The sequence below is a fragment of the Streptococcus sp. HMSC061E03 genome (assembly GCF_001813505.1).
In the GTDB taxonomy this organism is placed as follows: Bacteria; Bacillota; Bacilli; order Lactobacillales; family Streptococcaceae; genus Streptococcus.
On the sequence record NZ_KV812802.1, the window covers coordinates 1 to 104,670 of the forward strand.

Genomic DNA, 104,670 nt, shown 5'->3' on the forward strand with positions numbered 1-104,670 from the left:
AGGTCGGTGGTTCGAGTCCACTCGTGCCCATTTTGGAGAATTACTCAAGAGGCTGAAGAGGACGGTTTGCTAAATCGTTAGGTCGGGTAACCGGCGCGGGGGTTCGAATCCCCCATTCTCCGTATAATTTCCAAGTTTGAGATTTCATCTCAAACTATTTTTTATATTTTTGAAGGTTTTATCTATGTTCTTGAATCGATTCTTTAAAATTTTTAGTTTTGTGTTTGTTTTAACTGTTTCAGGAATTTTATTTCTTTTTCCATCTGTTAGAACTTCGATTGTTTTAAAATCTTCTGATCTATTAGCTATTGTTGATAAGGCAGTATCGGTACCATTTGTTGTTGTGGAATCTAAGGCAAAGGATTTAAAGAATTTATCTGAATTAAATGATGAAAACTGTTCGTTAAAATCACGTCTTTATCAAAAGGATATTGACCAGTCAAAACTTAACCGTTTGGAATCAGAAAATAGAGAATTAAAGGATTTGATGTCAATCAAGAATTCTGTATCGGGTTCTAAACAAGTCGTTAGTGAGATTATTGACCGTAATTATGGTTCGTGGGATCAGGAATTTGTTATTGATAAAGGTAGTTCAGATGGAATTTCTGATTCTATGTTTGTTCTTTCGTCTGGTGGCGTCATTGGTGTGGTAGAAAGTATAGAGAAAAATTCTAGCAAAGTGAAATTATTAGTCGAAGATACTATTTCTTCACAACACCTGACGTTTAAAATTGAGAGTCAAGGTCAATCTATTTTTGCTTTATTAAATGGTTATGACGAGAAGACAGGTGAGTTTCGGTTGTTGCAAATTGGTGATCCAGTTGAAATTAAAAAAGGATCTCTGGTTTCAACAAGTGGTTTAGGAAAATATAAGAGTAGTGACTTACCTCTTGGTACAGTGACTTCTACTCAAAAGGCATCTGATCAGTTAGGTCAAGAAATTCGTGTGAAACCAAAGGCTAATTTAGATGTTAATCGTTATGTACTATTGATCGGAGAGTAGTGTGAAAGTCATACGTAAGTACCATTTTTTCCCTTTAATCTTATTCTTATCTTTATTTGTTGACGGGCAGATCTCTTTTCTTATTTCTCGTTTCTGTCCAAACTCCTTTGAACCTACTTCATTTTTATTTCTATATGGTTTTATGTTATTGAGTCTCTATTTCTCTGAGATAGCTAGTATTTGGTGGGGAGTCTTCTTTGGTTTTTGTTTTGATGTGTATTTTTTACACACTCTAGGAATTGCATTCATAGTATTTCCTATACTACAGGTGATTTTTTATCGGTGTAATCAGATTATTTTGGTCAATCGATTGACTCGTTTTTTTACATTTTTATTAACAATTCTATTATTTCAGATTTTAACAAATCTTCTTTTGTTTCTTTTTATCGGCATAAAATTTAACTGGATTACACTAATTATTTACCAAATTTTTCCAAGTTTAATTTTGAATGTGCTTCTATTAATAGTATTACAGCCTTTACTTGAAAAGATTTATTTATAAACTCGAAATAAAAATGTAACAATAGCGTAATATAAATTTTTAAAAAATTTGTTATACTAGTTAGTGTCTTATTAGAAAGGGAAAATTTATCTAATGAAGAAAAAATTATTTGCCACAATCTTATTGAGTACAGTTGCTTTATCACAAGGTGCTGTCGTAGCTGGTGTATCAGCTGACTCAACAGATGATAAGATTGCTGCTCAAGATAACAAAATCAATAGTATTAATCAACAACAACAAAGTGCACAAGCTCAGGTAGATCAAATCCAAGGTCAAGTATCTGAAATTAAACAACAACAAGAAAATCTTCAAGCTGAAAATGACCGTTTGAATGAAGAATCTGAACGATTGTCAGCTGAGATCGATGAGTTGTCAAAAAATATTGTAGCTCGTCAAGAATCTCTTGCAAATCAAGCACGTAGTGCTCAAACAACTGGGACTGCAACAAGCTATATTAATGCGATTGTTAGCTCTGGATCTTTGACAGAAGCTATCTCACGTATTTCTGCTATGAATGAAATTGCAGATGCTAACAACAAAATGTTGCAAGAGCAAAAACGTGATAAAGAAGATATTGCACAAAAACAAAAAGAAAACAACGACGCTATCAATACTGTTATTGCAAATAAACAGCAATTAGAAGATGATGCGCAAGCTTTGTCAACTAAAGAAGCTGAGTTGAAAGTGGCACAATTGAATTTGGCAGCTGAAAAATCATCTGCTGAAAACGAAAAGAACGCTTTGTTGCAACAAAAAGCTGAAGCTGAAAAAGCAGCGGCAGCAGCGGCAGCAGCTGAGGCAGCTTACCGTGCAAAACAAAAAGAACAACAAGCAGCTGTAAAAGCTTCTGCTAATACAACTCTTCAAGCACAAGTTCAGGCAGCAGCACAAACACCTGCTGCAACATCAGCGGCTGCACAAACTCAAGCAGCAGCTCAACCTGCTGTTCAAACTCAAGCAGCAGCAGCTCCAGCAGCAACTGTTTCTCGTCCAACTTATAGTACATCTGCATCATCTTATCCAGTTGGTGAATGTACATGGGGTGCGAAGACATTGGCTCCATGGGCTGGCGATTACTGGGGCAACGGTGGTCAATGGGCTGCAAGTGCAGCGGCTGCTGGATTCCGTACAGGATCTCAACCACAAGTTGGTGCTATTGCATGTTGGAATGATGGTGGATATGGACACGTAGCAGTCGTTACAGCTGTTCAATCTACAACAAGTATCCAAGTTTCTGAATCTAACTATAACGGTATCCGTAGTATTGGTAACTACCGTGGTTGGTTTAACCCAACAACAGCTCAAGGTACTGTTACTTATATCTATCCAAACTAAGAATTAAAAAGAAGCAGAACATTTGTTCTGCTTCTTTTTGTGAAAGATTGTCGGTAGAGCTGGATTTTGTATTTTCCATAAATTAATATTTGAATATTTGCTTAAAAAGCGATAAAATGATTACAGGAGAAATTTGTGCTGACTGTACAATATGGTTTTTAGATTTTACTGGAGGAAATCATGTCATTTTCTGATTTAATGCTCTTTGCTTTGTCGTCAAATCAAGAATTGGCTCAACGTGTGTCTCGTGAAATGGGGCTACCGCTTGGAAAGTCAACGGTTCGTCAATTTTCTGATGGAGAAATTCAGGTTAATATTGAAGAATCAATCCGTGGGAAAGATGTTTATATTTTGCAATCCACTAGCTCACCGGTTAATGATAATCTTATGGAAATTTTGATTATGGTAGATGCGTTGAAACGGGCAAGTGCGCAATCCGTTAATGTGGTGATGCCGTATTACGGCTATGCCCGTCAAGACCGGAAAGCTCGAGCTCGTGAACCAATCACTTCTAAGTTGGTGGCTAATATGCTTGAAGTCGCTGGAGTGGATCGTCTGTTGACAATTGATTTGCACGCTGCTCAAATTCAAGGCTTCTTTGATATTCCTGTTGACCACTTGATGGGTGCGCCTTTGATCGCCGACTATTTTGAACGTCGAGGGATGATTGGAAAAGACTATGTTGTTGTCAGTCCAGACCATGGTGGTGTGACTCGTGCTCGAAAATTAGCTGAATTTTTGAAGACACCGATTGCGATTATTGATAAACGTCGAAGTGTCGATAAGATGAATACGAGTGAAGTGATGAATATCATTGGGAGTGTTGAAGGCAAGACTTGTATTTTGATTGATGATATGATTGATACAGCTGGGACAATCTGTCATGCCGCGGATGCTCTTGCAGAAGCAGGTGCTGTTGAAGTTTATGCGAGCTGTACTCACCCTGTTTTATCAGGCCCAGCGATGGACAACATCCAAAAATCAGCCATTAAGAAGTTGGTGGTGTTGGATACGATTTATCTACCGGAAGATCGATTAATTGATAAGATTGAGCAAATTTCGATTGCGAAACTCCTTGCAGAGGCCATTGTTCGCATTCACGAAAATCGTCCTCTTTCACCTCTGTTTGAAATCGGAAATGCCAAAAAATGTTAACAATAAGGAGGCTGAAAAACAGCCTCTTTTGTTTAGGAGGAAATACAAATGGGAATCAGACAATGGTGGCAAGCGCTAAAAAAAGAAAAGAAGCGAAAAGAACTAATTCGAGCGGCTCAAAAACTAGAAAACAAGGTGGATCCAAGTATACCGAAGAAGACTCTACCCAAAAATCGTGCGGTAAAATAGGAAATAATTGGAGTGGAAAAGAAGAGGGAACTGGTAAAATCAGGGAAGTTCTGTCTATTTCATAGAGAAACGATTGAGTAAAAGTGTCCAAAAACCGAAAAATTCTAATAGATGAGTATAATATATCTCTAATTCATAATTTTAGGGATCAAATAGAAAGAAATCTTAATTTTTTTTAAAAAAATTGATAAAAACTCTTGACAACAGAAATATATCCTAGTATACTAGTCATAGTTACGAAGTAACGAATATTTTTAAACTATAAAAGGAGATAAAACAATGAAAAAAGTTTTATTATCATCAGTAGCAGCTCTTGCAGTATTTGCAGCAGCAGCTCCAGCATTCGCAGCAGATACTACAGGACGTCCAGTTTATAAAACTGAAAAAGGTGGAGACACACCTACTTTAAGTGAACTTAAAGGTGAAGCAACTCCAGCCGCACCAGCATCTTCAGCCACAGAAAAACACCCAGGTGCTACTCAAGTTGACCCATCTATCGGCAAAGGTACTCCAGTTGATAAAAAAGGTGATGTTTCTACTGCAAACTACGATGGAAACAAATTTGCTGATACATCTAAAGAATTAACTGCTGTTCCAGCACCTGAATATTTCACTCAAGGTCTTGACCTATGGAATGGTAGCCAACATGGTACTTTCCGTACTGAAGAAGGTGTTCAAACAATCGAAGTTACAAACCCACATGATGGAACTAAATGGTTGGTAGATGTTCAGGTTAAAGCTGGAGCTAACACTCCTAGCGGATTCTACGCTACTGCAATTAGTGGTTCATTGCGTCCAGCATCTTCAGATGCTAAAGCAGCAGCTAAAGCAGCTGAAGAAAAAGCAGAAGCAGCTAAAGCTGGTAAAGACGGTATGGCTTCATCTGCAAAAGCTGGTGAAAAATCACTTCCAAAAACTAGCGCAGTTAAATAATTTCTAATTAATTAGCTCATAAAAATATCACTGAGTCCTTGGGCTCAGTGTTATTTTTTAGATAAAATCATTTTGAGGAGATCGATTGAATGAAAAGAGCTGGAGAAAAAAAGTCAAATAAATTAGGTTTCGTAATTGCTGCCTTTGCGGCAGTCGTTGTGGTTGTAGTTGGATTCCTATTCTTCAATCCATTTGGTGGAAAGGCCTCTAATACGGCTAAGAAAACTGGAACTTCTGGAAGTAGTTCTTCTACCCAAGCTGTGAAGTATGAACCTAGTCAAGAAGAAAAAGATTACTTAAAGAATCGTTTTGCCCAATTAACTTCTGTGAACCCTGAAGCAATCGCTTATGTCTACGCACCGGGTACTGAATTGGATGAACCTGTTGTACAAACTGGTGATAATGCAACCTACTTAGATAAAACGTTTGATGGTGGTTATCAACCATATTTGGGTACTGTCTTCATGGATACAGATAATAAGAAAGATTTCAGTGACCGTTTGACCTGGTTGTTTGGTCATGCTCGTGGTAGTAAGGTTGGTGATCATCGTATGTTTAACGATGTCAACTACTATGACAAACAAGATTACTTTGATCAACACCCGTATGTTGTCATTGAGACACCTGAGCGCAAGTATTATTATGAAGCTATGTGCTTGGTCATTGTTCCTGAAACAACTGCTTTCTATCGTACTAGCTTTAAGGACGACAAAGACTTTACGACTCAGTTGAAGAAGGTCTATGAAGATGGTCAAACTAAGAATCCAAATATTAAAATCAAAGCATCTGATAAATACTTGGTATTGTCAACTTGTCGCGAAGAGGATGAAACGATTCGTGCAAACCTCTACCTTCGTCAAATTCCTGATTCAGAAATGAAGGATTTTGTGGCAAAACATGCAGATCAATTGACATATGTGGCAACACGTGGTCAACAATAATGACTTGAAAGACTTAGCATTGCTAAGTCTTTTTTGTATGGAAGGATTGTTGAAATGTCCTTTGATAGTGAGCAAAAGATGGGGATCTGGCTTGTTCTTTTGCGATGGGGTTCTATTTATAGTATAATGAATATAAGTGTTTTGGAGGTGTTCTATGGATTTAACGAAACGTTTTAATAAAAATCTGAATCGGATCGAAGTTTCTTTGATTCGTCAGTTCGATCAATCAATTTCTTCCATTCCTGGTGTCTTGCGTTTGACTTTGGGGGAACCGGATTTTACAACTCCTGAACATGTAAAAGAAGCAGGAAAGGCTGCCATTGATGCGAATTTTAGCCATTACACTGGGATGAGTGGTTTGCTGGCTTTGCGTGAGGCTGCGAGTCAGTTTGTGGCGGATAAATATGGTATTCACTATCGTCCTGAAGATGAGATATTGGTGACGATCGGTGCGACTGAAGCCCTATCTGCAACCTTGACAGCAATCTTGGAACCTGGAGATGTAGTACTTCTTCCAGCACCGGCCTACCCTGGTTATGAACCCATTGTGAATTTGGTTGGGGCGGAGATTGTCGAAATTGATACGACGGCAGATCGTTTTGTTTTGACTCCTGAAAAGTTGGAAAAGGCGATTCTAGAGCAGGGTGAAAAATTGAAGGCTGTTATTCTCAATTATCCAGCTAATCCAACGGGTGTTACTTATTCGCGCGAACAGATGGCAGAATTAGCTGCTGTCTTAAAAAAATATGAAGTCTTTGTGATTTGTGATGAAGTCTATTCAGAGCTGACTTATACTGGAGAAGCGCATGTCTCTATGGCCTCCTTCATTCCTGAGCAGACCATTGTTATTAATGGCTTGTCCAAATCTCATGCCATGACAGGCTGGCGGCTTGGCTTTATCTTTGCGCCTGCTGCATTGACGGCCCAACTCATCAAGAGCCATCAGTATTTGGTAACGGCTGCTGGAACCATGAACCAGTATGCTGCGATCGAAGCTTTGACGGAAGGTCGAGATGATGCGGAGCCGATGAAGAAGGAATATGTGAAGCGTCGTGATTATATTATTGAACAGATGTCCGCGCTTGGGTTTGAGATGATTAAGCCAGATGGAGCTTTTTATATTTTTGCTAAAATCCCAGCTGGTTATAATCAAGATTCCTTTGCTTTCTTGCAGGATTTTGCGCGTGAAAAAGCGGTTGCTTTCATTCCTGGTGCTGCTTTTGGTCAATATGGTGAAGGCTATGTGCGTTTGTCGTATGCAGCCAGCATGGAGGTTATCAAGGAAGCTATGAAACGCTTGAAGGAGTATATGGAAGAACATGCTGGAGTCAATTGAGACCCGGGGAATTGTCCTGTATAATCGGGAGTTTCGTGAGGATGACAAGCTGGTCAAAATCTTCACAGAGAAGTCAGGGAAGCGGATGTTTTTTGTGAAACATGCGGGAAAATCACGGTTGAATCCCATGTTGCAACCTTTGGTAACGGCAGATATGTTGTTGAAAATCAATGATGATGGGTTGAGTTATATTGATGATTTTCAAGATGTGCAGATTTATAAGAAAATTAATGCAGATCTTTTTGCCCTTTCTTATGCGACCTATGTTCTGGCGCTTGCAGATGCAAGTATTCAGGATAATCAGGTGGATCCGGCCCTGTTTGCTTTTTTGGAAAAGACCTTGTCTTTGATGGAAGAGGGACTGGATTATGAGGTTTTAACCAATATTTTTGAGATTCAGATTCTATCACGATTTGGAGTTGTCTTGAATCTGCATGAATGCTGTTTCTGTCATCGGGTTGGACTTCCTTTTGATTACTCTTTTCGCTATAGTGGGGTCCTTTGTCCGGATCATTATGATCAGGATGAGAGACGTGCTCACTGGCATCCGAATGTTCTCTATTTATTGGATCAGTTTCAAGCAGTACGATTCAGTGAGTTAGAGACGATTTCCCTACAAGCGGAGATGAAAGCAGCTCTACGTCAGGCAATCGATCAGTTGTATGAGGAGTATGTAGGGATCCATTTAAAAGCTAAAAAGTTTATCGATTCCTTGAGTGACTGGGGAGCGATTATGAAAGATTCATCTGGAGGTGAAACATGAAAAAAATTGCAGTAGATGCAATGGGGGGCGATAATGCACCTCAAGCCTTGGTAGAAGGTGTGAATCAAGCCATTCGTGATTTTGATGATATTGAGATTGTCTTATATGGCGATGAGGCAAAAATCAAAGACTATTTAACCGCAACAGAACGTGTATCGATTGTGCATACGGAAGAAAAAATCGATTCAGATGATGAGCCAACGCGGGCCATTCGTCGGAAAAAACAGGCTTCGATGGTCTTAGCTGCCAAGGATGTGAAGGATGGTAAGGTCGATGCCATGCTATCTGCAGGAAATACAGGTGCGCTATTGGCGGCTGGTTTCTTTATCGTTGGCCGCATCAAAGGGGTGGAACGCCCTGGCTTGATGTCGACACTTCCAACGGTTGATGGTCGTGGCTATGATATGCTAGACTTAGGGGCCAATGCGGAAAATACACCAGAGCACTTGCATCAGTATGCTGTGATGGGATCCTACTATGCTGAAAATGTTCGTGGGATTCAAAAACCACGCGTGGGTCTATTGAACAATGGGACAGAAGCTAGTAAGGGAGATCCTTTGCGCAAGGAAACCTACCAATTGTTATCTGAGGATGAGTCGATTCATTTTGTTGGAAACGTGGAAGCGCGTGACTTGATGGATGGTGTTGCTGATGTCGTTGTGGCGGATGGTTTCATGGGAAACGCTGTCTTGAAAACGATGGAAGGAACGGCTTTTGGGATCTTGAAGCAATTGAAACAAGCAATTGCCACAGGAAACTGGAAGGCGAAATTGGGAGCTTTTCTGCTCAAGGACCGTTTGAAATCATTGAAGCAAACCTTGGATTTCTCAGATGTTGGAGGAGCGGTCTTGTTTGGCCTTCAAGCACCTGTTGTTAAAACGCATGGTTCGAGTGATGCCAAAGCTGTCTATAGCACGATTCGTCAGATTCGGACCATGTTAGAGACAGATGTTGTTGGAAAATCAGTGAAGGAATTATCGAAGGAAGGGTAATGTATGAGTAAACAAAACGAAATTTTAGTTACAATTGAGGAATTTCTCAAAGATCGCAAGGGTCCAGACTTTCAAGTATCTTTGGAATCTGACTTACGTAAGGATTTACAGGCGGATTCTGTTGAATTGATGGAATTTATTATCAATCTTGAGGATGAATACCAAATTGAGATTCCGGACAAGGCTATTGATGAATTTAACACAGTAGGGGATATTGTCGACTATATCGAAAAACGAACTGCTGGTCACTAATGAAAAAGGGATCGTTCAGAGATTATTCTGGATGACCTTTTTTTCTGTCCTTTTTATTCGGATTCTGCTTATATTGTACGGAATTTTATTGAAAATACACTTTGTATGTGATAGAATGAAGGTGATAAAATACGAAAGGCGAACAAAGTCATGACCAATCAACTGATTTATACTGGAAAAGCTAAGGATATCTATACTACTGAGGACGAACATGTGATTAAGTCGGTCTATAAGGACCAGGCAACCATGCTAAATGGTGCTCGTAAGGAGACTATTAAAGGAAAAGGTGTGCTAAATAATCAGATTTCGTCTCTTATTTTTGAAAAATTGAACGCTGCGGGTGTGGCTACTCACTTTATTGAACGTATCTCTGATACCGAACAATTGAACAAGAAGGTTACCATCATTCCTTTGGAGGTTGTGCTTCGTAACGTGACTGCGGGTTCTTTTTCTAAACGTTTTGGCGTGGAAGAAGGTTTGGATCTGGAAACTCCAATCGTTGAATTTTACTACAAGAACGATGAGTTGGATGATCCATTCATCAATGATGAGCATGTCAAATTCTTGGATATTGCCAACGATGAGCAAATTGCTTATATCAAGGAAGAAACACGTCGTATCAATGAATTGCTGAAAGATTGGTTTGCACAAATTGGTCTTCGTTTGATTGATTTCAAATTGGAATTTGGTTTTGATAAGGATGGCAAGATCATCTTGGCAGACGAATTCTCTCCAGATAACTGCCGCCTTTGGGATGCTGAAGGGCACCATATGGACAAGGATGTTTTCCGTAGAGATTTGGGCAGTTTAACGGATGTATATCAGGTTGTGTTGGAGAAATTACAGGGCTTGAAGTAATCTTTTTGAAACGGAAAACCTTCGTCTTCGATAACCTATTTGAATAGAAATAAAGGAAATAAAATGGATAAACGTATTTTCGTTGAGAAAAAAACTGATTTTCGTGTGAAATCGGACTCTTTAGTAAAAGAATTACAGCATAATCTTCAGTTGAAAACGTTGAATGATCTTCGGATTGTTCAGGTTTACGATGTCTTTGGTTTGGTAGAGGACTTGTTTGCGCGTGCGGAAAAACATATCTTCTCTGAGCAAGTGACTGATACTGTTTTAGATGAGGCTGCGGTTCAGGCTGATCTTGAGAAATATGCTTTCTTTGCTATCGAAAGCTTGCCTGGTCAATTTGACCAACGTGCGGCATCTTCACAAGAAGCTTTGCTTTTGCTTGGTAGTTCAAATGACGTAACAGTGAATACAGCGCAATTGTACTTGGTTAACAAGGATATCGATGCGAATGAGTTGGAAGCTGTTAAAAACTACCTTTTGAACCCAGTGGATTCTCGTTTCAAAGATATCACTGTTGGTATTGCGAAACAGGATTTCTCTGAGTCTGACAAGACCATTCCAAGCTTGGATTTCTTTGAAACTTATACGGCAGAAGATTTTGCACAGTATAAGGCTGAGCAAGGATTGGCAATGGAAGTGGATGACCTTCTCTTCATTCAAGATTACTTCAAATCCATTGGACGTGTACCAACTGAGACTGAGCTTAAGGTTTTGGATACTTATTGGTCTGACCACTGCCGTCACACAACTTTCGAAACTGAGTTGAAAAACATCGACTTCTCAGCTTCTAAATTTGAAAAACAATTGCAAGCGACTTATGACAAGTATATTGCCATGCGTGATGAGTTGGGACGTACAGAAAAACCTCAAACCTTGATGGATATGGCGACTATTTTTGGCCGTTATGAGCGTACTAATGGTCGTTTGGAGGACATGGAAGTGTCTGATGAAATCAATGCCTGCTCAGTTGAAATTGAAGTAAATGTCAATGGTGTCAAAGAACCATGGCTTCTTATGTTCAAGAATGAAACACACAACCACCCAACGGAGATTGAACCATTTGGTGGAGCGGCTACTTGTATCGGTGGTGCCATTCGTGACCCATTGTCAGGTCGTTCATACGTTTACCAAGCCATGCGTATCTCAGGTGCTGGTGATATCACGGCTCCAATTTCAGAAACTCGCGCTGGTAAATTGCCACAACAAGTGATTTCTAAAACAGCGGCTCATGGTTATTCTTCATATGGTAACCAAATTGGTTTGGCAACAACTTATGTTCGTGAATACTTCCACCCAGGTTTCGTTGCTAAGCGTATGGAGCTAGGTGCAGTTGTCGGTGCGGCTCCTAAGGAAAATGTTGTCCGTGAAAAACCTGAAGCAGGTGATGTGATTATCTTGCTTGGTGGTAAGACTGGACGTGACGGTGTCGGTGGTGCGACAGGTTCTTCTAAAGTTCAAACGGTTGAATCTGTTGAAACAGCTGGTGCTGAGGTTCAAAAAGGGAATGCCATCGAAGAACGTAAGATTCAACGTCTTTTCCGTAATGGGGATGTGACACGTCTTATCAAAAAATCAAATGACTTTGGTGCTGGTGGTGTCTGTGTGGCGATCGGTGAATTGGCAGATGGTCTTGAAATTGATCTAGACAAAGTGCCATTGAAATACCAAGGTTTGAACGGTACAGAAATTGCTATCTCAGAATCTCAAGAACGGATGGCTGTAGTGGTTCGTCCAGAAGATGTAGATGCTTTCGTTGCTGAATGTAACAAAGAAAATATTGATGCTGTTGTCGTTGCAACAGTAACTGAAAAACCAAATCTTGTCATGCACTGGAATGGTGAAACCATCGTTGATTTGGAACGTCGTTTCCTTGATACAAACGGTGTACGTGTGGTTGTAGATGCTAAGGTGGTTGACAAGGATGTCAAGCTTCCAGAAGAACGTAAAACATCTGCTGAAACACTTGAAGCGGATACTCTTGAAGTCTTGGCTGATCTGAACCATGCCAGTCAAAAAGGTTTACAAACCATCTTTGATAGCTCAGTTGGTCGTTCAACAGTCAATCACCCACTTGGTGGTCGCTACCAAATCACACCAACGGAAGCTTCTGTACAGAAATTGCCAGTCCAACATGGCGTGACAACAACTGCATCTGTTATGGCGCAAGGATTCAACCCTTATGTAGCAGAATGGTCTCCATATCATGGCGCTGCCTATGCGGTCATTGAAGCAACAGCTCGTTTGGTTGCTGCTGGTGCAAACTGGTCTAAGGCTCGCTTCTCTTACCAAGAGTACTTCGAGCGGATGGATAAACAAGCAGAGCGTTTTGGTCAACCAGTAGCAGCTCTCCTTGGATCCATCGAAGCTCAGATTCAACTTGGTCTGCCATCTATCGGAGGGAAAGACTCGATGTCTGGTACCTTTGAAGAATTGACAGTACCACCAACCTTGGTTGCTTTTGGGGTGACGACTGCAGATAGCCGTAAGGTTCTTTCTCCAGAATTCAAAGCTGTTGGTGAAAATATTTACTACATCCCAGGTCAAGCTTTGGCACAAGAAATTGACTTTGATCTTATCAAGTCTAACTTTGCTCAATTTGAAGCCATCCAAACTAACCACAAAGTGACAGCTGCATCAGCTGTTAAATATGGTGGTGTGGTTGAAGCTCTTGCCCTTGCAACATTTGGTAACCATATCGGAGCAAACGTCGAATTAGCTGACCTTGACACTAGCTTGACAGCCCAATTGGGTGGATTCGTCTTCACATCGCCTGAAGAAATTGCAGGTGTTGCCAAGATTGGACAAACAGTAGCTGACTTTACACTTACTGTCAATGGTGTAACGCTTGATGGACACAAACTTGACAGTGCCTTCCAAGGTAAATTGGAAGAGGTTTACCCAACGGTATTTGCGCAAGCAACTGAGTTGGAAGAAGTACCTGCTGTTGAAACAGATGCTGTGATTAAAGCTAAAGAAACAGTTGAGACACCAGTGGTTTACATCCCAGTATTCCCAGGTACTAACTCTGAATACGATTCAGCTAAGGCCTTCGAAAAAGAAGGTGCAAAAGTCAACTTGGTGCCATTTGTCACACTGAATGAAGAAGCGATTGTCAAGTCTGTTGACACTATGGTTGACAACATCGAAAAAGCTAATATTATCTTCTTTGCAGGTGGCTTCTCAGCAGCGGATGAACCAGACGGATCAGCTAAATTCATCGTGAACATCTTGCTCAATGAAAAAGTACGTGCAGCTATCGATGGCTTCATCGAACGTGGTGGTTTGATTATTGGTATCTGTAACGGATTCCAAGCCCTTGTCAAATCAGGTCTTCTTCCATATGGTAACTTTGAAGATGCAAGCAGCACGAGTCCAACCCTCTTCTACAACGATGCCAACCAACACGTGGCTAAGATGGTGGAAACACGGATTGCCAACACCAACTCACCATGGCTTGCCGGAGTAGAAGTTGGTGACATCCATGCCATCCCAGTATCACACGGTGAAGGGAAGTTTGTCGTGACAGCTGAGGAATTTGCAGAGCTTCGTGACAATGGTCAAATCTTTAGCCAATACGTTGATTTCGAAGGCCAACCAAGCATGGATTCTAAATACAATCCAAATGGTTCTGTCCATGCAATCGAAGGAATTACCAGCAAGAACGGTCAAATCATCGGGAAGATGGGTCACTCAGAACGTTTTGAAGATGGTCTCTTCCAAAATATTCCAGGAAATAAAGATCAACATCTCTTTGCATCAGCAGTTCAATACTTTACTGGAAAATAAAAGGTATACAACATGACATACGAAGTAAAATCTCTTAATGAAGAATGTGGTATTTTTGGGATCTGGGGACACCCAGATGCTGCAAAACTGACTTATTTCGGATTACACAGTCTTCAACACCGTGGTCAAGAAGGGGCGGGGATCCTTTCCAATGATGCGGGTCAATTAAAACGGTATCGTGACACGGGGCTTCTCTCAGAAGTATTTCGAAATCCTGCTAACTTGGATAAGTTGACGGGGACGGGAGCGATTGGCCATGTTCGCTATGCGACAGCTGGGGAAGCTTCGGTGGATAACATCCAGCCCTTCCTCTTTCGCTTTCATGATACCCAGTTTGGACTGGCTCACAACGGGAATTTGACCAATGCCAAGTCCCTCAAACGGGAGTTGGAAAATAACGGGGCGATCTTTAGCTCAACTTCTGACTCAGAAATTTTGGCCCACTTGATTCGTCGGAGCCACAACCCTTCTTTCATGGGTAAGGTGAAAGAAGCCCTGAATACGGTGAAAGGTGGATTTGCTTACCTTCTCATGCTGGAAGATAAGCTGATTGCGGCCTTGGATCCAAATGGTTTCCGTCCTCTTTCGATTGGGAAAATGGCCAATGGCGCTATCGTAGTTTCCTCTGAAACCTGTGCCTTTGAAGTGGTTGGTGCTGAGTGGATCCGCGATGTGAATCCGGGTGAAGTCGTGATCATCGATGATAACGGCATCACTTACGATAACTATACAACGGACACCCAATTGGCTGTTTGCTCAATGGAGTATATCTACTTTGCCCGCCCAGACTCCAATATCCAAGGGGTCAATGTCCATACAGCCCGTAAACGTATGGGGGCTCAATTGGCACGTGAATTCAAACATGAAGCAGATATTGTGGTCGGTGTACCTAATTCATCACTTAGCGCAGCCATGGGATTTGCGGAAGAATCTGGCCTACCAAATGAAATGGGCTTGATTAAAAACCAATATACCCAACGGACCTTTATTCAACCAACACAAGAACTACGGGAGCAAGGGGTTCGGATGAAGCTCTCTGCCGTATCCGGTGTCGTGAAAGGCAAACGGGTTGTCATGATTGATGATTCTATCGTACGTGGGACAACATCACGTCGAATTGTGAAGTTATTGAAAGAAGCAGGAGCTACAGAGGTCCACGTAGCAATCGGTAGCCCAGCCCTTGCCTACCCATGTTTCTACGGGATCGATATTCAAACACGTAAGGAATTGATTGCTGCCAATCACACAGTAGAGGAAACACGCGATATCATTGGTGCAGATAGCTTGACGTATTTGTCAATCGATGGCTTGATTGATTCTATTGGAATTGATACAGATGCTCCAAATGGCGGTCTTTGTGTAGCTTACTTTGATGGAAAATATCCAACGCCTTTGTATGACTACGAAGAACGCTATGTGGAAAGTTTGAAAGAACATACTTCTTTCTATTAAGAGTAGTGCAAAAGAAAAGGAATGAAACAAATGACAAATAAAAATGCTTATGCTCCACGTCTCACTACTGACTAAAAGCTAAAGCATTTGTCAGTAGACGCTTTGCCCTATGGGACCAAAGCTAGAGACCTGACTAGTATTTTTAGATAAAAAAATTGTTTATCAAAAAATACGTCGCACTCTTTCTCAAAAAAAGAAAAGGATTAAAAAATGACAAATAAGAATGCATACGCTCAATCTGGCGTAGACGTTGAAGCGGGTTATGAAGTTGTTGAACGGATCAAAAAACATGTGGCTCGTACGGAACGTGCTGGTGTCATGGGAGCTCTTGGTGGTTTCGGTGGCATGTTTGATCTTTCAAAAGCAGGTGTCAAAGAGCCTGTTTTGATCTCAGGTACAGATGGTGTTGGTACTAAGCTGATGCTTGCCATCAAGTACGACAAACACGATACGATCGGTCAAGACTGTGTGGCCATGTGTGTTAACGATATCATCGCTGCAGGTGCGGAGCCCCTTTACTTCCTTGACTATATCGCAACTGGTAAAAATGAACCAGCTAAATTAGAGCAGGTCGTTGCTGGTGTTGCAGAAGGTTGTGTGCAGGCTGGTGCAGCCCTTATCGGTGGGGAAACGGCTGAAATGCCTGGTATGTATGGTGAAGATGACTATGATTTGGCTGGGTTTGCTGTCGGTGTTGCAGAAAAATCTCAAATCATTGACGGTTCAAAAGTAGCTGAAGGGGATGTGATTCTTGGACTTGCTTCAAGCGGTATCCACTCAAATGGTTACTCACTTGTTCGTCGTGTCTTTGCGGATTACACAGGTGAAGAAGTTCTCCCAGAATTGGAAGGCAAAAAACTTAAAGACGTTCTTTTGGAACCAACTCGTATCTACGTCAAAGCAGCTTTGCCACTCATCAAAGAAGAATTGGTTAACGGTATTGCCCACATCACAGGTGGTGGTTTCATCGAAAATGTACCACGTATGTTTGCGGATGACTTGGCTGCTGAAATTGACGAAAGCAAAGTGCCAGTTCTTCCGATTTTCAAAGCCCTTGAAAAATATGGTGAAATTAAACATGAAGAAATGTTTGAAATTTTCAACATGGGGATTGGTCTCATGCTTGCAGTGAAACCAGAAAATGTGGAACGTGTCAAAGAACTTCTTGACGAACCTGTTTATGAAATCGGTCGTATTGTGAAGAAAGATGGCGCAAGTGTGGTGATTAAATAATGGCTAAAAGGATTGCTGTTTTTGCCTCTGGCAACGGGTCAAACTTTCAGGTGATTGCAGAACAATTTCCGGTAGAGTTTGTCTTTTCAGATCACCGGGATGCCTATGTCTTAGAACGTGCCAAGAACCTTGGTGTGGTGAGCCATGCCTTTGAACTCAAGGAATTTGACAATAAAGCAGCTTATGAAGAAGCGATTGTTCACCTCTTGAATGAACACCAAATTGACTTGGTTTGCTTGGCGGGTTATATGAAAATTGTTGGCCCAACCTTGCTAGCAGCTTATGAAGGCCGTATTATCAATATTCACCCGGCTTATCTCCCTGAATTTCCAGGTGCTCATGGTATTGAGGATGCTTGGAATGCAGGCGTTGCTGAGAGCGGTGTGACTATCCATTGGGTGGATTCTGGCGTTGATACCGGTAAGGTTATTCAGCAAGTGCGCGTGCCGCGCCTTGAAGGGGATACCCTTGATACTTTCGAAACTCGCATCCATGAAACAGAGTACAAGCTCTATCCAGAAGTCTTGGAACGTTTGGGAGTGGAGAGGAAGTAAGAAGGAAATCAAGTTTTGATTGTGTAATCTTGGTAGGAGAAAAATGATTAATCTAAAATTAGTAGATGAGAGCAGTTTTCAGACAGTGCTGGATTTGAAAATATCTGAAGCTGATGAACGAGCACGTTTTGTAGCTCCTAATGTTCGTTCTTTAGCTGACGCATGGCTCTACCGAGAGAATGGGGATGTGTTTCCAATGGCAATCTATTGGAATGAGCTAGTAGTTGGTTTTCTACTGTTGGAAATAGATAAGGATGAAGCAGAATACTTTATCTGGCGGATAATGATTGGCCAGCAGTACCAAGGAAAAGGTTATGGACGAAAAGCCTTGGAAGTTCTGATCAAAGAGGCTCAGATGGATAGAGATTGCAACCATATTATCGCAGATTATGTAGTTGGAAATGAAAAAATGAAGTACCTGCTGACTAGTTTGGGTTTTCAGGAAACAGGATTTATAGAAGAAAATAACGAAGTCGCTATGCGCTTGGATCTAAAGAAAGAGGAATAGAATGACTAAACGCGCACTAATTAGTGTTTCAGACAAAGCGGGTATTGTTGAATTTGCCCAAGAACTTAAAAAACTTGGTTGGGACATTATCTCAACTGGTGGTACTAAAGTTGCCCTTGACAATGCTGGGGTGGATACCATTGCCATCGATGATGTGACTGGTTTCCCAGAAATGATGGATGGTCGTGTGAAGACTCTTCATCCAAATATCCACGGAGGTCTTCTTGCTCGTCGTGACCTCGATAGCCACCTTCAAGCGGCTAAGGACAATAAGATCGAATTGATCGACCTTGTTGTGGTCAACCTTTATCCGTTCAAGGAAACTATTCTCAAACCAGACGTAACTTACGCTGACGCGGTTGAAAACATCGATATCGGTGGACCATCCATGCTTCGTTCAGCAGCGAAGAACCATGCTAGCGTAACAGTTGTGGTAGACCCAGCTGACTATGCTGTGGTGCTTGACGAATTGGCAGCCAAGGGCGAAACAAGTTACGAAACTCGCCAACGTTTGGCAGCGAAAGTCTTCCGCCATACGGCAGCCTATGATGCTTTGATCGCAGAATATTTCACTTCTCAAGTGGGTGAAGAAAAACCTGAAAAACTCACTTTGACTTATGATCTCAAGCAACCAATGCGTTATGGTGAAAACCCTCAACAAGACGCAGACTTCTACCAAAAGGCCTTGCCAACGGATTACTCCATTGCTTCCGCTAAACAGTTGAATGGGAAAGAATTATCCTTCAACAATATCCGTGACGCTGATGCCGCTATCCGGATCATCCGTGATTTCAAAGACCGTCCAACTGTTGTGGCCCTCAAACACATGAACCCATGTGGGATCGGTCAAGCTGACGACATCGAAACTGCTTGGGACTACGCTTATGAGTCTGACCCAGTATCCATCTTCGGTGGTATTGTCGTTCTCAACCGTGAGGTGGACGCTGCGACAGCTAAGAAGATGCATGGCGTTTTCCTCGAAATCATCATCGCGCCAAGCTATACAGATGAAGCGCTTGAAATATTGACAACCAAGAAGAAAAACTTGCGGATCCTCGAATTGCCATTTGACGCTCAAGATGCTAGTGAAGTGGAAGCAGAATACACTGGTGTTGTTGGTGGTCTCCTCGTTCAAAACCAAGACGTCGTCAAAGAAAGTCCCGCTGACTGGCAAGTGGTTACCAAACGCCAACCAACTGATACAGAAGCGACAGCTCTTGAGTTTGCTTGGAAAGCTATCAAGTATGTCAAATCAAATGGGATTATCGTGACGAACGACCACATGACACTTGGTGTTGGCCCAGGTCAAACCAATCGTGTGGCATCTGTCCGTATCGCTATTGATCAAGCTAAAGACCGTCTTGACGGCGCCGTCCTTGCTTCCGATGCCTTCTTCCCATTTGCAGATAACGTAGAAGAAATTGCCAAAGCAGGTATTAAAGCGATCATCCAACCAGGTGGCTCTGTCCGTGACCAAGAGTCGATCGAAGCGGCTGACAAATATGGCTTGACCATGATCTTTACAGGTGTGAGACATTTTAGACATTAATCAAAAAAGGCACTCATTCAACGATGAGTGTCTTTTCTGCTGGTTATGAAGGCCTTAATCTGGGTAGATGTAGGTGACAGTTCCCCAGATGGGGTTGGTTGGATCGAACCAACCGCGGAAGTTGTCGATATAGCGATGGCCGTTGTAGTTCGCCTCTTGGATCTGAATTTTTTGGTCATGTTCGACGTCTGTAACCAAGGCGACATGGCCATATCCCCCATCATCCCAACAGGCGATGGCACCGACCTCTGGAGTGTCTCCTGTCCGGAATCCAGCAGCGCGTGCGCTAGCTGCCCACATTCCGCCATTTCCCCACCAGTTGTGGGCCCAAGGGGCTAATTCTTTGGCTCCCCAGGTGCACTCACCAATGGGGTAGGTGTTTCCCGGATGTGTCGCGAGTGGAGTGAGCTTTGGCTTTGCCTTTTCTACTTGAAATGTAGTGGGGAATAGCCCTTTTAGTTGTCCCTTGCTTTTCTGATAGACATGTAGGTGAAATAGCCCGCTTCCCTTGTGTTTTTGAGCTTGAAAGCGCAGTTGGAAATGTCCAGGTGCGACCTTCTTTGCTGGATACCAGACCAGATCATCTTGCCCATTTTCTTCAGACCAGATGGGGAAGACAATCTCGTCAACGTCTTCGAACAACTTTAGGTCTACCTCAAATTCTTGTTGGGAGATGGGTGTGATCGTAATCTTTGGCTGGGAGGAAGCCAGGTCTTTTTGCTGGACGCTGGTCGTGAGAGGGTAAAGACCGGTTAGCTGTTCATTTGCCTCCACTCCATAGACATGGACATGATAAAGTCCGGCTTGATCAGAATGGTTGGTCAATGGCACTTGTAGGTCAAATCCCTTGTCACTGCGTTGCACAGGATACCAAATCAGGTCATCTTGGCCATTTTGGTCAGACCAGACGGGAACTTGGATATTTTGATACTTATCCGGGACGTTTCCAAGATGAATCACCAGCTGCCCTTTTTCGGCATAGATAGCATTGGTCGCTTGATCTGCATGGGCAATAGAGGCTTGCATCCCCCATGTCGCACAAGTCAGTACAACAAATTTTTTGATTGTTTGCATAATACTCCTTTTCGTCAATTAGTAGGTCTCACCTATACTATTCGGAAAAAAATGAGAAATAGGAGGAAATAGCAAAAAATGTTTGGATTCTACTGAAAATAGGAGACTTTTGCTGAAATCATTAGAATAAAACGAACGATTATGATATAATTTAATAAAATAATTCGCAAAAGAGGTTCGAGATGAAACTTTTGGTTGTTGGTTCTGGCGGTCGTGAGCATGCGATTGCCAAGAAATTGTTGGAGTCTAAAGACGTTGAGCAGGTTTTTGTGGCTCCTGGTAATGACGGGATGCGATTAGATGGTCTGGATTTGATCAATATCGGAATTTCCGAACATTCTAAGCTGATTGACTTCGCAAAAGTCAACGATATTGCTTGGACCTTTATCGGTCCAGATGATGCCCTTGCGGCTGGAATCGTGGATGATTTCAATGCAGCGGGTCTCAAGGCATTTGGTCCGACCAAGGCTGCGGCTGAGCTGGAGTGGTCCAAGGATTTTGCTAAGGAAATCATGGTCAAATACGACGTTCCGACAGCAGCCTATGGCACATTTTCAGATTTCGAGGAAGCCAAGGCCTACATTGAAGAAAAAGGCGCTCCAATCGTCGTCAAGGCAGACGGTTTGGCCCTTGGGAAAGGTGTCGTCGTTGCGGAGACAGTCGAGCAAGCCGTCGAAGCTGCTCACGAGATGCTTTTGGACAATAAATTCGGTGATTCAGGTGCGCGTGTGGTCATCGAGGAATTCCTTGACGGGGAAGAGTTCTCTCTCTTTGCCTTTGTCAATGGGGACAAGTTCTACATCATGCCTACGGCTCAGGACCACAAACGTGCCTACGATGGTGACAAGGGTCCGAACACTGGTGGGATGGGTGCCTATGCGCCAGTTCCCCACTTGCCACAGAGCGTGGTTGACACAGCGGTTGACACCATTGTCAAGCCAGTTCTTGAAGGCATGATTAAAGAAGGACGTCCCTACCTTGGTGTCCTTTACGCGGGTCTTATCTTGACAGCTGATGGACCGAAAGTCATCGAGTTCAACTCACGCTTTGGAGACCCTGAAACACAAATCATCTTGCCTCGTTTGACATCTGACTTTGCACAAAACATCACTGACATTTTGGATGGCAAAGAGCCAGCTATCACTTGGACGGACAAGGGTGTGACACTAGGCGTGGTTGTAGCATCAAACGGCTATCCACTCGCTTATGAGAAGGGTGTCAAGCTTCCAGCCAAGACAGAGGGCGACATCATCACTTACTATGCTGGAGCGAAATTCGCTGAAAATGGACAAGCCCTCCTCTCAAACGGCGGACGCGTCTACATGCTGGTCACAACAGCAGACACCGTCAAAGACGGCCAAAATATCATCTACAACGAACTCAACAAACAAAACACAGAAGGCCTATTCTATCGAAATGACATCGGTAGCAAGGCTAACAAATAAATTTTAAACGCGACGAAGTCGCTAAACTAAGATAATGGTCGCCGTGGTGAAAAGACCAGAACAGCATCTGTTCTGGTCGGGGGAAACTTTGAGACCTTAGGCTCAAAGTTTAGGAATGAAACCGAAGGTTTGCTTCCGTCCCCACCACCTAAGACCATTATCAAAAAAAGAAAAAGGATTAAAAATGAAACCAGTAATTTCCATTATCATGGGCTCAAAATCCGACTGGGCAACCATGCAAAAAGCTGCTGAAGTCCTCGACAACTTCGGCGTCGCTTACGAAAAGAAAGTTGTCTCTGCTCACCGGACACCAGACCTCATGTTCAAACATGCCGAAGAAGCACGTAGCCGTGGCATCAAGGTCATCATCGCGGGTGCAGGTGGCGCAGCTCACTTACCAGGGATGGTCGCAGCTAAAACGACCCTTCCGGTTATCGGCGTACCCGTCAAATCACGTGCCCTTAGTGGTGTGGATTCTCTTTATTCTATCGTTCAGATGCCAGGTGGAGTGCCTGTTGCAACCATGGCAATCGGTGAAGCTGGTGCGACCAACGCGGCCCTCTTTGCCCTCCGTCTCCTTTCAGTAGAGGATCAGGCTATTGCGACAGCGTTGGCGGATTTCGCAGAAGAACAAGGAAAAATCGCAGAGGAGTCTACAAATGAGCTCAACTAAAACCATTGGCATCATCGGTGGTGGCCAGCTGGGTCAGATGATGGCGATCTCAGCTATCTACATGGGACACAAGGTTATCGCACTGGATCCAGCAGCTGATTGTCCAGCTTCCCGTGTGGCGGAAATCATCGTGGCCCCTTACGACGACGTAGACGCCCTTCGTCAGTTGGCTGATCGCTGTGATGTTCTCACTTATGAATTTGAAAATGTCGATGCTGATGGTTTAGACGCCGTTATTAAAGATGGACAACTCCCACAAGGGACAGACCTGCTTCGCATCTCCCAAAATCGCATTTTTGAGAAGGACTTTCTTTCCAACAAGGCACAAGTCACTGTGGCTCCTTACAAGGTCGTGACCTCAAGCAAAGACTTGTCAGATATCGACCTCTCGAAAAACTATGTTCTCAAGACGGCGACCGGTGGTTACGATGGCCATGGTCAGAAGGTCATTCGTTCAGAAGCGGACTTGGAAGAAGCCTATGCTTTAGCCGATTCAGCAGACTGTGTTTTAGAAGAGTTTGTCAACTTTGACCTTGAGATTTCAGTCATCGTGTCTGGAAATGGCAAGGATGTGACAGTCTTCCCAGTTCAAGAAAATATCCACCGCAACAACATTCTTTCAAAAACCATTGTGCCTGCTCGCATTTCAGAAAGTCTAGCTGAAAAAGCCAAAGCCATGGCAGTACGAATCGCTGAACAACTGAACCTCTCTGGTACCCTCTGTGTGGAAATGTTTGCGACAGCTGATGACATCATTATCAACGAAATCGCGCCTCGCCCACACAATTCAGGGCATTATTCGATCGAAGCCTGCGACTTTTCACAGTTTGACACTCATAGCTTGGGAGTTCTCGGAGCATCACTTCCTGCTATTCACCTCCATGCGCCTGCTGTCATGCTCAATGTACTCGGCCAACACGTCGAAGCTGCTGAAACATATGTGACAGAAAATCCAAGCGCTCACCTCCACTTATATGGTAAACTAGAAGCAAAGCACAACCGCAAAATGGGACATGTGACCTTGTTTAGTGATGAGCCTGATGAAGTTGAGGAATTTGGGAAAGGGATTGATTTTTAAAATGGTAGAAGAATTCGATGATGTATTCGAAGATGATATTACTACTCTAACATTTACTTATGCGGACGATGTAGAGATTCCAGAAATTCCTGATGCAGAAGGGATCCATGTTGTAGAGATAACAAATAATCAATTAGTTATAAAGCATATCCGCGATGATGATGAGGTCTATGATTATATAAAGAGTTTTGGATTAACAAGTCGCCCTATAAAACTTTCGATTGAATTTTGTGTTTACGAAGATTCTGAGGAAGAATAGTATTTAAATTGAATGGGGAGAATTTAGGATTCAACTCATCGTCAACTCATTTGTTAAACAAGAGAAGCCAGACAACTACTGAAGGAAAGGAATTGATTTTTAAGTGAAAATAGCGATTCTAGGACTTGGAGTCATCGGGACCACTTATGCCTACGCCTTTCAAAAAGCAGGCCATCAAGTAGAGCACGTACTGAGAGATAGTAAGAAAAGCACTGCTTCGAAGGAGTTGTCGGTTGATCTACTAGATGGTCGCTATCATTCTAAAGGTGAAAACAAACACGACACCTATGAGGTTCATGTGGCGGAAGATGATTCGGAATATGATTTTATTTTTCTGAGTGTGCGTCATGGGTTTGTCAAAGAAGCTGTGGAGACCTTGCGAAAAAATAATATCAAAGGCACTCTCGTTTTCTTCTGTAATTTCTGGGATACTCGAAAAGAGGTCCAAGAGTGGGCAGGGGATTATGACTATATTCTGGCCTTTCCGACAGCGGGCGGTCACATGCAGGAGGACCATTTGGATGGTGTCTTGTTCGACCATTTAATGCTAGAAGGTGAGCAAAAAGCACACATTTCTAACTATGCTGATCTGACGGATTTACTAGCTTCTGCAGATTTAAAGTGGGAAGTGCCTCATGATATGGTCGAGTGGATTTGGATTCACATGGCGATTAACGCAGGTGTTACTTCGACAGCTGCGCGTTCGGGAAATCTGGAAAATCCAGAAGAATTGGCTTTAAACTTAATGAATAGTTCTTCAGAATTGTCATTGGCTATCAAGGCCATTCGAGAGGCTTTGAAAGTCGTAGAAGCGCGTGGCGTGAATTTGAAGCTTTATAAGGCAGAACTCTTACCCTACAAAATTCCAGCTTGGATAGCTGGCAAAGCCATGAAAGTCATGTTTGCGAAAAATGAGCTAACCCGAAAAATCATGACCTTGCACAATGACAAACAAGACATCTTCTATTGTTGTCAAAGTGTCTATCAGACTGGTCAAGAGTTAGGTGTGAAGATGCCTATTCTGGAAGCGAATATGAAGGGCATTTCGATTTAGGAGGTTTTATGATTCAACTTATCGTCAACGCATTTGTTGAAAAAGAAAAGACGGGAGCAGTCGTCGAAGTCTTGTATGCTAGTAGCGATCACGAAAAAGTGAAAGCTAAGTATGAAGAGCTGACTGCTCAATATCCTGAAAACTATTTAGCTATCTATGATGTCCCACTGGATACGGATTTGAATACACTCGATCACTATCCATCTGTGTGGATCGGGAAAGAAGAATTTGAGTAAAGCGACTGTCGGTTGCTAGCTGATGTGAAACATCAAAAGAAAGGAAAATAAAACAATGATCGAACGTTACTCTCGCCCTGAAATGGCGAACATTTGGACTGAAGAAAATAAATACCGTGCTTGGCTTGAGGTGGAAATCTTGGCTGATGAAGCATGGGCTGAGTTGGGAGAAATCCCTAAGGAAGATGTGGCTTTGATTCGCGAAAAAGCGGACTTTGACATTGACCGTATTTTGGAAATCGAGCAGCAAACGCGTCATGATGTGGTGGCCTTCACACGTGCGGTTTCTGAGACTCTTGGTGAAGAACGTAAGTGGGTTCACTATGGTTTGACTTCTACTGACGTAGTAGATACGGCCTATGGTTACCTCTACAAACAAGCCAACGACATCATCCGTAAGGACCTTGAAAACTTCCTCAACATCATCGCTGACAAAGCGAAAGAACACAAGTTTACTATCATGATGGGTCGTACCCACGGTGTGCACGCTGAACCTACAACTTTTGGTCTTAAATTAGCGACTTGGTACAGCGAAATGAAACGGAACATCGAGCGTTTTGAGCATGCAGCTGCTGGTGTGGAAGCTGGTAAGATTTCTGGTGCGGTTGGTAACTTTGCCAACATCCCACCATTTGTTGAAAAATACGTCTGCGATAAATTGGGTATCCGTGCTCAAGAAATCTCGACACAGGTGCTTCCTCGTGACCTTCACGCTGAGTACTTTGCAGTTCTTGCGAGCATCGCAACTTCTATCGAGCGGATGGCAACTGAAATCCGTGGTCTTCAAAAATCTGAACAACGGGAAGTGGAAGAGTTCTTTGCCAAAGGTCAAAAAGGGTCTTCAGCAATGCCTCACAAACGCAACCCTATCGGTTCTGAAAATATGACAGGTCTTGCGCGTGTGATCCGTGGTCACATGGTCACAGCTTATGAAAATGTGTCACTCTGGCATGAACGTGACATCTCTCACTCATCAGCTGAGCGAATCATTGCACCAGATACAACCATCTTGATTGACTACATGCTCAACCGTTTCGGAAACATCGTTAAGAACTTGACAGTCTTCCCAAAAAACATGATTCGCAACATGAACTCTACATTTGGTTTGATCTTCAGCCAACGTGCGATGTTGACTTTGATTGAAAAAGGCATGACGCGTGAGCAAGCTTACGACCTTGTTCAACCAAAGACTGCCCAATCATGGGATAACCAAGTAGACTTCAAACCACTTCTTGAAGCTGATCCAGAAGTAACATCACGCCTCACTCAAGAAGAAATCGACGAAATCTTCAACCCAACTTACTACACCAAACGGGTGGATGAAATCTTCGAACGCATCGGTTTGGGTGACTAATCGCAACGAAAAAGGGAATTTGAAAAATAGACGAAAAGAAGCAGAGGAATCTGCTTCTTTTTTAAACTTTTTATAGCTAAACTATCACTAATTATATATATTTTTAAAGAGGTCTTTAGAAATCGTTTTCAACATGCTATACTGGAGCTATAAAAAAGACCGAGATGTCTCAGTCTTTTTGGTTCTTAGTGATCGCGGTCACAGGAGATGAACTTGATCTTGTAGTAGTCACCGCGTTTATAGGTTTCCGTGTATTCAAGGATTTGGCCAGTCGCTTCTAGCTTGGTCGTCTTCACTTGTTTGACCGTTGGGAAATTTTCGTCGATCTTCAATACTTTAGCAACCTTGCTTGGTGTAGGAAAGACGATTTCATTGACTTCTTCGAAGTGTTCATCATTCATATGAATGTGGTAGTCTTCTTTGAAGCGATCATAGATAGAGCTATAGTATTCCAAATTTGGATAGTTTGGATTGATGTATTGTTCAGGAATATAGGTTTGGTGGAAGATATAGGTATCATCCCCTGTCTGGCGAGTCCGTTCGATCTTATAGTAGAATTGCGTTGGGTTGAGGCCTAGTTTGTCTAGGATGCTTAAGGTATTTCCACGTTTAATAGAGAGAACTTTGACTTTGGCCTTTTGGATTGGGAAGGTTTCAACATCTGAAAATTCAACCAGTTTGTGTTTTCGAGCACGAGAAACAAAGGTTCCTTTTCCTTGCTGACGGACAATGTAGCCATCAGCAGCGAGGTCGTTCAAAGCACGGACAACGGTGATAGAGCTGACATCATAAATTTTAATGAGTTCAGCTTCAGTATAAAATTTATCTCCATTTTCAAATTTTCCGGAGATAATTTGCTGCTTCAATTCATCTTTGATGTGTTGGTACTTTGGAATTGCCATAGTGCTACCTCTCTTTAGATTTCTCTTATTTAACCCTATTTTAACATATTTTTTATAAAAGTGTTGACATTTTTTAAATAATTTATTATATTAATAAATGAAAAGGGTTACATATAAGAAAGGGGGGCGTTTATGGGAGTTTTTGAGATTCGCGATGCTTTCTATTTAAAAGATCAACCCTTCAAGGTTTTATCCGGAGCGATCCATTATTTCCGAATTGACCCAGCAGACTGGTATCATTCCTTGTATAATCTAAAGGCTTTGGGTTTTAACACGGTTGAGACCTATGTCCCTTGGAATGCGCATGAACCCCGCAAAGGGCAGTTTGACTTTAGTGGTCGATTGGATCTAGAGCGTTTCATTCAAACAGCCCAGTCCCTAGGACTTTACATGATTGTAAGGCCGTCGCCCTTTATCTGTGCAGAGTGGGAATTTGGTGGATTACCAGCCTGGCTCTTGGAAGAAGACCTGCGAATCCGCTCATCAGACCCAGCCTTTATCGAAGCGGTGGATCGTTATTATGATCGCTTGCTTGGCTTGTTGACACCCTACCAAGTGGATCAAGGTGGTCCAATCCTCATGATGCAGGTGGAAAATGAGTACGGCTCTTATGGAGAAGATAAGGATTATCTGCGTGCCATTCGGGATTTGATGAAGGAAAAAGGCGTGACCTGTCCTCTCTTTACATCGGATGGGCCATGGCGAGCAACGCTAAGAACAGGAACCCTGATTGAAGAAGACCTCTTTGTGACGGGAAACTTCGGTTCCAAAGCAGCCTATAACTTTGGTCAGATGAAAGAATTCTTTGACGAATACGGCAAGAAATGGCCCTTGATGTGTATGGAATTCTGGGATGGCTGGTTTACCCGCTGGAAGGAACCCGTGATTCGAAGGGACCCAGAGGAGTTGGCAGAAGCTGTACATGAGGTCTTGGAGCTCGGCTCCATCAATCTCTATATGTTTCATGGCGGAACCAATTTCGGCTTCATGAATGGTTGCTCAGCTCGGGGTACGCTTGATTTGCCACAGGTGACATCCTATGACTATGGGGCTTTGCTCAATGAGCAGGGCAATCCGACGGAGAAGTATTATGCTATTCAAAAAATGATGGCGACCTATTATCCGGAATACCCACAGCAAGAACCACTCATCAAAGAGTGTTTGCCAGAGCAGACTTTACATTTGGCAACCAAGACTAGTCTTTTTGGGAATCTGGACAATTTGGCTCAAGTCAAAACCAGTCTCTATCCGGAAAAGATGGAAGGGTTAGGGCAAACCACAGGTTATCTGCTATATGAGACAGACCTTGAGTTGGATGCGGAAGAAGAAAAACTGCGCATCATTGATGGCCGGGATCGGGTACAGATTTACCTGGATGATCAACATGTAGCAACGCAATACCAAACAGAGATCGGTGAAGATCTTTTTATCAAAGGAAAAAAGAAAGCGGTTACGAATTTAAAAATCTTGCTTGAGAATATGGGACGTGTCAACTACGGCCACAAGCTCTTAGCTGATAGCCAGCACAAGGGCATTCGCACAGGTGTCTGTGTGGATTTGCATTTCCACCTTCATTGGAAGCAGTACCCACTGGATTTACAAGATCTCAGTCAGCTCGATTTTTCAAAGGAATGGCAGACAGGTGCTCCAGCCTTTTACCGATATGATTTTCAGCTGGACCACACCCTTGACACTTATCTGGATATGACAGGATTTGGGAAAGGGGTCGTCTTTGTCAACGGCCATAACCTTGGTCGCTTCTGGGAGGTCGGACCGACCACTTCACTTTACGTGCCTCATGGCTTCCTCAAAGAAGGAGCCAATAGCCTGATCGTCTTTGAGACAGAAGGGCGGTACCAAGAGACACTTCAACTTGTTCAACAACCTACATTCAAAGAAGTAAAGGGGGAAAACTTATGACTATTGTAGGATGCCGTATCGATGGACGTTTGATCCACGGGCAGGTAGCCAATCTTTGGACTACCAAACTAAATGTTTCACGTATCATGGTGATCGATGATGAAGTCGCTCAAAATGATATTGAAAAAAGTGGCTTGAAACTAGCGACACCACCTGGTGTTAAGCTCAGTATCTTGCCAGTCGCAAAGGCTGCGGAAAATATCTTGGCTGGAAAATATGATAGCCAACGACTCTTTATCGTAGCTCGCAAACCTGATCGTTTCCTTCGTTTGATCGAAGCAGGTGTTCAGCTTGAAACGCTGAATGTCGGCAATATGTCTCAATCTGATGAGACACGTGCGATTACCCGCTCGATCAATGTGGTGGACGCGGACGTGGAAGACTTCAACAAGATCCACGAAAAAGGTGTAAAGATTACGTCTCAGATGGTGCCAAACGACACTGCAGAAGACTTTATGAAGTTATTAAAGTAAAAGAAAATTTTTAGGAGGAAATTGTCATGATACAATGGTGGCAAATTTTACTACTTACTTTGTACTCAGCTTATCAAATCTGTGATGAGTTGACGATTGTTTCATCAGCAGGCTCACCAGTCTTTGCTGGTTTCATTACAGGACTTGTTATGGGGGATTTAGGAACAGGTCTCTTTATCGGAGCGTCTCTCCAATTGACAGTGCTCGGTGTAGGTACTTTCGGTGGAGCTTCTCGTATTGACGCCACTTCTGGTGCCGTTCTTGCAACTGCCTTTTCAGTAGCGCAAGGTATTAAACCAGAAATTGCGATTTCAACTATTGCCGTTCCCGTAGCTGCTCTCTTGACCTATGCAGATATCCTTGGCCGTATGAGTACTACTGCCTTTGCACACCGTATTGATGCGGCGATCGAACGCTTTGATTATAAAGGAATTGAACGCAACTACCTTCTTGGTGCTGTTCCTTGGGCTCTCTCTCGTGCTCTTCCAGTCTTCTTGGCTCTTGCCTTTGGTGGTGCTTTTGTCCAATCTGTTGTTGACTTTGTTGCAAAATATCAATGGTTCGCAAACGGCTTGACTCTTGCAGGACGTATGCTTCCTGGTCTTGGATTTGCGATCTTGCTTCACTACTTGCCTGTGAAACGTCACCTTCACTATCTTGCCCTTGGTTTTGGCTTGACAGCGATGTTGACAGTGCTTTACAGCAATGTTCAAAGTGTTGGTGCTGCAATTTCTGCTATGCTTGGAACAGATGCGTTTGCAAAACTTCCAAAAGAACAAATGGTTGCCTTCACAAACAACTTCAAATCTGTATCTATGATCGGGGTTGCCATCATCGGTATCTTCCTTGCAGTGCAACACTTTAAAAACAGCCAACGTACAGTTGTAGCTGCTCCAGCAAGCAATGTAGAAAGCGGGGAAATTGAAGATGACGAATTCTAATAACTACAAACTCACTAAAGAGGATTTTAAACAAATCAACAAACGTAGCCTCTTCACCTTCCAATTAGGTTGGAACTACGAACGGATGCAGGCTTCTGGTTACCTTTACATGCTTCTTCCACAATTGCGGAAAATGTATGGAGATGGCACACCTGAATTGAAAGAAATGATGAAATTGCATACGCAATTCTTCAATACTTCTCCATTCTTCCACACCATTATCACTGGTTTTGATTTGGCTTTGGAAGAAAAAGATGGTGTCAACTCTAAAGATGCGGTTAACGGGATCAAGACAGGTCTCATGGGACCATTTGCCCCTCTTGGAGACTCTATCTTTGGATCTTTGGTTCCAGCTATTATGGGATCTATTGCAGCAACCATCGCGTCACAAGGTCAACCATGGGGTATCTTCCTTTGGATTGCTGTGGCAGTTGCTTATGATATCTTCCGTTGGAAACAGTTGGAATTCGCTTATAAAGAAGGTACCAACTTAATCAACAACATGCAAAGTACCTTGACAGCTTTGATCGAAGCAGCTTCTGTACTTGGTATCTTCATGGTCGGTGCCTTGATTGCAACGATGATCAATGTGGATGTAACCTGGATGCCACACATCGGGGACAAAGCCATCGATATCCAAGACATGCTCAATTTGATCTTCCCACGCTTGGTTCCAGCTATTATCACAGGTGTGATTTACTGGTTGCTTGGACGTAAAGGAATGAACTCAACTAAAGCTATCTTGTTGATTATCGTCGCAGCGATTGCCTTCTCTGCCTTTGGTCATTTCTGCTTCGGCATGCAGTAATGGAGTAGGGTATGGCAAAAGAGTTAGTACTGGTCAGCCATGGTCGCTTTTGTGAAGAGCTCAAAGCGAGCACAGAGATGATTATGGGGCCACAAGAATCCATCCATACGGTTGCACTCTTACCAGAAGAAGGGCCAGAAGACTTTACCGCTAAATTTGAAGCAACCGTCCAAGGTCTAGAAGACTATATTGTATTTGCCGATCTCTTGGGAGGAACTCCTTGCAACACCGTGAGCCGCTTGATCCTTGAAGGACGTGCGATTGACTTATACGCAGGGATGAATCTTCCGATGGTCATCGAGTTCATCAATAGTAGCCTGACTGGTAATGAAGGGGACTACCCTGAACGTGCAAAAGAAAGTATTGTCAAGGTCAATGACCTCTTGTCAAACCTTGATGATGATGAAGATGAGTAGGTTGGTATGGGAGTCTGGGAGCATCATCTCAGGCTCCTTTCCCATTTATCAACGTTAGATTGTAGAAAGGAACAACAGTTTCTATGTTAGACTATACAAAAGAAGACTTGCAGGAGCTAGGAGCAGAGATCACCACTCGTGAGATCTACCAACAACCAAGTGTTTGGAAAGAAACAGCTCGCTTGTACCAAGAAAGAAAAGCGGAAATAAAAGCTTTCTTAGAAAAAATTGGGCAAGAGCATGACTATATCAAGGTCATCTTGACAGGGGCTGGGACCTCGGCTTATGTGGGAGATACCTTGGTTCCTTACTTGCAGGAAGTGCACGATGAACGCCACTGGAATTTCCAATCCATTGCGACGACGGATATCGTGGCGCATCCACAAACCTATTTGAAAAAAGAGGTTCCGACGGTTTTAGTATCCTTTGCCCGGAGTGGCAATTCGCCAGAAAGTGTTGCAACTGTGCAGTTGGCCCAAGATCTGGTTGATGAACTCTATCAGATCACCATTACCTGTGCCGAAGAAGGAAAACTGGCTTTGCAGGCGCATGGGGATGAGCGCAATCTCTTGCTTCTCCAACCTAAAGAAACCAATGATGCCGGCTTTGCGATGACCTCTAGCTTTACCTCCATGCTCTTGACAGCTCTCTTGGTCTTTGATCCAAGCGAGGAAGAGATCAAGGAAAAACGAGTAGAAGAGCTGGTTCATCTATCTGAGCAAATCTTGGAGAAGGACCGTGCGGTCAAAGAAGTGGTCGATCTAGACTTTGAGCGCGTGATCTATCTGGGGGCAGGACCTTTCTTTGGTCTAGCTCATGAAGCCCAGCTCAAGATTTTGGAATTAACAGCAGGCAAAATCGCAACCATGTATGAGAGTCCTGTCGGATTCCGTCACGGTCCGAAATCCCTCATCAATGACCAGACCCTGGTCTTGGTCTTTGGATCCATTGATTCTTACACTCGTCAGTATGATCTAGACTTGGTTCGAGAAGTTGCAGGGGATCAAATTGCTCGTCAAGTTGTCCTCTTGACCGATCAAGCTGCAGGGATCGAGCATGTACGGGAAGTGTTGGTGGAAGCATCAGCAGACTCATTAGATATCTACCGTGCCTTCCCTTACATTATCTATGGTCAATTGATTTCTCTTTTGACCTCACTCAAGGTGCAAAATCGCCCAGACACACCTTCACCGACTGGTACTGTCAATCGGGTTGTGCAAGGAGTGATCATTCATCCATTTCATAAAGAATAGCCACTAATTTTCTATAAAAAGTGGAGTGTTTCTTCTTGTGAAACTGATACAATGGAGAAAAACAGTGAGAGGAGAAGGTTTTGAAACAGTATCAAGAAAGCGTGTTTGGAGAATGGCAGAATCAAGAGGTTCGGGCTTATCGCCTCGAAAATGACAAGGGCTACCAATTATCTGTCATGACCTATGGGGCGACGATCTTAGAATATGTGACGCCTGATAAAGAAGACCAGTTTACTAATATTATTTTAGGCTTTGATCGCTTTGAGGACTATGTGGGCAATAGCCCTAAATATGGGGCTAGTATTGGCCCGGTAGCAGGCCGGATTGCAGGAGCTAGCTTTGAACTCAATGGTCAAACCTATCACTTGGAAGCCAACAATGGTACCAACTGCAACCACAGTGGACCAACGGGCTGGGATAGCGTTTTGTTTAGCGTGGAGTCGGTAACGGATCAGGAAATCACTCTCTATACAGAACGGGCGGATGGAACCGGTGGTTTCCCTGGAAATCTCAAGATCTGGGTAACCTATGGTTTGACGGAAGATGGTGAACTCGAGATTGCTTATCGGGTAGAAACGGATCAAGATACTCTAGTTAACCCGACCAACCACAGCTATTTCAACCTATCTGGGGACTTCACCCAACCGATCAATGACCATGTCTTTCAGATCAACCATCAAGGGCTTTACCCTATCCATCCAGATGGTGTTCCTCTTCAGACCGTGGATAGAGAAAGTCCGGTTGTTCAGCATCTCTACCAAGCTATGCTCTTGGAGGATCTTTTTAAGGACTCTGATCCGCAAATCCGTCTGGTAGAAGGATTAGACCATCCATTTGCTCTTCCAGAAGGGCATGAAAATGCTGGCTTTCTTTACCATCAGCCATCTGGACGTTTCTTGACCTTCAAGTCAGAAGCCTCAGCCTTGGTGGTGTATTCAGCCAATTTCGTAGATGAAACCGTTCGTCTACAAGGCCAACCAATGGTTCAGCACAATGGCTTGGCTCTAGAATTCCAAACAGTGCCAGATGCCATTCACAGTGATCAGGCTGAAAAGGTCATCTTGAGAGCAGGTCAAGTCTTCACCAGCAAGACTAGCTACCATGCCATCGCTAAGAAATAAGGAGGAAAGGGGTGACCCAAACAAGAATGTGAAATCCTTGCTTAGGACCTCCTCTTTTTCTCGAAAAAAATTTTTTAGAAAAACTATAAGGAAAGTTTAAGCTTCCTATCGTATACTAATACCATCATCAAAGACCTCCTAACTTTGAATGATAAAACTCCTAAAACTTTTTCATAATAATCTCCCTATAAGAGCCACCAAAATCGGTGGCTTTTTTCTGGGAGTGAGACAGAACAATTTTTTAAAATTGTTCGTTGTCTCACCCCCGCACAGTTGATTAGGTAATCTTTGGAGCTATAAGAGCGAACAAAGATACCAATCAACCACTGCGTTATGTAATTATTACTAAACCTATTTCATCTAACCAAGCCTGATAGGGACGTAGACGAGCTTAGGTACATTGACGCAGTTCGAACGCAAGTGAGAACTACGATCTTTAAAAAATTAATGAGGTGAACTCAGAGAGTTCAACCGAACCAAAGGTACCGAAGTGTTTTAATAGAGCGTAAACTCTTGGATTAATTCTTTTGCACAGAAAAAAGCTCCTTGAGAAATTCTCAAGGAGCAGTGGAATGACTACTTGCTCGTTGCATCAGACACTTTTTTGAATTTTGCTGAAATAATCGTATTTAGATTATTCCGTCCATCGCGTTGCTCAATCGTCAACGTTAAAATATCTCCATCAATAGAGTATTTATACGTAGTTTCTTTAGCGACAGGTCCAATGGACATGGTTGCAAGTTGCACAATATTGATAGCTTCTGGGAAGATAATCGTTTGGTTTGCTGTATCTAATTTACCGTTCTTCAAAACAGAATGAATTTTAGCATTACCTCTATCAAATTCATAAGTTGTATTGGGCAAGTCCTTAGCGCCATCCTGTAGATTGACTGATAATTTAATAAATTGATTTTTAATATATTCTTCTTTCGTTTGAGTCACTTTAGATGCATCTTTTTGTTTTAAGTAATCGTAGAACCTTCCAAAACCATCTGCTAGAGATACAGTATAGTCGAATTCAACAGATGTATCTGTAATGTTCAACGTTGGTTTTAAATCTTTCCATGCCTCAGGATAGATCAACTTGATAGCCGAATCATCATTGTCAAAATCTTTAAAGGCTAAGCTACGTTCAAGAGCTGGTCGGAAGTCGATGGCTTGCCATTTTCCTTCAATTGGAACAGGGTCTTTTTGAGTAGTGCTTCCTTTACGTTTGAAGTGTAGTTCATAGTGAACTGGAAGATTATTTTTCTTCGCTTTTCCGTCAATCGTGACATAAAGCATGTCGTCTTTTAATTTGTAGTGATATGTGTTTGGCGAAACGCGATTTTCACCGAATGAGAAGAAGAATGAGTTTGCTACTGAAAGTCCTTCATCAAAGGTCATTGTTTTGGCACCTTGATCAATAGAACCCGTTGCTTCGTAGCTAAACACGCCAGTATCTTTATTCATGCTGACTTTGTATTTCTTAAAGTCGCCTGCAAATCCTTCATGAGAGTCATACATGATTTTTTTGAATTCTTCTTCAGTCTTGCCTCTAGCTTCTGTTGTGACAGTGTAGAAAGCTTTAATAAAGTTATCAATGTTATAGTCGTATTTAATCGTTGCCGTATTGTTTTCAATCTTCATGTCCATTTTGAAGTCTTTAACAGATTCAAGCAAGTGTGCAAAGTGGATTCCATGGAGGGTATAGGCACCGATGGATTCCGTTAAAGCATCGAGAGTATCGACTAATTCCCATTCGCCATCAATCGTTTCGACTTTTGCTGTTTCTGTTTTAGCAGCATTTTTAGAGCCACTTTGTTTTTGAGAACAAGAAGCTAGTAGGAAGACTGAGAGCAGAGCAACGAATGCTAAAAATAATTTTTTATAACGTCTAATCATCGTTAGACCTCCTTAAAATAGATGATTGTATTACGCTTATATTATACGTTCAACACAATTGTTTTGCAAGGGCTTTCAAACGAATCGCAATTTTGTTTTGTAACTTGACCGATTATTCAACATAAGAAACGGAAAAATTGTATGTAGCAGAGTACCCAATAGATGAGATTCTCAAGGTTTCCTAAATTATTTTTTTGAACAGAAAAAAGCTCCTTGAGAAAATCTCAAGGGGCAGGGAGTTATTTAATTAGTTTTAGGATCTGAAACTTTCTTGAATTTCATCGGATAAACGAGATGTGCTCCTGTTTCTTCGAATGTTTTTTCAGCGTAAATTGTAAGGATGTCACCATTCAATTCGTAGTGATAAGTAATTGGTACGTCTGTAGAATTAATATAAAGAGGTAGAACTCCAAAGATGTTTGGAACTTCAGGGAATACGATCGTTTTTGCTTTCTCGTTTAAAACCCCATCATTTAACGTTGCAGTTAACACTTTTGTATTGTTATCAAACGTTCCAGTTTGATGTTTAAAGCTTTCAAATTTCTTTTCTCTTACGCCTAGAAGGATGGCAGTAGCTTCTTCTTTTGTAGGATATTTATCTTTATTCTGTTCAGCATAAAAATCAATATACTTATTCATATCTGCACTATAAGAATAAGTTACATCTGTTCCTGTAATTTTTAGAGTCGGAACGATATCTTGGAAGGCTTCAGTAACCTTTAATCGACTATTAGCATCATCATAATAAATTAAGAAAGTACGTTCCACTGTATCTCTAAAATCTACAGCTTTCCAGTCTCCTTCGAGTGAGACTGGGGTAGGTGCTACTGTGGTAGTTTCTGCAACTGTTGTAGTCTCAGCGGTTGTTTGTTGTTTCTGTTGCTGTTGTTTCTGTTGTTGCCCACATCCTGATACAAATAGAAGAGCAAGAAGGGAAAACATCCATAGGGAACTTTTTTTCATATTGTTCATGATTGATCACTCCTTCTAATGATTGTCTCCTACGTAATTGAAACGAAGACGTATTACTCTAAAATGACTTTGTTCATCTTGACCTTCAGCATAAAGTGTTAGTTGGTTACCTTCAACGGTGTAAGTATAAGTAATTGGTACAAGTGAGTTATACGTGGTTCCCATAACAATTCTACTTAAAAATGTAGGTGTTTCAGGGAATGTAATAGTATGTTTCTGCGTATCGATTTCTCCAGTGAGAGAGTAATCATAGGCATAATTAGGTTCGTCAAGAGTAATCTTTGTATGTTTCAAATTTGGAATATAATTCTTAAATTCAGCAGTTTTATTTTTTAAATACGATTCATAATTCGCTTTGTTCTCTCCTGTTGCAAATGCTTGATCCTCATACAGTTCTCTGTAATCAAAATGGTACTTCAATTCAACGGTTTTATCTTTAATAGTCATCGTCATCTTAACCTTATCGAAGTCATCAAGCATCAGTACAGCGGCAAGTTTTTTGATATTAGAAGCTAGGAATACTTTCTGAATGGTCATTTGTTGGTCAGTCCATTTCCAAGTTCCTTGTTGATCCTTTGTAAGATCTTGTGGTGCTTTTATTGTTTGAGGAGATTTATCTGTTTGAGAAGACTTATTTGTTTTAGAAGACTGCGATGGAGAAGACTGACATCCCGCAATGAGGAGCACTGCAAAGAATGCCAAGAAACCGAAAAGGATCTTCTTTGTTTTAGTAAACATAAATTTACCTCCTAAACCTTGTTGCTTTAATTTTATCATTAAAGGAAATAATTATAAAGTGAAATGGTGAGCGAGGTATGAAGAAGAAGGGACCGTATAATAAAAAGAAAGGTTGGCAATGAGGGCAACTGTTCAACTTTTTCTAACGAACGACGGTGTGAACTAGGATCTTTAAAAAACACATTCTATTTATGGTACCGAAGGTATCATTTTTTGCTATAATAGACTGTATGAGTAGAATTTTAGACAATGAAATCATGGGCGATGAAGAGGCCGTTGAACGGACGCTGCGCCCGCAATATTTACATGAATATATCGGTCAGGATAAGGTCAAGGACCAGCTGAAAATCTTTATTGAGGCAGCCAAGCTTCGGGATGAAGCGCTGGATCATGTCCTTCTTTTTGGCCCTCCGGGGCTGGGGAAAACCACCATGGCCTTTGTCATTGCCAATGAACTGGGTGTCAATCTCAAGCAGACTTCTGGTCCTGTCATTGAAAAGGCTGGTGACTTGGTAGCCATCCTCAATGATCTAGAGCCGGGCGATGTCCTCTTTATCGATGAGATCCACCGTCTGCCTATGTCAGTCGAAGAAGTGCTTTACAGCGCCATGGAAGATTTTTACATCGACATTATGATTGGAGCTGGTGAGAGCAGCCGGAGTGTCCATCTGGACCTTCCTCCTTTCACTCTGATTGGGGCGACGACTCGAGCTGGTATGCTGTCCAATCCCTTGCGCGCTCGCTTTGGGATTACGGGGCACATGGAATACTATGAGCAAGATGATTTGACTGAGATTGTCGAGCGGACCGCCGAAATCTTTGAGATGGAGATCACCCACGAAGCTGCCGAAGAGCTTTCTCTTCGTAGTCGTGGGACCCCTCGGATTGCCAACCGTTTGCTCAAACGGGTGCGCGATTTTGCTCAGATCATGGGCGATGGCTTGATTGACGATACCATTACCGACAAGGCTCTCTCTATGCTGGATGTGGACCATGAAGGTCTGGACTATGTTGATCAAAAGATCCTGCGCACCATGATTGAGATGTACGGCGGTGGCCCGGTCGGGCTTGGGACTCTATCGGTCAATATTGCTGAAGAGCGCGAGACCGTAGAAGATATGTATGAGCCTTACTTGATTCAAAAAGGCTTTATCATGCGGACCCGGACAGGGCGCGTGGCGACTCGCAAGGCTTACGAACACCTGGATTATCCCTACAATGGAGACTAGAAGAAGATGCTGACGGAAGAAGCAATAGTAGAACAAATTCAAGCGGATCCGGAGATGATGACTGTCTTGGCTATCATTCGAGATCTAGATTTGGTAGATTCTTGGTTAGCGGCGGGTGCGGTGCGCAATTTCATCTGGAACCAGCTTTCTGGAAAACCAGGGTTTGATGCGACAACCGATATGGATCTGGTCTTTTATGATCCTACGATTAGCTATGAGGGGACTCAGCAGATCGAGCAGGAGTTAAAGAAGACCTATCCCCAGTACGCTTGGGAAGTGAAAAATCAAGTCTATATGCACCAGCATAGTCCAGGGACGGCTCCTTATCGCAGTGCTTGTGACGCGGTTTCCAAATACCCCGAGCAGTGTACGGCACTTGCAGTTCGCTTAAGAAAAGATGGTCAGCTAGAGCTCTTTCTCCCTTATGGGACAAGGGATATCGAAGACTTCATCGTTCAGCCGACTCCGCATTTTTTAGCCAGGCCCGAGCGTTTAGCGGTTTATACAGAGCGGATGAAAAAGAAAAATTGGCAGAGTAAATGGCCTCTATTAGAGGTTCGTTTTCCAAAATAGAGAAACAGATCAGATTTGAATAAGGAATCTGATTTTTCTTTAAAATGATGGAGCCCCTTTGTCATCTTTCTGTCACATTTTTGTTATAATAGTAATAGTATGCTGGTTTTCCATAGTGGAAAGCCAAGAGCTCAGCTAGGTTGGGCAGTCCGAACAAGGAGTTAGGTGGAATCATGAAAAAAATTGTCTTTGTCTGCTTAGGAAATATTTGTCGGAGCCCCATGGCGGAGTTTGTCATGAAGGATTTGACCGATCAGTATGAGATTGAAAGTCGGGCTACTTCTAGCTGGGAACATGGAAATCCTATCCATCGGGGAACCCAGAAAATCTTTCAACAACACCAGGTCCCGTATGATCCAGCTAAGACGTCCTTACAGATCAAGGAAGAGGATTTTTACAACTTTGATTTGATCCTAGGGATGGACGAAAACAATGTAGCAGATCTGAAGCGAATGGCTCCTGCAGGAACAGAACACAAGATTCATCTTTTTGCTGCTGAAAGTGTGCCAGATCCGTGGTATACCGGTGATTTTGAGGAGACCTATTCCAGAGTCCTGAGCGGCTGTAAGGCTTGGTTAGATCAGTTAGCAACTTCTTAAGAGTTTGATATGTGAGAGAATACAGAATATGAAAGAATTTTATGAGACCTATAAGGTCTATCTGACGCGAAAAAATTTAGAAATAGCAGCATTAGTCGTGATTATTCTATCTGCTTTGCTGGTTTTCCTTTCAGCCATTCCAGGTCAGGGCGTCTTGACCTTGGATAAGGGGGCGATCCGTTACGACGGAAGTTTGGTCCGTGGCAAGATGAATGGCAAGGGAACCGTCACCTTTAAAAATGGGGATACCTATACAGGTAACCTCGTCAACGGCTCTTTTAGCGGCTATGGTAAGTTTAAGTCCAAGGATGGTTGGACCTATGAAGGGCAGTTTGTTAACGGCCAACCGGAGGGCAAAGGCACCTTAACCACAGAAGCCAACGTCGTATACAAAGGAACATTCAAGCAGGGGATTTATCAAAATGCGCATTAAATGGTTTTCACTAGTCCGTGTTACAGGACTCTTATTGGTATTGCTTTACCATTTCTTCCAAAAAGCCTTTCCTGGAGGCTTCATTGGGGTAGATATTTTCTTCACCTTCTCAGGATTTTTGATTACAGCGCTCTTGATCGATGAATTTGCGCGCAAGCAAGGAATCGACTACCTGGCATTCTTGAAACGGCGCTTTTACCGGATCGTACCACCCCTTGTCTTTATGGTCTTGGTCGTGATGCCCTTTACCTTTATGGTCCAACGGGACTACGTGGCTGGTATTGGGACTCAGATTGCGGCGGTCTTCGGTTTTGTGACCAATTTCTTTGAGATGGCAACGGGTGGTAGTTACGAAAGTAACTTCATTCCACATCTCTTCCTTCATACCTGGAGTTTGGCTCTAGAAGTGCATTACTATGTGCTATGGGCACTTTTGGCATGGTTCTTGGCTAAGCGGGCTAAGACGGTTGGAAAGTACCGAGGCATGCTCTTCCTGGCATCCAGTGGGCTCTTTCTCTTCACCTTCTTGTCCATGTTCATCCGCGCCTTTCTGACAGCTAATTTCTCCACCATCTATTTTTCTAGCTTCACTCACATCTTCCCCTTCTTTGCGGGATCATGCCTAGCAACGGTGACAGGGATTGCCAATGTCAGCCCGAACTTTACAAAGCTGGTGCAGTCTTGGAGCATGAAAAAGACCTTATCGGTCTTGGGTGGAAGCTTTGCCTTCTTGTTTGTGCTCAGTCTTTTCTTGCCATTTGATAGCTTGTGGACCTATCTGTTTGGCTTTTTAGCAGCGACAATCGCAGCTTGTGCCATGATTCTGTCGGCCCGCATTCTCCATGAGAAGACGCCGGATAAAAAGGAACCAGCCATCCTCAATTTCTTGGCAGATACCAGTTATGGTGTCTACCTTTTCCACTGGCCTTTCTTTATCATCTTCTCTCAACATTTGGGAAATATGATGGCAGCCCTTGTGACGACGATCGTTTCCTTGATTCTAACGGCTCTGTCCTTCTATATTTTGGAGCCAACCATTGCAGGCAAGGAGCCTCGTGTCTTTGGTATGAAGATGGATCTCAGCTTTTTGACCAAACCGATCTTTTACCTCATGATTCCTCTGGCTCTCTTGATGGTTGGAATCTCCGCCTTTGCACCTACCGTTGGAGCTTTTGATGAGAGTTTGGTAGTGAGTGGGCTCAATCAAGCAGACAGCAAAATGCAGGTCACACGGACGCAGGTGGACAATGCGACTGCAACAGACTATAACGTCTCAAATGGTGTGACCATGATCGGTGATTCGGTTAACTTGCGAGCACAGGACTACCTGACTAAAGCCATCCCTGGCATCCAGATCGATGCAGTGGTGAGCCGTCAGTTGGAAAATGGAATGAAGGTCTTTGAGACCGATATCTCCAATAAAGTTCTCCTAAAAAATGTGGTCATTGCCCTAGGAACCAATACTGTAAGCAACTACAAAGAATTGCTGGATCAGTATGTTGAGAAACTTCCAAAAGGCCGTCGCTTGATCCTTGTGACACCATATGATGGGCGCTATGCCAACGATCAGTCCAGTGAATCGGTTCAAACGCGTCTTTATGAGTTGGAACTAGCTAAGAAATACGACTTTATCACGATTGCGGACTGGTACCAAGTAGCAATTGAAAATCCAAACATTTGGGTGGGAACAGACTCTGTTCACTTCAATATGGAAACCAATGGTGGGGAACTCTATGCTCAAACAGTCAAAGAAGCCCTTGATAAGGCCGAAAAAGGTCCGGTCAAGAAGTAACAATGCTTCTCTGAAACTGAAACAAAACAAATCCTAACAAAATAAAACAAAAAGCAACTTTTTACTTGTAAAAAGCTGCTTATTTTAGTAAGATTAAGAAAACGCTTACAAAAATCAATTGAAAACATCTCTTTGTGAAGAAAAAATTTTTTTAATTATTTTTTCACAATTTTGCTAGACAATTGCTTTCACATCAATAAGATTGATAAAAATTTCACAAACTTCAAAAAAATCTTTGTGAAAGTTGCTTGGAAGTGTTTACAAAAATCTCAAAATAGAGTACAATTATATTGTGAAATAATTAACAAATCGAAATTTCTTACACTATTCTTGAAAATTTCAGAAAACATGAAAAAGTTCTAGAAAAGGATAAGGGTTTCAAACATTGGAGGAAAGCATCAAATGGCTGATAAAAAAACTCTCTCACCTGAAGAAAAGAAACTCGCTGCTGAAAAACACGTAGACGAGTTGGTGCAAAAAGCGCTGGTGGCGCTTGAAGAAATGCGCAAATTGGATCAGGAGCAAGTAGACTACATTGTGGCGAAAGCATCTGTGGCGGCTCTTGACGCTCACGGTGAGCTCGCTCTTCATGCCTATGAAGAAACTGGTCGTGGAGTCTTTGAAGACAAGGCGACGAAGAACTTGTTCGCTTGTGAACACGTAGTAAATAACATGCGTCACACGAAAACAGTTGGTGTCATTTCAGAAGATGACGTCACTGGTTTGACCCTGATTGCTGAGCCAGTCGGAGTTGTCTGCGGAATCACACCTACAACCAACCCAACTTCAACAGCAATCTTTAAAGCATTGATTTCCTTGAAGACACGGAACCCTATTGTCTTTGCCTTCCACCCATCTGCTCAAGAATCATCTGCTCATGCGGCACAAATCGTCCGCGATGCAGCAATTGCAGCTGGAGCACCTGAGAACTGTGTGCAATGGATTACCCAACCTTCTATGGAAGCAACCAGTGCCCTTATGAAACACGAAGGAGTTGCGACTATCCTTGCGACCGGTGGTAACGCCATGGTTAAAGCAGCATACTCATGTGGGAAGCCAGCTCTTGGGGTTGGTGCCGGAAACGTGCCTGCTTACGTTGAAAAATCAGCCAACATCCGCCAAGCAGCACACGATATCGTCATGTCTAAATCATTTGACAACGGTATGGTCTGTGCGTCTGAACAAGCGGTCATCATCGATAAAGAAATCTACGATGAGTTTGTTGAAGAATTCAAATCTTACCACACTTACTTTGTTAACAAAAAAGAAAAAGCCCTTCTTGAAGAGTTCTGCTTCGGCGTAAAAGCCAACAGCAAGAACTGCGCGGGTGCGAAATTGAATGCGGACATCGTTGGGAAACCAGCAGCATGGATCGCTGAACAAGCTGGCTTCACTGTACCAGAAGGAACCAATATCCTTGCGGCAGAATGTAAAGAAGTTGGTGAAAAAGAACCGTTGACTCGTGAAAAATTGTCACCAGTCATCGCTGTTTTGAAATCTGAAAGCCGTGAAGACGGAATTAACAAAGCTCGCCAAATGGTTGAATTCAACGGTCTTGGTCACTCAGCAGCCATCCATACTGCTGATGAAGAATTGACCAAAGAATTTGGTAAAGCAGTTAAAGCTATTCGTGTGATCTGCAACTCTCCTTCGACTTTCGGTGGTATCGGGGATGTTTACAATGCCTTCTTGCCATCATTAACACTTGGATGTGGTTCTTACGGACGCAACTCTGTTGGGGACAACGTTAGTGCCATCAACCTCTTGAATATCAAAAAAGTCGGACGCCGGAGAAATAACATGCAATGGATGAAACTTCCTTCAAAAACATACTTTGAACGTGATTCAATTGAATACCTACAAAAATGTCGTGACGTTGAACGTGTCATGATCGTTACAGACCACGCTATGGTAGAGCTTGGTTTCCTTGATCGTATCATCGAACAGCTTGACCTTCGTCGCAACAAGGTGGTTTACCAAATCTTTGCAGACGTAGAACCAGATCCAGATATCACAACTGTTGAACGTGGTACAGAGATCATGCGTGCCTTCAAACCAGATACGATCATTGCTCTCGGTGGTGGATCACCAATGGATGCGGCCAAAGTTATGTGGCTCTTCTACGAACAACCAGAAGTGGACTTCCGTGACTTGGTACAAAAATTCATGGATATCCGTAAACGTGCCTTCAAGTTCCCATTGCTTGGTAAGAAGACTAAATTTATTGCGATCCCAACAACATCTGGTACAGGATCTGAAGTAACTCCATTTGCCGTTATCTCTGATAAAGCAAACAACCGTAAATACCCAATCGCAGACTACTCATTGACTCCAACAGTTGCCATCGTAGACCCTGCCTTGGTATTGACAGTTCCAGGATCTGTTGCAGCAGACACTGGTATGGACGTCTTGACGCACGCGACAGAAGCTTACGTATCACAAATGGCTAGCGACTTCACAGATGGTCTTGCTCTTCAAGCTATTAAACTTGTCTTTGAAAACTTGGAAAGCTCAGTCAAGAATGCGGACTTCCATTCACGCGAAAAGATGCACAATGCGTCAACCATCGCAGGTATGGCCTTCGCCAATGCCTTCCTCGGTATTTCTCACTCAATGGCCCACAAGATCGGTGCGCAATTCCACACCATCCACGGACGGACCAATGCCATCTTGCTTCCATACGTTATCCGCTACAACGGTACACGCCCAGCTAAGACAGCTACATGGCCTAAGTACAACTACTACCGTGCAGATGAAAAATACCAAGATATCGCTCGTATGCTAGGACTTCCATGCTCTACTCCAGAAGAAGCCGTTGAAGCTTACGCAAAAGCTGTATACGAACTCGGTGAACGCTGTGGTATCGAAATGAACTTCAAAGCACAAGGCATCGATGAAAAAGAATGGAAGAAACATTCTCGTGAATTGGCCTTCCTTGCTTATGAAGATCAATGTTCACCAGCTAACCCACGTCTTCCAATGGTAGACCATATGCAAGAAATCATCGAAGATGCTTACTATGGTTACAAGGAACGTCCAGGACGTCGTAAATAAGACGCCAAGGAACAACTGATGTTTATCAGCTACCCCCACTCGAAAGAGTGGGGGATTTTTGCTATTTGGGTCCAAAACTCGTTTTTTCATAAAAAATTAGACTTTTTTTCAGAAATTGTGTTATTTTTATAGCATTCCGAGCTATTTTATGTTACCCTATAGTGTGTGAATCTGCCTGTAGCTGAAGGGTTATGATCCTTTTTCAGTTATAGGAAACGAAAAAACAAATCCAAGAAAGGAGGCCATCTCAAATGGAGTTAGAAGGTGACGTGCAAGGAAGACAAGATCAGGCACAGAAAATTATTAAAATGCCCCAACGAGATCGGGAAACTTCCACTTCAGAAAATCAGCCATCATCTGCTTCGGTGGTCTCCATGTATGGGCAGGAAAAGCCAAGCATTTCTAGCCTCCATCAGCAACTAGCGAGCGCGTCTGGAACCCAGACCATTCAATTGCGGGAGGAATTGGTGCTGGCGGTAGCGCAGAATGCTTCAGCGCAAGCAACTGCCTTTGAGGCAGAGGTCAAGGATAAGCTGGAAGAGGCCAAGGAGACGGTTTCTCATAAGGTCGCTGAGGTGTCACAAATGGCCCACAGCATGGCCCAATTTTTAACAGACGCAGAAGTGGAGCAACTATTAGGAGAGTTCTCCATGGATGCTTGTTGGGACCAAGCGGTAGAGGCGGAGAACCTCGCCCAAGCAAAGGCCTATTCCACTCGCTTGTCAGATTTGGCAGGTCAGCTGGAGGCTGCATCAGCTCAATTGGTGGACTTGGACAAGGGACAAGCGACGGCCTTTGATTTTTCATAAGTAGGAGAAAAAGATGTTAGAGATCCTGGGAGAGGACAGAGAACGAATTGAGGAGCTCCATCGAGAGATTAAAAAGGAGCAAGAGCGGATTGCGATCAGAAGTTTGATTGCAACGCAGAAAGCCTTGATGATGTTGGAAGGGATGAGTTTGCAGGTAACCTTGGGCGGTCAATCCGAAAAGATGCGCTCTTTTGCTACAACGACCCTCGTTAGTGATTTGAAAGATGGATTTACAGGAGGAGCAGCGGACGCGGTAGAAACAGCACTGAAAGCAGTGAAGAAGCCGATTTTATTGAGTCCGATTAAAGGAGGTATGTGATGTACCATTCAGGAAATAGTGAATTAGAACAACTAGAAGATCGACATTACCGCTTCAATCAAAAGCTCAGTGAGTTGGAGTGGGATTATGCGGATATGCGTATGGATGTCCGCCAACATACAGAAAATTTAGTGGACTGGCTGAGTGCCTTGCATTTTCAAGCGCCAAGTGCGGAGGCCCAAAGTGGCTTGGAGCGTTTATTTGCCTTGCAAGAAGAGTTTGAGGCAGAACTCAAGCGCTATGAAGAGCGTTTAGAAGAAGAGCGTGAGCGCGAGCAGCAAGAGTACTATAAGCAGCGTCAACAATTAGAACAAGGTGATTGAAACATTCCTCTGGTAGAGATAAGAGGAATGTTTTTGTTTGCTCGAAAACTTTTAAAAATGTGCCTATAAATTCTTGCAATCGCTTACTTAGTATGTTATAATATTCACAAAGAAACGAAAATAAAATGGTTTTATCAAACCAACAAAAAAGGAGTCGCTTATGAAAGCTGCAACTTATGTATCTGCAGGCAATCTGCAACTGCTGGATCAACCAAAACCAGTGATCAAAAATCCAACGGATGCCATTGTGCGTGTCTTGAAGACAACCATCTGTGGGACAGACCTTCACATCCTAGGAGGAGATGTTCCGGCTTGTAAGGAAGGCACAATTTTAGGCCACGAAGGAATCGGGATCGTCGAAGAAGTCGGCGATGCAGTGAATAACTTCAAGGTGGGCGACAAGGTTATCATCTCTTGTGTCACAGCTTGTAATACTTGCTACTACTGTAAACGTAGTCTGCCTTCTCACTGTGAAGATGGTGGTTGGATTTTGGGTCACTTGATCAACGGAACTCAAGCAGAGTATGTCCACATTCCACATGCGGATGGTAGTCTTTATCATGCGCCTGAAACTGTGGATGACGAAGCCTTGGTCATGCTCTCAGATATTCTCCCAACCTCTTATGAAATTGGGGTGCTTCCATCTCATGTAAAACCAGGCGATAATGTCTGTATCGTTGGAGCTGGTCCAATCGGCCTTGCGGCTCTCTTGACCGTTCAGTTCTTCTCACCTGCTACGATTATCATGGTGGACTTGTCTGAATCTCGTCTTGAAGCAGCCAAGAAATTTGGGGCAACTCACACCATCTGCTCAAGTGATATCGCTGAAATCAAGGCCTTTATCAATGAAGTGACTGAAGGTCGTGGTGTCGATATCTCCATGGAATGTGTGGGCTATCCTGCTACTTTTGATGTCTGCCAAAACGTTATCTCTGTCGGTGGTCACATCGCCAATGTCGGTGTCCACGGAAAACCAGTTAGCTTCAATTTGGACGAATTGTGGATCAAGAACATTACCCTCAACACTGGTCTTGTCAATGCCAATACCACTGAAATGTTGCTCAATGTCTTGAAATCAGGCAAGATCGATGCGACCAAGCTTATCACCCATCACTTCAAACTCTCAGAAGTTGAAAAAGCCTATGATGTCTTTAAACATGCGGGTGAAAACCATGCACTCAAGGTGATTATCGAAAACGATATCAGTGAATGAAGTGGCAACTAATATTTGTTCATAGTTTTTTTAGACGGACCAGAGATATTCTGGTCCTATTTTCAATCCAAAATAGCAGATGATTCCTTGCAAAATAAATTCATTATCTTATAATAGAAGTGCAGAAAACGATTACATAAAGAGAAAGGTGTGATCTTATGAAACGGTTTTGTTATCATCGTGAATTCTGGATGGACTTCCATTTCTGGATCTTGGTCTTGCTTTTAGCGGCTGTAGCTTTGACGATGCGGGCTCCGCTTTCGGTAGTTAGCCTAGCTTATCTTGCTTTTGTTGGGATTTTGATCCTTCTTCAGGTCTTTCAACCACCTGTATCGCCACGTCAGTATCCAGAAGGTAGCTACCATTTCAATTGGACCTTCTATCGCGATACCCGACTGTATATCGATCTCTTTTTACTAGCAGGTCTCTTGGCAGGACCAATTGCTTCATCGGATATGGTCTATTGGATCTTGCTTGGAGCCGTCGTCGGCTCTATCGGCTTTGTATTTGTCGTAAAGGAAAAAGCAACTCAAAAGATGGCCTAGGTAGATGATATGGTTTCAGTATTATAGAGTAAAAATACTTCTTTAGAATAATCAAAAAACCAAGAAGGATGAGATAAAACTCATCCTTCTTGGTTTTTTAAATAGGGAGACCATATTAAGATTTTCGAGAACGTTGACTAGAAAGCTTTTTGTTTTCCCAGTAGCTATTAAAGACAATTTCCTTTTGTTCTCGGCTTTTATTAAGGAAATGAGCATAGATCAAATCGACCACAATGAGGAGTGGTAAAATCGCAGAGATTCGATCGATATAGGTACTACTAGGAAGGGGTGCGGCCGGTAACACTTCTGTGAATCCTTGGTGGATAGCAGCAGGATTAGCGGTCACAAGAACCGTCTTAGCCCCTTTTTCTTTGGCATCCAAAAGACTGTCTGTAATGGAATTTGTGCTTCCTGATAATGAGAAACCGATGACTAAACAAGAGGAATCGAGAATACTGGTCGTCCATGTAAACCCATCTTGATCGGTTAGGGCTTCACAAACGACCCCCAGGCGCATAAAGCGCAATTTCATTTCTCGAGCGACTAAACCGGAACTACCAATCCCGAAGAAATAGACTCGGTCCGCTTGATCAATTAGTTCAGCTACCTGATCTAATTGGGAATCTTTTACCAGACTTTCAGTGACGTTACTGATATGGTGGTAGCGTTGCAAGACACTGAGAGTGAGTTCGTCATGCTCTTGCACCTGTTTTTGATTTTTGGTTTCTTCGTTAAAGTGATAGACAAATTCCCGATAGCCAGTGAAGCCACATTTTTGAGAGAAACGCGTTAAAGCTGCCTTTGAGACATGGAGTAACTCCGTTACGCGAGAAGAGGACAGGGAGTGCTGTCGTGCTTCGGATGATAAAAAGTACTGGGCAATGTCGCGTTCCATATCCGTTAACTCAGCTTCGTGGCTGGCGATAATAGTGCGTAAATCTTGATCTTGTTTCACAGCAATCCTCCTTTCTCACGAGATGAAATAACAGGATGCTCCTATAATATATTACACATTATAACATGGGTAACCGCTTTATTCAAGTAAAAGCAAGTAAGAAATACTGAAACTAGGAACAGGATAGGAGAAAAGAAGAGAACGCTACCAATCTTGGCAGTTGGGCTTGTTGGTTGTCCACAATTTTCTGAAAATTCCCGGTTGGGCCTGAACAAACGATATGAATTGTGGTATAATTTAAGATAATTGTACTGTTGTTGGAAGAACAATAGTTGAATAAGGAGGTGTGACGATGTCGAATGCAACACTCGAGATGATGCAAGAGATCGAGCAAGCCGCTCAGGGCGTGATCGTAGGCTATGAAGCTCAAGTTGAACAAATCCGAACGGATTCACGCGATCGCCTTGCAACAGTGGCACAGCATTACGATGAGGAAACCAAGCAATTGGTCACAGAGGCAGAAAAAAACGCCCAGGAAAGACTCGTCCGTTTAACGAAAGATCTGGAAGAAACGGTTGCGCGCAATGATGCCAAGGTACAAGAGGCGATGACCGATAAACGAGCTAGGTTAGTTGAAGCCATTGTAGAAAAGGTGGTAGCAAGCTATGGCCGTTAGTCAGATGCAAAAACTGTCCCTCATCTTGCCCAAAGATGACTTGGACAGTCTCCTACTAGCGCTACAGTCTGAGGCAAAAATCCAGATTTATGACCTCAGTGAACAGGAAGAATGGCAGGCTGCCTTTGAGGCAAATACCTTGTCTCAACCCTTGACAGAGGACAATCGTCAAGCCTTGGTAGAGCTGCAAAAACGTCAAGAACAAGTTGAAAAAATGATTCAGACTCTAGAGCCCTACATGCCTGAGAAGAAGGTTCTGCAAGCTCTGAAGGAAGAACCCTTAAGCTTGTCTTTTGATGACTTGCAGGCTCACGGGATGATTCGAGACGAGGATCTTCTATTGACCAAGTTGAAACGCCAATTGCGCGTGTTAGACAAGGCTCGTCAGAAGATTGTGGATGCAAAGGGAGAGATAGAGCGCTTAGAAAAATGGCGACCGTTAGAGGTGACGCCAGCTGCCCTCGCTACTTTTCACTATGTGCATGGCTTGATCGGGACGATCCCAAATAGCGATACAGACGCTGTTCGTTCTTCCTTAAAAGCTCATCCTGAGCTGGAGTTAGAAGAAGTCTTTACGTCTGAAACCGAACACGGCTATGTCATCTTGTATCGTTCGGGAGATCGTGTAGCTGTTCAGGAGCTTCTAGAAGATCATGGGTTCAAAGAATTGGACTATGAAGAAGAGCAGGTCCCGGCCGTCTACTTGGATCGCCTAGAAGGGGAAATCAAAGAGCAAGAAGCTGTAGTTGCAGCAACCCTAGCCGAGTTGCAAAACTCCCAGAAGGAGTTGGACCAGCTCAAGTACCAGATGGATTACTTGTTGAGCTTGGGAGCTCGTGAGGAAGCCAAGGCGCTTCTTGCCAGCACGCAAAGCTTGGTAGCTCTAGAGGGTTGGATTGAAACATCCCAAGTGGCCTCATTACGAGACTTCTTGCAAGAAGGTTTTGGTTCTCGGGTCTTACTAGAGACACGCGATGTGACGGAAAAAGATTGGGATGACGTTCCGATCCAGTTGCGAAATAATGCCTTGGTAGAGCCTTTTGAATTAGTCACAGAGATGTACGCCCTACCTAAGTATTACGAGAAAGATCCGACACCGATCGTTTCTCTCTTCTACTTTGTTTTCTTTGGCATGATGGTCGCAGATATCGGTTATGGACTGTTGCTAACGGTGGCGACAGGCTTTGCCCTTAAAGCCTTCAAGCTCAAGCCTGGGACAGCGAAGAACCTTCGTTTCTTCAGTCTCCTCGGAATTTCAGTTGCCCTTTGGGGTGTGGTCTATGGCTCTTTCTTTGGATTTGAGATGCCTTTTGCCCTGATCAGTACGACCAGTAACGCCATGACCATCCTGATCCTCTCAGTGGTCTTTGGTTTTGTCACTGTCTTAGTGGGACTGTTCCTAGGGGGGATGAAAAATATTCGCCTCAAAGACTACACGGAAGCCTATAATGCTGGCTTTGCTTGGGTCTTGATCCTACTTGGTTTAATGCTTCTAGCAGTAGGCAATATCTTGCCAGGGATGAGCCTTCTAGTTCCGATTGGCAAGTGGCTGGCTATTTTGAATGCCATTGGGATCTTGATTGTTTCCATTGTCAGTGCCAAGAAGTTGTCCGGCCTAGCCTCTGGTCTCTTTAACCTCTACAATGTTAGTGGCTATGTTGGAGACTTAGTCAGCTTCACCCGTTTGATGGCCTTGGGCTTGTCTGGAGCGAGTATCGGTTCAGCCTTCAACCTCATTGTCAATCTCTTTCCACCGCTTGGACGGTTTACGGTAGGGCTTCTGCTCTTTATCGTCCTACATGCCATTAATATGTTCCTGTCCTTCTTGTCAGGATATGTGCATGGAGCCCGTTTGATCTTTGTGGAGTTCTTCGGTAAGTTCTACGAAGGAGGAGGCAAACCATTTCGTCCTCTCAAACCTTCTGAACGCTATATTAAAACAAAAAAATAAGTATTATCTTTAATAAATAGGAGTATATTCATGGAATCTTTAGCATCATATTTTTCAGCCCATGGGGGCGCCTTCTTTGCAGCATTTGGTGTGGCGATCGCCGTTGCACTTAGTGGAATGGGATCTGCCCTTGGGGTTGGTAAAACGGGTCAAGCAGCAGCAGCGCTCTTGAAAGAACAACCTGAAAAATTTGCCCAAGCCTTGATTTTGCAATTGTTGCCAGGTACACAAGGTTTGTACGGTTTCGTTATCGGGATCTTGATCTGGTTGCAAATTAAGCCAGATATGCCACTTGAAACAGGGGTTGCTTACTTCTTTACAGCTCTTCCAGTTGCGATCGTTGGTTATTTCTCAGCCAAACACCAAGGAAATGTTGCGACAGCAGGGATGCAAATCTTGGCCAAACGCCCTGAAGACATGATGAAAGGGGTTATCCTTGCGGCCATGGTTGAAACCTATGCCATCTTGGCCTTCGTTGTGTCCTTCCTATTGACCCTACGCGTCGGCTAAGAGCTAGCTTTGATGGATTCGCCTCGCGAGGCGAAAAACACAAGACGCATGCAATAGGAGAAAAAACGATATGGATGAACAAACCCAATTAAAGGATTCGATCTTGGCCCAAGCCCACGAAAAAGGGCGTAAACTCTTAGAAGAGGCCAAGGAAACCATCCTAAAAGAAGAGACTGCGCAAGAAGAGCGTTTGATCCAAGACAAACTCAATCAACGCTCCGAGCAGCTCAAGCGGATTCAACGTAAATTGCAACGTGAAACCCAACAAATCGAAAATAAAAAACGCCAATCAACCCTTGTCACCAAGCAACGAGTCTTAAAGGATCTCTTTGCGGATGCTTATGAAGCGATGGTGGCTTGGCCCCTTGAAAAGGAAATGCAGTTTGTAGATGCGGTCTTAGATCGCTATCAGGGACAAGTTGTGACCCTGACCTTCGGTGCGGTGAGTGCTAGCAAATTTGATTCAGCAGCTCTCGAGAGATTGAAGCAGACGCATCAGAATGTGACAGTTGCAGATGCAACGATCCCAGCTCAAGCAGGCTTTGTCTTGTCAGTTGGGAAGATTGATGACAACTATCTTTACCATGATTTGGTGGATTCCATTTGGGAGCAAGAAAGCTACCAGATGGCAGCCAGCATTTTCACAGATGAAGAGAACTAGGAGGTTGCAATGAGCGAACGGACCTATTCTCAAGTCAATACAGGAATCAGCGTACGTGAGGCTAGTTTTGTCAGTCCCAGTCAGTTCGAGCAGTTGCTTGCAAGTCCCTCCAGCGAGAGCCGAGAAGGCTTGCTACAAGGAACACCCTATGCTCTAGATAGCAAGGAGATCAAGGATTTAGCAGCCCTTGAAGACCGTCTGATGGCAGCCTTGTTGGCAGAATACCAATGGGCTTTTGAGGTAAGCCCTCAGTCAGACCTGGTTAGCCTTTTTACCTTGAAGTACACCTATCATAATCTCAAGGTTTATCTGAAACACAAGGCGACAGAGCGCAAGTTGGGGCACTTATTGATCCCTACCGGTCCTTATTCTCTCGATGTGCTCGAGCATTTGGTGGCGACCTTTTCTGCAGAGCATTGTCCGGCCTTTATGGCGGAAGAAGTGGCTGCAACCTGGCAAGAATTCCAAGACTATCAGGACTTGCGGGTCCTTGAAATCGGGATGGACTTAGCCTATTTTAAACACCTGAGATACTTAGGGGACAGTCTAGATCATCCGACTCTGAAGCAGTTGGTAGACGTGACCATTGACTTTTACAATGCGATTACAGTTAAGCGGGCCTTGGATCAGCAAAAACCGCATAGCTTTATGCACCAATTACTTTCAGATGAAGGGAGCCTCAGTGCCCATCAGGTGATTGACCTGCTAGAATCCGGTCAGTGGTTGACCTGGTTTTATCAAGTCAATCCGCTGGAGTACGATCTCGCCTTAGAGACTTATGAAGAAAAGATGCGCACCGGTCAACTAAAGACCGTAGAGTTGGAGTATTTAGAGAGTTTGGTGAAATTCAGTCTTCTAGACGCTGGCCGTTTTGAAGTCGATGGACCACTCCCTCTTGTTCGTTATCTTTACGGAAAAGAGTTAGAGGTGACCAACCTTCGTTTGGTCCTCTCTGGTTTAGACAATGGTTTTCCGCTAGCAGACATCAAAGAAAGGATGAGACCGATTTATGGACAAACAGACCTATAAGATCGCAGTTGTGGGCAATCGGGATGCCATCCTTCCTTTTCGCCTGATTGGCTTTCAAACCTATCCGGTCACAGAGCCACAAGAAGCGATTAATACCTTGCGAAAACTCAGTCGGGAAAACTTCGGGATTATCTACCTGACAGAGGATATTGCTCAGGCCATTCCAGATACAGTGGCTTTTTACGACCAGCAGCTAACACCGGCTCTGATCCTTATCCCGACCCATAGAGGGACTACAGGACTGGGCCAACAGCGGATTCGTGATAATGTCGAAAAAGCAGTAGGACAGGATATTTTATGAGAACAAATGAATTTGGTCAAGCGATTGGGGATGCACTGCCGGAGTTTACACCGGGGCGTCTGCCAGCTATTGAGCGGATCGAAGGTCGCTATACCGTGATCGAGCGCCTCTCAAAAGAAAAACATGGAGCAGATCTTTATCAGGTCTACGGGCCGGACTCTCCAGCAGCTATGTGGACCTTTCTGTTCAAAGGCCCTGCCCGCAATGAAGAGGAGTGGGACTACTTATTAGATGATCTCATGACAGCCCAAGGTCGCTTTTACTATGCGATTGTAGACAAAGATTCAGGCAAGGCTTTGGGGACTTTCTCTCTCATGCGGATCGATCAAGCTAACCGGGTGATCGAAGTCGGAGCAGTGACCTATTCACCAGCGCTCCAAAAGACACGCATGGCTACGGAAGCTCAGTATCTGTTAGCGCGCTACGTGTTTGAAGATTTAGGCTACCGCCGCTATGAGTGGAAATGCGATGCCTTAAACCAAGCATCTCGCAAAGCAGCTGAGCGCTTAGGGTTCACCTATGAAGGCTGTTTCCGTCAGGCTGTTGTTTATAAAGGTCGGACCCGTGATACAGACTGGTTGTCCATCATTGACCAAGAATGGCCAGCTATCAAACAGCGCTTCGAAGCCTGGTTGGATCCAAGCAATTTCGATGCCAAAGGCCAACAAAAGCAATCTCTAAGAGAGATAGCAAAAAAGTAAAACAAAGAAACAAAGGATTCCCAGGAGGAATACATGACTCAAGGAAAAATTATCAAAGTTTCCGGTCCCTTGGTGGTTGCATCAGGGATGCAGGAGGCCAATATCCAAGACATTTGCCGGGTCGGCGATCTTGGTTTGATTGGCGAAATTATTGAGATGCGGCGGGACGAAGCCTCTATCCAAGTATATGAAGAAACGTCTGGAGTCGGTCCAGGAGAACCAGTGGTAACAACTGGAGCCCCCCTTTCTGTTGAATTGGGACCAGGCTTGATCTCTCAGATGTTTGACGGGATCCAACGCCCCTTGGAACGCTTCCAAGAAGTGACTGCCAGTGACTTTTTGGTTCGTGGGGTGCAAGTTCCCAATCTAGAGCGGGACACCAAATGGGCTTTCGAGCCAAGCGTGACTGAAGGGACAGAGGTGGTCGCTGGAGACATCGTCGGTACCGTTCAAGAGACCAATATGGTGGAACACCGCATCATGGTGCCATACGGAGTCAGTGGACGTGTGACCAAGATCGCAGCAGGTTCTTACACAGTTGAAGAGCCGGTTTATGAGATCGAGCAGGCAGATGGTAGCCTCTTTACTGGTACCTTGATGCAAAAATGGCCGGTTCGTCGAGGCCGTCCCTTTGCACAAAAACTGATTCCAGTGGAACCTTTGGTCACCGGTCAACGGGTCATCGATACCTTCTTCCCTGTTACTAAAGGTGGAGCTGCAGCAGTTCCTGGTCCTTTTGGAGCTGGAAAAACAGTTGTGCAACACCAGGTGGCTAAGTTTGCCAATGTAGACATCGTAATTTACGTTGGTTGTGGGGAACGCGGAAATGAAATGACGGACGTTCTGAATGAATTTCCAGAATTGATCGATCCAACAACTGGTCAATCCATCATGCAACGGACCGTTCTGATTGCCAACACTTCGAACATGCCAGTAGCGGCGCGGGAAGCTTCCATCTACACAGGGATTACTATTGCCGAATACTTCCGTGATATGGGTTATTCCGTTGCCATCATGGCGGATTCGACTTCGCGTTGGGCAGAAGCTCTCCGTGAAATGTCTGGTCGTCTAGAAGAAATGCCAGGGGATGAAGGCTACCCAGCCTATCTTGGTAGCCGGATCGCTGAATACTACGAGCGGGCAGGTCGGGTCAAGACACTCGGAAGCACTGCGCGTGAAGGTTCGATTACCGCCATCGGTGCTGTTTCTCCTCCGGGTGGAGACATTTCAGAGCCGGTCACGCAAAATACCTTGCGGATTGTCAAGGTCTTCTGGGGCTTAGATGCTCAGTTGGCGCAACGTCGTCACTTCCCAGCCATCAACTGGTTGAGTTCTTATTCCCTTTACCAAGATGAAGTCGGTCGCTATATCGATCTACATGAACAAATCAGCTGGTCTGAGAAAGTGACCCGCGCTATGAATTTGCTTCAAAAAGAAAGTGAATTGCAAGAAATCGTCCGCTTGGTTGGTCTAGATTCCTTGTCTGAAAAAGACCGCTTGACCATGAATGCGGCTAAGATGATCCGTGAAGACTACCTGCAACAAAACGCCTTTGATGAGGTCGATACCTATACCTCTTTCAGCAAGCAGGTGGCCTTGTTGACCAACATTTTGACCTTTGATCAAGAAAGTCAAAAAGCACTAGAATTAGGGGCTTACTTCACAGAAATCATGGAAGGAACCGTGGCTCTTCGAGACCGCATTGCCCGGAGCAAGTTCATCCATGAGGACCAGTTGGCAACTATTCAAGCCCTGAAAGAAGAAATCGTAGAAACCCTACACCAAATCGTCGCAAAAGGAGGAGTAGACAATGAGCATGATTAAAGAATACCGTACTGTCAGCGAAGTTGTTGGCCCCTTGATGATTGTCGATCAGGTCGAAGGGGTTCACTACAATGAACTAGTAGAAATCAAGCTTCATGATGGAACGACCCGTCAGGGACAAGTCCTCGAAGTCCAAGAAGACAAGGCCATGGTCCAGCTCTTTGAAGGATCTAGCGGGATCAACTTGGAAAAAGCCAAAGTCCGCTTTACCGGACGTCCCCTAGAACTTCCTGTGTCTGAAGACATGGTCGGACGCATCTTTAACGGGATGGGAAAACCCATCGATGGCGGTCCGGAGATTATCCCAGAGAAGTACTTGGACATTGATGGACAAGCTATTAACCCTGTTTCGCGGGACTATCCGGATGAATTTATCCAGACAGGAATCTCAGCCATTGACCATTTGAATACCTTGGTTCGGGGCCAAAAACTCCCAGTGTTCTCAGGTTCTGGTCTTCCTCACAAGGAGTTGGCGGCTCAGATTGCTCGTCAAGCGACGGTTCTTAATTCTGAAGAAAACTTCGCCGTGGTCTTTGCGGCTATGGGAATCACCTTTGAAGAAGCCGAGTTCTTTATGAACGACCTTCGGGAGACAGGTGCGATTGACCGCTCTGTCCTCTTTATCAACCTAGCCAATGACCCAGCTATCGAGCGGATTGCCACTCCTCGGATCGCCTTGACCGCCGCCGAATATTTGGCTTATGAAAAAGATATGCACGTCTTGGTTATTATGACGGATATGACCAACTACTGTGAAGCCCTTCGGGAAGTCTCCGCTGCCCGCCGGGAGGTTCCAGGACGTCGGGGCTATCCAGGGTATCTTTATACCAACCTCTCAACCCTCTACGAACGTGCAGGACGCTTGGTTGGAAAGAAAGGATCTGTGACCCAAATTCCGATCCTCTCCATGCCAGAAGATGACATCACCCACCCCATCCCTGACTTGACAGGCTACATCACAGAAGGCCAGATTATTCTGTCCCGCGATCTCTACAATAGTGGTTACCGCCCACCGATCAATGTTCTTCCATCCCTTTCTCGTTTGAAGGACAAGGGTTCTGGTGAAGGCAAGACTCGGGAAGACCATGCGGCGACTATGAACCAGCTCTTTGCGGCTTACGCGCAAGGGAAACAAGCCAAAGAACTAGCTGTAGTGCTTGGGGAGTCTGCCTTGTCAGATACCGACAAGCTCTATGTTAAATTTACAGACCGCTTTGAGCAAGAATACATCAATCAAGGTTTTACCACCAATCGGACGATTGAGGAAAGTTTGGATCTCGGTTGGGAACTCTTATCCATCCTTCCACGAACAGAGCTTAAACGGATCAAGGATGAGATGATTGACAAGTATCTGCCAAACAAAGAGGATTAGCCTATGGCACGATTAAATGTAAAACCAACTCGGATGGAGCTTAATATTCTCAAAGAGCGCCTCAAGACAGCAACCCGGGGGCACAAGTTGCTCAAGGATAAGCGGGATGAACTCATGCGTCGCTTTATTGAAGCTGTGCGTGAGAATAATCGTCTGCGCCAAAAGGTGGAGGCAGCACTGGTGGGCAATATGCAAGATTTCGTGATGGCCAAGTCCTTAGAGAGCGACCTCATGGTAGAAGAAATCTTTGCTGTTCCCACTCGAGAAGTGATGCTCCATATTGAGGAAGAAAATGTCATGAGTGTGCGCGTGCCCAAGCTCCATGCCCGTATCGATAATCCATACGGCGATGATGAAGGGGACGTGGTTTATAGCTACCTCGCCTCCAACAGTCAAATGGATAGCACGATCCAAGAAATGGGGGATCTACTCCCAGATTTGCTCAAGTTAGCGGAAATCGAAAAAAGCTGCCAGCTCATGGCAGATGAAATCGAGAAAACCCGCCGTCGAGTGAACGGACTGGAGTATGCGACTATCCCAGACCTCAAAGAGACCATCTACTATATCGAAATGAAACTCGAAGAAGCCGAACGCGCCAACCTCGTCAGAATCATGAAGGTGAAGTAAGATACATCAAGATACAAAGCCGTTAAGCGACTCAAAGGAAAATAGGGAGCAGGACAGAAGCACTGTTGTATAGAATGCTTCGTTGTCCTGCCCCCACAAGGCTGATTAGGATTTTTCCGAGCTCTTAAAGCGAGAGAAAAATCCAATCAGCTACTGTGCCTTTGGAAGTTAGTACTATTACAGTTTGCGTTTTTCACCCAGCATTTAGGGCGTGTTCAATTCACAAGATACAAAGCCGTAAAAAGCTGTGTTCAATTGCTTTAAAAAATACAAGAGCCTCATTAAGAAACCATTCCTTGATGAGGCTTTTTTTGTGCCCTCGCACTCTTCTTCCACCACCCTCTTTTTATGTTACTAGTTTGTAACAATGTGACAAGAAAGACGAAATGTTACAAGAAAAATACAGTTTTGTTAAATAGCCAAAAAGGCCTTTTATTATTTTTAAATTGTGATAAGATAGTATAGTAGTTAATTTGTCCAAGAAAATCTTGAGCAAAAAAACAAAGAAAAAAGAGGATAAAAGATGAAATTAAAAGTTAATACGAAAGCCTTGATCGCTTCAACAGTAGCTCTTGCAGTGATTCCATTTACAAAAGCCACTGCAGAAACACTTGAAGATTGGGTAGCTCGCTCAGTAGATGAAATCAAACATGATATCCAACAAAGCGGTGAAAACCAACAAACTTATACCATCAAATATGGTGATACATTGAGTTCGATCGCAGAAGCGCTTGGAATCGATGTTCATGTGTTGGCAAACTTGAACAACATCAGCAACATGGATTTGATCTACCCAGGTACTGTTTTGAAAACAACAGTAAATGATCAAAAAGAAGTAACTTCAGTTGAAATCCAAACTCCTCAAGCAGGTGCGACAGATGCAACCGTTGCAAGTGCTGACTTGACAACAAACCAAGTGACAGTTGATGACCAAACAGTCGCTGTCAACGATTTGTCTAAACCAGTAAACGAAGATAACAAAGCTGTTCCAGTTGCTCCAGCAGCGGAAACTCAAGAAGCCCCAGCGGAAGCTCCTGTAGTTGAAGTACCAGCAGCAGAAACACCGGCACAACCAGCTGTTCCAGAAACACCTAACTACGGTGCTCCAGCTGTCAATGTTGAAGTACAAAATCAAGAAGTAGCGCCAGCTGCTCCTCAATCTGCTCCAGCAGCGGAAGCAGCTCCAGCAGAAGCTCCTGCTGAAACACCAGCTTCTGCTCCTGAAGCTCCAGCAGCACAACCAGCAGTAGAAACTGCTGCAGCACCTGAAGTGCAACCAGTAGCATCAACTCCAACAAGCGGAAATACTATTCCAACTGATCCAAATCTTCAACCTCAAGCGGAAGCTTTCCGTCAAGAAATTGCAGCGAAATTCGGTATCACAAACATCGGTGGTTACCGTGAAGGGGATCCAGAAGACCATGGTAAAGGACTTGCAGTAGACGTGATGGTTCCAACAAATTCAGAGCTTGGAGATCAAGTTGCACAGTATGCGATTGATAACATGGACCGTGCAGGTATCTCATATATTATCTGGAAACAACAATTCTACATGCCAGTAAATAACATTTACGGACCAGCTAATACATGGAATCAAATGCCGGACCGTGGTGGAGATACAGCAAACCACAACGACCACGTACATATCTCATTTAACGGATAATAAAACTTTGAACTAGGACAAGTGCCTAGTTCTTTTTTGTATGCACAAAAAAGGCCGGAAGACGAATCTTTCAGCCAGACGATGGTTATAAAATATGATCGACTTTTTCCACCTGATAAAGGGCAATCGCCATGATAATGGTTAAGACCAGTAGCATAAGAATGGCAGGTGTCCAAGAGTGGAAGAGAGATTTACTGTAGCCGAAGAGGATAGGACCAAAGGCTGCAAAGACGTAGCCTCCTGTTTGGGCAAGTCCAGAAAGTTGGGCTGTTTTTTCAGGTGTGCTGGATTTCATGGAGAAAGCGACCATGAGGTAAGGGAAGAGCGAACTAACGGAACTTCCAATCAGGGCATTTAATACCAACCAGTAGAAGAAGTTGCTGGTCGGGATTAAGAGCATGGCTACCCCCAGAATCCCTGCTCCGACAACAATCGTCAGCATCAAGTGTCGATTGCGATCGGATAACCGTGTCGTTAAACTTGGGATCGTCAAGGAGAACGGGAGACTGATCAGGGTGAAGACGGAGGCCAGTAGTCCAGATTCAACCTTTGAAAGGCCAGCTTGAACAGCCATGGTCGGAAGCCAGGTCATACTTGTGTAGAAAAGCAGTGACTGCAAGCCTCCGAAAATCATGATAGCCCAGACATATTTATTGGTATACCACTTGCTACTAGATTCCGTAGTAGCAGCCTTTTTGAGTCGGTGGTTGTAGCGAAGGTTAGGAATCCAGATGACCAAAGCAAGAGCACACAAGGCTGTCAAGATGTTGACCAAACCTTGCCAAGAAGTGGCTTTGGTGATCGGAACGGCCACAGAAGAGGCGATCGCTGTGGACATCCCCATAGAAGTGATGTACAAAGTGGTCAGAATGCCTAGTTGGCGGGGTCTGTTCGCTTGAATCAGGCTTGGAAGCAGCACATTGAGAAAGGCGATGCCAGCTCCAATCAAGATGGTTCCCAGATAGAGGAAGGGGAGGTTGATAATCCGAATGGCAGATCCGATCGTAATCGCGATCAAAACTAGGAAAAAGAGGCGCTCAATCCCCAACCTTTTAGCAAATTGAATCGCAAAAGGTGAGAAAATGGCAAAGGTGAGAAGTGGCAAGCTAGTCAATAGTCCCAGAGAGCTCACATCAACCCCCAAACCAGCTGCGATGTCAGACAAGACCGTCGGAAGCGTAGTAAATGGTGTTCGTAAAACAATCCCAAGCATAATGATGCCCGGGATGAATAGCTTAGAATGTGTTTTTTTCATAAATCCTCCTCAGACAAAAATTCTCTTCATTATAACACAGATTGAGCATAAATTGGAGTATTGATACAAATGAAGGAGAAGGAACGTAGTTCTCACTACCGTTCGAACTGCATCAACGTACCTAAGCTCGCTGATGTTCGCTAAGGGAATAAGGATCGTAGTTCTCACTGTCGTTCGAACTGCGTCAACGTACCTAAGTTCGTCTACGCCCCTATTGGACTTGACTCACTATGAATCGTAAGGAACGTAGCGTTCGAACTGCGTCAACATAACTAAGCTCATTAACGTTTGCTAAGGTACGTAGAAAAAGCCACCGGTTTTGGTGGCTCTTATAGGGAGATTATTATGAAAAAGTTTAGGATTTTCTATCAAACAAAGTTAGGAGGTCTTTATTTGATGGTTTTATTATAAGGCGGTTTGCTTAAAGAAAACTTAAGAAAAGGCGCTGTGTATGAGAATCGGTCTTAAGTCCGATAAAATGTATTAGCTAGCATCACAAATAAGCTGTGTTTTTATTTATAATAACTTTTTCTTTTTAAAGGATGTAGTTTCCGCTCTGCTTAAACTGCATCAATGTACCTAAGTTCACTAATGTTCGCTAAGGTAATAAGGAACGTAGTTTTCGCTTCGCTCAAACTGCGTCAACGTACCTAAACTCGCTGATGCTCGTAAAGGTACGTAGAAAAAGCCACCGGTTTTGGTGGCTCTTATAGGGAGATTATTATGAAAAAGTTTAGGATTTTCTATCAAACAAAGTTAGGAGGTCTTCATTTGATGGTTTTATTATAAGGCTGATTTCTTAAAGAAAACTTAAGAAAAGACGCTGTTTATAAGAATCGGTCTTAGGTCTGATAATTTTTTACAACAGAAGCTATTTAGATTTTTTTCTAAATAGAGTTGACAAAATGATAGTGGAGTTGTACAATCTATTTAGAAAGATATCTAAATAGATTAGAGGAGATAGAGAATGAATTTTGCGCAAACATTTAAAGCTTTATCCAATCCGATAAGAAGAAGTATCTTAGAACTGCTAAAGGCAGGGAAATTATCTGCTGGCGATATCGCTAGCCACTTTGATGTAGCAGGAGCGACCATTTCCCATCATTTAAGCCTTCTCAAGCAGGCAGATTTAATTCGAGAGGAAAAAGAGAAGAATTTTATCTACTATGAACTCAATACTTCAGTCTTGGAGGATTTAATGGTCTGGCTCGTTGATTTGAAAGGAGACTCTACTGATGAAAACGAATAAAAAACTATTGATATTAACTTCTATGGTGATACTTTTCCCCATGCTTTGGGGGCTGATGATTTGGTCGCAATTACCTAACCAAATCCCAATTCACTTTAATGTTGCTGATCAGGCTGATAACTTCCAATCAAAACCCCTGGTTGTGTTTGGCCTTCCTATCCTCCTTCTCTTGGTGCATCTGTTTGTGATCTTTATGATCGGACGGGATCCTAAGAATCGCACGATGAATGAAAAAATGGTCAAAGTAAACCACTGGTTGACTCCAATCGTTTCCTTAAGTATCTCCTATCTCATCTATAGCAAGGCGCTAGGATCTACTACCAATCCATCAGTTTTTGTTTCAGTTTTGCTGGGTCTTATCTTTGTGATCATGGGCAATTACATGCCTAAGTTGAAAGTGAACCACACGGTTGGGATCCGCCTTCCTTGGACCTTACAGAGTGAAGATAACTGGCACAAAACCCATCGCTTGGCAGGGAAGTTGTGGGTGATTGGAGGATTGATTCTCCTTCTTGAAGCTGGTCTTCAGTTCGCCGTCCCTTATGTACTGGGGATCGTCATCCTCACCATTGTTCTCATTCCGATCCTGTATTCTTATCAACTAAGTCGGAAAAATCGTTAGTATAAAAAACAACCAGAGAAGAAGCAGTCGTGAACTGTTTCTTTTCCGGTTGTTTTTGCTTGTTTTCATAAAAATAGATCAGATTGCGGCTAAACAAACGCTCTTATACTGATAACCATTCAAAGTTAGTTTAATTCTTTGTAATATAAGGAAGATTGCATAGTGTATAGCTCTTCATAGTATTTGTTTGTTTTCATTAAAGAATCATGTGGTAGTGTAAGATAAGTTGTGTAAACACAAAAAGGAATAAATCCGTTATAGTAGAGTTGCGAAACATTACTAGAAAGAGATTTACTCCTATGACTCAGTTGATCACAGAATTGCTTAACTTCCTATTCATCATTTCAAACTCTCAACTTTCGGGAAAATACTTATTTTTCGGAAAGCTTATAGTACATTCTCTGCACATGAACACTATATTATTTCTTAAATCAAAATGATTGTATCAACGTTTACAAAGATTAAAGAATTTTCTCTTGAATGTCTTTTTTTAGTTAGTAATTTTTTCACTAAATTACTCTTTTGTATTATTGGCTTCTTATGATTAGTATAAGTATATAAGAAAAAGCTTCTTGTTTGCCGTAACAAGTTACAGTTAAAAGATCGCTTTTCATTTTTTGATGACATCTAGAATCTAATGTTTCCGTTATTTATTTTTTTTATTAAATCCATTGAGAACAAATGGGATCAGTGCACTAATTATAGTACCTGCAATCATAGCAGACGTTGAGGATACAATTAATTTAGAAGCTTGAGAAATCTCATCAAAAGCTAGATTTTCTTCTTCAGCTTTAGACAATACTTCTAATAGCATGCAAGCACGCTCGGCTCGATCAGAGTCAGTTGATTTTAGTTTTTCAATTTCAAAATCAACTACCGTTCGTATTGCAATATAATGAAGTTTGGTTAGTTTACTATTCTTTGTTTCTAAATTACTAATGGTTTGTTTAGTAACTCCAATAAGATTACCTAAATCTGCACTTGTCCAATTTAAGATCTCTCTGATAGACTTTAAATTGTCTTGCAGTATTTGTCTTGTTTTCTCATTTGAGGGATATTTTTCTTTTTTCATTTCACGACACCTACAATTCTGTATTTACATTATAACAGAAATTTGAACCATTAAAAAGCATTGTTTAGGTCAAAATTATAATTTAGATAAAAAATACTTGACAAAATAAAATTAGTGGACTATAATATCGGTATTCTTAAGAAAGTGAGGAATAAAGTTATGATTAGCTTATAAAAAATAAAGTGAATCATATATTTGTTCTAGATTCTGTGTCAGAAATATGACCAGAAGTTTTTTGGGGATAGAGTATATCCTGCCGTGTAATTATAGGAGGAAAGTCATAATGGATTTACAAGTAATATTTAATATTGTGTTGGTTTTTGGACTGATCTATTTAGTTGTTAGAAGATATATTATTGCATCAAAATTTGCAGACTATATGATTAAGAATGGCGGGGAAGAAATTGAATTTATAAAAGAGAACAACTTGAGTTTCTCTGAATGTGTAAAATTGCTTAATAAAAAACATAAAATTGGGATAGTTAATGCATTTTCAGTTGTAAACTGTTTAAGAGAAAAGTAAGCTAATCCTTTAATTTCGTTAATAAAAATAGCCGAAGTCACAGTATTTACCATGGATCAGTCTGAATCTGATAATGTAGAAGCTTCATATACTTGTTTATTAAAAATAGGAGTTTATATTATGTCAAAATTATACGAATGTAGTGAGTGTGGTGAGTTGTTTACCAAGCATGAAATTGATTGGGAAGGTAGCGATGAAAGCTATGAGTCTTATTATTGTCATGACTGTTCTAGGTTTCTAGAGCAATGTGGAATTGATGCAATGGATCCTGATGGATTTGGGTATGACGAATATGGAAACTGGGATTCGGAACGATTAGGATTATAAATACCATAGATAATTATTGCATATACCATTGTTAAGTTAACCATAGAGGATCATAACATTCTGGAATAAAAGAAAAATACAAAACAGTTTTACATTTAAGTAGACAAATATAATAAAAACGGTTACACTATTATTAGTTCAGGATTAAAAGTCGCTGACTAAAATAGTCTATCCAGAGAAATTGAGCGTTAAGCTCAGAAGGGGGTAGAGCTATGATCTTGAATGTCACTTTAGACTGGAAAGCAGTCGCGGCGGCTGGACTTTCTGTAGCCTTTATCATTTTGTCTTTGAAGACTGATGCTACTGGAGCAGAAAGAGTACTTACTACAGCGGTGAGCACTCGATTAGGAAATTAGTGATTGCTAAATAAGCAATCACTAATTTTTCATTATATATACTTATTTCATTCATTACATTCAATAGTTTCAGGGAGCGTATCTTTATGAAAAATACAAGTTTAATCTATGAGGAAGTATTATTGAAAAATTGCTTTAACAAATTGAAATCGATTCGTGATGGTTGGGGGTATGAAGCGAATGATAAATTTGGACTGTCCACTATAATAGACATTTATAGTGATGATTATTTTAATTTTGAAAGCATTATGAAATGTACAGAATCTGCTATATTTGAAGCAATACCAGAAATAATTATGTATCTATTTGAAGAATATAAAGTGAACATAAATTGGATTCAAATCTTTGAAAAAGATGCAAAATTATATTCAATTGGAGATGATGAAGAAATTTTTGATTATGTTGATCAAGGCAATGAAAATGTATGTTATGCTTTTAGTTACGAAAATGAACAAAATGAGAAAATACTTTATATTTTTAAGAAATTTGGAATACAAAATAGATTTCCTAAATCGATAATAAAAAAAATAATGCAAGAAAATCATTTAACAAAGTGTTTTCATATTTCATTTATAGAAGACGAAGCTTATAAGGAGATAATTAATCATAATTCTAATTCTGATGATGCAACTAAAGGAACTGGATTGTATTCATTGAAACAAATTTTTAATATGTTTTTTGACTGTGATGAATATGACATATTCAAATCATATACTGAAAAGTTAGCTGAAAAAGTTAAAGACTACTATGGTTTTCAAATAGTAAGGACCTTGACTCAAAACAATTTATATAGCTATAGAAAAGTTATTGAAGATACGATATTAAAAATTGATGTAAGCAAACTAGATGTTAAAAATAGAATTTCAAGTGATCAAAAAGAGATATTAGATAGACATTTTTATAATAATTATAAACTTCTTATTGGTAATAGTGTTTTTGCTCAGAGTTTTATGACTGCAGAATGGTTATATTGGTCTTTGCAAAATGTTTGTAATGTTGACTTAACTTCGATTGCTATGGGGTATTTTAAAGCAATCGAACAATTTCTCTATTATTTTATCAGTCTACATACATTAGAAAAAGATTCTGTTGAAAGAAGGATTTATACAGGGAGTGGTCGTGAACGCCTTACAGATAATTTATTAAGTGATGAAAGAAAGGTAAAAAACATAAATCTTAATGCTTTAACAAGATTCTTCGGTGACTTTAAAAAGGGTCGTTGTTACGTAAAAAATAAAGATCTGCTAGCTTCTGGAATAAGTGATGAGACTTCCCATTTTATACTAGAAACGCTCTCGGATATACCACGTCTTAGAAATGGTTATTTTCATAAACATAACTTATGTAATTGGAATGAAGTTGAAAATTCTAGAAATTGTACACTTCTGGTTTTCTATTTATTACTGGGAGGATATAATTTTTCAGAGTCAAATCTAAAGGAATTGAGTGTTGTCCAAACAGAGACAGATGGTTTTTATCAACTATGTGAGTATATAAATAACAAGTTTAATAAATTTCCTGATTTTAATATTCCAATATATTACTTTAAGGAAGAATGTGGTAAGTATGATTTTTATTTTGCTGAGAAAGATGACTATATTGAATACTCTACAACTGGTGTACCTAAATATTCAGGAGTTTATTTCAGAAGGGCAGATAAAGTTAAATATAAGTTTACTAAGTCTAATATACCTTATGAAATTTGGGAAGGGACCTTTTCCATGTGTAAAGATGGAAAATTAAATATAATTCCATCAGGACCCAAAAAAATGATTTATAAAAATGGTGATTTTTTATTATAAAGATTATCAGATGTCCATTTCAAATTAAGTTTTAAGCTTGATAAAGAATTTTTAAAGATTTAGATGCTATTTTAATCTTTACCTTTTTCTCTACTATTTTTTAAAAATAGGAAAGAGCGCTAGTATAAAGAGATTATTTAATTTATAAAGAACTAAATTATTCCTCTATTTTAAAAATACTGATTCATATTTTATGAAATGAATAGGTGGTTCTAGTTCTGAAAATCCTTGATATTACACTGTTTTTAGTCCAACTGAAACTCACACTTTCCAAACCAGGTCTTAAGAAAGCTCGTAAAGCATCACAATTATCAAAACGTTAATCAACACGCTTATATCAACGTTTACAGACATTTAAGAAATTTCTCTTGGATGTCTTTTTTTGTCTAGCTAAATTTTACAAATTGGGCAATTTAGGTTACTCAATAATATAAAAAAGATAAAAATTTAAAGTTCGAATTTTAATTTTAAAAAAAGTAATTATTATTGAATATCTGTTCAAACATTTTTTCTTTTCTAAGGTTAATATAAGCATATATACTTTAAAAAAGGAAGTCAAACATCTTGCTCATAGATTTTTGCATTTTTAAAAAATACATTTTGTCATATAATAATGTGGAAAATTGACGGATTCCTTAAATAATCATACAATATGAATATGTAAACCCTTACATACTATTCTACTTATACTTGATAAAATGCAAGTTCTTGAGGATCTATAAATATATAGACACTCTTCTATTTATAAAGTGAAATAAAGAATCACGGAGAAAGTTTATGGATATTAAAGAGACATTCAACCAGCTAGACAATACAAAATTTAATGATTTCAATAATCGCCTTGAAGGTTTTGAGAAACTTTTTAAAGACAAATATTATTTTACCCATCCCGAAGATTTTAGCTCAATCTTTAGCATTTTGGTAAAGTATGGAAAAAGTACAAGTAAATATATTTTATCGAAAGGAGAGATATATGAGTGAAATAGTTATTAATGCTCAGAATTTATCTAAAAATTTTTATAATTTTGATTCAAGACTCCCATTTATCAAGAGATTTTTGAAACGTAATCAAATAACGATTCGAGCTGTTCAAGATATTAGTTTTACGATTAAGAGAGGGAGTATAGTTGGCTTTATTGGGAGTAATGGAGCTGGTAAATCCACAACGATTAAAATGTTGACTGGGACTCTTTATCCTAGTTCCGGAAAATTAGAAGTGAATGGAGAAATTCCATTTAAAAGAAGTATAAATTTTAGAAAAAAAATTTCAATAGTAGTAGGAAATAAATTACAGTTATTTCAAGATGTTTCGGCTATGGATTATTTTCAATTGATTGGTACTTTATATGAGGTAGAACCGGCGATTTTACAAGAACGAATTCAGGAATTAAGCAATTTGTTGAATGTAAAAGATCAGCTTTACCAGCAGGTCCGGACCCTCTCTCTTGGACAAAAAATGAAAATGGAGTTTATCGCGGCATCTTTAACAAGTCCGGAAATATTATTTTTAGACGAGCCTACTATAGGGTTAGATATACAGTCTAAAAAAGATATCAGAACATTTTTAAAGAAAATGAATGAAGAATGTCATACTACTATTATTTTAACGAGTCATGATATGGATGATATTTCGTCTGTTTGTGACGAATTAATCGTCATTGACAAAGGAAAAATTATTTTGCAGGAGTCAATGGATGTTATTTTATCTAAATTTTCTGATTTTAAATATTTAAAGATAAAAATGACATTAGATTTGGTACCAGAGTTATGCTCTGTTAAAGGAGTAGTAGTCATTTCTCAAACAAAATCGGAATGTATACTAAAAATACCTAGAGATTTTGTCTTTGAGACATTAGAATCAATCAATAAGCTTGTAGATATAGAAGATTTTGAAATATCAAATCTTTCTTTAGAAGAAATTATTTTACAAAACTATTTTACAAAAAAGGAGCACAATTGAAAAAAGAAATGTCTATTATTCTGATATCATTTCGATCTATTTTGAACTATAAATCAAGTGTACTATTGTTAATGTTACAGGCAAGTATACAAATTATGATATCAGTATTTTTATGGACGTATATATATCAGAGTAACCAGATAAATATAGCAGGATATGATTTTACCTCAATGGTTCAATACTATTTGGGGACTATAATTTTTTCATATTTTGTTTTTTATCCAGTTGATTGGGAAATCAATGACGATGTTCATTCAGGAAATTTTTTTAGCATATTAATAAAACCTGTTACTTTTTATAAGTATTATTTTTGTAAAATGCTTGGAGATAGGCTTGCTCATTTATTATTTATCATCATTCCTGTCATTTTATTCTCCAGTGTTTATTACAAGAATGAGTTATTAACCATTGAAATTCTTATTTTAGGAAGTATTGCAATTATTCTATCTATGGTTCTATGGTTTTTAATATCATGTTGTGTAGGTATGCTTTCTTTTTGGTTAGAAAATATATTTTTTGTCCTTACTGTTAAAGAAATAGTAATTCAGTTTTTATCAGGAATATTATTGCCTTTAAGTTTTTTTTCAAATAATTTTCGTCTGTTTTTAGATGTATTACCTTTTAAATACTTAGTATATGAACCGCTTCAGATGTTTAGTAATGATACATATAAATTAATAGACTATTTGAGAATTATTTGTATTCAATTGATTTGGTGCATCATTTTTTATATTATATCAAGATTCATATTGAGAAAAGGAGTGGAGCACTTCTCAAATGTGGGAGGATAAAATGTTTAGAATAAAAGTAATTTTTAGGCTACTTCATTTTGGTTTTAAATCTGATATGAATTTTCATTTTGACTTCTTTTGTGGTCTATTTTCGTCGATACTGTGGATTGGTTTACCTATTGTATTTTTTAGATTGATTTTCTTAAACATAGACTCTTTTAATGGTTGGGACTATTATCAAATTTTATTTTTGGTAGGTTCCTACACTATTGTAGATGGAGTTATGATGGGATTGTTAATTAGAAGTATGGGAATTTTAGAATCAGATATTTTGAGTGGTAACTTGGATCAAATTTTATTGAGGCCGTTTGATACTCAGTTGTTCTATATTTTTAGATCATTTAATTTAGTTCAATTCGTGAATACTTTTTTTGGTCTTGCGATCATTTTTATAAGTTATGGAAATTTAAATGTACATTTAAATTCATTAAAAATATTATTTTATATCCTTTCTTTAATGTGTGGTTGTATTATATATTATTCAATTTGGTTTCTAATAACGATTAGTTCATTTTGGTTCCCAACTAAATTTTCAAAAGTAGATGTATTTTTGAATTATATTGGAATTTCTAAGTATCCATATAATATTTTTACAGGTATTAACAGATTGATCACTATGTTATTTGTTCCCAATTTATTAATTGCCAATCCTGCAGTATTAATATTTTTAGGGAAAGATACATTGAACCTATTTTTCTATCAAATAGTTTTTACAGTTTTTTTGATTATTATCAGTCGTACAATTTTTAGAAAAGGATTGAAAAAATATGAAAGTGCAGGAAGATAAACAATGTTGTTCAGTTATATGTTTGACTAAAGGAAGTGATTCGCTGTACTTTGTTTTGTGGTCATTGAAACATCAGATAATTATAAACTATAATTTAAAGAATAGTATTATTAACTTATAGGTGCTAAGAAAAAATTTAAAGAAATTCCCTCATTCAATCAAACTTATTCATATTTTTTAAAATAAGAAAATAGTTGGATTTTGATGATGGTTGATATAAAGCTAAACTGAAAGTACCTGAAATCCAACTGTGTCAAACCAGGTCATACGATCTGTGAGAAAAAGAACACATAACAAAAAGAGGAGCTTCACAATAAAGTTCCTCTTCTTTTATATATCCGAATCATTATTCTTATTTCAAAAAAGGTAGTGAAAAAGGTAGTGATTCGGTTGATTTATATTGCAATGTAGTGAAATTTAGAATTTCAAGAATCGCTTAAAATCAAGGTTTCTAACATCTATTGACGTGTAGTGAACCCCTATTTCACCTCTGTAAGCGTAATATGTAATTTAGCAAGTTTCATGATGTACAGAAACGTTGATTTTATGGGCTTTTCAATCTTTCAATTATTGATGAAATAGAGTGATTTTGACCTTGCTTTAGTTTTAATCAGACAAAAATCAGATAAAGCTTTAGTTCTTGGTCATAAAATCACCAAGGTTTTTAATTTTTTGTTTGATGATATGATATTGTTCAGATGATGTTCTAGGAAGAACATATTTTGTTGAACGTCCCTTGCCAATTACCTCTATATATTGCTTGCTTTGAAGAGTTTTTAAGTTTTCTCTGAACTTATATTCTGTCATCAGATTATTCTCAATAACATCGTTTTTGCTAATGCTTTCATTTTCGATTATGTACTTGAGAATAGCTCTTTCATCTTGTGTTACATCTTGGTATGAAGACAACAAGTCCACTTTCCAAATGGTTACGATAGTACTATCAAAAGTAGTTGAAACTTCGGGAATTTTCAATTTGTATTTTTCTGACACATCAAAGATTTTTGGACCGCCTGAGCCAGCCTTCTCAGACATTCCGATTCTTCTGAATAGCGATGAAATTGTACCGTTTCGTGTTTTTGACGTACCGCCATGTATAAACTCAGGAATAGAAATTTTCATTTTTCCTGGATTCTTAAATTCATAAAAATCATTATATGCGGTGATAACGATAGGTGAGTCAAAGTCATAGTAAGCGTGCATTAAGCAGTTTACTAGTGCTTCACGTATAGATTCAGATAAATCTTTTTTAAATGGTAAACGATGGGCAGATTTATCATTGAGTTCGAACCTATCGTTGGTAGTTGCAGTTAATTTCTTGTATGCTAAATTAAAAAAGTCATACATGTTCAAATCAGGGTACATCATGTCCCCTGTTGAAATCCTATCATTCCACCTAGTAGAAAGTGAGTTGTCCTTTTCAAAGTAGTCTAATTGAAATTTAGGATACCTAGATATTATGGAGTTGTATTTCCCGAAAAATAGTAACCCTCCTGCAGTCAACTTATAAGAGCCATCTGTTCTATCCTTCTTAAAAACACCAATTTCAGTTAAGAAGTCCCTAAGTGGCATATTGGTGTACTTAGTGTTCCCGCTTAATTCGATTAGGAGTTTTTTATACTCTTCGATTGATTCAATATTGAGGTCACTTTCGTCATAGTTAGTTAGGAGTTCGCCATCAATATCATCATGGGAGCTTGCCATGAGATACTTTAGCTCTTCTTTATCAAGTCTAACATCACCTTCCCCTAACCTTTTATAAGATTCTCTAAAATCATTTTTAAGATGGACAGGTTTTTGGTCACTACTGGCTTCTCTAATCGTTATTACCATAAGTTGACGATTTTTATCAGGAATATCAATGTACTCAATATCATTATCGGTTAGCAAATTACAACTTACTTTTTTTCTATTAGAGACTAGATTAAACAAGTCATTCCTAACTTTTTCAGGATTCATAACTCCCTGAAAAGGGTCTTCATTATTTTCATCTACTCCCAAGACAACTTTCCCACCATTGGTGTTTGCGAAAGCAGAATAGGTCTCCCAGAAAGAATCAGGAAGTGCATTTTTAGCTTTTTTGTACTCTAAATCATTGCCTTCAAATTTTAATTCCACACTTTTTCCTCCTAACTTAAAAAATCAAATTGCAGGGTATCACGCGAAAATCACGCGAAAAAAATTTTTGATAATACTCAATTTTGCTTGATTTTAAAGCATTTTTGAGCAGTGCGTTTTAAAAAGATATCGAAATTCACGCGAAAGTCACGCGAAAACCACGTGATTATTTCTCCGCCCAGTCAGTCCAGTCATCAAAGGTCGTATTATTGTAAAGTTCTATCAGTCGTGGTCTGACAGATTGGATAATTTCAACTAATTCATGCCCTTCATGAAATTGTGAAAAAGGCATACCAACTGTTGCTTGGGACATATCTGAAAGTAATTGCCTTGTTGCTTGGCTATCTGCAAGTGTATTGATTAGAAAACCGAGTAGGTAATTGGAATCATAGCTAACTTCTACACTTGCTGATGGCGAATCTTTAATCAGGCGTTCATAGCCCTTTTTAATTTCTTTTTTGATTTTATCTTTGGAAAGGATTTCTAGATTTCCGATAAAATCATATGAAGTATAGATTTGGTTAGCAAAGTAATCAGAAAGTTCGTTGATTTTAGTATCATCAAGTCCGTCTTGCTGGCTTAAGTAGGTTTTGGCTTCCTTCCTAATTGTGTCCCTCAGCGTATCATAAAGCATTTCAAAAAAGATATCATCTAGGTAGCCTTCTTTTGGGTATCCAAATTCATTTTCCCAGTCAGGATTTTCAAATGTTCCAATGGTTACTCCCCCACTTCTTGTGACCGATTGTATTGGATTTGTTTTTATTCTAAAAAGCTCTTCTTTTATTTTTAATGGAGTATCAGGATACTCATCTAGGAATGTGCCATAACCAAGTTTTCTAAGGTAAAGTTCAATATATTCTTCCAATTCTCCGTAGTAAAACCAACCTACGGGTTTTCCATAGATTTTTGACACTTTCTCTAAAACTTCAAGAGGAGCTAAGTTATCTCCTCTTACATATGCGTTAATCGTTGATTTTTTTAATCCAAGACGGTTTCCAAATTCAGTAAAAGACAAATTTAATTCATCTTTGACTTGTCTTAATCTTTGACCAACAGTCTTTTTATCAGGTTTAAGTATTTCAAACATAGGTTACCTCTCAGACTATTATAACACAGGTGTTTATAAAATCGTACATTTTTTGAGAAAAACGCTTGACTTCGTGTATGATATCGTATATAATTATTAATGAGCATTAAGGTTGCTCAAAAATTTTACACCAAACGTACATAAAATCGTACATTTGTGTTAGAGAGGAGCTAACCCAACAATCAAAAAAGAAAGGAGGGTACAAAAAATCCTTGAACAATCTGGTACATCGTTCAAGGACAGTAAATCTAATTGCTGTAATTATACCAGATATTTCGGATAAACGCTAGTTGAATGCAGAATCAGAAAAGAGGGTAATTATGAATTTAACAGGTATGGAACTACAAATGGTAGAGTGGGTAGCCTACTCACCAGATACACAAGAGAAAGTCTTAATCAAACCAGAGGACTGTAAAGATTTGAATGACAGAGAACTCTATCGCCTTATCAAGGATATGGGATTTGAGCGATTGATTGAATCTAGAGCTTTGCAGATTTTGAACGACTTTCTTAATCAGAAAATACAGGTAAACTAATGAGTAAATACGATTATCAAGAAGTTGTAGATAGGGTTGATGGTCTCAACTCAGTCTCAACATTGAAAAAGTGGCGGTTAAAGATTGAAAGTCTAACTGGTACTCAATTCAATGAAAGTAGAGTGAGAACGGGTCGAAAATCTTATTCTAAAGTTTATCTTTTTACAGAAGATGACCTAAATCATTTTCAAGCGATTGCTGATAAGAAGTCTTCGTTGGGGCTGGAAAGAGCAATTCTAAGTGTTTATGGGTTTTCTAAAGAAAATGATTATCAAAAACCTATTAGAGAACTTGTTGATGAGCTAGAGGTCTCCTTTAAGGAAATCCGAGAAGATTATCGAAGGAACCTAGCAAGGTTGAAACAGGAGTTAGAAGTGCTTCTGGATAGAATCCAGGCCTTAGAGAAAGAGAATGAAAAGAAATCATCTAAGAGACTTGGCTTCTTTCAACGATGAAGACGGTTCGCCACCCCACCACTGGGCGAGTGGTCAACACGGTAGCCCAGAGCAGGTGGGAAAGGTGGCAAACGGCTGAACTCGATTTGACATTTGCACCCCAGTCCCTATTAGGGGGTGCACACATACATAAAATGTGGTCAAATTCCTTGATACACAAGGGGTTCAGTGATTTGAAGTAAATTTCACGAAAAAACATTTATGAAGCCTATGATATCAACGGTTTACGATGGATTTCATGTAGGCGTAGCTTTTATGAATAGGAGAAAAAAACATGACAAAATTTAACTTAACAGACGAAACTATAAAAGTTGGCGACTTGAAATTGGATAAATCACAATTTGACATTCCAAAGAAAGTGACCATCCTTTCTTCACGAGTTGCACCAGTCTATAAAAATGTCAATGGCGAAAGCATTGCGACAGATGAAGTAGCTAAAATTACTTGCTCTGTACAAGATACAGACAAAATCCAAGCCTTGAAAGACCTGGGCTATTCCCCTGATGACCTCAAGGGTATTCGCTTGGAGATTGTAGACAATCTTAACAAGTTGGCTAAATCCGTTGAAAAGGATGAGCTGAACTCACTTGTAGTAGAACTTGTCAATCCAGAAGTCCACCTTGGTTGGCGAGCTAATAATAATGGTGGTGGAAATTGGGGAGGCTTAAAACTAGTGGCAACTGATATTAAATTTATTGGAGCCTAGACATGGATAACTCAGTGATGTTAGACTACTTAGCCGTAACGATTAAAGGCTTAGCTCCAGATGATGTCATTGAGAAAATCCTCATTCTTCCTAAAGATAAGTTTGTTCTCAATGAATGGGGGATAAACAAGTACCAAAGGCATTATGCCTTCTCAGAGATAAAGGTTTACTTCAATAAAGACTGGGAATCAAAAATGGGAGTTTTTATCGAACTGAGAGGGCAGGGGTGCCGTCAGTATGAAGAATACATGGAAAGCAATGTCAATAACTGGGTAACCCTAATGAAACGCATTTCTGAATGCCATAGTAATTTTACAAGACTAGATATCGCCAATGATATTTTTGATGGTAGTCTATCCGTCCCGCTTATTTATAGTTATTGTAAAAAGCAACTCTGCATATCAACCGCTAAAACCTTTGATTACCATGAAAAGAGTATTCTTGAAAATGGTGAAAAGGTTGGTGAAATGGTAACGATTGGTGTTAGAGGTACTCAGCAATGGTGCATCTATAATAAGCTATTAGAACAAAAACTGGATAAAGATTTACCAGAAATGCCCTCATCATGGACAAGAGCAGAGCTTAGATGTTGGCAAGAAAAGGCAAACTTACTGGCTCAACAGATAAAAAAAGGACGTCCCCTTAAAGAGATTTACTTTGAAGCGATTAATGGACACTATCGCTTTGTCAGTCCGAGAGATAAGGATTCCAACCGTTGGCGAAGAAAAAACGTAAAATGGTGGAATGACTACTTAGAAACACAAAAAAAGACGGTCTTAAGTGTAAAGCGGACAAAACCCACCCTAAAACGGTCTGAGCTATGGACAGAGAAACAAGTCTCACGAACACTTGGAAAACTCTATGTAGCAAAAGCAGAATCTTACGGACAAGAAAAGGCAGATGGCTATATTCAACACTTACTTGAGCTTGGGATATCCAAACTAACGGAAACAGATGAGACTGATATTCAGCAGTACAAACAAGAGCAACAAAACTCAGCTTATTGGGGTATAAGAAAAGACGACCTGTAGCAAACTACAAATCGCCTTTCCAAAAATAACTAACTTGATTATAACCAAAATAGAAGGAGAATTCAATGGCAACATTAAAAACAGAACTTGATTTTGACTTGACCCGTAACTGGTACCGTAAATCCGTCTTTCTAGATGAACTCTGGCATGGCATGACCGTTGCAACGCTCAATAGCTATATTCGTCAGATGAAGGACAGCCCATACGCTTTCGGTATTAAAGGAACACATGGCAATGTCTTTATTCACTCAGAAGTCTTCGTGGCATGGTTTGACCACAAAATTGCCAATCAATATGTCGCAAAGATGGCGTAGGTAATACCTATGAGAGATAATAGTTCAAGAGTACTCATCATCAGTTCTTGGCGACCAGACCCTTATAAAGCAGGCAATGTCTTGGTGAAGTTCGCTATGCGATTTACCCACCCTATTACTAAAAAATCTCACAAGAAATACCTTTCTACAGGTGCTGGTAAAGGGTGGTTTACCACTAAGGCAAGACCAAGTAAAAAGACATCTTCTGGAAAAGAACGTCTTTTGGTCAGCGATATTAAAAACTCACAATTGATAACACAGGTCACGCAAGAACTGAATAAATTAGTTGATGACTATATCGCTGAGATAACAGGTATTAAGCCTAAGAAAGCCAAGAGACTTTTAACCCTAGAAGAAATCGCTAAGCCCTATGATGAAGATGGAAGTCTTTATGGTAAAGCCTTTAAAGCATGGTATGAAAGGGTCAAACCAGCCAATAATACTCTTAAAACAAGGGTTACTATCTATAACCGCTATTTAGTGCCTAATTTTGATACCAGAATGTCTATCACAAAATTTGCCTCTATGACAGATGAAATTCAAAATCTCATCAATGCTTCTTCCATGCACATGGCAAGAAACCTGCATATTTATCTTAAGATGGTTTTTGATTGGTCAGTCGAAAACGGACAGATTACTCTTACACAAGACCCGATTGCCAACAATAAGGTTAAAAGGCGAGTTCTGACAAAGAGTGAGGAGCAAAATAAGAAACGTGAAGATATTGCAGAAAAATACCTAGAAGCAAGTGAGGTTAACTACGTTCTCCGACTGATAGAAAGCTGGACTAACCGTCCTGATAATCAACTTATCGCAGATGTGTTGAGAATGATTTTTCTAACAGGTATGAGACCAAGTGAAGTTCTGGGTTTGAATGAGGATATGCTTGATTTTGAGGAGAAGTGGATAAAGGTTCATTGGCAGAGGGCAAGCAAAAATAAATCAGATGAGGTGATGGAAGCACTTAATCTTGACGAAAAGGAACGTTACCGAGCAGACCTTAAGACCAAGGAAAGTGTCCGAACGATTCCAATGAGTCCTGAGGTAGAGAAAATTTTGCGACATTATATAGACAGAAATAAGTTTCAAGCTCAATTTAACCCTACTTATCAAGACCTAGGCTATCTCTTTACCAGAACCTATATCAGAACAGGTAATCGGCAAGGCTCTCCGCTTTATCATAATGAACTCTCACAATTCCTGAGAGGTGGTTCTAGTCAGTCAGCAAAATATAATAAAAAATCTGGTAAACCCTATAAGGACATAGATAGCTTCCTAGACTTTGGCAGACCGATTCATGTTATCCCTCATATGTTCCGCCATAGCTTTATCTCCATTATGGCTAGCGAAGGTATAGACCTCTCCACCATTCGAGAATTTGTTGGACACTCGGAGGATTCCAAGGAGATTGAGCGTGTCTATCTCCATGTGATTAAAAAGCAAAAAGACACCATGAGAGGAGCTGTAGAAAGGCTGGAAAAATTGATTAATAATAAGAACTAAGTGTGGAAAGGAGGATACTGCCTCCTTTTCTATTTGACATAGATATTTTTTTAGGATATAATTTAGTCTGTAATCAGACCAAAAGAGAGGTAAGGAATTATTTTGGAAACAGATTTTATGAAGCAATTATCAGTACAAGAGAAAGAATTCTCATCTCTTTATCGTGTCATGGCTAAGAATTTTGGGCTATCTGAGAGTAGCGTGTGGGTCTGTTATTTTTTATTAGTAAATAGTGGTGATATCACTCAGCAGGACTTGGTTGAACAGATGATGTTCCCAAAACAAACCATTCACTCTTCGGTAAAAAAGTTGAGTGCTGACCAATATGTAAGGGTGACGCCACTACCAAGTTCTCGTAAGAGCAAGAAATTGTCCTTGACTGAAAAAGGCAAAACTTATATAGAGATGACCGTTGCTAAAATGGTGGAAGCAGAAAAAGAAGCAATAAGGGCCATGGGGCAAGAGGATATGCAAAAATATGTTGAACTTCAAGGAAAATATCTAACTCTTGTGAAGAATGAATTTACTAAAGCTGAGCTGTTAACTTTAACTGACGATATGGAGAATAATTGATGGAAACAGATAGTATTGAAATTTTTGGTGCTAAAGAGCACAATCTAAAAGACTTTGATGTGACGATTCCTAAGAATAAGCTAGTGGTTTTTGCAGGTGTTTCAGGTTCGGGGAAGTCTTCCCTTGTCTTTGATACGCTAGCAAGAGAAAGTAGTAGACAGTGGCAGGATAGTTATCCTCTCTTTTTACGGAACAAGCTACCTCACTATGAGCGTCCTCACGTAGACGAAATTAAAAATTTACCCCCATCTATCGTTGTCGATCAGAAAGCTTTAAGGACTAATACTCGTTCAACAGTCGGGACGGCTATGGACATTGCTCCGCTTATTCGTCTGCTGTTTTCACGGGTTGGTCAACCGAGTGCGGGTGGTTCAATGGCTTATTCTTTCAATCATCCTGCAGGGATGTGTCCTATTTGTACTGGGATTGGGAAGGTTTATCAGTTAATTGAGGATAAGATTTTTGATACCACAAAATCATTGAATGAAGGTGCTATTAATTTTAGCCAATTTTCGAGTGGCTGGCAGGCTTATCTTTACAAAAATAATCCTTTACTTGATGCAGATAAAAAGTTAGCTGATTTTTCTGAGGAAGAATGGCAGATTTTGCGAGAAGGAAGCGATGAAATAGTCAAGGTTGAATTTCGTTCTAATAATACGGGGAGTGTGGACCGTGTTGACTATGAAGGTGTCATTCCGCGTTTCTACCGCCTCTATCTGAAAAGGGATATTTCTAAGCTGAAAAAATCATTGCAAGAAGAAGTGCTATCTCTTGTCATTCAGGTACCTTGTGCCAGTTGTGAAGGCTCAGGACTAAACCCCAAGGCCTTAGCTTCTAAGATAAACGGGCATAATATTGTTGACTATATGAACTTATCAGTCAGTGAACTCTTGCCTTTACTTGAAGAAGTTGATAGTCCTTTAGGTCAATCATTAGTTGCACAAATCAAGTCAGCTATTAAGCGGATGGAGACAGTTGGGATTGGTTATTTATCTTTGTCTCGGAAGACAGAAACCTTATCAGGTGGTGAGATGCAACGGGTCAAGTTGGTGCGACACATCGGTTCCAGCCTAAGTAATGTCAACTACGTTTTTGATGAACCGACTGCAGGTCTGCACCCTCATGATGCCGAGAAAATCGGTCAGCTCTTGTTGGATTTAAGAGATAAGCACAACAATATTTTGGTTGTGGAACATAGCCGACAAATGTTAGCTTTAGCGGATGAAGTCATTGAATTGGGACCATTGGCTGGTCGGGAAGGCGGTAGGCTAATTTTTCAAGGAAGTCTTGTAGAGTTGCAAAAAGCTGACACCTACACAACCCGTGCCCTAAATCAACCACTTAGACTGAATCAAGACCCACTAGCTTGGACAGAATATTTTGCCATCAAAGATGCTACTGCAAATAATCTTAAACAGGTTAATACAAAAATCCCTAAGGGAATCTTGACCGCAGTAACGGGTGTCGCGGGTTCAGGGAAGAGCTCTCTGATTGGTGTCGAATTTATCGAAAATTACCCAGATGCCATTATCATCAATCAAAAACCTATTGGTACCTCCATTCGTTCCACACCAGCAACTTACTTAGGAATAATGGATGAAATTCGAAAATTATTTGCCAAAGCCAACAATGTAACCCCTAGTTGGTTTAGCTATAATTCAAAAGGTGCTTGTCCAATTTGCAAGGGAACTGGAAAAATCGTTTATGACATGGCTTTTGCGGATTCAGTTGAGGTCGTTTGTGAGGAGTGCGGGGGTCACCGTTATAATCCTAAAGCGCTCAGCTATCGTTATCAGAATTTCACAATTGAAGAGATTTTGAATCTAACTGTCGAAGAAGCATTAACAGTTTTTTCTTCGAACGATAAGATTTGTCAATCTCTGTCAGTCATGAAGGAAGTTGGCTTAGATTATCTGACTTTAGGTCAGCCTACAAGTACCTTGTCAGGTGGAGAAGTGCAACGGGTTAAGTTAGCTAGTAAGTTACAAGAGTCAGGACAAATCTTTGTTCTCGACGAACCAAGCACAGGTCTGCATAGTAAGGATGTTGAACAACTGCTTAGTTTACTAAGACGCCTCGTCAATCAAGGGAATACGGTTGTGATGATTGAACATCGCTTAGAACTTATTGCTCAAGCTGATTGGATAATTGATTTAGGACCCGAGGGCGGAAAGAATGGGGGGTATATTTTATTCGAAGGCAAACCAAGAGATATTATCAGTTGTGAAGAGTCTCAAACGGGGAAATATTTGAAAGAAATTTTAAATTTCAGTTAAAATACGTCAATTGCTTCTAATCAGACAAAAATCAGACAAAACCACATTATAAAAACAAAAAAAGCCTAGAAACGTTGATTTCATAGGCTTTTGGTATATTGTCTTACTTAACCTCTGTAAACACAACGTGTTTGCGAAGTTTTGGTGAGTATTTCTTCAATTGAAGACGGTCTGGAGTGTTACGTTTGTTTTTAGAAGTAAGGTACAAGCGTTCACCAGATTCTTTGTGTTCAAGTGTAATATTTACGCGCATGGTATCTCCCTTCTATTATTCAGCTGATGCAGCTTTAGCGATCTTACGTCCTTTGTAGTATCCTTTAAGTGATACACGGTGTGAACGTGAGTAATCTCCAGTTGCTTCGTCAAAGTTTACAGATGGAGCTGTTACTTTGTAGTGCGTACGACGTTTGTTTTTCTTCGCTTTTGATGTGCGACGTGCAGGTACTGCCATTTCGTTTTTCTCCTTTTAAGATATAAATTCAATTAGGTTTGATTTTCATCAACTGTAACAGTATAACAAAACTTTTTTGTAAAGTAAAGTTACTTGACAAAAAAATTGAAATTTTTGAAAGAAACTTTTCTGTTGTCTGTTTCTCCAAAGTCCATGCCTATCTTTGTGGCCTATTTTATGCTATAATGGTAAAAAATGTAACGAGAGGAATGACATGACAGAATTAGACAAACGCCATCGTAGTAGTGTCTACGATAGCATGGTAAAATCTCCCAACCGTGCCATGCTTCGCGCGACGGGAATGACCGATGAAAGCTTTGAAAAGCCAATTGTCGGAGTGATTTCGACATGGGCGGAAAATACCCCTTGTAACATCCACCTTCATGATTTTGGAAAATTGGCCAAAGAAGGTGTGAAAGATGCAGGTGCTTGGCCGGTCCAATTTGGCACCATTACGGTTGCGGACGGGATCGCTATGGGGACGCCTGGCATGCGCTTCTCCCTAACGTCACGTGATATCATTGCGGATTCTATCGAAGCTGCGATGGGTGGTCACAACGTGGATGCTTTTGTAGCCATCGGGGGCTGTGATAAGAACATGCCTGGTTCGATGATTGCCATTGCCAATATGGATATCCCTGCGATCTTCGCTTACGGTGGGACCATTGCTCCAGGGAATCTCGATGGAAAAGATATCGACTTGGTTTCTGTTTTCGAAGGAATCGGGAAATGGAATCATGGTGATATGACGGCTGAAGAAGTGAAGCAACTGGAATGCAATGCCTGCCCTGGCCCTGGTGGCTGTGGTGGGATGTATACGGCCAATACCATGGCGACAGCGATCGAGGTCCTTGGGATGAGCTTGCCAGGTTCCTCTTCTCACCCTGCTGAATCAGCTGATAAAAAAGCCGATATCGAAGAAGCGGGTCGTGCAGTTGTCAAAATGCTTGAAATGGGACTGAAACCATCTGACATCTTGACCCGTGAAGCCTTTGAAGATGCGATTACAGTGACTATGGCGCTGGGTGGCTCCACCAATGCGACTCTTCACTTGCTCGCGATCGCTCATGCGGCCAATGTGGATTTGACACTTGAAGACTTCAATGATTTCCAAGAGCGTGTGCCTCACTTGGCAGACTTGAAACCTTCTGGTCAATACGTCTTCCAAGACCTTTACAATGTCGGTGGTGTGCCAGCCGTCATGAAATACCTTCTTAAGAATGGTTTCCTTCATGGGGATCGCATCACATGCACTGGTAAAACAGTAGCTGAGAACTTGGAAGACTTCGCTGATTTGACACCAGGTCAAAAAGTCATCATGCCACTTGAAAATCCAAAACGTGCGGATGGTCCATTGATCATCTTGAAAGGGAACTTGGCTCCAGAAGGGGCGGTTGCCAAAGTATCAGGTGTGAAAGTTCGTAACATCACGGGTCCTGCTAAGGTCTTTGACTCTGAAGAAGCTGCCATTGAAGCGGTTCTTTCGGATGAAATCGTGGATGGCGACGTTGTTGTTGTTCGTTTCGTAGGACCTAAGGGTGGTCCTGGTATGCCGGAAATGCTGTCCTTGTCATCCATGATCGTTGGTAAAGGCCAAGGAGATAAGGTGGCCCTCTTGACAGACGGACGCTTCTCAGGTGGGACTTACGGTCTCGTTGTTGGTCACATTGCGCCTGAAGCCCAGGTCGGTGGACCAATCGCCTACCTCCACACAGGAGATCTGGTAACGGTTGATCAAGATACCAAAGAAATCACCATGCACGTTTCAGACGAAGAGTTAGCAAAACGTAAGGCAGAAACAACCTTGCCACCACTGTATAGCCGTGGGGTTCTGGGTAAATACGCCCACATCGTTTCTTCCGCATCACGTGGTGCTGTAACCGACTTCTGGAATATGGAACAGTCTGGTAAACAGTAATTACAAGGACGACTTTGTCCAAAGAGAGAGTGGGACAGAAATCGGTGATTCGTTAGAATTCGATTTCGTCGTCCCACCTCCGCACAGTTGAGTAGGGCTGTATAAGCTGATGAAATCAGCGTATTAGAGCCCACTCAACCACTGCGTCTTGCTCTACAATCCAAAAATAATTGAGAGGCTAGGACTTTTGTCCCAGCCTCTTTTTTGGGTTCAGAGTGGCTATTTTCAACCCTGTCGCTAAAACGTATGAATATTACTTTTTGGGGGATTTGGGTGTATCATCTGTTATTTTTCTTGTAAATCCATCTATAATTTGCTATAATTGTGACTAATCGAATCAATCCTTTAATACTGTCCAGAGAGGCAGGCAAGGAGCCATGGAAATGAAAGGCCTGGGAAGACCAGCCTATATTTTGTGTATCTCCTTGTTGTGGGGGATTTTTTTGTATATTGAAAAGTGGTTTGATAAAAAAGAAATCGTCGATGATGGAAGCAGGGAGTGCATCCTTACGATTTGGTCATCGAAGGTAGATGTTTTTGTTCAGCCATAGCTTGTCGCATCTTAATTTTAGGAGGTTTTTACGATCGTGAATGACGTTAAATATGATGTGAATGATATGCCAAAACCTGGTTTATTGATTGGTTTATCTTTCCAGCATTTGTTTGCCATGTTTGGGGCGACGGTGCTGGTGCCGATTTTGGTTGGGATTGATCCTGCCATTGCTTTGTTCTCATCTGGTTTGGGGACCTTGGCTCACTTGTCAGTGACCAAGTATAAGATTCCTGCTTATATGGGGTCTAGTTTTGCTTATATTGCAGCGATGCAAATGCTGATGAAGTCAGATGGGATCGCGGCAGTTGCCCAGGGTGCTATGGCGGGTGGTTTGGTCTACTTGTTTGTAGCTCTGATTGTTAAGCATGCGGGTAAAGATTGGATTAATAAGGTCCTTCCACCAATCGTGGTTGGTCCCATTATCATGGTAATTGGTTTGAGTCTTGCGAAGAATGCCGTCACTGATGCGACAACCTTAAATAATAGCTACAGTGGCTATGCTCTATTGATTTCGATGGTGACCCTCTTTGCGGTTATCCTATTTAACATGTATGGCAAGAAGATTGTCGGTGTCGTCCCAATTTTACTTGGATTAATTGTGGGCTATATTTTCTCATTGGCTCTTGGTTTGATGACAGGACATAGTTTTGTCAATTTCTCAGAGGTAAGTGCGGCGCATTGGATTCAAGTTCCAAACTTTGACATTCCATTTGTGGATTATAGTTTTAAGCTCTATCCAAGTGCGATTTTGACCATGGCTCCGATTGCCTTTGTGACCATGACGGAACATTTTGGCCACCTCATGGTTTTAAATAGTTTGACTGAGCGTGATTACTTCAAGGATCCGGGGCTTGACCATACGCTTACTGGTGATGGCTTAGCACAGATTATTGCTGGATTCTTTGGAGCTCCTCCGGTAACCTCTTATGGGGAAAACATTGGGGTGATGGCCCTTAGTAAGGTCTACTCAGTTTACGTTATTTCAGGCGCAGCAGTGATTGCGGTTGTCATGAGCTTTATTGGGAAGCTATCAGCACTCTTGCACTCTATTCCAACTCCTGTATTGGGAGGTTTGTCTATTGCCCTCTTTGGGGTTATCGCTGCTAGCGGTTTGAAAATTTTAGTTGAACATAAGATTGATTTTGACAATAAAAAGAATCTCTTGATTGCAAGTGTGATCTTGGTATCAGGGATCGGTGGTTTGATGATTGACCTCGGTGGTCTTCAAATCACTGGTGTCGCAACGTCAACCATTCTAGGAATCGTGTTGTACCAAATCCTTCCAGAACCAAAAGCTGATGAGGCTTAGTTTGTTCTGGTAGTGAAAAAGTTTGAATGGATTTAAACATTATAAAAAACGAGGAACAAACTCTGATGGCAGAGCTGGTGTTCCTCGTTTTTTATTGTGGATCGGATTTCCGAAGGAGCATTCCTTCATTAGTTGACTGCGTTTCTTAAATAATCATGATTGTTATCGTGGTGGAAGACCAAGGGCGATGCGCCCGTATCGGCTGATTCGTGTAATTTTCCAAGCGGGTGACCAAGTCACTTCAACCTTGACATCTTCGATCCCCTCGATTTCTTTTAAGCGAGCGACGATTTCGATTGGAAGGCTCTCAGCACAGCTACAAGCCGTATCGGTAAAGGTCATAACCACCTTGCAAGTACCGGCTTCATCTAGATGGATCTCGTAGATCAGTCCTAGGTTATAGACATCTAACTCAACATCGGTATCAAATACAAGCTCCAATTTTTCGATTAACGGCTTCTCTAGTGCCAGGGCGCGGTCATTGATTTTGATATCCTCTCTCATCGCAAGATCCTTTCAGTGTAGTATGGATTCCATTTTCTCATAATTCGGCTGATAAGGCAAGAAGAGAAAGAGGTTTTGAAGGTGTCGAACGAAGGAAATTCGGTCCAGTCTCCATTTCTCTTCGAATTTGTGGTAAAATAGAGGCAAAAGTAAGACAAAGGATGAAGGCTATGAAATTACAAAAACCAAAAGGGACCCAGGATATCCTTCCTGGCGATTCAGCGAAATGGCAATATGTAGAAGGCTTTGCACGCAAGGTCTTTGCGCGATACAATTATGATGAAATCCGCACACCGATCTTCGAACATTATGAAGTCATCAGCCGTTCAGTAGGGGATACGACGGATATCGTTACCAAGGAAATGTATGACTTCTATGACAAGGGAGACCGTCATATCACGCTTCGTCCAGAAGGAACAGCTCCTGTTGTCCGCTCGTATGTAGAAAATAAGCTCTTTGCGCCTGAGGTACAAAAACCAAGTAAGTTCTATTACATAGGCCCAATGTTCCGCTATGAACGTCCTCAAGCAGGTCGTTTGCGTCAATTCCACCAAATTGGGGTAGAATGCTTTGGATCGAGCAATCCTGCAACGGATGTCGAAACCATTGCCATGGCAGCGCAATTCCTGAAAGAATTAGGAATCGATAATGTGACCTTGCACTTGAACACCTTGGGAAGTCCTGCTAGTCGTCAGGCTTATCGTCAAGCCTTGATTGATTACCTCTTGCCAATGAAGGATCAATTGTCTAAGGACAGCCAACGTCGCTTAGAAGAAAATCCACTTCGTGTCTTGGATTCAAAAGAAAAAGAAGACAAGGCGGCGGTTGAACAAGCTCCTTCAATCTTAGACTATCTAGATGAAGAAAGCCAAGCGCATTTTGATGCGGTTCGTCGGATGTTGGAAGACTTGGGAGTATCCTATGTCATTGATACCAATATGGTGCGTGGCTTGGATTACTACAACCACACGATTTTTGAGTTCATTACAGAAATTGAAGGCAATGAATTAACAGTCTGTGCGGGTGGTCGCTATGATGGTTTGGTTGAATACTTCGGTGGCCCTGCGACAGCTGGTTTTGGATTTGGTATCGGTGTGGAACGGATCCTTCTCGTTCTTGAAAAGAAAGGCATTGAATTGCCGATCGAAACAGGCCTAGATGCCTATATTGCTGTCCTAGGAGATGAAGTCAATGAAGCAGCGCTTAGCTTGGTTCAGGCCCTTCGAATCCAAGGTTTCAAGGCAGAACGTGATTACCTTGGACGCAAACTCAAGGCACAATTTAAGTCAGCAGATGTCTTTGCGGCCAAAGCCTTGATTACCTTAGGAAGTAGTGAAGTTGAGAGCGGTCAAGTTACTGTGAAAAATAACCAAACTCGACAAGAAGTAACGGTAGCTCTTGAAAAATTGAAGAAAGACTTCCCATCTGTTTTAGTAGAGTTGGGATTGGCTTGATCAAGTCTTGCAGACACCTGAAAAACAGATTCGCATGGGAGTAGGAGCAAAGTCGTTGCGCCTGCTCTCTTTTATCTAGCTTCTGTTTGCCGACCTTTGCCAAGATTTGGCGAAAAGCCGTTAAATTTTCTGACATTTATGATATAATGAGAAGACTACTAGTAAAGGAATAAAACAGTCATGACATTAGTTTATCAATCAACACGAGATGAAAAAAATACTGTAACAGCTAGTCAAGCCATCCTTCAAGGATTGGCGACAGATGGCGGTTTGTTTACTCCAGTCTCTTATCCTCAAGTAGAGCTGGATTTTGACACCCTCAAAGACGCTTCTTACCAAGAAGTGGCTAAGCTGGTCTTGTCAGCCTTTTTGGACGACTTTACAGCAGAGGAGTTGGACTACTGTATTTCTCATGCTTATGACAGCAAGTTTGATACCCCGGCTATTGCTCCTCTTGTCAAACTCGATGGACAATACAACTTGGAACTCTTCCACGGTTCCACCATTGCCTTTAAAGATATGGCTTTGTCGATCTTGCCTTACTTTATGACAACAGCAGCTAAAAAGCACGGTTTGGAAAATAAAATTGTCATCTTGACGGCGACTTCTGGAGATACAGGAAAAGCTGCTATGGCAGGTTTTGCCGATGTTCCAGGGACAGAGATCATTGTCTTTTATCCAAAAGATGGTGTCAGCAAGGTGCAAGAATTGCAAATGACGACTCAAACGGGGGATAATACCCATGTCATCGCGATCGATGGAAACTTTGACGATGCCCAAACCAATGTCAAACACATGTTCAATGATGTGGCGCTTCGTGAAAAATTAGCAGCCAAGAAGATGCAATTTTCATCAGCTAACTCCATGAACATTGGTCGTTTGGTGCCTCAGGTTGTCTATTACGTATACGCCTATGCGCAATTGGTAAAGACGGGCCAAATCACAGCGGGAGAAAAAGTCAACTTTACCGTCCCAACAGGAAACTTTGGAAATATCTTGGCAGCTTTCTATGCCAAACAAATCGGTCTTCCAGTTGGGAAATTGATCTGTGCGTCAAATGAAAACAATGTCTTGACAGACTTCTTCAAAACACATGTCTATGATAAGAAACGTGAGTTCAAGGTGACCACTAGTCCATCGATGGATATTTTGGTCTCTTCAAACTTGGAACGCTTGATTTTCCACTTGGTTGGCAATGATGCTACAAAGACCAAAGAGTTGATGGAAAGCCTTGTTGCAACAGGTCAGTACCAGTTGTCCAACTTTGATGCAGACATCTTAGATTTGTTTGCGGCTGCATGCGCAGATGAAGCAGAAACTGCTGCAGAGATCAAGCGGGTCTATGAAGCGTCTGATTACATCGAAGACCCTCATACAGCCGTAGCATCAGCCGTTTATCAAAAATACCGGAGCCAAACAGGAGATACTGCTAAAACAGTCATTGCCTCTACAGCAAGTCCTTACAAATTCCCAGTTGTAGCAGTAGAAGCGGTGACAGGCGAGACAGGTCTAGGTGATTTCGAAGCCTTGGCTAAATTACACACACTCTCAGGTGTTCCTGTGCCACCGGCTGTAGACGGCCTTGAAACTGCACCGGTTCGCCATCGTACAAGCGTGGCAGCCAAAGACATGCAAGCAGCCGTAGAAGACTACTTGGGACTTTAATTCTCTGTATTAGAAAGATCAAAAGAGCCGTTTGGCTCTTTTATATACGCATGAATTCATACAAAAAAATCTTAAATATCGCCCTTCCTGCCATGGGTGAAAATTTCTTACAAATGCTGATGGGCATGGTGGACTCTTATTTAGTGGCTCACCTGGGCTTGATTGCCATTTCAGGTGTTTCCGTCGCAGGCAATATCATCACCATCTATCAAGCCATCTTTTTGGCACTGGGTGCGGCAGTTGCCAGTGTCATGTCCAAAAGCTTGGGTGAAAATAATAAAGAAACCATTGCCTATCATGCGACAGAGTCACTGAAGGTGACCTTATTGTTGAGTGCTCTCTTAGGAGGGGCATCGCTGTTATTTGGACGCCAGATGATTTCGCTGTTGGGGACTGAAGCTGCAGTAGCCGAAAGTGGGGGTATTTACCTTTCCTTGGTCGGCGGGACCATTGTTCTCTTAGGGTTGATGACGACCCTGGGCTCGCTGGTTCGGGTAGCCAACAATCCACGCCTTCCTATGTATGTAAGCTTGTTGACCAATGTTTTAAATGCTCTATTCTCCTCTGTGGCTATTTTCCTTTTTGGCTGGGGAATTGTTGGAGCAGCTTTGGGGACTGTGCTGGCCCGTCTGGTAGGCGTCATCCTCTTGTGGCAAAAGGTCCAGCTACCCTTTGCACCCCTTCGTTGGGGATTGGACCGCAAGCTTTTAAACTTAGCGCTTCCAGCGGCCGGAGAGCGGCTGATGATGCGGGCTGGAGATGTGGTGATCATTGCGATCGTGGTTGCTTTTGGGACCGAGGCAGTTGCAGGAAATGCCATCGGAGAGACCTTGACCCAGTTTAACTACATGCCTGTATTTGGAGTGGCCACAGCGACGGTTATGTTCGTGGCACGGAGCCTGGGTGAAGGTGATCTTGAGCAGATTGCCCGCCTTCGAAAGCAGTCTTACTGGTTGTCCTTTGTATTAATGTTACCCATTGCCTTGGGAATCTTTTTTGGGGGCACCCTTCTGACCTATCTCTACACACAAGATGTGAAAGCGGTAGAAGCTAGCCTGTCGGTTGTCCTCTTTTCTTTGTTGGGAACGCCGTTTACAGCAGGAACGGTCATCTATACAGCTGTTTGGCAAGGGTTGGGAAATGGGAAACTTCCACTTTATGCAACGACGATTGGCATGTGGGTCATTCGAATTGGAGCCGGTTATCTGCTTGGAGTAACCCTTGGTTTTGGCCTTCCAGGGGTCTGGACGGGGACCTTGCTAGACAATGGCTTTCGTTGGCTATTTTTGAGTCAGCTATATAGACGAAAAGTAGGAGAGAAGAAAAAATGACAAAACGAGCCTTTATTTGGGATTTGGATGGGACCTTGCTAGATTCCTATGATGCTATACTGGCAGGTCTTGAGGAGACCTATGCAACTTATCAGCTTCCATTTGACCGAGCTAGCATTAAAGATTACATCTTGAAGCATTCGGTTCAAGATCTTTTAGTAGCGGTAGCGGAGGAGTATCATCTGGACGTGACTGACTTGAATCATCGCCGAGCAGAAAGTCTAGCAGAGAAAAATGCCCAGGTCCTTCTGATGGATGGGGCGCGTGATGTCCTATCCTGGGGACAAGAGGCTGGAATTGAGCAGTTTGTCTATACCCATAAGGGAGAGAATGCCTTTGTCATCCTGCGGGACTTGGGTTTGGAATCTTTTTTCACAGAGATATTAACTAGTCAAAGTGGTTTTGCTCGCAAGCCAGACCCAGAAGCTGCCATGTATCTGCTGGAGAAGTACGGGTTGGAACCAGAAAAGACCTACTATATTGGGGATCGGAGCCTGGATATTGACTTTGCAAGAAATAGCCAGATTCAGAGTATCAATTTCTTGACGTCTGACTATCAAGGCAATCATCAGATGAACACCTTACTAGATATTCCAGGTATTTTAGACGCTGAAAAGAATCTGTAAAGAATTTGTTTTCATTTTGAAATAAAGTCGTAAGCTTTCTTTAAGAAATGTCCGCTATAATAGAAGCATAAACAAAGACCTCCTAACTTTGTTTAGAAAAATCCTAAAACTTTTCTTTTTCATAATAATCTCCCTAAGAGTCGCCCAATCAGGCGGCTTTTTTTGTGCGCAAGAATAGTGTAAGCTCTTTTTCTTGCCAGGAGATGAGAAATGGTTTATAATTGACAAGTCAATTATTGATTTATCAAAAAGAAATTGGAGAAGGAATATGGCAGAAATAAATGATTTGCTCTACCAACTACGCTTGGCAGATCAAACAACTACGCAACTCTTTGAAAAGCGCCTAGGGATTAGCTTAACACGTTATCAAATTTTGCAGGATTTATTAGAACAAGCACCTTGCAATCAGATCGCGGTTCAGGAGCGCTTGCAGATTGATCCAGCGGCTTTAACCCGGCATTTCAAAATATTAGAAAAGGAAGGATTTGTCCATCGGAGTCGAAATCCAAAGAATCAGCGGGAAATCTTAATTCATTTGACGGATACGGCCTATAATCGTTTGGTCAAACATCCCCCTCGCCATCATGTGGCGGTGAAAGAACAGATGAGTCGGATTTTGACTGCTCAAGAACAAGAGCAATTTTCTTACCTGCTGGACAAATTAGTATCTGGCATTGAACAAATAACAGTTGAATAAAAAGGAGAATCTACGATGTCATTACTGACGATTATTTTAGCGAGTCTTGCTGCACTGGAGCATTTGTATATTTTTTATTTGGAGAGCATCAAAACCACATCTGATACTACAAGTCGGGTTTTCAACATGAATAAAGAAGAACTCGCTCGCCCATCTGTGACCTCTTTATTTAAGAATCAAGGAATCTACAATGCCTTGATTGGGGTGTTCCTCTTGTATGGATTGTTTGTCTCTAAAAATAGTGAAGTTGTTACGATTTTCGTGCTCTTTATTATTGGAGCTGCGGCCTACGGTGCGATGACAGCCAATAAAAAGATTATCTTGACCCAAGGTGGTCCTGCAATTTTGGCTTTGTTGAGTATCCTATTTTTGGGATAAAAAGGACAGGCCCCTAGGGCTCTTTGATCTGATTTTATTAAATAAGTGTAGAAAAAAGTATAAAAAAAGACTAAAAATTTTATTGACTTTCTAAGAAAAAGGGTTATAATGGTAGCAACAGAAAAGTAATGAGTCGGCTATTTTCAGGGAGCTTGTGGGAATTGTGAACAAGCAATAGCGACTGATGAAAATTGGACTGTTATGATCAATGAATTCTAACCCATGTGAATTCGGTTGGCACCCCTTACCGTGCAACTCCTTGATAGAGGAGATAGAGATGTAGGGAAAGACCAGCTATTTTTCCCTATAAAAGAGGTGGCACCGCGGACACTACGCCCTCACACAGTTTTTGTGTGAGGGCTTTTCTATGTGCCTTAGCAAGCGAAGCGAGCTTAGGCACATTGATCCCAAAGCGAGAATTGAGCGATGGGATACCCTTGCTTGCCTTAGCAAGCAAAGCGAGCTTAGGCACATTGATCCCAAAGCGCAAACAGAGCGACGGGATAACCTTAATCGCCTTAGCAAGCGAAGTAGGGTGCGGTTGAATTCCTTAGAATAAAAGAGTTCTAAAAGAGAGGTTTCTGATATGAAAAAAGTTTTATCTGCTGATGTGTTGAGTCCAATTTTGGCTTATATGCGTTTGGATGCGCCCCATAAAATGATCTTGGAGTCGATCCCTCGTGAAAAAGAGAATGCGCGTTTTTCAATTGTAGCCTATCGGCCAGTCAGTGAAGTCAAGTTTGAAAATGGCGTCCTCTATTACAATGATAAAATTATTGAAGAGGATCCTTTGGACTTTTTGAATCGCATCACGGTCAAAACGAAAACTTCCGAAGAACTCCCTTTTAACGGTGGGGCGATTGGATTTGTCGGCTATGACTTGATTGGCCTCTATGAGAACATTGGTTCCATTCCTGAAGATACGATCGGCACACCAGATCTTCACTTTTTCTTATATGAGAGCTATGTGATTTTTGATCACAAAAAGGAAAAGGTCTATGTGGTGGAAGAGAACCTCTATAGTGGGCGAAGTGAAGCAGAGCAAGCGTCGAGCTTGGAGCAAGTGTTAGCACAATTGGCAAGACCTGCAAAGGAAGAGTTTCAGGACAAGGACCTGCATGCGCTTCATTTCCACAATCATTTGGAGCAAAAAGAGTTTGAGGAAATGGTGACCCTAGCGCGGGACTATATTCGAAAAGGAGATATGTTCCAATGCGTGCTCAGTCAACGTTTTTCAGCTGATTTTTCAGGTAAACCATTGGATTATTATCGCAATTTGCGCGTGACCAACCCTTCGAATTATCTCTACTTTTATGATTTTGGGGAGTACCAAATTATCGGGGCTAGTCCAGAAAGTCTGGTGTCGGTCAAGGATCGAGTGGTGACAACCAATCCCATTGCGGGCACGCGACCAAGAGGGATTGATGAAGAGAGTGATCGGCAATTGGCAACTGATTTGGCAGGGGATCCAAAAGAAGTCGCAGAACACCAGATGTTGGTGGATCTAGGGCGAAACGATATTGGTCGTATCGCTCAAAATGGGTCGGTTGAAGTAACTAAATATATGGAAGTGGAGTTCTTCCGTTATGTGATGCACCTGACGAGTGTGGTCAAGGGTCAATTGCTTCCTGGACTAGCCTCTATTGAGGCACTGAAGGCAACTCTTCCAGCTGGGACCGTTTCTGGTGCTCCCAAGATTCGAGCCATGAAGCGAATCTATGAGGCAGAAAAAGAGAAACGTGGCGTCTATGCGGGTGCTATTGGCTATCTCTCTGTGACGGGGGATCTCGATTTTGCTATTGCGATTCGAACCATGATCCTCAAAAATAAGAAGGCTTATGTGCAGGCCGGAGCAGGAATCGTTTATGATTCGATCGCTGAAAATGAATACCAAGAAACCGTCAATAAGGCAAAATCGATGACAAGGATTGGAGAAGAAGGATGATTTTATTAGTAGATAATTACGATTCATTTACCTATAATTTAGCACAGTATATCGGAAAATTTGATGAGGTCCAGGTGCTTCGAAATGATGATCCGGATTTGTACCAGGTTGCCCAAGAAGCAGATGCCTTGGTCTTTTCTCCAGGTCCAGGTTGGCCAAAGGACGCGGGCAAGATGGAGGAGATGATCCGAGATTTCGCAGGGGTCAAACCAATCTTGGGGATTTGCTTGGGGCATCAAGCGATTGCGGAAGTTTTTGGAGGGCGCTTGGGATTGGCGCCACAGGTCATGCATGGCAAACAAAGCCAGATCCAGCTAGAAGCTCCCTCTCCTCTATACGCGGGTGTCGCAAAAGAAGTCCCAGTCATGCGTTACCATTCGCTGACGATTGAAGACATGCCAGAGGATTTTGTCATTACCTCTCGGACGACGGATGATCAAGCCATTATGGGGATTCAACACCGTAGCTTACCGATTTATGGTTTTCAATACCATCCAGAAAGTATCGGGACGCCAGATGGGCTCAAGACCATTGAAAATTTTGTCAAACTAGTCAAGGAGCGGAAGATGAAACAAGTGCTTGCAAAAGTAGCGGAAGGAATAGATCTAACCAGTGCAGAGTTAGAAGCTGCTATGGAGGAAGTCGTTGCTGGTCGTGCTTCAGAAGCACAGGTGACGGCCCTTCTTCTAGGTCTCAAAATGAAGGGAGAAACGGTTGAAGAGCGGACGGCTATTGCAAAAGTGATGCAGGCCTATGCAGTCGCTATTCCTACAGAAGTTCAAGGAGCAATGGACAATTGTGGAACTGGGGGTGATCGTTCTTATAGTTTCAATATTTCAACAACAGCTGCCTTCGTTCTTGCTGGTGGTGGCATCAAGATGGCGAAACACGGAAATCGTTCGATCTCTTCTAAATCTGGTTCTGCGGATGTGCTAGAAGCTCTAGGGATTAACCTTGATTTGGGTCCAGAAGATTTGGGACGAGTGTTTGAAAAGGCGGGAATTGTCTTTCTATTTGCTAAAAACCTGCATCCTGGCATGCGCTATATTATGCCCGCTCGCTTGGCGCTAGGGGTGCCAACGGTGATGAACTTAACCGGTCCTCTTATCAATCCGATTCCTCTAGAAACCCAGCTATTGGGAACCAGTCGTCCTGACATGCTAGAAAGCACGGCAGAGATTCTAAAGAATTTGGGTCGGAAATGCGCAGTGGTGGTGAGTGGTCCACAAGGTTTGGACGAGGCAGGCCTTGATGGGGAAACTCAGCTCGCTATTTTGGAAAATGGACGGGTTACCTTATCCAGCTTTCAACCAGAAGATATAGGAATGGAGCGCATTGAAATTGATCAAGTACGAGGTGGAGACGCCAAACGCAATGCAGAAATTTTGCTCAGTGTCTTGAAGAATGAAGCAAGTCCCTTCTTAGAGGTGACGGTCTTGAATGCTGGCCTTGGTTTTTATGCCAACGGCAAGGTAGATTCTATTAAGGAGGGGATTGCCTTGGCACGTGAAGTGATTGCCAGTGGGGCTGCCCTTGAGAAATTGAGATTATTACAGGAGTATCAAAAATGAGTCAAGAATTCTTGCCAAAGATTCTAAAGGAAAAGGCGCGTGAAGTGGCTGCGATGAAAGAAGAGGAACTCCAACCTTTGCGCGAGACCTACCGCCTGTATGATTACCTAAAGAGTCATCCAGAAAAGCTTCAGGTCATTGCGGAAGTGAAAAAGGCTAGCCCGAGTCTGGGAGATATTCATGTCGATGTGGATATCGTCGCGCAGGCTAAGACTTACGAAGAAAATGGAGCCGTGATGATTTCTGTCTTGACTGATGAAGTGTTTTTCAAGGGCAGTATCGAGTATCTCCGGGAAATATCTAGTCAAGTACGTATCCCCACCCTCAACAAAGATTTCATTGTGGATGAAAAGCAAATAATTCGGGCGCGAAACGCAGGGGCGACCGTGATCTTGTTGATAGTTGCAGCCTTACCAGAGGCTCGTCTGAAGGAGCTCTATGAGTTTGCGACCCATCTTGGCCTGGAGGTCTTGGTGGAGACCCATAATCTGACAGAACTAGAGATCGCTCACCGGATTGGGGCTCAGATCATAGGGGTCAATAATCGCAACTTGGTGACCTTTGAGACAGATCTTCATACTAGCCTTGAATTGGCGACAAGCTTTGAACAAGAACCGGTTTACATCTCGGAGTCTGCTATTTTCACAGCAGCAGACGCGCGCATGCTGGCTCCTTATTTTAATGGCATTCTCGTTGGGACAGCCCTCATGAAGGCAGACAATGTGGCTGAAAAAGTAAAGGAGTTGCAGATTGACAAAGGTTAAAATTTGCGGACTGTCCACTCCAGAAGCTGTCCAGACAGCTGTTGAAGCTGGTGCGGACTACATTGGTTTTGTCTTTGCACCAAGCAAACGGCAAGTGACGCTGGAGCAAGCCCGGCAGTTGGCTACAGGGATTCCAAAGGGGGTTCAAAAAGTCGGTGTTTTTGTATCACCACAAAGAGAAGAAGTGGAGAAGGCTTGCCAAGTTGTGGGCTTGGACCTGATACAAGTGCATGGACCGATGGATGAAACCATCTTGCAAGAGTTTCCCCAACAAACGATTCGCGCTGTTCAAGTGGGGAAAGATACAGCTCTTTCTGAGACCAGTGCCGATTATCTGCTCTTTGATGCTCCTGTAGCAGGAAGTGGGCAGACTTTTGACTGGCAAAAGCTCGAAACCCAAAATTTCACAAAGCCCTTCTTTATTGCAGGAGGCTTGACGGAAGACAATGTAGCAGATACCATTCGCTTCTTTCATCCTTATGCGGTGGATGTATCCAGTGGGGTCGAGACAAATGGAAAAAAAGATCAAGAAAAAATAAAACGATTTATAGAAAGGGTCAAGCATGGCATATAAACAACCAGATCAAAACGGATTTTATGGGCGGTTCGGGGGACGATTTGTTCCTGAAACCTTGATGACAGCAGTTTTAGAATTAGAAGAAGCCTACAGAGAAAGTCAAGCAGATCCTTCTTTTCAAGCAGAATTGGATCAGCTTCTGAAACAATATGTCGGTCGGGAAACACCGCTCTATTACGCTAAAAATCTTACCAAGTACGTCGGTGGAGCCAAGATCTTTCTTAAAAGAGAAGACCTCAACCACACAGGGGCTCATAAAATTAATAATGCCCTAGGACAAGTTTTATTGGCACATCGGATGGGCAAAAAGAAGATCATCGCAGAAACAGGGGCCGGACAGCACGGTGTTGCAACGGCAACGGCAGCTGCTTTATTTGATATGGAATGCACCATCTACATGGGGGAAGAAGATGTCAAACGCCAAGCCCTCAATGTCTTTCGGATGGAGTTATTGGGCGCTAAGGTTCAATCAGTAACAGATGGGTCACGTGTTCTCAAGGATGCGGTCAATGCTGCCCTTAGAGCCTGGGTAGCAAATGTGGAGGATACCCACTATATCATGGGTTCTGCTCTAGGACCTCACCCATTCCCAGAAATTGTCCGTGATTTTCAAAGTGTCATTGGCCGAGAAGCCAAACGCCAATTTGCAGAGCAAAATGATGGTGCATTACCAAATGCAGTTTTAGCCTGTGTAGGAGGCGGATCGAACGCCATTGGCCTCTTTTATCCTTTTGTTGAAGATACATCTGTTGCCATGTATGGGGCAGAAGCTGCTGGGCTTGGAGTAGATACAGACCAGCATGCAGCAACCTTGACCAAGGGACGTCCGGGAGTCCTTCACGGTGCCTTGATGGATGTTTTACAGGATGCCCATGGACAGATTTTAGAAGCCTTCTCGATTTCAGCAGGTCTCGATTATCCAGGAATTGGGCCAGAGCATTCTTATTTCCATGAAATCAAGCGGGCAACCTATGTGCCAGTGACAGACAAAGAAGCCCTAGAAGCCTTTCAATTGCTTTCGAAAGTAGAAGGAATTATTCCAGCCCTGGAATCGAGCCATGCTATCGCCTATGCGGTGAAATTGGCCAAGGAAATGGGGCCTGAAAAATCTATGATCGTTTGCTTATCAGGTCGTGGGGATAAAGATGTGGTACAAGTCAAAGACCGCCTAGAACAAGAGAGAGGAGAGTAAGATGGGAAAGACCTTAACAGAGCATTTACAAAAGCTGAAAGACCAGCAGCAAGGGATCTTTGTTCCTTATATTATGGCAGGAGATCATGAAAAAGGTTTGGTAGGTTTGCAGGAAACCATCCAATTTTTGGAAGATCTTGGTGTCTCAGCCATTGAAGTTGGCATTCCTTTTTCAGATCCGGTGGCAGATGGCCCTGTGATTGAAGAGGCGGGACTACGAAGTTTAGCCCATGGGACGACGACAGAGGAACTGGTGCAAACGATCCAGCGTCTGGAGACAAGTGTTCCTTTGGTCATCATGACCTATTTCAACCCCTTGTTCCAATATGGGCTTGAAAACTTCTTTAGAGATGTAGAAGGAACAGCGGTCAAGGGAGTGATTATTCCGGATCTTCCTCATGAGCATGCGGATCTGGTAGAGCCTCTATTAGTGGATAAAGACATCGCTTTGGTGCCACTAGTGAGCTTAACCACAGGAATCGAGCGCCAGAAGAAATTGATCCAAGATGCAGAAGGATTTATCTATGCTGTTGCTGTCAATGGAGTGACGGGGAAAGCTGGTAGCTATCGAGATGATTTGGATCACCACTTGGTCCAATTACACGAAATAGCGTCCATTCCTGTTTTAACAGGTTTTGGAGTTTCCAGCATGGAGGATGTTCACCGTTTCAACAGGGTCTCAGATGGAGTTATTGTGGGGTCCAAAATCGTTAAGGCTCTCCACCAAGGGGAGACAGATGCCATCGCTCGTTTCATTTCTCAAGCAGTGAAGGCCTAGAAGGTTCATTCCATTCATCATCAGCTTGATTCTCCTAGATCAAGCTCTTTGTCTACTATTTTAAACATTCCCCTTGTTTGTCTTTACAAACGAGGCTTTCTCGTTACAATAGAGGTAGTAACAAGAAAAGAGGAGAAGAGAATGATAAGCCTTGAAGAGATTGATCAAGTCATCCAATCAGGTCCTTTTGAACCAACCTGGGACTCTCTTAGCCATCAAGTCTGTCCAGATTGGTATCGGGATGCCAAATTTGGAATGTTTATCCACTGGGGCGTCTACAGTGTACCTGCCTTTGGTTCAGAATGGTATTCGCGAAATATGTATATCCAAGGGAATCCTTGCTATGACTATCATCGAGAGCATTTTGGAGACCAGGCTATCTTTGGCTACAAGGATCTCATTCCTCTTTTTACAGCCGATCAATTTGATCCGGCATCTTGGCTAGATCTCTTTCAAAAAGCGGGAGCCCAGTATCTTTTTCCAGTTGCGGAGCACCACGATGGTTTTCAGATGTATGCCTCTACTCTCTCGCCTTATAATAGCTTAGAAATGGGGCCGAGACGAGATGTCTTAGGAGAGCTGAGGGAGGAAGCAGAAAAACGTGGCCTGCACTTCTGTACGTCTTCTCACCGGGCAGAACACCAGTTTTTCTTTTCACATGGCAAGGAATTCACTAGTGACATTTCGCAAGAAGTCCCAAGAAACAGTCTTTATTGGCCAGCGGAGCCAGAGCCCAAGGATCATTTTGATCTGACTTCTAAGCCTTATCCAAGCAAAGAATTCTTGGAAGATTGGCTGTTGCGAACCTGTGAACTGGTGCGGGACTACCAACCAGAACTCCTATATTTTGACTGGTGGATCCAGCATGAGAGTTTCCGTCCCTACTTGATGCGCTTTTTGGCTTATTATTACAATCTAGCAGCACAAGAGGATCGCAAGGTGGCTGTTTGTTACAAACAGGATGCCCTCCCTTTCGGTTCAGGAATCGTTGAGATGGAGCGGGGAGGATACGGAGAGACGCAAGCCTTTCCGTGGCAAATGGATACCGCGATTGCCCGTAATTCTTGGTGCTATACCCAGGATCTAGCCTACAAGACCAGTAAGGAATTGCTACAAAATTTAGTTGATGTTGTGGCCAAAAATGGCAATCTTCTGCTCAATATTGGACCCAAGGCAGATGGAACCATCCCTGAGCAAGACCAAGACATCCTCACAGAGATCGGGGACTGGCTGGCGGTAAATGGAGAAGCCATTTATCAGAGTCGGCCTTGGCGGGTGTCATCAGACGGACCGACCGAGGCCCAGGAAGGTTCCTTCTCAGATGGGCAAGCGCCACTCTATACTAGCCAAGATTTCCGCTATACCATGCGTGATGGCTTTCTTTATGCTATCCAGCTGGAACCAAGTGGAAGGGCGGAAGGGTTGACCTTGCCGTCTCTCGCCTATGATCTCAAGCAACCGAGAATTCTTCATGCGCGCATTCAAAAGCTAGAGCTCCTTGGAGAAAGCCAGCCCCTTTCTTGGAGCCAAGATGAGACAGGGCTCCATCTTCAGTTACCAGCTTGTAGGAAAAAACAACCGCGTGTTTTGCGCCTCAGCTTTTAGTTTTCTTGAAGCTTTCTATAAGGAATCGTTTAGGTTTCTCTTGTATACTGTACTCATCCAATAAGAAATGAGGTACAGAAAATGAAAATCTCAGTTAATTATCCAAAACGCTTTAAGAAATTGCCACAACAAGGTTCTTGTTACGGCGAATAAACACTTCTCTTCATTTTTCATAAGAAACTCCTAAAGAAGGCTCTACCCGAAAGGGTAGAGTTTTTATGTACCAGAGACCTTGTGATTCGTGGTATAATAGGCCTATGGAAAAAAAGAATAAATTACTACTCATCGACGGGTCTTCCGTCGCTTTTCGTGCCTTTTTTGCACTCTATAATCAAATTGACCGTTTCAAAAATGCTAATGGTCTGCATACCAATGCGGTTTATGGCTTTAACCTCATGTTGAGCCATCTCTTAGAGCGCATCCAACCGACCCATGTCCTCGTTGCTTTTGATGCAGGAAAGACGACTTTTCGGACGGAGATGTATGCCGACTACAAAGGGGGCCGTGCAAAAACTCCAGATGAGTTCCGCGAGCAGTTTCCTTTCATTCGTGAGCAACTGGATCATTTGGGAATCCGCCATTATGAGCTGGCCCAGTATGAAGCGGATGATATTATTGGAACACTAGATAAGATGGCAGAATCAACTTCTGTTCCTTTTGATGTGACTATTGTCTCAGGGGACAAGGACTTGATTCAGCTAACGGATGACAACACAGTGGTTGAAATCTCAAAAAAAGGAGTGGCAGAGTTTGAAGAATTCACTCCAGCCTATTTGAAAGAAAAGATGGGACTGACACCGGAGCAATTTATCGATCTCAAGGCCTTGATGGGAGATAAGTCGGATAATATCCCAGGTGTCACTAAGATTGGAGAAAAGACCGGGATCAAACTGCTCCTTGAGTATGGCTCCCTCGATGGTATTTATGAGCATATCGATGAGATGAAGGCTTCTAAGATGAAGGAAAACCTCATCAACGACAAGGAGCAGGCCTACCTATCCAAGACCCTGGCGACCATCGACACCAATGCGCCTATCGAGATTGGTCTGGATGACATCACCTATACGGGTCCTCATCTAGAAAATCTTGCCAAGTTTTATGAGGAGATGGGCTTCAAGCAACTCCGTCAGGCCTTGGATCTCAGTGGAGAAGAAGCAGCTCCTGTAGCTATTGACTATACAGAAGTCGAGCAGGTCACTTCAGATATGCTCACGGAAGATAGTTTCTTCCATTTTGAGATTTTTGGGGACAATTACCATACGGAACCCATCATCGGTTTCGCATGGGGGACCAAAGGTCAGCTCTACGCGAGTACAGATACTGGTCTTTTACAAACACCGATTTTCAAAGAATTTCTCGAAAAAACGCCCCTCAAGGTCTATGACTTCAAACGGGCCAAGGTCTTGCTCAGCCACTTGGGCATTACCCTTCAAAATCCCGCGTTTGACAGTCGATTGGCCAAGTATCTCTTGTCGACCGTAGAGGACAATGAAATTTCAACCATTGCGAGTCTCTATAGTCAGATTGCGCTACCGCTGGACGAAGTCGTTTATGGCAAGGGAGCCAAAAAAGCTATCCCAGAAAAGGCGGTCCTATTAGAGCATTTGGCACGAAAAGTCGCTGTTCTACTGGATACCGAGGGGCCCATGGTGGAGCAGTTGCAAGCCCATGACCAATTAGATTTGCTCTATGATATGGAGCAACCACTAGCAGCTGTTTTGGCCAAGATGGAAATCGCGGGGATCAAGGTAGAGCGCCAGACCCTAGAAGACATGCAGGTGGAAAACGAGGTGGTCTTGGAACGCTTAACTCAAGAAATTTACGAGCTGGCGGGCGAAGAGTTCAACATCAATTCTCCAAAACAATTGGGGGTCATCCTCTTTGAAAAATTGGAACTCCCTCTTGAATATACTAAGAAGACCAAAACCGGCTATTCAACAGCCGTTGATGTCTTGGAACGCTTGGCTCCAATTGCACCGATTGTGTCTAAGATTCTTGAATACCGCCAAATTGCTAAGATCCAGTCGACCTATGTCATCGGTCTTCAAGATTGGATTTTGGAAGATGGGAAGATCCATACCCGCTATGTACAGGATTTGACGCAGACAGGCCGCTTGTCCAGCGTGGATCCCAACCTGCAAAACATTCCTGTCCGTTTGGAACAAGGTCGTCTCATCCGCAAGGCCTTTGTCCCAGAAGAGGAAAACAGTGTCTTGCTGAGTTCGGACTATTCACAAATCGAATTGCGCGTCTTGGCCCATATTTCGGGAGATGAGCATTTGATTGATGCCTTTAAGCATGGGGCGGATATCCATACATCGACTGCTATGCGCGTCTTCAATATTGCAAAACCAGAAGACGTGACGCCAAATGATCGCCGCAATGCAAAAGCGGTAAACTTCGGTGTGGTTTATGGAATTTCCGACTTTGGACTGTCTAATAACCTAGGGATCAGTCGAAAAGAAGCCAAGGCCTACATTGAGACCTACTTCGAGCGCTACCCTGGTATCAAGGACTATATGGAGAGAGTGGTACGGGAAGCGCGTGACAAAGGCTATGTAGAAACCCTCTTCAAGCGTCGTCGGGAGATTCCAGATATCAATTCTCGCAACTTCAATGTTCGAGGCTTTGCGGAGCGGACAGCTATTAACTCACCGATCCAAGGATCTGCAGCAGACATCTTGAAAATTGCCATGATCCACTTGGACCAAGCGCTAGAAAGAGGAGCATACAAGACCAAGATGCTTCTTCAAGTGCACGATGAAATCGTTCTGCAAGTGCCAAGTGATGAACTGGCAGCGATCAAAGAACTAGTCAAAGAGACCATGGAATCCGCTATCGAACTTGCAGTACCACTGGAAGCCGATGAAAACGAAGGCAAGACATGGTATGAAGCCAAATAAAATTGAGTTTGTTCAAAACAGAAAGCGGTAGGGACAAAAGTCCTAGCCTCTCAATTGTTTTT

The 104,670-nt window shown here is 42.1% G+C and carries 101 protein-coding genes, 1 tRNA gene and 1 pseudogene; 90 read left to right on the forward strand and 13 right to left on the reverse strand.

The features are described from left to right. The first annotated feature begins 34 nt into the window (after positions 1-34). The 19 genes from HMPREF2917_RS10015 to purH all read left to right on the forward strand — a co-directional run bounded on the left by HMPREF2917_RS10015 (position 35) and on the right by purH (position 19,344). Positions 35-122 (forward strand) — tRNA-Ser (locus tag HMPREF2917_RS10015). A 62-nt stretch (positions 123-184) separates the two neighbouring features. Continuing rightward, a complete protein-coding gene (gene mreC / locus HMPREF2917_RS10020) occupies positions 185-1,003 on the forward strand; it encodes a rod shape-determining protein MreC (RefSeq protein WP_070590584.1) in 819 nt (272 codons plus the stop codon). Position 1,004: 1 nt separating this feature from the next. Further along, positions 1,005-1,505, forward strand: coding sequence for a rod shape-determining protein MreD (gene mreD, locus HMPREF2917_RS10025; RefSeq protein ID WP_070590585.1), 501 nt, complete (start codon positions 1,005-1,007; stop codon positions 1,503-1,505). A gap of 93 nt (positions 1,506-1,598) precedes the next feature. After that, the gene (gene pcsB / locus HMPREF2917_RS10030; RefSeq protein WP_070590587.1) at positions 1,599-2,840 is read left to right on the forward strand and encodes a peptidoglycan hydrolase PcsB; all 1,242 of its coding nucleotides are present in this window, start codon (positions 1,599-1,601) and stop codon (positions 2,838-2,840) included. Positions 2,841-3,020: 180 nt separating this feature from the next. Continuing rightward, positions 3,021-3,995: a ribose-phosphate diphosphokinase gene (locus HMPREF2917_RS10035; protein WP_070590591.1), complete on the forward strand. Its 975-nt coding sequence runs from the start codon at positions 3,021-3,023 to the stop codon at positions 3,993-3,995. A 48-nt stretch (positions 3,996-4,043) separates the two neighbouring features. Continuing rightward, positions 4,044-4,184, forward strand: coding sequence for a hypothetical protein (locus HMPREF2917_RS11570; protein ID WP_176745968.1), 141 nt, complete (start codon positions 4,044-4,046; stop codon positions 4,182-4,184). Between the two features lie 279 nt (positions 4,185-4,463). Then, complete coding sequence (locus HMPREF2917_RS10040; protein ID WP_070590593.1) at positions 4,464-5,117, forward strand: LPKTxAVK-anchored surface protein; 654 nt, start codon at positions 4,464-4,466, stop codon at positions 5,115-5,117. Positions 5,118-5,206: 89 nt separating this feature from the next. Further along, entirely contained in the window at positions 5,207-6,058 is an 852-nt protein-coding gene (gene srtB / locus HMPREF2917_RS10045) for a class B sortase, LPKTxAVK-specific (RefSeq protein WP_070590596.1), read from the forward strand. Between the two features lie 154 nt (positions 6,059-6,212). Beyond that, a complete protein-coding gene (locus HMPREF2917_RS10050; RefSeq protein WP_070590598.1) occupies positions 6,213-7,394 on the forward strand; it encodes a pyridoxal phosphate-dependent aminotransferase in 1,182 nt (393 codons plus the stop codon). Continuing rightward, positions 7,378-8,157 (forward strand): DNA repair protein RecO, encoded by a 780-nt coding sequence (recO, locus tag HMPREF2917_RS10055; RefSeq protein WP_070590601.1) that lies wholly within the window; start codon positions 7,378-7,380, stop codon positions 8,155-8,157. The genes HMPREF2917_RS10050 and recO overlap by 17 nt, the downstream gene beginning before the upstream one ends. Beyond that, a complete protein-coding gene (gene plsX, locus HMPREF2917_RS10060) occupies positions 8,154-9,149 on the forward strand; it encodes a phosphate acyltransferase PlsX (protein ID WP_070590603.1) in 996 nt (331 codons plus the stop codon). Before recO ends, plsX begins: the two co-directional genes overlap by 4 nt. A 3-nt stretch (positions 9,150-9,152) precedes the next feature. Then, complete coding sequence (locus tag HMPREF2917_RS10065; RefSeq protein ID WP_070590605.1) at positions 9,153-9,401, forward strand: phosphopantetheine-binding protein; 249 nt, start codon at positions 9,153-9,155, stop codon at positions 9,399-9,401. Positions 9,402-9,551: 150 nt separating this feature from the next. Next, entirely contained in the window at positions 9,552-10,259 is a 708-nt protein-coding gene (gene purC / locus HMPREF2917_RS10070; protein WP_070590608.1) for a phosphoribosylaminoimidazolesuccinocarboxamide synthase, read from the forward strand. A 63-nt stretch (positions 10,260-10,322) separates the two neighbouring features. Next, a complete protein-coding gene (locus tag HMPREF2917_RS10075) occupies positions 10,323-14,048 on the forward strand; it encodes a phosphoribosylformylglycinamidine synthase (RefSeq protein WP_070590611.1) in 3,726 nt (1,241 codons plus the stop codon). Positions 14,049-14,060: 12 nt separating this feature from the next. Then, positions 14,061-15,500 carry an amidophosphoribosyltransferase gene (gene purF / locus HMPREF2917_RS10080; protein ID WP_003009289.1) on the forward strand — a complete coding sequence of 480 codons (1,440 nt, stop codon included), beginning with the start codon at positions 14,061-14,063 and terminating at the stop codon, positions 15,498-15,500. Between the two features lie 210 nt (positions 15,501-15,710). Next, on the forward strand, positions 15,711-16,733 hold the full coding sequence (gene purM / locus HMPREF2917_RS10085; RefSeq protein WP_070590613.1) for a phosphoribosylformylglycinamidine cyclo-ligase: 1,023 nt from the start codon (positions 15,711-15,713) through the stop codon (positions 16,731-16,733). Next, positions 16,733-17,287, forward strand: a complete 555-nt coding sequence (gene purN, locus HMPREF2917_RS10090) for a phosphoribosylglycinamide formyltransferase (RefSeq protein ID WP_070590616.1) — start codon at positions 16,733-16,735, stop codon at positions 17,285-17,287. The genes purM and purN overlap by 1 nt, the downstream gene beginning before the upstream one ends. Before the next feature lie 43 nt (positions 17,288-17,330). Beyond that, a complete protein-coding gene (locus HMPREF2917_RS10095) occupies positions 17,331-17,795 on the forward strand; it encodes a GNAT family N-acetyltransferase (RefSeq protein WP_070590619.1) in 465 nt (154 codons plus the stop codon). A 1-nt stretch (position 17,796) separates the two neighbouring features. After that, positions 17,797-19,344 (forward strand): bifunctional phosphoribosylaminoimidazolecarboxamide formyltransferase/IMP cyclohydrolase, encoded by a 1,548-nt coding sequence (gene purH / locus HMPREF2917_RS10100; RefSeq protein ID WP_070590622.1) that lies wholly within the window; start codon positions 17,797-17,799, stop codon positions 19,342-19,344. Positions 19,345-19,398: 54 nt separating this feature from the next. Here the strand turns inward: purH and HMPREF2917_RS11850 are convergent, their stop codons facing one another. After that, complete coding sequence (locus tag HMPREF2917_RS11850; RefSeq protein WP_070590624.1) at positions 19,399-20,418, reverse strand: GBS Bsp-like repeat-containing protein; 1,020 nt, start codon at positions 20,416-20,418, stop codon at positions 19,399-19,401. Between the two features lie 182 nt (positions 20,419-20,600). On the opposite strand from HMPREF2917_RS11850, the gene purD reads away from it, so the two are divergent. The 7 genes from purD (at position 20,601) to purB (ending at position 26,517) form a co-directional block, all read left to right on the forward strand. Further along, the gene (gene purD, locus HMPREF2917_RS10110; RefSeq protein ID WP_070590626.1) at positions 20,601-21,863 is read left to right on the forward strand and encodes a phosphoribosylamine--glycine ligase; all 1,263 of its coding nucleotides are present in this window, start codon (positions 20,601-20,603) and stop codon (positions 21,861-21,863) included. 184 nt (positions 21,864-22,047) lie between these two features. After that, positions 22,048-22,536: a 5-(carboxyamino)imidazole ribonucleotide mutase gene (purE, locus tag HMPREF2917_RS10115; RefSeq protein WP_003015335.1), complete on the forward strand. Its 489-nt coding sequence runs from the start codon at positions 22,048-22,050 to the stop codon at positions 22,534-22,536. Then, positions 22,523-23,614 carry a 5-(carboxyamino)imidazole ribonucleotide synthase gene (gene purK, locus HMPREF2917_RS10120; protein WP_070590629.1) on the forward strand — a complete coding sequence of 364 codons (1,092 nt, stop codon included), beginning with the start codon at positions 22,523-22,525 and terminating at the stop codon, positions 23,612-23,614. The genes purE and purK overlap by 14 nt, the downstream gene beginning before the upstream one ends. A gap of 1 nt (position 23,615) precedes the next feature. Next, positions 23,616-23,873 (forward strand): hypothetical protein, encoded by a 258-nt coding sequence (locus tag HMPREF2917_RS10125; protein ID WP_141751558.1) that lies wholly within the window; start codon positions 23,616-23,618, stop codon positions 23,871-23,873. A 103-nt stretch (positions 23,874-23,976) separates the two neighbouring features. Then, positions 23,977-24,927: a ketopantoate reductase family protein gene (locus tag HMPREF2917_RS10130; protein ID WP_070590634.1), complete on the forward strand. Its 951-nt coding sequence runs from the start codon at positions 23,977-23,979 to the stop codon at positions 24,925-24,927. An 8-nt stretch (positions 24,928-24,935) separates the two neighbouring features. Further along, positions 24,936-25,163 (forward strand): hypothetical protein, encoded by a 228-nt coding sequence (locus HMPREF2917_RS10135; RefSeq protein ID WP_045760093.1) that lies wholly within the window; start codon positions 24,936-24,938, stop codon positions 25,161-25,163. 55 nt (positions 25,164-25,218) lie between these two features. After that, complete coding sequence (gene purB / locus HMPREF2917_RS10140; RefSeq protein WP_070590637.1) at positions 25,219-26,517, forward strand: adenylosuccinate lyase; 1,299 nt, start codon at positions 25,219-25,221, stop codon at positions 26,515-26,517. Between the two features lie 185 nt (positions 26,518-26,702). On the opposite strand, the gene HMPREF2917_RS10145 is transcribed toward purB, so the two are convergent. Then, positions 26,703-27,419, reverse strand: a complete 717-nt coding sequence (locus HMPREF2917_RS10145) for a GntR family transcriptional regulator (RefSeq protein ID WP_031572835.1) — start codon at positions 27,417-27,419, stop codon at positions 26,703-26,705. Positions 27,420-27,551: 132 nt separating this feature from the next. Here HMPREF2917_RS10145 and HMPREF2917_RS10150 point away from each other — a divergent pair, with 132 nt between their 5' ends. The 7 genes from HMPREF2917_RS10150 to HMPREF2917_RS10180 all read left to right on the forward strand — a co-directional run bounded on the left by HMPREF2917_RS10150 (position 27,552) and on the right by HMPREF2917_RS10180 (position 34,351). Continuing rightward, positions 27,552-29,339, forward strand: coding sequence for a glycoside hydrolase family 35 protein (locus tag HMPREF2917_RS10150; RefSeq protein ID WP_070590639.1), 1,788 nt, complete (start codon positions 27,552-27,554; stop codon positions 29,337-29,339). Further along, positions 29,336-29,812, forward strand: a complete 477-nt coding sequence (locus HMPREF2917_RS10155) for a PTS sugar transporter subunit IIB (protein ID WP_003009322.1) — start codon at positions 29,336-29,338, stop codon at positions 29,810-29,812. Before HMPREF2917_RS10150 ends, HMPREF2917_RS10155 begins: the two co-directional genes overlap by 4 nt. A gap of 26 nt (positions 29,813-29,838) precedes the next feature. Then, positions 29,839-30,753, forward strand: coding sequence for a PTS mannose/fructose/sorbose/N-acetylgalactosamine transporter subunit IIC (locus tag HMPREF2917_RS10160; protein WP_003013827.1), 915 nt, complete (start codon positions 29,839-29,841; stop codon positions 30,751-30,753). Further along, positions 30,740-31,561 carry a PTS system mannose/fructose/sorbose family transporter subunit IID gene (locus tag HMPREF2917_RS10165; RefSeq protein WP_003002374.1) on the forward strand — a complete coding sequence of 274 codons (822 nt, stop codon included), beginning with the start codon at positions 30,740-30,742 and terminating at the stop codon, positions 31,559-31,561. The genes HMPREF2917_RS10160 and HMPREF2917_RS10165 overlap by 14 nt, the downstream gene beginning before the upstream one ends. An 11-nt stretch (positions 31,562-31,572) precedes the next feature. Further along, positions 31,573-31,977 carry a PTS sugar transporter subunit IIA gene (locus HMPREF2917_RS10170; RefSeq protein ID WP_003002366.1) on the forward strand — a complete coding sequence of 135 codons (405 nt, stop codon included), beginning with the start codon at positions 31,573-31,575 and terminating at the stop codon, positions 31,975-31,977. A gap of 83 nt (positions 31,978-32,060) precedes the next feature. After that, a complete protein-coding gene (locus HMPREF2917_RS10175; protein WP_070590642.1) occupies positions 32,061-33,230 on the forward strand; it encodes an SIS domain-containing protein in 1,170 nt (389 codons plus the stop codon). A gap of 80 nt (positions 33,231-33,310) precedes the next feature. Continuing rightward, on the forward strand, positions 33,311-34,351 hold the full coding sequence (locus HMPREF2917_RS10180) for an aldose epimerase family protein (RefSeq protein ID WP_070590645.1): 1,041 nt from the start codon (positions 33,311-33,313) through the stop codon (positions 34,349-34,351). Positions 34,352-34,927: 576 nt separating this feature from the next. Here the strand turns inward: HMPREF2917_RS10180 and HMPREF2917_RS10185 are convergent. From HMPREF2917_RS10185 to HMPREF2917_RS10195, 3 genes are all read right to left on the reverse strand, one after another. After that, positions 34,928-36,235 (reverse strand): hypothetical protein, encoded by a 1,308-nt coding sequence (locus HMPREF2917_RS10185; protein ID WP_070590648.1) that lies wholly within the window; start codon positions 36,233-36,235, stop codon positions 34,928-34,930. A gap of 243 nt (positions 36,236-36,478) precedes the next feature. Continuing rightward, positions 36,479-37,207 carry a hypothetical protein gene (locus HMPREF2917_RS10190; RefSeq protein WP_049523790.1) on the reverse strand — a complete coding sequence of 243 codons (729 nt, stop codon included), beginning with the start codon at positions 37,205-37,207 and terminating at the stop codon, positions 36,479-36,481. Positions 37,208-37,222: 15 nt separating this feature from the next. Beyond that, positions 37,223-37,945, reverse strand: a complete 723-nt coding sequence (locus HMPREF2917_RS10195) for a hypothetical protein (protein ID WP_239683046.1) — start codon at positions 37,943-37,945, stop codon at positions 37,223-37,225. Between the two features lie 230 nt (positions 37,946-38,175). Here HMPREF2917_RS10195 and ruvB point away from each other — a divergent pair, with 230 nt between their 5' ends. From ruvB to HMPREF2917_RS10250, 11 genes are all read left to right on the forward strand, one after another. Then, positions 38,176-39,174 (forward strand): Holliday junction branch migration DNA helicase RuvB, encoded by a 999-nt coding sequence (gene ruvB / locus HMPREF2917_RS10200; RefSeq protein ID WP_070590653.1) that lies wholly within the window; start codon positions 38,176-38,178, stop codon positions 39,172-39,174. Between the two features lie 6 nt (positions 39,175-39,180). Further along, entirely contained in the window at positions 39,181-39,747 is a 567-nt protein-coding gene (locus tag HMPREF2917_RS10205; RefSeq protein WP_070590655.1) for a nucleotidyltransferase family protein, read from the forward strand. Positions 39,748-39,920: 173 nt separating this feature from the next. After that, positions 39,921-40,346, forward strand: a complete 426-nt coding sequence (locus HMPREF2917_RS10210; protein WP_070590658.1) for a low molecular weight protein-tyrosine-phosphatase — start codon at positions 39,921-39,923, stop codon at positions 40,344-40,346. Positions 40,347-40,374: 28 nt separating this feature from the next. Beyond that, positions 40,375-40,779 (forward strand): MORN repeat-containing protein, encoded by a 405-nt coding sequence (locus HMPREF2917_RS10215; protein WP_070586627.1) that lies wholly within the window; start codon positions 40,375-40,377, stop codon positions 40,777-40,779. Continuing rightward, complete coding sequence (locus HMPREF2917_RS10220; protein WP_049472667.1) at positions 40,769-42,571, forward strand: acyltransferase family protein; 1,803 nt, start codon at positions 40,769-40,771, stop codon at positions 42,569-42,571. The genes HMPREF2917_RS10215 and HMPREF2917_RS10220 overlap by 11 nt, the downstream gene beginning before the upstream one ends. Before the next feature lie 402 nt (positions 42,572-42,973). Next, positions 42,974-45,625 (forward strand): bifunctional acetaldehyde-CoA/alcohol dehydrogenase, encoded by a 2,652-nt coding sequence (gene adhE / locus HMPREF2917_RS10225; RefSeq protein ID WP_070590661.1) that lies wholly within the window; start codon positions 42,974-42,976, stop codon positions 45,623-45,625. A gap of 251 nt (positions 45,626-45,876) precedes the next feature. After that, the gene (locus HMPREF2917_RS10230) at positions 45,877-46,434 is read left to right on the forward strand and encodes a hypothetical protein (protein ID WP_070590664.1); all 558 of its coding nucleotides are present in this window, start codon (positions 45,877-45,879) and stop codon (positions 46,432-46,434) included. A 13-nt stretch (positions 46,435-46,447) separates the two neighbouring features. Beyond that, on the forward strand, positions 46,448-46,753 hold the full coding sequence (locus HMPREF2917_RS10235; protein ID WP_049472664.1) for a hypothetical protein: 306 nt from the start codon (positions 46,448-46,450) through the stop codon (positions 46,751-46,753). Beyond that, positions 46,753-47,076 carry a hypothetical protein gene (locus HMPREF2917_RS10240; RefSeq protein ID WP_003009394.1) on the forward strand — a complete coding sequence of 108 codons (324 nt, stop codon included), beginning with the start codon at positions 46,753-46,755 and terminating at the stop codon, positions 47,074-47,076. The genes HMPREF2917_RS10235 and HMPREF2917_RS10240 overlap by 1 nt, the downstream gene beginning before the upstream one ends. 160 nt (positions 47,077-47,236) lie before the next feature. Further along, positions 47,237-48,289, forward strand: a complete 1,053-nt coding sequence (locus HMPREF2917_RS10245) for a zinc-dependent alcohol dehydrogenase family protein (RefSeq protein ID WP_021154216.1) — start codon at positions 47,237-47,239, stop codon at positions 48,287-48,289. Between the two features lie 158 nt (positions 48,290-48,447). Next, complete coding sequence (locus HMPREF2917_RS10250; protein ID WP_042766440.1) at positions 48,448-48,834, forward strand: hypothetical protein; 387 nt, start codon at positions 48,448-48,450, stop codon at positions 48,832-48,834. A 115-nt stretch (positions 48,835-48,949) separates the two neighbouring features. Here the strand turns inward: HMPREF2917_RS10250 and HMPREF2917_RS10255 are convergent, their stop codons facing one another. Next, on the reverse strand, positions 48,950-49,789 hold the full coding sequence (locus HMPREF2917_RS10255) for a MurR/RpiR family transcriptional regulator (RefSeq protein ID WP_021154218.1): 840 nt from the start codon (positions 49,787-49,789) through the stop codon (positions 48,950-48,952). A 292-nt stretch (positions 49,790-50,081) separates the two neighbouring features. On the opposite strand from HMPREF2917_RS10255, the gene HMPREF2917_RS10260 reads away from it, so the two are divergent. From HMPREF2917_RS10260 to HMPREF2917_RS10310, 11 genes are all read left to right on the forward strand, one after another. After that, positions 50,082-50,405 (forward strand): hypothetical protein, encoded by a 324-nt coding sequence (locus HMPREF2917_RS10260; RefSeq protein WP_041826168.1) that lies wholly within the window; start codon positions 50,082-50,084, stop codon positions 50,403-50,405. Beyond that, entirely contained in the window at positions 50,395-52,356 is a 1,962-nt protein-coding gene (locus tag HMPREF2917_RS10265) for a V-type ATP synthase subunit I (protein ID WP_070590667.1), read from the forward strand. Before HMPREF2917_RS10260 ends, HMPREF2917_RS10265 begins: the two co-directional genes overlap by 11 nt. A gap of 30 nt (positions 52,357-52,386) precedes the next feature. Further along, a complete protein-coding gene (locus HMPREF2917_RS10270; protein ID WP_003009435.1) occupies positions 52,387-52,866 on the forward strand; it encodes a V-type ATP synthase subunit K in 480 nt (159 codons plus the stop codon). 70 nt (positions 52,867-52,936) lie between these two features. Further along, positions 52,937-53,527: a V-type ATP synthase subunit E family protein gene (locus HMPREF2917_RS10275; protein WP_070590669.1), complete on the forward strand. Its 591-nt coding sequence runs from the start codon at positions 52,937-52,939 to the stop codon at positions 53,525-53,527. A gap of 9 nt (positions 53,528-53,536) precedes the next feature. Then, positions 53,537-54,556 (forward strand): V-type ATPase subunit, encoded by a 1,020-nt coding sequence (locus HMPREF2917_RS10280; protein ID WP_070590672.1) that lies wholly within the window; start codon positions 53,537-53,539, stop codon positions 54,554-54,556. Further along, positions 54,537-54,857 (forward strand): V-type ATP synthase subunit F, encoded by a 321-nt coding sequence (locus tag HMPREF2917_RS10285; RefSeq protein WP_003009443.1) that lies wholly within the window; start codon positions 54,537-54,539, stop codon positions 54,855-54,857. Before HMPREF2917_RS10280 ends, HMPREF2917_RS10285 begins: the two co-directional genes overlap by 20 nt. Then, on the forward strand, positions 54,854-55,558 hold the full coding sequence (locus HMPREF2917_RS10290) for a GNAT family N-acetyltransferase (protein WP_070590675.1): 705 nt from the start codon (positions 54,854-54,856) through the stop codon (positions 55,556-55,558). The genes HMPREF2917_RS10285 and HMPREF2917_RS10290 overlap by 4 nt, the downstream gene beginning before the upstream one ends. Before the next feature lie 33 nt (positions 55,559-55,591). Continuing rightward, complete coding sequence (locus HMPREF2917_RS10295; RefSeq protein ID WP_070590677.1) at positions 55,592-57,382, forward strand: V-type ATP synthase subunit A; 1,791 nt, start codon at positions 55,592-55,594, stop codon at positions 57,380-57,382. Continuing rightward, positions 57,369-58,754 carry a V-type ATP synthase subunit B gene (locus tag HMPREF2917_RS10300; RefSeq protein ID WP_070590679.1) on the forward strand — a complete coding sequence of 462 codons (1,386 nt, stop codon included), beginning with the start codon at positions 57,369-57,371 and terminating at the stop codon, positions 58,752-58,754. Before HMPREF2917_RS10295 ends, HMPREF2917_RS10300 begins: the two co-directional genes overlap by 14 nt. A 3-nt stretch (positions 58,755-58,757) precedes the next feature. Then, entirely contained in the window at positions 58,758-59,381 is a 624-nt protein-coding gene (locus HMPREF2917_RS10305) for a V-type ATP synthase subunit D (protein WP_003002380.1), read from the forward strand. 523 nt (positions 59,382-59,904) lie between these two features. Continuing rightward, positions 59,905-61,044 (forward strand): LysM peptidoglycan-binding domain-containing protein, encoded by a 1,140-nt coding sequence (locus tag HMPREF2917_RS10310; protein WP_049523820.1) that lies wholly within the window; start codon positions 59,905-59,907, stop codon positions 61,042-61,044. Between the two features lie 85 nt (positions 61,045-61,129). Here the strand turns inward: HMPREF2917_RS10310 and HMPREF2917_RS10315 are convergent, their stop codons facing one another. After that, positions 61,130-62,299: a CynX/NimT family MFS transporter gene (locus tag HMPREF2917_RS10315; protein ID WP_061591035.1), complete on the reverse strand. Its 1,170-nt coding sequence runs from the start codon at positions 62,297-62,299 to the stop codon at positions 61,130-61,132. 967 nt (positions 62,300-63,266) lie between these two features. Here HMPREF2917_RS10315 and HMPREF2917_RS10320 point away from each other — a divergent pair. Then, positions 63,267-63,548: an autorepressor SdpR family transcription factor gene (locus HMPREF2917_RS10320; RefSeq protein ID WP_031572731.1), complete on the forward strand. Its 282-nt coding sequence runs from the start codon at positions 63,267-63,269 to the stop codon at positions 63,546-63,548. After that, positions 63,535-64,170, forward strand: a complete 636-nt coding sequence (locus HMPREF2917_RS10325) for an SdpI family protein (protein ID WP_070590681.1) — start codon at positions 63,535-63,537, stop codon at positions 64,168-64,170. The genes HMPREF2917_RS10320 and HMPREF2917_RS10325 overlap by 14 nt, the downstream gene beginning before the upstream one ends. A gap of 646 nt (positions 64,171-64,816) precedes the next feature. Here HMPREF2917_RS10325 and HMPREF2917_RS11900 read toward each other — a convergent pair. Further along, positions 64,817-65,242: a helix-turn-helix transcriptional regulator gene (locus HMPREF2917_RS11900; protein WP_070590684.1), complete on the reverse strand. Its 426-nt coding sequence runs from the start codon at positions 65,240-65,242 to the stop codon at positions 64,817-64,819. Positions 65,243-65,525: 283 nt separating this feature from the next. Here HMPREF2917_RS11900 and HMPREF2917_RS10335 point away from each other — a divergent pair, with 283 nt between their 5' ends. The 8 genes from HMPREF2917_RS10335 to HMPREF2917_RS10365 all read left to right on the forward strand — a co-directional run bounded on the left by HMPREF2917_RS10335 (position 65,526) and on the right by HMPREF2917_RS10365 (position 71,788). Beyond that, positions 65,526-65,765 (forward strand): hypothetical protein, encoded by a 240-nt coding sequence (locus tag HMPREF2917_RS10335; protein ID WP_070590686.1) that lies wholly within the window; start codon positions 65,526-65,528, stop codon positions 65,763-65,765. A gap of 120 nt (positions 65,766-65,885) precedes the next feature. Further along, positions 65,886-66,092 (forward strand): hypothetical protein, encoded by a 207-nt coding sequence (locus HMPREF2917_RS10340; RefSeq protein ID WP_070590689.1) that lies wholly within the window; start codon positions 65,886-65,888, stop codon positions 66,090-66,092. Positions 66,093-66,304: 212 nt separating this feature from the next. Beyond that, complete coding sequence (locus tag HMPREF2917_RS11575) at positions 66,305-66,448, forward strand: hypothetical protein (RefSeq protein WP_176745969.1); 144 nt, start codon at positions 66,305-66,307, stop codon at positions 66,446-66,448. 86 nt (positions 66,449-66,534) lie between these two features. After that, positions 66,535-68,250 carry a hypothetical protein gene (locus tag HMPREF2917_RS11445; RefSeq protein WP_141751557.1) on the forward strand — a complete coding sequence of 572 codons (1,716 nt, stop codon included), beginning with the start codon at positions 66,535-66,537 and terminating at the stop codon, positions 68,248-68,250. 777 nt (positions 68,251-69,027) lie between these two features. Then, positions 69,028-69,231 carry a hypothetical protein gene (locus HMPREF2917_RS10350; protein ID WP_003010127.1) on the forward strand — a complete coding sequence of 68 codons (204 nt, stop codon included), beginning with the start codon at positions 69,028-69,030 and terminating at the stop codon, positions 69,229-69,231. Continuing rightward, complete coding sequence (locus HMPREF2917_RS10355) at positions 69,224-70,210, forward strand: ABC transporter ATP-binding protein (protein WP_003010129.1); 987 nt, start codon at positions 69,224-69,226, stop codon at positions 70,208-70,210. The genes HMPREF2917_RS10350 and HMPREF2917_RS10355 overlap by 8 nt, the downstream gene beginning before the upstream one ends. Next, positions 70,207-71,001 (forward strand): ABC transporter permease, encoded by a 795-nt coding sequence (locus HMPREF2917_RS10360; protein ID WP_003013825.1) that lies wholly within the window; start codon positions 70,207-70,209, stop codon positions 70,999-71,001. Before HMPREF2917_RS10355 ends, HMPREF2917_RS10360 begins: the two co-directional genes overlap by 4 nt. Position 71,002: 1 nt before the next feature. Continuing rightward, positions 71,003-71,788: an ABC transporter permease gene (locus HMPREF2917_RS10365; protein ID WP_003013947.1), complete on the forward strand. Its 786-nt coding sequence runs from the start codon at positions 71,003-71,005 to the stop codon at positions 71,786-71,788. Between the two features lie 633 nt (positions 71,789-72,421). On the opposite strand, the gene HMPREF2917_RS10370 is transcribed toward HMPREF2917_RS10365, so the two are convergent. Together HMPREF2917_RS10370 and HMPREF2917_RS10375 are read right to left on the reverse strand one after the other, a co-directional pair. Continuing rightward, positions 72,422-73,906, reverse strand: a complete 1,485-nt coding sequence (locus HMPREF2917_RS10370) for an RNA-binding domain-containing protein (RefSeq protein WP_070590691.1) — start codon at positions 73,904-73,906, stop codon at positions 72,422-72,424. Positions 73,907-74,072: 166 nt separating this feature from the next. Next, complete coding sequence (locus HMPREF2917_RS10375) at positions 74,073-74,993, reverse strand: helix-turn-helix domain-containing protein (RefSeq protein ID WP_070590693.1); 921 nt, start codon at positions 74,991-74,993, stop codon at positions 74,073-74,075. Positions 74,994-75,313: 320 nt separating this feature from the next. Here HMPREF2917_RS10375 and HMPREF2917_RS10380 point away from each other — a divergent pair, with 320 nt between their 5' ends. From HMPREF2917_RS10380 to HMPREF2917_RS10420, 8 genes are all read left to right on the forward strand, one after another. Further along, the gene (locus tag HMPREF2917_RS10380) at positions 75,314-75,529 is read left to right on the forward strand and encodes a hypothetical protein (protein ID WP_070590695.1); all 216 of its coding nucleotides are present in this window, start codon (positions 75,314-75,316) and stop codon (positions 75,527-75,529) included. Further along, positions 75,529-75,984, forward strand: a complete 456-nt coding sequence (locus tag HMPREF2917_RS10385; RefSeq protein ID WP_070590698.1) for a hypothetical protein — start codon at positions 75,529-75,531, stop codon at positions 75,982-75,984. Before HMPREF2917_RS10380 ends, HMPREF2917_RS10385 begins: the two co-directional genes overlap by 1 nt. 274 nt (positions 75,985-76,258) lie before the next feature. Then, positions 76,259-76,690 carry a hypothetical protein gene (locus HMPREF2917_RS10395; RefSeq protein WP_070590705.1) on the forward strand — a complete coding sequence of 144 codons (432 nt, stop codon included), beginning with the start codon at positions 76,259-76,261 and terminating at the stop codon, positions 76,688-76,690. A 2-nt stretch (positions 76,691-76,692) separates the two neighbouring features. Continuing rightward, entirely contained in the window at positions 76,693-77,721 is a 1,029-nt protein-coding gene (locus tag HMPREF2917_RS10400; RefSeq protein WP_070590708.1) for a replication initiation factor domain-containing protein, read from the forward strand. A 65-nt stretch (positions 77,722-77,786) separates the two neighbouring features. After that, entirely contained in the window at positions 77,787-78,035 is a 249-nt protein-coding gene (locus tag HMPREF2917_RS10405; protein ID WP_070590710.1) for a hypothetical protein, read from the forward strand. Positions 78,036-78,044: 9 nt separating this feature from the next. Then, entirely contained in the window at positions 78,045-79,538 is a 1,494-nt protein-coding gene (locus HMPREF2917_RS10410) for a tyrosine-type recombinase/integrase (RefSeq protein ID WP_070590713.1), read from the forward strand. 102 nt (positions 79,539-79,640) lie between these two features. Beyond that, a complete protein-coding gene (locus tag HMPREF2917_RS10415; RefSeq protein WP_045760135.1) occupies positions 79,641-80,111 on the forward strand; it encodes a MarR family winged helix-turn-helix transcriptional regulator in 471 nt (156 codons plus the stop codon). After that, positions 80,111-82,387: an ATP-binding cassette domain-containing protein gene (locus tag HMPREF2917_RS10420; protein ID WP_062004529.1), complete on the forward strand. Its 2,277-nt coding sequence runs from the start codon at positions 80,111-80,113 to the stop codon at positions 82,385-82,387. Before HMPREF2917_RS10415 ends, HMPREF2917_RS10420 begins: the two co-directional genes overlap by 1 nt. A 103-nt stretch (positions 82,388-82,490) precedes the next feature. Here the strand turns inward: HMPREF2917_RS10420 and rpmG are convergent, their stop codons facing one another. Together rpmG and rpmF are read right to left on the reverse strand one after the other, a co-directional pair. Continuing rightward, on the reverse strand, positions 82,491-82,640 hold the full coding sequence (rpmG, locus tag HMPREF2917_RS10425) for a 50S ribosomal protein L33 (protein WP_001265622.1): 150 nt from the start codon (positions 82,638-82,640) through the stop codon (positions 82,491-82,493). Positions 82,641-82,655: 15 nt separating this feature from the next. Then, positions 82,656-82,838, reverse strand: coding sequence for a 50S ribosomal protein L32 (rpmF, locus tag HMPREF2917_RS10430; protein ID WP_003009516.1), 183 nt, complete (start codon positions 82,836-82,838; stop codon positions 82,656-82,658). 214 nt (positions 82,839-83,052) lie between these two features. On the opposite strand from rpmF, the gene ilvD reads away from it, so the two are divergent. Together ilvD and HMPREF2917_RS10440 are read left to right on the forward strand one after the other, a co-directional pair. After that, on the forward strand, positions 83,053-84,756 hold the full coding sequence (gene ilvD, locus HMPREF2917_RS10435) for a dihydroxy-acid dehydratase (protein WP_070590716.1): 1,704 nt from the start codon (positions 83,053-83,055) through the stop codon (positions 84,754-84,756). 587 nt (positions 84,757-85,343) lie between these two features. Continuing rightward, the gene (locus tag HMPREF2917_RS10440; RefSeq protein WP_070590719.1) at positions 85,344-86,618 is read left to right on the forward strand and encodes a uracil-xanthine permease family protein; all 1,275 of its coding nucleotides are present in this window, start codon (positions 85,344-85,346) and stop codon (positions 86,616-86,618) included. A 162-nt stretch (positions 86,619-86,780) separates the two neighbouring features. Here HMPREF2917_RS10440 and HMPREF2917_RS10445 read toward each other — a convergent pair whose 3' ends face one another. Continuing rightward, positions 86,781-87,122, reverse strand: coding sequence for a metal-sulfur cluster assembly factor (locus tag HMPREF2917_RS10445; protein ID WP_003010891.1), 342 nt, complete (start codon positions 87,120-87,122; stop codon positions 86,781-86,783). 170 nt (positions 87,123-87,292) lie between these two features. Between HMPREF2917_RS10445 and hisS the strand changes: the two genes are divergently transcribed. The 15 genes and pseudogenes from hisS (at position 87,293) to polA (ending at position 104,608) form a co-directional block, all read left to right on the forward strand. After that, positions 87,293-88,576 (forward strand): histidine--tRNA ligase, encoded by a 1,284-nt coding sequence (gene hisS, locus HMPREF2917_RS10450; protein ID WP_070590762.1) that lies wholly within the window; start codon positions 87,293-87,295, stop codon positions 88,574-88,576. A 180-nt stretch (positions 88,577-88,756) separates the two neighbouring features. Continuing rightward, complete coding sequence (gene thrC, locus HMPREF2917_RS10455) at positions 88,757-90,241, forward strand: threonine synthase (protein WP_049486602.1); 1,485 nt, start codon at positions 88,757-88,759, stop codon at positions 90,239-90,241. Positions 90,242-90,291: 50 nt separating this feature from the next. Then, the gene (locus tag HMPREF2917_RS10460) at positions 90,292-91,572 is read left to right on the forward strand and encodes an MATE family efflux transporter (protein ID WP_070590722.1); all 1,281 of its coding nucleotides are present in this window, start codon (positions 90,292-90,294) and stop codon (positions 91,570-91,572) included. Then, positions 91,569-92,198 carry an HAD-IA family hydrolase gene (locus HMPREF2917_RS10465; RefSeq protein WP_070590725.1) on the forward strand — a complete coding sequence of 210 codons (630 nt, stop codon included), beginning with the start codon at positions 91,569-91,571 and terminating at the stop codon, positions 92,196-92,198. Before HMPREF2917_RS10460 ends, HMPREF2917_RS10465 begins: the two co-directional genes overlap by 4 nt. 268 nt (positions 92,199-92,466) lie before the next feature. Continuing rightward, on the forward strand, positions 92,467-92,895 hold the full coding sequence (locus HMPREF2917_RS10470; protein WP_049506831.1) for a MarR family winged helix-turn-helix transcriptional regulator: 429 nt from the start codon (positions 92,467-92,469) through the stop codon (positions 92,893-92,895). Positions 92,896-92,910: 15 nt separating this feature from the next. Next, complete coding sequence (locus tag HMPREF2917_RS10475) at positions 92,911-93,273, forward strand: DUF1304 domain-containing protein (RefSeq protein ID WP_070590728.1); 363 nt, start codon at positions 92,911-92,913, stop codon at positions 93,271-93,273. Between the two features lie 586 nt (positions 93,274-93,859). After that, positions 93,860-95,218 carry an anthranilate synthase component I gene (gene trpE / locus HMPREF2917_RS10480; protein ID WP_070590730.1) on the forward strand — a complete coding sequence of 453 codons (1,359 nt, stop codon included), beginning with the start codon at positions 93,860-93,862 and terminating at the stop codon, positions 95,216-95,218. Next, positions 95,215-95,775 (forward strand): annotated as a pseudogene (locus tag HMPREF2917_RS11830) (aminodeoxychorismate/anthranilate synthase component II); the annotation flags it as partial. The gene trpE and the pseudogene HMPREF2917_RS11830, both read left to right, overlap by 4 nt. Positions 95,776-95,784: 9 nt before the next feature. Next, the gene (trpD, locus tag HMPREF2917_RS11835; protein WP_070590765.1) at positions 95,785-96,789 is read left to right on the forward strand and encodes an anthranilate phosphoribosyltransferase; all 1,005 of its coding nucleotides are present in this window, start codon (positions 95,785-95,787) and stop codon (positions 96,787-96,789) included. Then, complete coding sequence (gene trpC / locus HMPREF2917_RS10490) at positions 96,786-97,553, forward strand: indole-3-glycerol phosphate synthase TrpC (protein ID WP_003009554.1); 768 nt, start codon at positions 96,786-96,788, stop codon at positions 97,551-97,553. Before trpD ends, trpC begins: the two co-directional genes overlap by 4 nt. After that, complete coding sequence (locus tag HMPREF2917_RS10495; protein WP_070590732.1) at positions 97,540-98,127, forward strand: phosphoribosylanthranilate isomerase; 588 nt, start codon at positions 97,540-97,542, stop codon at positions 98,125-98,127. Before trpC ends, HMPREF2917_RS10495 begins: the two co-directional genes overlap by 14 nt. Next, complete coding sequence (gene trpB, locus HMPREF2917_RS10500) at positions 98,117-99,322, forward strand: tryptophan synthase subunit beta (RefSeq protein ID WP_070590735.1); 1,206 nt, start codon at positions 98,117-98,119, stop codon at positions 99,320-99,322. The genes HMPREF2917_RS10495 and trpB overlap by 11 nt, the downstream gene beginning before the upstream one ends. Position 99,323: 1 nt before the next feature. Further along, positions 99,324-100,100 (forward strand): tryptophan synthase subunit alpha, encoded by a 777-nt coding sequence (trpA, locus tag HMPREF2917_RS10505; protein WP_070590738.1) that lies wholly within the window; start codon positions 99,324-99,326, stop codon positions 100,098-100,100. 141 nt (positions 100,101-100,241) lie between these two features. Beyond that, on the forward strand, positions 100,242-101,705 hold the full coding sequence (locus HMPREF2917_RS10510) for an alpha-L-fucosidase (RefSeq protein ID WP_070590740.1): 1,464 nt from the start codon (positions 100,242-100,244) through the stop codon (positions 101,703-101,705). Positions 101,706-101,962: 257 nt separating this feature from the next. After that, positions 101,963-104,608, forward strand: a complete 2,646-nt coding sequence (polA, locus tag HMPREF2917_RS10515) for a DNA polymerase I (protein WP_070590742.1) — start codon at positions 101,963-101,965, stop codon at positions 104,606-104,608. The last annotated feature ends 62 nt before the right edge of the window (positions 104,609-104,670 follow it).

Bases quoted from the DNA above. Each gene is read 5' to 3' on its own strand.
- mreC (WP_070590584.1), top strand. From the start codon at position 185: ATGTTCTTGAATCGATTCTTTAAAATTTTTAGTTTTGTGTTTGTTTTA.
- pcsB (WP_070590587.1), top strand. From the start codon at position 1,599: ATGAAGAAAAAATTATTTGCCACAATCTTATTGAGTACAGTTGCTTTA.
- HMPREF2917_RS10035 (WP_070590591.1), top strand. From the start codon at position 3,021: ATGTCATTTTCTGATTTAATGCTCTTTGCTTTGTCGTCAAATCAAGAA.
- HMPREF2917_RS11570 (WP_176745968.1), top strand. From the start codon at position 4,044: ATGGGAATCAGACAATGGTGGCAAGCGCTAAAAAAAGAAAAGAAGCGA.
- HMPREF2917_RS10040 (WP_070590593.1), top strand. From the start codon at position 4,464: ATGAAAAAAGTTTTATTATCATCAGTAGCAGCTCTTGCAGTATTTGCA.
- srtB (WP_070590596.1), top strand. From the start codon at position 5,207: ATGAAAAGAGCTGGAGAAAAAAAGTCAAATAAATTAGGTTTCGTAATT.
- HMPREF2917_RS10050 (WP_070590598.1), top strand. From the start codon at position 6,213: ATGGATTTAACGAAACGTTTTAATAAAAATCTGAATCGGATCGAAGTT.
- recO (WP_070590601.1), top strand. From the start codon at position 7,378: ATGCTGGAGTCAATTGAGACCCGGGGAATTGTCCTGTATAATCGGGAG.
- plsX (WP_070590603.1), top strand. From the start codon at position 8,154: ATGAAAAAAATTGCAGTAGATGCAATGGGGGGCGATAATGCACCTCAA.
- HMPREF2917_RS10065 (WP_070590605.1), top strand. From the start codon at position 9,153: ATGAGTAAACAAAACGAAATTTTAGTTACAATTGAGGAATTTCTCAAA.
- purC (WP_070590608.1), top strand. From the start codon at position 9,552: ATGACCAATCAACTGATTTATACTGGAAAAGCTAAGGATATCTATACT.
- HMPREF2917_RS10075 (WP_070590611.1), top strand. From the start codon at position 10,323: ATGGATAAACGTATTTTCGTTGAGAAAAAAACTGATTTTCGTGTGAAA.
- purF (WP_003009289.1), top strand. From the start codon at position 14,061: ATGACATACGAAGTAAAATCTCTTAATGAAGAATGTGGTATTTTTGGG.
- purM (WP_070590613.1), top strand. From the start codon at position 15,711: ATGACAAATAAGAATGCATACGCTCAATCTGGCGTAGACGTTGAAGCG.
- purN (WP_070590616.1), top strand. From the start codon at position 16,733: ATGGCTAAAAGGATTGCTGTTTTTGCCTCTGGCAACGGGTCAAACTTT.
- HMPREF2917_RS10095 (WP_070590619.1), top strand. From the start codon at position 17,331: ATGATTAATCTAAAATTAGTAGATGAGAGCAGTTTTCAGACAGTGCTG.
- purH (WP_070590622.1), top strand. From the start codon at position 17,797: ATGACTAAACGCGCACTAATTAGTGTTTCAGACAAAGCGGGTATTGTT.
- HMPREF2917_RS11850 (WP_070590624.1), bottom strand. From the start codon at position 20,418: ATGCAAACAATCAAAAAATTTGTTGTACTGACTTGTGCGACATGGGGG.
- purD (WP_070590626.1), top strand. From the start codon at position 20,601: ATGAAACTTTTGGTTGTTGGTTCTGGCGGTCGTGAGCATGCGATTGCC.
- purE (WP_003015335.1), top strand. From the start codon at position 22,048: ATGAAACCAGTAATTTCCATTATCATGGGCTCAAAATCCGACTGGGCA.
- purK (WP_070590629.1), top strand. From the start codon at position 22,523: ATGAGCTCAACTAAAACCATTGGCATCATCGGTGGTGGCCAGCTGGGT.
- HMPREF2917_RS10125 (WP_141751558.1), top strand. From the start codon at position 23,616: ATGGTAGAAGAATTCGATGATGTATTCGAAGATGATATTACTACTCTA.
- HMPREF2917_RS10135 (WP_045760093.1), top strand. From the start codon at position 24,936: ATGATTCAACTTATCGTCAACGCATTTGTTGAAAAAGAAAAGACGGGA.
- purB (WP_070590637.1), top strand. From the start codon at position 25,219: ATGATCGAACGTTACTCTCGCCCTGAAATGGCGAACATTTGGACTGAA.
- HMPREF2917_RS10145 (WP_031572835.1), bottom strand. From the start codon at position 27,419: ATGGCAATTCCAAAGTACCAACACATCAAAGATGAATTGAAGCAGCAA.
- HMPREF2917_RS10150 (WP_070590639.1), top strand. From the start codon at position 27,552: ATGGGAGTTTTTGAGATTCGCGATGCTTTCTATTTAAAAGATCAACCC.
- HMPREF2917_RS10155 (WP_003009322.1), top strand. From the start codon at position 29,336: ATGACTATTGTAGGATGCCGTATCGATGGACGTTTGATCCACGGGCAG.
- HMPREF2917_RS10160 (WP_003013827.1), top strand. From the start codon at position 29,839: ATGATACAATGGTGGCAAATTTTACTACTTACTTTGTACTCAGCTTAT.
- HMPREF2917_RS10165 (WP_003002374.1), top strand. From the start codon at position 30,740: ATGACGAATTCTAATAACTACAAACTCACTAAAGAGGATTTTAAACAA.
- HMPREF2917_RS10170 (WP_003002366.1), top strand. From the start codon at position 31,573: ATGGCAAAAGAGTTAGTACTGGTCAGCCATGGTCGCTTTTGTGAAGAG.
- HMPREF2917_RS10175 (WP_070590642.1), top strand. From the start codon at position 32,061: ATGTTAGACTATACAAAAGAAGACTTGCAGGAGCTAGGAGCAGAGATC.
- HMPREF2917_RS10185 (WP_070590648.1), bottom strand. From the start codon at position 36,235: ATGATTAGACGTTATAAAAAATTATTTTTAGCATTCGTTGCTCTGCTC.
- HMPREF2917_RS10190 (WP_049523790.1), bottom strand. From the start codon at position 37,207: ATGAACAATATGAAAAAAAGTTCCCTATGGATGTTTTCCCTTCTTGCT.
- HMPREF2917_RS10195 (WP_239683046.1), bottom strand. From the start codon at position 37,945: ATGTTTACTAAAACAAAGAAGATCCTTTTCGGTTTCTTGGCATTCTTT.
- ruvB (WP_070590653.1), top strand. From the start codon at position 38,176: ATGAGTAGAATTTTAGACAATGAAATCATGGGCGATGAAGAGGCCGTT.
- HMPREF2917_RS10205 (WP_070590655.1), top strand. From the start codon at position 39,181: ATGCTGACGGAAGAAGCAATAGTAGAACAAATTCAAGCGGATCCGGAG.
- HMPREF2917_RS10210 (WP_070590658.1), top strand. From the start codon at position 39,921: ATGAAAAAAATTGTCTTTGTCTGCTTAGGAAATATTTGTCGGAGCCCC.
- HMPREF2917_RS10215 (WP_070586627.1), top strand. From the start codon at position 40,375: ATGAAAGAATTTTATGAGACCTATAAGGTCTATCTGACGCGAAAAAAT.
- HMPREF2917_RS10220 (WP_049472667.1), top strand. From the start codon at position 40,769: ATGCGCATTAAATGGTTTTCACTAGTCCGTGTTACAGGACTCTTATTG.
- adhE (WP_070590661.1), top strand. From the start codon at position 42,974: ATGGCTGATAAAAAAACTCTCTCACCTGAAGAAAAGAAACTCGCTGCT.
- HMPREF2917_RS10230 (WP_070590664.1), top strand. From the start codon at position 45,877: ATGGAGTTAGAAGGTGACGTGCAAGGAAGACAAGATCAGGCACAGAAA.
- HMPREF2917_RS10235 (WP_049472664.1), top strand. From the start codon at position 46,448: ATGTTAGAGATCCTGGGAGAGGACAGAGAACGAATTGAGGAGCTCCAT.
- HMPREF2917_RS10240 (WP_003009394.1), top strand. From the start codon at position 46,753: ATGTACCATTCAGGAAATAGTGAATTAGAACAACTAGAAGATCGACAT.
- HMPREF2917_RS10245 (WP_021154216.1), top strand. From the start codon at position 47,237: ATGAAAGCTGCAACTTATGTATCTGCAGGCAATCTGCAACTGCTGGAT.
- HMPREF2917_RS10250 (WP_042766440.1), top strand. From the start codon at position 48,448: ATGAAACGGTTTTGTTATCATCGTGAATTCTGGATGGACTTCCATTTC.
- HMPREF2917_RS10260 (WP_041826168.1), top strand. From the start codon at position 50,082: ATGTCGAATGCAACACTCGAGATGATGCAAGAGATCGAGCAAGCCGCT.
- HMPREF2917_RS10265 (WP_070590667.1), top strand. From the start codon at position 50,395: ATGGCCGTTAGTCAGATGCAAAAACTGTCCCTCATCTTGCCCAAAGAT.
- HMPREF2917_RS10270 (WP_003009435.1), top strand. From the start codon at position 52,387: ATGGAATCTTTAGCATCATATTTTTCAGCCCATGGGGGCGCCTTCTTT.
- HMPREF2917_RS10275 (WP_070590669.1), top strand. From the start codon at position 52,937: ATGGATGAACAAACCCAATTAAAGGATTCGATCTTGGCCCAAGCCCAC.
- HMPREF2917_RS10280 (WP_070590672.1), top strand. From the start codon at position 53,537: ATGAGCGAACGGACCTATTCTCAAGTCAATACAGGAATCAGCGTACGT.
- HMPREF2917_RS10285 (WP_003009443.1), top strand. From the start codon at position 54,537: ATGGACAAACAGACCTATAAGATCGCAGTTGTGGGCAATCGGGATGCC.
- HMPREF2917_RS10290 (WP_070590675.1), top strand. From the start codon at position 54,854: ATGAGAACAAATGAATTTGGTCAAGCGATTGGGGATGCACTGCCGGAG.
- HMPREF2917_RS10295 (WP_070590677.1), top strand. From the start codon at position 55,592: ATGACTCAAGGAAAAATTATCAAAGTTTCCGGTCCCTTGGTGGTTGCA.
- HMPREF2917_RS10300 (WP_070590679.1), top strand. From the start codon at position 57,369: ATGAGCATGATTAAAGAATACCGTACTGTCAGCGAAGTTGTTGGCCCC.
- HMPREF2917_RS10305 (WP_003002380.1), top strand. From the start codon at position 58,758: ATGGCACGATTAAATGTAAAACCAACTCGGATGGAGCTTAATATTCTC.
- HMPREF2917_RS10310 (WP_049523820.1), top strand. From the start codon at position 59,905: ATGAAATTAAAAGTTAATACGAAAGCCTTGATCGCTTCAACAGTAGCT.
- HMPREF2917_RS10315 (WP_061591035.1), bottom strand. From the start codon at position 62,299: ATGAAAAAAACACATTCTAAGCTATTCATCCCGGGCATCATTATGCTT.
- HMPREF2917_RS10320 (WP_031572731.1), top strand. From the start codon at position 63,267: ATGAATTTTGCGCAAACATTTAAAGCTTTATCCAATCCGATAAGAAGA.
- HMPREF2917_RS10325 (WP_070590681.1), top strand. From the start codon at position 63,535: ATGAAAACGAATAAAAAACTATTGATATTAACTTCTATGGTGATACTT.
- HMPREF2917_RS11900 (WP_070590684.1), bottom strand. From the start codon at position 65,242: ATGAAAAAAGAAAAATATCCCTCAAATGAGAAAACAAGACAAATACTG.
- HMPREF2917_RS10335 (WP_070590686.1), top strand. From the start codon at position 65,526: ATGGATTTACAAGTAATATTTAATATTGTGTTGGTTTTTGGACTGATC.
- HMPREF2917_RS10340 (WP_070590689.1), top strand. From the start codon at position 65,886: ATGTCAAAATTATACGAATGTAGTGAGTGTGGTGAGTTGTTTACCAAG.
- HMPREF2917_RS11575 (WP_176745969.1), top strand. From the start codon at position 66,305: ATGATCTTGAATGTCACTTTAGACTGGAAAGCAGTCGCGGCGGCTGGA.
- HMPREF2917_RS11445 (WP_141751557.1), top strand. From the start codon at position 66,535: ATGAAAAATACAAGTTTAATCTATGAGGAAGTATTATTGAAAAATTGC.
- HMPREF2917_RS10350 (WP_003010127.1), top strand. From the start codon at position 69,028: ATGGATATTAAAGAGACATTCAACCAGCTAGACAATACAAAATTTAAT.
- HMPREF2917_RS10355 (WP_003010129.1), top strand. From the start codon at position 69,224: ATGAGTGAAATAGTTATTAATGCTCAGAATTTATCTAAAAATTTTTAT.
- HMPREF2917_RS10365 (WP_003013947.1), top strand. From the start codon at position 71,003: ATGTTTAGAATAAAAGTAATTTTTAGGCTACTTCATTTTGGTTTTAAA.
- HMPREF2917_RS10375 (WP_070590693.1), bottom strand. From the start codon at position 74,993: ATGTTTGAAATACTTAAACCTGATAAAAAGACTGTTGGTCAAAGATTA.
- HMPREF2917_RS10380 (WP_070590695.1), top strand. From the start codon at position 75,314: ATGAATTTAACAGGTATGGAACTACAAATGGTAGAGTGGGTAGCCTAC.
- HMPREF2917_RS10385 (WP_070590698.1), top strand. From the start codon at position 75,529: ATGAGTAAATACGATTATCAAGAAGTTGTAGATAGGGTTGATGGTCTC.
- HMPREF2917_RS10395 (WP_070590705.1), top strand. From the start codon at position 76,259: ATGACAAAATTTAACTTAACAGACGAAACTATAAAAGTTGGCGACTTG.
- HMPREF2917_RS10400 (WP_070590708.1), top strand. From the start codon at position 76,693: ATGGATAACTCAGTGATGTTAGACTACTTAGCCGTAACGATTAAAGGC.
- HMPREF2917_RS10405 (WP_070590710.1), top strand. From the start codon at position 77,787: ATGGCAACATTAAAAACAGAACTTGATTTTGACTTGACCCGTAACTGG.
- HMPREF2917_RS10410 (WP_070590713.1), top strand. From the start codon at position 78,045: ATGAGAGATAATAGTTCAAGAGTACTCATCATCAGTTCTTGGCGACCA.
- HMPREF2917_RS10420 (WP_062004529.1), top strand. From the start codon at position 80,111: ATGGAAACAGATAGTATTGAAATTTTTGGTGCTAAAGAGCACAATCTA.
- rpmG (WP_001265622.1), bottom strand. From the start codon at position 82,640: ATGCGCGTAAATATTACACTTGAACACAAAGAATCTGGTGAACGCTTG.
- rpmF (WP_003009516.1), bottom strand. From the start codon at position 82,838: ATGGCAGTACCTGCACGTCGCACATCAAAAGCGAAGAAAAACAAACGT.
- ilvD (WP_070590716.1), top strand. From the start codon at position 83,053: ATGACAGAATTAGACAAACGCCATCGTAGTAGTGTCTACGATAGCATG.
- HMPREF2917_RS10445 (WP_003010891.1), bottom strand. From the start codon at position 87,122: ATGAGAGAGGATATCAAAATCAATGACCGCGCCCTGGCACTAGAGAAG.
- hisS (WP_070590762.1), top strand. From the start codon at position 87,293: ATGAAATTACAAAAACCAAAAGGGACCCAGGATATCCTTCCTGGCGAT.
- thrC (WP_049486602.1), top strand. From the start codon at position 88,757: ATGACATTAGTTTATCAATCAACACGAGATGAAAAAAATACTGTAACA.
- HMPREF2917_RS10460 (WP_070590722.1), top strand. From the start codon at position 90,292: ATGAATTCATACAAAAAAATCTTAAATATCGCCCTTCCTGCCATGGGT.
- HMPREF2917_RS10465 (WP_070590725.1), top strand. From the start codon at position 91,569: ATGACAAAACGAGCCTTTATTTGGGATTTGGATGGGACCTTGCTAGAT.
- HMPREF2917_RS10470 (WP_049506831.1), top strand. From the start codon at position 92,467: ATGGCAGAAATAAATGATTTGCTCTACCAACTACGCTTGGCAGATCAA.
- HMPREF2917_RS10475 (WP_070590728.1), top strand. From the start codon at position 92,911: ATGTCATTACTGACGATTATTTTAGCGAGTCTTGCTGCACTGGAGCAT.
- trpE (WP_070590730.1), top strand. From the start codon at position 93,860: ATGAAAAAAGTTTTATCTGCTGATGTGTTGAGTCCAATTTTGGCTTAT.
- trpD (WP_070590765.1), top strand. From the start codon at position 95,785: ATGAAACAAGTGCTTGCAAAAGTAGCGGAAGGAATAGATCTAACCAGT.
- trpC (WP_003009554.1), top strand. From the start codon at position 96,786: ATGAGTCAAGAATTCTTGCCAAAGATTCTAAAGGAAAAGGCGCGTGAA.
- trpB (WP_070590735.1), top strand. From the start codon at position 98,117: ATGGCATATAAACAACCAGATCAAAACGGATTTTATGGGCGGTTCGGG.
- trpA (WP_070590738.1), top strand. From the start codon at position 99,324: ATGGGAAAGACCTTAACAGAGCATTTACAAAAGCTGAAAGACCAGCAG.
- HMPREF2917_RS10510 (WP_070590740.1), top strand. From the start codon at position 100,242: ATGATAAGCCTTGAAGAGATTGATCAAGTCATCCAATCAGGTCCTTTT.
- polA (WP_070590742.1), top strand. From the start codon at position 101,963: ATGGAAAAAAAGAATAAATTACTACTCATCGACGGGTCTTCCGTCGCT.